This is a genomic window from Bacillus sp. ES1-5, from assembly GCF_022487605.1.
GTDB classification, from domain to species: Bacteria; Bacillota; Bacilli; order Bacillales; family Bacillaceae_G; genus Bacillus_A; species Bacillus_A wiedmannii.
Window position 1 is genome coordinate 57672 of sequence record NZ_JAKVPU010000008.1, and the last position, 115343, is coordinate 173014.

General features: G+C 35.8%; 107 protein-coding genes and 1 riboswitch (2 of these 108 cut by a window edge). Of the genes, 35 read left to right on the plus strand and 72 right to left on the minus strand.

Translation table 11 applies throughout. From position 1 onward, the window contains the following. Window positions 1–865 carry the 3' portion of a secondary cell wall polysaccharide O-acetyltransferase PatB1 gene (gene patB1, locus MKO96_RS22275; RefSeq protein ID WP_240588715.1) on the plus strand. Its footprint begins 326 nt before the window's first position, so the window shows 865 of its 1191 coding nt (coding positions 327–1191); the start codon falls outside the window, past its left edge; it ends in the stop codon at window positions 863–865. Between the two features lie 104 nt (window positions 866–969). Here patB1 and MKO96_RS22280 read toward each other — a convergent pair whose 3' ends face one another. The 4 genes from MKO96_RS22280 to MKO96_RS22295 form a co-directional block, all read right to left on the minus strand. Next, window positions 970–3558, minus strand: a complete 2589-nt coding sequence (locus tag MKO96_RS22280; protein WP_240588716.1) for an S-layer homology domain-containing protein — start codon at window positions 3556–3558, stop codon at window positions 970–972. Between the two features lie 725 nt (window positions 3559–4283). Beyond that, window positions 4284–6728 carry an S-layer homology domain-containing protein gene (locus MKO96_RS22285; protein WP_240588717.1) on the minus strand — a complete coding sequence of 815 codons (2445 nt, stop codon included), beginning with the start codon at window positions 6726–6728 and terminating at the stop codon, window positions 4284–4286. A 684-nt stretch (window positions 6729–7412) separates the two neighbouring features. Then, window positions 7413–8510 carry a polysaccharide pyruvyl transferase CsaB gene (csaB, locus tag MKO96_RS22290; protein ID WP_087979595.1) on the minus strand — a complete coding sequence of 366 codons (1098 nt, stop codon included), beginning with the start codon at window positions 8508–8510 and terminating at the stop codon, window positions 7413–7415. Between the two features lie 141 nt (window positions 8511–8651). Next, complete coding sequence (locus tag MKO96_RS22295; RefSeq protein ID WP_240588718.1) at window positions 8652–10172, minus strand: putative polysaccharide biosynthesis protein; 1521 nt, start codon at window positions 10170–10172, stop codon at window positions 8652–8654. A gap of 282 nt (window positions 10173–10454) precedes the next feature. Here MKO96_RS22295 and secA2 point away from each other — a divergent pair, with 282 nt between their 5' ends. Next, window positions 10455–12821, plus strand: a complete 2367-nt coding sequence (gene secA2, locus MKO96_RS22300; RefSeq protein WP_240588719.1) for an accessory Sec system translocase SecA2 — start codon at window positions 10455–10457, stop codon at window positions 12819–12821. A 14-nt stretch (window positions 12822–12835) separates the two neighbouring features. Beyond that, entirely contained in the window at window positions 12836–13717 is an 882-nt protein-coding gene (locus MKO96_RS22305; RefSeq protein WP_240588720.1) for an accessory Sec system S-layer assembly protein, read from the plus strand. Window positions 13718–13827: 110 nt separating this feature from the next. Here MKO96_RS22305 and MKO96_RS22310 read toward each other — a convergent pair whose 3' ends face one another. Together MKO96_RS22310 and MKO96_RS22315 are read right to left on the minus strand one after the other, a co-directional pair. Continuing rightward, window positions 13828–14199, minus strand: a complete 372-nt coding sequence (locus tag MKO96_RS22310; RefSeq protein ID WP_064473720.1) for a hypothetical protein — start codon at window positions 14197–14199, stop codon at window positions 13828–13830. A 199-nt stretch (window positions 14200–14398) separates the two neighbouring features. Then, complete coding sequence (locus MKO96_RS22315) at window positions 14399–15919, minus strand: SulP family inorganic anion transporter (protein ID WP_140386682.1); 1521 nt, start codon at window positions 15917–15919, stop codon at window positions 14399–14401. Window positions 15920–16064: 145 nt separating this feature from the next. Between MKO96_RS22315 and MKO96_RS22320 the strand changes: the two genes are divergently transcribed. After that, a complete protein-coding gene (locus MKO96_RS22320; protein ID WP_000955002.1) occupies window positions 16065–16535 on the plus strand; it encodes a hypothetical protein in 471 nt (156 codons plus the stop codon). Window positions 16536–16632: 97 nt separating this feature from the next. On the opposite strand, the gene MKO96_RS22325 is transcribed toward MKO96_RS22320, so the two are convergent. Beyond that, entirely contained in the window at window positions 16633–17481 is an 849-nt protein-coding gene (locus tag MKO96_RS22325) for a MerR family transcriptional regulator (RefSeq protein WP_240588721.1), read from the minus strand. A gap of 79 nt (window positions 17482–17560) precedes the next feature. On the opposite strand from MKO96_RS22325, the gene MKO96_RS22330 reads away from it, so the two are divergent. Both MKO96_RS22330 and MKO96_RS22335 read left to right on the plus strand, forming a co-directional pair. Continuing rightward, entirely contained in the window at window positions 17561–18196 is a 636-nt protein-coding gene (locus MKO96_RS22330; protein ID WP_087979588.1) for a GNAT family N-acetyltransferase, read from the plus strand. 118 nt (window positions 18197–18314) lie between these two features. Next, window positions 18315–18920 carry a DedA family protein gene (locus MKO96_RS22335; RefSeq protein WP_240588722.1) on the plus strand — a complete coding sequence of 202 codons (606 nt, stop codon included), beginning with the start codon at window positions 18315–18317 and terminating at the stop codon, window positions 18918–18920. Window positions 18921–19024: 104 nt separating this feature from the next. Here MKO96_RS22335 and MKO96_RS22340 read toward each other — a convergent pair whose 3' ends face one another. The 3 genes from MKO96_RS22340 to MKO96_RS22350 form a co-directional block, all read right to left on the minus strand. Continuing rightward, window positions 19025–21364: a Cna B-type domain-containing protein gene (locus MKO96_RS22340; RefSeq protein ID WP_483298333.1), complete on the minus strand. Its 2340-nt coding sequence runs from the start codon at window positions 21362–21364 to the stop codon at window positions 19025–19027. A gap of 612 nt (window positions 21365–21976) precedes the next feature. After that, window positions 21977–23533 carry a fatty acid--CoA ligase gene (locus MKO96_RS22345; protein WP_240588724.1) on the minus strand — a complete coding sequence of 519 codons (1557 nt, stop codon included), beginning with the start codon at window positions 23531–23533 and terminating at the stop codon, window positions 21977–21979. Window positions 23534–23745: 212 nt separating this feature from the next. After that, window positions 23746–25236: a coproporphyrinogen III oxidase gene (locus MKO96_RS22350; protein ID WP_002007015.1), complete on the minus strand. Its 1491-nt coding sequence runs from the start codon at window positions 25234–25236 to the stop codon at window positions 23746–23748. A 260-nt stretch (window positions 25237–25496) separates the two neighbouring features. On the opposite strand from MKO96_RS22350, the gene MKO96_RS22355 reads away from it, so the two are divergent. Next, window positions 25497–27236 carry an S-layer homology domain-containing protein gene (locus MKO96_RS22355; protein ID WP_240588725.1) on the plus strand — a complete coding sequence of 580 codons (1740 nt, stop codon included), beginning with the start codon at window positions 25497–25499 and terminating at the stop codon, window positions 27234–27236. A 56-nt stretch (window positions 27237–27292) separates the two neighbouring features. Here MKO96_RS22355 and MKO96_RS22360 read toward each other — a convergent pair whose 3' ends face one another. Together MKO96_RS22360 and MKO96_RS22365 are read right to left on the minus strand one after the other, a co-directional pair. Then, window positions 27293–31621 carry a SpaA isopeptide-forming pilin-related protein gene (locus MKO96_RS22360; RefSeq protein WP_240588726.1) on the minus strand — a complete coding sequence of 1443 codons (4329 nt, stop codon included), beginning with the start codon at window positions 31619–31621 and terminating at the stop codon, window positions 27293–27295. Window positions 31622–32013: 392 nt separating this feature from the next. Continuing rightward, on the minus strand, window positions 32014–32886 hold the full coding sequence (locus MKO96_RS22365; RefSeq protein ID WP_240588727.1) for a Cof-type HAD-IIB family hydrolase: 873 nt from the start codon (window positions 32884–32886) through the stop codon (window positions 32014–32016). A gap of 134 nt (window positions 32887–33020) precedes the next feature. Here MKO96_RS22365 and MKO96_RS22370 point away from each other — a divergent pair, with 134 nt between their 5' ends. After that, a complete protein-coding gene (locus MKO96_RS22370) occupies window positions 33021–33638 on the plus strand; it encodes a DNA-3-methyladenine glycosylase (protein ID WP_240588728.1) in 618 nt (205 codons plus the stop codon). A 62-nt stretch (window positions 33639–33700) separates the two neighbouring features. On the opposite strand, the gene alsD is transcribed toward MKO96_RS22370, so the two are convergent. Further along, complete coding sequence (alsD, locus tag MKO96_RS22375; protein ID WP_048562437.1) at window positions 33701–34459, minus strand: alpha-acetolactate decarboxylase; 759 nt, start codon at window positions 34457–34459, stop codon at window positions 33701–33703. A 16-nt stretch (window positions 34460–34475) separates the two neighbouring features. Further along, window positions 34476–36164 carry an acetolactate synthase AlsS gene (gene alsS / locus MKO96_RS22380; RefSeq protein ID WP_240588729.1) on the minus strand — a complete coding sequence of 563 codons (1689 nt, stop codon included), beginning with the start codon at window positions 36162–36164 and terminating at the stop codon, window positions 34476–34478. Window positions 36165–36564: 400 nt separating this feature from the next. Between alsS and MKO96_RS22385 the strand changes: the two genes are divergently transcribed. Further along, window positions 36565–37122: an HAAS signaling domain-containing protein gene (locus MKO96_RS22385; protein WP_240588730.1), complete on the plus strand. Its 558-nt coding sequence runs from the start codon at window positions 36565–36567 to the stop codon at window positions 37120–37122. Between the two features lie 24 nt (window positions 37123–37146). Then, window positions 37147–37743, plus strand: a complete 597-nt coding sequence (locus MKO96_RS22390; RefSeq protein ID WP_240588731.1) for an NDxxF motif lipoprotein — start codon at window positions 37147–37149, stop codon at window positions 37741–37743. Between the two features lie 41 nt (window positions 37744–37784). Here the strand turns inward: MKO96_RS22390 and MKO96_RS22395 are convergent, their stop codons facing one another. Together MKO96_RS22395 and MKO96_RS22400 are read right to left on the minus strand one after the other, a co-directional pair. Next, the gene (locus MKO96_RS22395) at window positions 37785–38141 is read right to left on the minus strand and encodes a YlbF/YmcA family competence regulator (RefSeq protein WP_048545636.1); all 357 of its coding nucleotides are present in this window, start codon (window positions 38139–38141) and stop codon (window positions 37785–37787) included. A 143-nt stretch (window positions 38142–38284) separates the two neighbouring features. Next, window positions 38285–39421: a DUF445 domain-containing protein gene (locus tag MKO96_RS22400; RefSeq protein WP_240588732.1), complete on the minus strand. Its 1137-nt coding sequence runs from the start codon at window positions 39419–39421 to the stop codon at window positions 38285–38287. A 134-nt stretch (window positions 39422–39555) separates the two neighbouring features. On the opposite strand from MKO96_RS22400, the gene MKO96_RS22405 reads away from it, so the two are divergent. Both MKO96_RS22405 and MKO96_RS22410 read left to right on the plus strand, forming a co-directional pair. Beyond that, entirely contained in the window at window positions 39556–40608 is a 1053-nt protein-coding gene (locus MKO96_RS22405) for a YheC/YheD family protein (protein WP_240588733.1), read from the plus strand. Between the two features lie 20 nt (window positions 40609–40628). Continuing rightward, entirely contained in the window at window positions 40629–42089 is a 1461-nt protein-coding gene (locus tag MKO96_RS22410; protein ID WP_240588734.1) for a YheC/YheD family endospore coat-associated protein, read from the plus strand. 16 nt (window positions 42090–42105) lie between these two features. Here the strand turns inward: MKO96_RS22410 and MKO96_RS22415 are convergent, their stop codons facing one another. Next, a complete protein-coding gene (locus MKO96_RS22415) occupies window positions 42106–42351 on the minus strand; it encodes a hypothetical protein (RefSeq protein WP_000510463.1) in 246 nt (81 codons plus the stop codon). A gap of 440 nt (window positions 42352–42791) precedes the next feature. On the opposite strand from MKO96_RS22415, the gene sasP reads away from it, so the two are divergent. After that, window positions 42792–42995: a small acid-soluble spore protein, SasP family gene (sasP, locus tag MKO96_RS22420; protein WP_000013339.1), complete on the plus strand. Its 204-nt coding sequence runs from the start codon at window positions 42792–42794 to the stop codon at window positions 42993–42995. 51 nt (window positions 42996–43046) lie between these two features. On the opposite strand, the gene MKO96_RS22425 is transcribed toward sasP, so the two are convergent. The 5 genes from MKO96_RS22425 to MKO96_RS22445 all read right to left on the minus strand — a co-directional run bounded on the left by MKO96_RS22425 (window position 43047) and on the right by MKO96_RS22445 (window position 49321). Then, the gene (locus MKO96_RS22425) at window positions 43047–43781 is read right to left on the minus strand and encodes an amino acid ABC transporter ATP-binding protein (protein ID WP_098275605.1); all 735 of its coding nucleotides are present in this window, start codon (window positions 43779–43781) and stop codon (window positions 43047–43049) included. Between the two features lie 28 nt (window positions 43782–43809). Then, window positions 43810–44508: an amino acid ABC transporter permease gene (locus MKO96_RS22430; RefSeq protein WP_097818428.1), complete on the minus strand. Its 699-nt coding sequence runs from the start codon at window positions 44506–44508 to the stop codon at window positions 43810–43812. Beyond that, window positions 44495–45292 (minus strand): amino acid ABC transporter substrate-binding protein, encoded by a 798-nt coding sequence (locus MKO96_RS22435; RefSeq protein WP_000732850.1) that lies wholly within the window; start codon window positions 45290–45292, stop codon window positions 44495–44497. The genes MKO96_RS22430 and MKO96_RS22435 overlap by 14 nt, the downstream gene beginning before the upstream one ends. 271 nt (window positions 45293–45563) lie before the next feature. Further along, window positions 45564–47564 (minus strand): ABC transporter ATP-binding protein, encoded by a 2001-nt coding sequence (locus MKO96_RS22440; protein WP_087979570.1) that lies wholly within the window; start codon window positions 47562–47564, stop codon window positions 45564–45566. Then, window positions 47561–49321 (minus strand): ABC transporter ATP-binding protein, encoded by a 1761-nt coding sequence (locus MKO96_RS22445; protein ID WP_240588735.1) that lies wholly within the window; start codon window positions 49319–49321, stop codon window positions 47561–47563. The genes MKO96_RS22440 and MKO96_RS22445 overlap by 4 nt, the downstream gene beginning before the upstream one ends. A 586-nt stretch (window positions 49322–49907) precedes the next feature. On the opposite strand from MKO96_RS22445, the gene gapN reads away from it, so the two are divergent. Then, window positions 49908–51347 (plus strand): NADP-dependent glyceraldehyde-3-phosphate dehydrogenase, encoded by a 1440-nt coding sequence (gene gapN / locus MKO96_RS22450; protein WP_240588736.1) that lies wholly within the window; start codon window positions 49908–49910, stop codon window positions 51345–51347. Window positions 51348–51398: 51 nt separating this feature from the next. Here gapN and racE read toward each other — a convergent pair whose 3' ends face one another. Beyond that, window positions 51399–52223 (minus strand): glutamate racemase, encoded by an 825-nt coding sequence (racE, locus tag MKO96_RS22455; RefSeq protein ID WP_240588737.1) that lies wholly within the window; start codon window positions 52221–52223, stop codon window positions 51399–51401. A gap of 200 nt (window positions 52224–52423) precedes the next feature. Then, a riboswitch (Lysine riboswitch) is annotated at window positions 52424–52605 on the plus strand. Between the two features lie 146 nt (window positions 52606–52751). Here racE and MKO96_RS22460 point away from each other — a divergent pair. From MKO96_RS22460 to MKO96_RS22475, 4 genes are all read left to right on the plus strand, one after another. Next, on the plus strand, window positions 52752–54176 hold the full coding sequence (locus tag MKO96_RS22460; RefSeq protein ID WP_016089172.1) for an amino acid permease: 1425 nt from the start codon (window positions 52752–52754) through the stop codon (window positions 54174–54176). 60 nt (window positions 54177–54236) lie between these two features. Next, a complete protein-coding gene (locus tag MKO96_RS22465; protein WP_240588738.1) occupies window positions 54237–55436 on the plus strand; it encodes an ABC transporter permease in 1200 nt (399 codons plus the stop codon). 281 nt (window positions 55437–55717) lie between these two features. Then, window positions 55718–56233, plus strand: coding sequence for a type 1 glutamine amidotransferase domain-containing protein (locus tag MKO96_RS22470; protein WP_240588739.1), 516 nt, complete (start codon window positions 55718–55720; stop codon window positions 56231–56233). Between the two features lie 321 nt (window positions 56234–56554). Beyond that, on the plus strand, window positions 56555–56758 hold the full coding sequence (locus MKO96_RS22475; RefSeq protein WP_240588740.1) for a hypothetical protein: 204 nt from the start codon (window positions 56555–56557) through the stop codon (window positions 56756–56758). Between the two features lie 117 nt (window positions 56759–56875). Here MKO96_RS22475 and MKO96_RS22480 read toward each other — a convergent pair whose 3' ends face one another. Then, window positions 56876–57424: an NAD(P)H-dependent oxidoreductase gene (locus tag MKO96_RS22480; protein ID WP_240588741.1), complete on the minus strand. Its 549-nt coding sequence runs from the start codon at window positions 57422–57424 to the stop codon at window positions 56876–56878. 23 nt (window positions 57425–57447) lie between these two features. Beyond that, a complete protein-coding gene (locus tag MKO96_RS22485; protein ID WP_240588742.1) occupies window positions 57448–57987 on the minus strand; it encodes an ester cyclase in 540 nt (179 codons plus the stop codon). 166 nt (window positions 57988–58153) lie between these two features. Here MKO96_RS22485 and MKO96_RS22490 point away from each other — a divergent pair, with 166 nt between their 5' ends. Continuing rightward, window positions 58154–58492: a winged helix-turn-helix transcriptional regulator gene (locus MKO96_RS22490; protein WP_001059468.1), complete on the plus strand. Its 339-nt coding sequence runs from the start codon at window positions 58154–58156 to the stop codon at window positions 58490–58492. 33 nt (window positions 58493–58525) lie between these two features. Here the strand turns inward: MKO96_RS22490 and MKO96_RS22495 are convergent, their stop codons facing one another. The 5 genes from MKO96_RS22495 to MKO96_RS22515 all read right to left on the minus strand — a co-directional run bounded on the left by MKO96_RS22495 (window position 58526) and on the right by MKO96_RS22515 (window position 62082). Continuing rightward, the gene (locus MKO96_RS22495; RefSeq protein ID WP_048545666.1) at window positions 58526–59728 is read right to left on the minus strand and encodes an MFS transporter; all 1203 of its coding nucleotides are present in this window, start codon (window positions 59726–59728) and stop codon (window positions 58526–58528) included. 211 nt (window positions 59729–59939) lie between these two features. Then, window positions 59940–60518 carry a TetR/AcrR family transcriptional regulator gene (locus MKO96_RS22500; RefSeq protein WP_240588743.1) on the minus strand — a complete coding sequence of 193 codons (579 nt, stop codon included), beginning with the start codon at window positions 60516–60518 and terminating at the stop codon, window positions 59940–59942. A gap of 129 nt (window positions 60519–60647) precedes the next feature. Further along, complete coding sequence (locus tag MKO96_RS22505) at window positions 60648–60962, minus strand: DMT family transporter (protein ID WP_000539670.1); 315 nt, start codon at window positions 60960–60962, stop codon at window positions 60648–60650. A gap of 2 nt (window positions 60963–60964) precedes the next feature. Further along, window positions 60965–61309: a DMT family transporter gene (locus MKO96_RS22510; RefSeq protein WP_064473857.1), complete on the minus strand. Its 345-nt coding sequence runs from the start codon at window positions 61307–61309 to the stop codon at window positions 60965–60967. A gap of 413 nt (window positions 61310–61722) precedes the next feature. Further along, complete coding sequence (locus MKO96_RS22515; protein WP_046957245.1) at window positions 61723–62082, minus strand: MerR family transcriptional regulator; 360 nt, start codon at window positions 62080–62082, stop codon at window positions 61723–61725. A 137-nt stretch (window positions 62083–62219) separates the two neighbouring features. Here MKO96_RS22515 and MKO96_RS22520 point away from each other — a divergent pair, with 137 nt between their 5' ends. Continuing rightward, window positions 62220–62990, plus strand: coding sequence for an SDR family NAD(P)-dependent oxidoreductase (locus MKO96_RS22520; protein ID WP_240588744.1), 771 nt, complete (start codon window positions 62220–62222; stop codon window positions 62988–62990). 67 nt (window positions 62991–63057) lie between these two features. On the opposite strand, the gene MKO96_RS22525 is transcribed toward MKO96_RS22520, so the two are convergent. After that, on the minus strand, window positions 63058–63513 hold the full coding sequence (locus tag MKO96_RS22525) for an N-acetyltransferase (protein ID WP_063263505.1): 456 nt from the start codon (window positions 63511–63513) through the stop codon (window positions 63058–63060). A gap of 128 nt (window positions 63514–63641) precedes the next feature. Continuing rightward, the gene (locus MKO96_RS22530) at window positions 63642–64136 is read right to left on the minus strand and encodes an Lrp/AsnC family transcriptional regulator (RefSeq protein WP_048545677.1); all 495 of its coding nucleotides are present in this window, start codon (window positions 64134–64136) and stop codon (window positions 63642–63644) included. A 205-nt stretch (window positions 64137–64341) separates the two neighbouring features. Between MKO96_RS22530 and MKO96_RS22535 the strand changes: the two genes are divergently transcribed. After that, a complete protein-coding gene (locus tag MKO96_RS22535) occupies window positions 64342–65253 on the plus strand; it encodes a DMT family transporter (RefSeq protein WP_240588745.1) in 912 nt (303 codons plus the stop codon). Between the two features lie 32 nt (window positions 65254–65285). Here the strand turns inward: MKO96_RS22535 and MKO96_RS22540 are convergent, their stop codons facing one another. The 9 genes from MKO96_RS22540 to MKO96_RS22580 form a co-directional block, all read right to left on the minus strand. Further along, entirely contained in the window at window positions 65286–65768 is a 483-nt protein-coding gene (locus tag MKO96_RS22540) for a PRK06770 family protein (RefSeq protein WP_240588746.1), read from the minus strand. Window positions 65769–65855: 87 nt separating this feature from the next. Continuing rightward, complete coding sequence (locus tag MKO96_RS22545; RefSeq protein WP_240588747.1) at window positions 65856–66257, minus strand: nuclear transport factor 2 family protein; 402 nt, start codon at window positions 66255–66257, stop codon at window positions 65856–65858. Window positions 66258–66412: 155 nt separating this feature from the next. Next, a complete protein-coding gene (locus tag MKO96_RS22550) occupies window positions 66413–66817 on the minus strand; it encodes a DoxX family protein (RefSeq protein ID WP_240588748.1) in 405 nt (134 codons plus the stop codon). A 152-nt stretch (window positions 66818–66969) separates the two neighbouring features. Further along, window positions 66970–68043, minus strand: a complete 1074-nt coding sequence (locus tag MKO96_RS22555; protein ID WP_087979553.1) for a DUF871 domain-containing protein — start codon at window positions 68041–68043, stop codon at window positions 66970–66972. A 48-nt stretch (window positions 68044–68091) separates the two neighbouring features. Next, window positions 68092–69456, minus strand: a complete 1365-nt coding sequence (locus tag MKO96_RS22560; RefSeq protein WP_240588749.1) for a PTS transporter subunit EIIC — start codon at window positions 69454–69456, stop codon at window positions 68092–68094. A 24-nt stretch (window positions 69457–69480) separates the two neighbouring features. Continuing rightward, window positions 69481–70365: an N-acetylmuramic acid 6-phosphate etherase gene (gene murQ, locus MKO96_RS22565; RefSeq protein WP_240588750.1), complete on the minus strand. Its 885-nt coding sequence runs from the start codon at window positions 70363–70365 to the stop codon at window positions 69481–69483. A gap of 149 nt (window positions 70366–70514) precedes the next feature. Next, window positions 70515–71378, minus strand: coding sequence for a MurR/RpiR family transcriptional regulator (locus MKO96_RS22570; protein ID WP_087979551.1), 864 nt, complete (start codon window positions 71376–71378; stop codon window positions 70515–70517). Between the two features lie 29 nt (window positions 71379–71407). Further along, window positions 71408–71722: an outer surface protein gene (locus MKO96_RS22575; RefSeq protein WP_240588751.1), complete on the minus strand. Its 315-nt coding sequence runs from the start codon at window positions 71720–71722 to the stop codon at window positions 71408–71410. 125 nt (window positions 71723–71847) lie between these two features. Further along, window positions 71848–73071, minus strand: a complete 1224-nt coding sequence (locus MKO96_RS22580) for a cation:proton antiporter (RefSeq protein WP_053215530.1) — start codon at window positions 73069–73071, stop codon at window positions 71848–71850. Between the two features lie 180 nt (window positions 73072–73251). Here MKO96_RS22580 and bcaP point away from each other — a divergent pair, with 180 nt between their 5' ends. Further along, entirely contained in the window at window positions 73252–74655 is a 1404-nt protein-coding gene (gene bcaP / locus MKO96_RS22585; RefSeq protein WP_240588752.1) for a branched-chain amino acid transporter BcaP, read from the plus strand. 28 nt (window positions 74656–74683) lie between these two features. Here the strand turns inward: bcaP and MKO96_RS22590 are convergent, their stop codons facing one another. The 3 genes from MKO96_RS22590 to MKO96_RS22600 form a co-directional block, all read right to left on the minus strand. Beyond that, window positions 74684–74854, minus strand: coding sequence for a hypothetical protein (locus MKO96_RS22590; RefSeq protein WP_240588753.1), 171 nt, complete (start codon window positions 74852–74854; stop codon window positions 74684–74686). 12 nt (window positions 74855–74866) lie between these two features. Beyond that, window positions 74867–75070 (minus strand): hypothetical protein, encoded by a 204-nt coding sequence (locus tag MKO96_RS22595; RefSeq protein ID WP_000391504.1) that lies wholly within the window; start codon window positions 75068–75070, stop codon window positions 74867–74869. Between the two features lie 79 nt (window positions 75071–75149). After that, a complete protein-coding gene (locus tag MKO96_RS22600; protein WP_240588754.1) occupies window positions 75150–77612 on the minus strand; it encodes a LamG-like jellyroll fold domain-containing protein in 2463 nt (820 codons plus the stop codon). A gap of 305 nt (window positions 77613–77917) precedes the next feature. On the opposite strand from MKO96_RS22600, the gene MKO96_RS22605 reads away from it, so the two are divergent. Continuing rightward, a complete protein-coding gene (locus MKO96_RS22605) occupies window positions 77918–78337 on the plus strand; it encodes an S-Ena type endospore appendage (RefSeq protein ID WP_240588755.1) in 420 nt (139 codons plus the stop codon). 63 nt (window positions 78338–78400) lie between these two features. On the opposite strand, the gene MKO96_RS22610 is transcribed toward MKO96_RS22605, so the two are convergent. From MKO96_RS22610 to MKO96_RS22630, 5 genes are all read right to left on the minus strand, one after another. Further along, complete coding sequence (locus MKO96_RS22610; RefSeq protein ID WP_240588756.1) at window positions 78401–78739, minus strand: DUF3992 domain-containing protein; 339 nt, start codon at window positions 78737–78739, stop codon at window positions 78401–78403. A 20-nt stretch (window positions 78740–78759) separates the two neighbouring features. Further along, on the minus strand, window positions 78760–79128 hold the full coding sequence (locus tag MKO96_RS22615; protein ID WP_014893284.1) for a DUF3992 domain-containing protein: 369 nt from the start codon (window positions 79126–79128) through the stop codon (window positions 78760–78762). Window positions 79129–79226: 98 nt separating this feature from the next. Next, a complete protein-coding gene (locus MKO96_RS22620) occupies window positions 79227–79832 on the minus strand; it encodes a DedA family protein (RefSeq protein WP_000435010.1) in 606 nt (201 codons plus the stop codon). A gap of 11 nt (window positions 79833–79843) precedes the next feature. Next, entirely contained in the window at window positions 79844–80125 is a 282-nt protein-coding gene (locus tag MKO96_RS22625) for a YkvA family protein (RefSeq protein ID WP_000733852.1), read from the minus strand. Between the two features lie 241 nt (window positions 80126–80366). Next, window positions 80367–80777 carry a VOC family protein gene (locus MKO96_RS22630; RefSeq protein WP_240588757.1) on the minus strand — a complete coding sequence of 137 codons (411 nt, stop codon included), beginning with the start codon at window positions 80775–80777 and terminating at the stop codon, window positions 80367–80369. Between the two features lie 108 nt (window positions 80778–80885). Between MKO96_RS22630 and MKO96_RS22635 the strand changes: the two genes are divergently transcribed. From MKO96_RS22635 to brnQ2, 4 genes are all read left to right on the plus strand, one after another. Continuing rightward, window positions 80886–81101 carry a spore coat associated protein CotJA gene (locus tag MKO96_RS22635; RefSeq protein WP_000343267.1) on the plus strand — a complete coding sequence of 72 codons (216 nt, stop codon included), beginning with the start codon at window positions 80886–80888 and terminating at the stop codon, window positions 81099–81101. 8 nt (window positions 81102–81109) lie between these two features. Continuing rightward, a complete protein-coding gene (locus MKO96_RS22640) occupies window positions 81110–81373 on the plus strand; it encodes a spore coat protein CotJB (RefSeq protein ID WP_048562473.1) in 264 nt (87 codons plus the stop codon). Between the two features lie 165 nt (window positions 81374–81538). Continuing rightward, on the plus strand, window positions 81539–82108 hold the full coding sequence (gene cotJC / locus MKO96_RS22645) for a spore coat protein CotJC (protein WP_000265281.1): 570 nt from the start codon (window positions 81539–81541) through the stop codon (window positions 82106–82108). Window positions 82109–82325: 217 nt separating this feature from the next. After that, window positions 82326–83642, plus strand: coding sequence for a branched-chain amino acid transport system II carrier protein BrnQ2 (gene brnQ2, locus MKO96_RS22650; protein ID WP_240588758.1), 1317 nt, complete (start codon window positions 82326–82328; stop codon window positions 83640–83642). A 35-nt stretch (window positions 83643–83677) separates the two neighbouring features. Here brnQ2 and MKO96_RS22655 read toward each other — a convergent pair whose 3' ends face one another. From MKO96_RS22655 to MKO96_RS22670, 4 genes are all read right to left on the minus strand, one after another. Continuing rightward, window positions 83678–85600 carry an FtsX-like permease family protein gene (locus tag MKO96_RS22655; RefSeq protein WP_240588759.1) on the minus strand — a complete coding sequence of 641 codons (1923 nt, stop codon included), beginning with the start codon at window positions 85598–85600 and terminating at the stop codon, window positions 83678–83680. Between the two features lie 139 nt (window positions 85601–85739). Further along, window positions 85740–86744, minus strand: coding sequence for an ABC transporter permease (locus MKO96_RS22660; protein ID WP_240588760.1), 1005 nt, complete (start codon window positions 86742–86744; stop codon window positions 85740–85742). Window position 86745: 1 nt separating this feature from the next. Further along, a complete protein-coding gene (locus tag MKO96_RS22665; RefSeq protein WP_240588761.1) occupies window positions 86746–87612 on the minus strand; it encodes an ABC transporter permease subunit in 867 nt (288 codons plus the stop codon). Window positions 87613–87700: 88 nt separating this feature from the next. Further along, a complete protein-coding gene (locus MKO96_RS22670) occupies window positions 87701–88435 on the minus strand; it encodes a YwaF family protein (RefSeq protein ID WP_240588762.1) in 735 nt (244 codons plus the stop codon). Between the two features lie 211 nt (window positions 88436–88646). On the opposite strand from MKO96_RS22670, the gene MKO96_RS22675 reads away from it, so the two are divergent. The 4 genes from MKO96_RS22675 (at window position 88647) to entC (ending at window position 93423) form a co-directional block, all read left to right on the plus strand. Next, window positions 88647–89753 carry an efflux RND transporter periplasmic adaptor subunit gene (locus MKO96_RS22675; RefSeq protein WP_240588763.1) on the plus strand — a complete coding sequence of 369 codons (1107 nt, stop codon included), beginning with the start codon at window positions 88647–88649 and terminating at the stop codon, window positions 89751–89753. Then, complete coding sequence (locus MKO96_RS22680; protein ID WP_000609098.1) at window positions 89750–90424, plus strand: ABC transporter ATP-binding protein; 675 nt, start codon at window positions 89750–89752, stop codon at window positions 90422–90424. The genes MKO96_RS22675 and MKO96_RS22680 overlap by 4 nt, the downstream gene beginning before the upstream one ends. A gap of 26 nt (window positions 90425–90450) precedes the next feature. Beyond that, entirely contained in the window at window positions 90451–91602 is a 1152-nt protein-coding gene (locus MKO96_RS22685) for an ABC transporter permease (protein WP_406655986.1), read from the plus strand. A 447-nt stretch (window positions 91603–92049) separates the two neighbouring features. Beyond that, window positions 92050–93423 carry a cell wall-binding protein EntC gene (gene entC, locus MKO96_RS22690; RefSeq protein ID WP_240588801.1) on the plus strand — a complete coding sequence of 458 codons (1374 nt, stop codon included), beginning with the start codon at window positions 92050–92052 and terminating at the stop codon, window positions 93421–93423. Window positions 93424–93593: 170 nt separating this feature from the next. Here the strand turns inward: entC and MKO96_RS22695 are convergent, their stop codons facing one another. The 7 genes from MKO96_RS22695 to MKO96_RS22725 form a co-directional block, all read right to left on the minus strand. Continuing rightward, window positions 93594–94679 (minus strand): DUF871 domain-containing protein, encoded by a 1086-nt coding sequence (locus MKO96_RS22695; protein ID WP_240588764.1) that lies wholly within the window; start codon window positions 94677–94679, stop codon window positions 93594–93596. Then, entirely contained in the window at window positions 94669–94947 is a 279-nt protein-coding gene (locus MKO96_RS22700) for a hypothetical protein (protein WP_000900037.1), read from the minus strand. The genes MKO96_RS22695 and MKO96_RS22700 overlap by 11 nt, the downstream gene beginning before the upstream one ends. Beyond that, window positions 94923–96233, minus strand: coding sequence for a PTS sugar transporter subunit IIC (locus MKO96_RS22705; RefSeq protein WP_001013047.1), 1311 nt, complete (start codon window positions 96231–96233; stop codon window positions 94923–94925). The genes MKO96_RS22700 and MKO96_RS22705 overlap by 25 nt, the downstream gene beginning before the upstream one ends. A 79-nt stretch (window positions 96234–96312) precedes the next feature. Continuing rightward, the gene (locus MKO96_RS22710; RefSeq protein WP_061680155.1) at window positions 96313–96618 is read right to left on the minus strand and encodes a PTS sugar transporter subunit IIB; all 306 of its coding nucleotides are present in this window, start codon (window positions 96616–96618) and stop codon (window positions 96313–96315) included. 1 nt (window position 96619) lies between these two features. Continuing rightward, window positions 96620–96940 carry a PTS lactose/cellobiose transporter subunit IIA gene (locus tag MKO96_RS22715; RefSeq protein WP_000131328.1) on the minus strand — a complete coding sequence of 107 codons (321 nt, stop codon included), beginning with the start codon at window positions 96938–96940 and terminating at the stop codon, window positions 96620–96622. A 110-nt stretch (window positions 96941–97050) separates the two neighbouring features. Continuing rightward, window positions 97051–98991, minus strand: coding sequence for a BglG family transcription antiterminator (locus MKO96_RS22720; protein ID WP_240588765.1), 1941 nt, complete (start codon window positions 98989–98991; stop codon window positions 97051–97053). Window positions 98992–99067: 76 nt separating this feature from the next. After that, complete coding sequence (locus tag MKO96_RS22725) at window positions 99068–100156, minus strand: DUF871 domain-containing protein (protein ID WP_240588766.1); 1089 nt, start codon at window positions 100154–100156, stop codon at window positions 99068–99070. 319 nt (window positions 100157–100475) lie between these two features. On the opposite strand from MKO96_RS22725, the gene MKO96_RS22730 reads away from it, so the two are divergent. Then, on the plus strand, window positions 100476–101678 hold the full coding sequence (locus MKO96_RS22730) for an MFS transporter (RefSeq protein WP_240588767.1): 1203 nt from the start codon (window positions 100476–100478) through the stop codon (window positions 101676–101678). 332 nt (window positions 101679–102010) lie between these two features. After that, window positions 102011–103666: a Na/Pi cotransporter family protein gene (locus MKO96_RS22735; RefSeq protein ID WP_000456277.1), complete on the plus strand. Its 1656-nt coding sequence runs from the start codon at window positions 102011–102013 to the stop codon at window positions 103664–103666. Window positions 103667–103700: 34 nt separating this feature from the next. On the opposite strand, the gene MKO96_RS22740 is transcribed toward MKO96_RS22735, so the two are convergent. Next, on the minus strand, window positions 103701–104699 hold the full coding sequence (locus tag MKO96_RS22740) for a YhdH/YhfP family quinone oxidoreductase (protein WP_240588768.1): 999 nt from the start codon (window positions 104697–104699) through the stop codon (window positions 103701–103703). Window positions 104700–105013: 314 nt separating this feature from the next. On the opposite strand from MKO96_RS22740, the gene MKO96_RS22745 reads away from it, so the two are divergent. Beyond that, window positions 105014–106222 carry an LCP family protein gene (locus MKO96_RS22745; RefSeq protein WP_087979527.1) on the plus strand — a complete coding sequence of 403 codons (1209 nt, stop codon included), beginning with the start codon at window positions 105014–105016 and terminating at the stop codon, window positions 106220–106222. A gap of 148 nt (window positions 106223–106370) precedes the next feature. Then, complete coding sequence (locus MKO96_RS22750; protein ID WP_000642356.1) at window positions 106371–106811, plus strand: hypothetical protein; 441 nt, start codon at window positions 106371–106373, stop codon at window positions 106809–106811. A gap of 81 nt (window positions 106812–106892) precedes the next feature. Here the strand turns inward: MKO96_RS22750 and MKO96_RS22755 are convergent, their stop codons facing one another. The 11 genes from MKO96_RS22755 to spoVR all read right to left on the minus strand — a co-directional run. Beyond that, entirely contained in the window at window positions 106893–107657 is a 765-nt protein-coding gene (locus tag MKO96_RS22755; RefSeq protein ID WP_240588769.1) for a sulfite exporter TauE/SafE family protein, read from the minus strand. A gap of 33 nt (window positions 107658–107690) precedes the next feature. After that, complete coding sequence (locus MKO96_RS22760; protein ID WP_000437734.1) at window positions 107691–108170, minus strand: DsrE/DsrF/DrsH-like family protein; 480 nt, start codon at window positions 108168–108170, stop codon at window positions 107691–107693. Between the two features lie 72 nt (window positions 108171–108242). Next, complete coding sequence (locus tag MKO96_RS22765) at window positions 108243–108539, minus strand: rhodanese-like domain-containing protein (protein ID WP_240588770.1); 297 nt, start codon at window positions 108537–108539, stop codon at window positions 108243–108245. 15 nt (window positions 108540–108554) lie between these two features. After that, complete coding sequence (locus MKO96_RS22770) at window positions 108555–108914, minus strand: rhodanese-like domain-containing protein (protein WP_098130999.1); 360 nt, start codon at window positions 108912–108914, stop codon at window positions 108555–108557. Between the two features lie 30 nt (window positions 108915–108944). Further along, window positions 108945–109175, minus strand: a complete 231-nt coding sequence (locus MKO96_RS22775) for a sulfurtransferase TusA family protein (RefSeq protein ID WP_048526303.1) — start codon at window positions 109173–109175, stop codon at window positions 108945–108947. A 26-nt stretch (window positions 109176–109201) separates the two neighbouring features. Further along, a complete protein-coding gene (locus MKO96_RS22780) occupies window positions 109202–110332 on the minus strand; it encodes an MBL fold metallo-hydrolase (RefSeq protein ID WP_240588771.1) in 1131 nt (376 codons plus the stop codon). 38 nt (window positions 110333–110370) lie between these two features. Then, entirely contained in the window at window positions 110371–110931 is a 561-nt protein-coding gene (locus tag MKO96_RS22785; RefSeq protein WP_240588772.1) for a sulfurtransferase TusA family protein, read from the minus strand. An 88-nt stretch (window positions 110932–111019) separates the two neighbouring features. Then, on the minus strand, window positions 111020–111283 hold the full coding sequence (locus tag MKO96_RS22790; RefSeq protein WP_000456206.1) for a metal-sensitive transcriptional regulator: 264 nt from the start codon (window positions 111281–111283) through the stop codon (window positions 111020–111022). Window positions 111284–111468: 185 nt separating this feature from the next. Further along, window positions 111469–113133 carry a CoA-disulfide reductase gene (cdr, locus tag MKO96_RS22795; protein WP_240588773.1) on the minus strand — a complete coding sequence of 555 codons (1665 nt, stop codon included), beginning with the start codon at window positions 113131–113133 and terminating at the stop codon, window positions 111469–111471. Window positions 113134–113283: 150 nt separating this feature from the next. Continuing rightward, entirely contained in the window at window positions 113284–114561 is a 1278-nt protein-coding gene (locus MKO96_RS22800; RefSeq protein WP_240588774.1) for a neutral/alkaline non-lysosomal ceramidase N-terminal domain-containing protein, read from the minus strand. 106 nt (window positions 114562–114667) lie between these two features. Next, window positions 114668–115343, minus strand: partial view of a stage V sporulation protein SpoVR gene (gene spoVR / locus MKO96_RS22805; RefSeq protein ID WP_087979515.1) — the final stretch only. The gene runs 740 nt beyond the window's last position; 676 of the gene's 1416 nt are visible here — the last part of the coding sequence; the start codon falls outside the window, past its right edge — the gene reads right to left on this strand; it ends in the stop codon at window positions 114668–114670.

Below are 115343 nucleotides of genomic sequence, written 5' to 3' on the forward strand. Positions count from 1 at the left end.
GAAATATAATGAAATTGATCAATCCATGCCTGCTATAAATGATTTATCTCAGTTTTTAAAAGAACAAAACGTTGAGTTTTATTTTGCTTTACCACCGTCAAAAACGAATGCATTATCATTTAAATTACCTTCTCATATTCACACATATGCACAGGAAAATTTAAATTACTTTCTAAAAAAACTTCCAGCTGACGTAAAGCCAATAAAACTGATGGAGCACTATAAACAGAACTATACGAACGAAGAAATACAGGACATGTATTTCAAAACAGATCATCATTGGAATATGGACGGTGCCTTCTTAGGCTACCAATATATAATGAACACAATCGGGCAACAATCTTCTATATATAAAGGAAAAGAAATAAAAAAAGAAGACTACACTCGTACATGTGCGCAAAATAAATATTTAGTCGGAAGCTTCAACAACCAACTATACCAACTCATCGATGCAACTGGTGAAAAATTGTGCTACTACACACCGAAAGGCGGTTTCAGCTTCACAAGCGTTACCGCAAAAGATGTGAAAGGTACTGTTCATCAAAACTTAGATGACATATACGGCGTAGAAAAACAAAAAGATACAACTTCCTACGCAGGTTATTACACGGACGACTATCCAGAAATCGTCATCGAAAATAACAATGCACCAAATGACGTACGCGCCTTAGTCCTAAAAGACTCATTCGCAAACGCAATCGTGCCACACTTAGCACAAAGCTTTAAACATACATCCATCCTCGACCTGCGTCACTATCACGAAAAAGATGTATATCAATACATTAAAGACAATAATATTAACATGGTATTGTTCGTGTATAGTGATTCGAATTTGAGTGGGGATATGTTTAAGTTTAAGAAATAAAAGAAGCCTCTTGTAAAAATTACAAGAGGCTTCTTTTCCATATTTACGAAAAAAAATCAGCGGGGATAAATCCCCACTGATTTTTCATTTTATCTATAATCAACTTATAGATTTGGGTTGTTAAGCACGTTCACGTGTACAGCTTGTGAACCGATTTCGCTTGTTAGAACATCTTTCTCACCTAATACTTTGAATACTAATGTACCTTTGTCAGTGTACTTAGTAGTTAAAGTATCGTAAATGTCTGACTTGAAGTTTGGAAGTACAGAATCACTTGTTTGAGATACCGTTACATGACCAAGCTCTTGATCGAAGATATCGAAGTGAGCATTGCCATTTGTATCAAGGTAAAGTTTACCTTGGTTGTCACCAGATTTTACAACACGTACTTTATGTTGTGTTTCTTTCGTTAAGTTAATACCTTTTACGATATCATCAAGATTACTTCCTTCAAGCTCTAATACAGTACCGATGTTAATTTTCTTCTCAACGAAGTTTTCTGTTTTAACTGGTTTGAAGTTTACAGATTTAATAGCGATTTTCTCTTGAACAATTTCAACTGTCGCTTTACCAGCAGTTGCACCATTTTTCGTTAAGTGGATATCCACTTTACCTGGAGTTTTACCTGTAACAACAACTTTATTTCCAACAATTTTAGCTTCAGCTACAGCTGGATTTTTAGATTCAACTACATAACCTTCTAAGTTTTCAGGATCAGAGTATACGCGATCTGAAGTGTACTTAGATAATTGATATGCAACTGTGTTAGAAACATTTAGGTCAAGTTTTGTATCAGGTGATTGGCCGTATTGACCTACTTTAGATACAAGTTCGAAGTTTTTGAATGCAACGTTACCTTCTGTTACGTTCACATATAATGAACCTAAAGTAGCGCCATTACTGTTTTGGAAGTGAACTGTACCTTCTCCAACTTCGTTACCTGTAACACCAATTGTTTTCGTACCAACTGAACCAGCTTCAGTTGTAGTTACTTCTAATCCACCTTCTGCAACTACACCAGTTTTCGGAAGAACTTCTTTAATTGCAGCTTCGTTAGCACCAAATGGATCGCCGTATTGGTCAGTTGTTACGAATGTAACCGGTAATGTTTTATTTTGAACAACTTGTAATTTGTCTGGGTTAGCTTTTACTGATTTTAAAGTACGAGAATCAGTCGTTACTTTAAATTTAACATCTTTCGTAACGTCGCCTACTTTAATAGTAAGTGTAGCTTCACCAGCAGCTTCAGCTGTAATATAGTTGTTTACTACAGAAATAATACCGTGGTTTGAAGATTTAATGCTGATTGAGTTTGGATCAACAACTTTATCTTCTCCAGCAATTGTAGCAACTACGTTATGAATTTGTGCTTTTTCACCAACAACTAAGTTTTGGCTGTTTAGCTTGAAGTCTTTTCCAGTAAGTTTATTACCGTATACTACACCGTTTTTATCTGCATCTACCGCAAATACAGTGTTTTTAATTGCAGAAGCTGGTGTATCAAGGTTTTTCACTGTAATAATACCAGTGTTAGAAACTGTTAAACCACCGCGTTTTGTAACTTGTACTTCTACTTTATAGTCACCGTGTGAAAGACCAACACCAAGTTTACCTGTAGAAGAAGTAGAGTTTCCACCCTCAAAAATGTTTGCTGGTGAACCGTCTAAGTTATTTGCTACAAATTTGACGTCATGGTTTGCTAAGTTTAAGTACTCAACATCAGCATTACCTTTTTCTTCGTTTAATTTGAAGACAACTGCTTGGCCAGCACGGTCATCATCAAATGTAAGTTTTTCTACTGCTAATTTTTTCACTTCGTATACGAATTTCGTTACGAATGATTGATTTTTCACTTTTACAGTAAGATCTTTATTTGGAGCTACTTTACCACCAAGTGTTACAACTGCAGAAGTACCGTCAGCACTTGCTTCGATCGCAACAGCTTTGTCTCCTTCAAGAGTTACATCATCAGCAGCAAGCTTATCTAAACCAGTACCTGTTAATGTTAATTTCGTTGGTTCAGAAATTTTCACATCAGTTACATATGCTTGCGCATTATCTTTTTTGCCATATTTTTTATCTGCTACTGCGATAAATTTAGCTGCTTCTGCACGAGATACAGATTTATTTGGCTCCCATTTGTTTCCGCCTGTTCCTTCAGAAAGTCCAAGATTGATTAGGATGTTTGCTTTTTCTTCACCCCAATGATCTAATAAATCTTCAAATTTTGTAACTAACTCGCCGTTAACTTTATCTTTTAAGTTATAAGCACCTACTATCATAGAAGCGAAAGAAGCACGGTCAATCTTTTTATCTGGAGAGAAGTTTTCTTTACCATCACCTCTAACAACACCCGCTTTTTCAACAGCTGCAATGTATTTAGAAGCCCAATGATTTTTAGCATCTTTGAAAGATGGTTGTGCACCCTCTTCAACTTTTAAATCTAATGTAATTGCCATAATTTTCGCAGCAGAAGCACGATCAATTTCTTCAGCTGGAGCGTATGTACCATCTGGCTTACCTTCGATTGCACCTTTATCTACTAAGTAATTGATAGAATCTAATCCCCAATGACCAGCTGGAACATCTGGGAACGATTTACCTGCTGCTGCTACTGGAGATACAACACCTGCTACCATTGCTGCTGTCATTGTACCTGCGATTACTTTTTTGTAAGAGTTAGTCTTTGCCATTTTATAAATTTCCTCCTTCAGGAATATGCTACTAGTTTCATATCATATTAAATTTGAAACTAGCTAGTTAGAAAAACCATAAAACAATAAAAACACAAACAAAAATACTATAATGAAAAGTAGTTCACATAATAAAATGATATAAACCGCTAGATGTAAATATAAGGTTTAAATACCATTTTTTGAAACAAGTTCATCATACTATACAAAACTATTCGTTATCAAGAACTTTCTCAAAAGAAGATTCGACACATTCTGATAATTCAGTCTTTTTATTGTATTATTAATATATTAATAATACTCAAATATAGAAATGAACAAACTATTTTCCGATAAACCACTCTCACTGCGCTTCGTATATTTTTCATATCGAATACACAATTGGAATTATAGCATATATTTCTACTTCATCACTTAAATATTTTTTACAATAAATACAATTTTCAGACTACATTCGACTAAAATTATTGTATTTCGACATTTTCTTCTCCTTTTCGAATGTTTTTTTAACAAAAAAAGGTGTTAATTTACAAATAATTTACATATTAATGAGGTTTCCTTCTATTTTTGAAAACGTTTTCTATTTGTTTCTCAATAAAACCATTCCCTTCAATCTCAAATGTACATGAAATAAGATTAAAATAAAAAGCCTATGATACTCATAGACTATTGTCTATTTTCTCATAGGCTTTTATTAATCATTTCATGTATCAAATGATTTTAAATTAGTTTTTTGCTGCTTCTTTAATAGAAACATCTACTCGTACTGGCTTATCAAGCTCAACTTTTTGTGTTTGCTCACCTTTTTTAACAGTAAGTTCTTTTACAAAGATTGAAGTAGAACCTTTTGTACCAAACTTAGCAGTTTCTTCATTTACAACATTTGTATCTGCAGAAACGAATTTCACCTCAGTTACAGTTGCACCCGCAGTTGTTGCTGGAACACCATCAACTGATAAGATATTTAAAAGTGCATCTTTTAATTCGCTACCTTGAACAACCTCGTTAAGAGATGTGCTTGTGAAATCTACTGCTAATTTTTTAGCTGCAGGTGCTGTGTCAACAACTTTAAATGAATGAGTTGTGATTAGCTTACCATCTGCTACTACAGTTGCTTTATATGTTTCACCAGCTTTTGCTTCATTTCCTACAGTAATCGTGCCAGTAGTATTATTTACAGCTACTTGACCTGGAGTTGCATCTACTACTTTACCATCTTTATCTGTAGTAGTAACTGTAATTGTAGCTGCTTCTTTCTCTTTTAAAACTAAACCATTAGCATCTACTGGAAGAACAGAAACTACCATTTCATTCTTTTTGTTTTCTTCAGTAACATATTTATCCAATTCAGTTTCTAAGCCACGAACCTCAAATTTAGAGAATACGCCTGGAGCTTTTAATTCTAAAGCTAATGTAGATTTTACTTCTGTTTTACCAGATTTAGCTGTTAATTCTACAGTATATTTACCAGCTGCTTGACCATTTGCATTTAAAACTAACTCTTTATTAGCATGAGTTGCTTTTAATTTTTGATCTTGAACTGCTTTACCATCTTTATCAAGTACTTTCACTTCTACAGGAGCTGTAAACTCTTTGCCATATTGATCTAATACTGGAGCTTTTACAGCTAAGTCAGTTACATCATTTGTAGAAAGCACTAAATTAGTTTTTTCTAACTTAATCTCTTTTAATGCTTTTTGAGCGAAAGCTTCGATTTCAACTGTTTTTGAAACAAGCTCTTTACCATTTGCATCTTTAACAGTTACTTTTACTGGCGCTTTTCCTGCAGCTAGTACAGTCACTTTGCCAGTAGCTTTATCTACTACAGCTACCTCTGTATTTAATGACTCATATTCAGCTTTAACGTTTTTCACCAAGTTATTGAATTGGTCTTTTAATTCTACTTGAACAGAAACGTTGTCACCTTCATAAGCTTTATTGTTTTGTTTGAAGTCTTTAGAAGTGAAATCAGCTTTATCTGCTGCTACTGTCCAGTTAGAAATTGAAGCTACTGCAGTACCTTCAGCAGAAACTTTTACTTCTTTACTTTCAGCTACTACTTTACCGTCTTTTTTATATACAGCTTTTACAGTAGTTGAAGTACCTTTTGCTAAAGTGATTTCACCTTTTGCATTAATTTTTTCAGCAGCTGGAGTTACGAATTCAATACCTGTTGGTGAAACAACTTCAGTACCGTTTTCATCTGTAACTTTGTATTGTAATTTAGTTGCCACATCAGCTACAACTGTTTGATCAGCCATTTCGATTGTTTTTGCTTCTAAAGAACCTACAGTTACTTCTGCTTTACCAACTTTGTTTACATCTACAGTGTAAGTTTGTTTAGCTGCTAAGTTGCTATATAATTCAACTGTAGCAGATTTTTTATCATCTGATAATTTTACATCTTTAACTAATACTTTATCGTTGTTAGCTTTGTTAGCTACTTTAACGTCTTCTTTAGTTAATTTTTCAACAGCTTTGCTGAATTTAACTTCCACTTTTTGAGTTGTAACTGCTTTAGCAGATTCAACTGTTACTGCTTCTGTACCGAACTCTTTGTCAGTCTTAGCAATGAATTTAGCAGCTTCTGCACGAGTTACAGATTTATCTGGCTCCCAACCATTACCAGTACCATTAGTGATATCTAAAGCAACTAAGATGTTAGCAGCTTTTTCACCCCAGTGATCTTTTAAATCAGAGAATTTAGTTTCTAATTGTCCGCTTACTTTACCATCTAATTTGTATGCTTTTACGATCATTGTTGCCATAGAAGCACGATTAATTTGGTTGTTTGGATTAAACTTACCAGTTTCATCCCCTTGAATCACACCAGCTTTTTCAACAGCTGCGATATATTTAGCAGCCCATGAATCTTGAGCATCTTTGAAAGATGGTTTTGCACCCTCTTTAACGTCTAAACCTAATGTAATTGCCATAATTTTCGCTGCAGAAGCACGGTCAATTGCTTCAGTTGGAGCGAATGTTCCGTCTGGCTTACCTTCGATTGCTTTTTTTGCTACTAAATAATCAATGTACTCTGCACTCCAAGAACCAGGTTGAACGTCTGGGAATGATTTTCCTGCTGCTGCTACTGGAGAAACAACACCTGCTACCATTGCTGCTGTCATTGTACCAGCGATTACTTTTTTGTAAGAGTTAGTCTTTGCCATTTTATATATTTCCTCCTTAGGAATGTAATACTAGTTCCATAAGTTTTTAAATAGATATTCTATTTATTTTTGAAACTAGTAGATATAAATGTGGTTAACGTATTCTTTATACAGAATAATAGGATATCCTGTATTACGGAATCGTAAAGAAATCATACACCCTTTTCATCCAATTTAAAATCTCAAATTCGACAAAAAAGTGAATTTTCGAAATTCTGAACGATCATTTTTTCGACTTTTATTTTAAAACATTCAGATTATAAAATCAGAATATTTTAAACGAACAGAAAAACGCGTCAGAATTACATTTTTAACAATCTTCTTATAACCATTTACAACTATAACAGAAAAACGTTTCCAATTTCAATATTTAACTATGAAGATATTGCGACATTAATCGACAGCTTATTTTTATATAATTCGACACTTTTCTTACCTTCTCATTTTTCAAAATTACCAAACCTATTTTCTTATAATTTACCAAATAAAACACCAAATCCTAACATTCCCTATATGCGAATGTTAGGATTATTAAACATACATCTTATCTCTCAAACTTCTTTTTTTATGAGCATAAGTTTCAAATCACTCGTAAGATTCGACATTCTTCTACAAACGTTCCTTTTCTTTCGACATTTTCTTTTTTTCAAAAAATAAAAAAGAGGATGTCCTCTTAAATTAAGATTACATTCCTCTTTTTTCGAACTCTTTTGAATTCAAGTCACTTATGATGTAGCGAGACGCTGTTGAAATTTGTTCTCGCAATTCTTCTACTCTTTGTTCCAATGTTGCTTGTACATATTCTTTTTGTTCTAGTTGTTTCGTTGCCACGTTATACAAAGTTTCAGCCGTCCAGTCACCATCTACGTTTCCGATAATCGGCTGATTTACTTGTTGTAAAAATGAATCGATCTTTGGATCATATGAAATACCGACCATAGGAATATTAGCAACCGCTGATAATATAAGCGCATGAAGTCTCATACCTATTAGAAGCGAACATTCCGACAAAATTGAAATTTTCTCATGGATATCCAGCTTATACGGAAGCATATGAGCTTCTTCTCCCATTAAGTTAATAATATCGCGTGATGCATTTTGATCAAATGGTCCATGCATTGGTACGAATAAAATATGATATCCTTCACGCTTAAATTTTTTCAGCGTATCTGCTAGCTTCTTCATATAATCTTCTTTCGCGTCCCAATACCTCACACTAACTGCAATTACTTTCCCTTGAATCGAATGTTTTTGAAGCCACTCCGACTTCATTCCTTCTGGTTGACATGCCAATACTGGATCTGGAACTAGTTCGATCTCTTTCTTAATACCCATTTCTTTTAAATACAAAAATGAATCTTCATCACGAACTGATATATATGCCGCTTTTGATACTTGCCATTTCACTAATAAACGATTTTGTCTTTTCGTAATTGGACCAATTCCTTGCGCATAAATATAATACGGCTTCTTCAAAAAACGAGCAATCCGCATAATACCTGTATAGTACAAAATGCTTTTAATACTCGTTTTATCTTGAAGGAGACTTCCCCCTCCGCTAATTAAACCGTTACTTTTCTTTATTTCCTTATAAATTGCTCTTATATCCCAGCGATTTACTGCCTCTACACCGTACATTTTCCTTGTATAGTCGGGGTCATTCGAAAGTACAACAAGCTCAAGAGTAGGATCCTCTTCATGTAGCGCTTTAATAATTGATTGCAAAATTGCTTCGTCCCCAACATTATAAAAACCATAATATCCTGATAAAACTAACCGCACTCTTAATCTCCTCCAACATTTCGCAATCAACTTTTTGTCATTCAACAAATTGCTATCAACTCTTTAATAAGAAAAGTTGGATAACTTCAAATTGATTTCTTTCACAAACATATAAATAGCCCTACTCATTTATAGACAAATTTACTTACGTAAAAATGGAATTTGCTTTTTGGATATCCAGTTCAACTTTAATGCGCATATGCCATATATGAAAAAGGCCACACAAAATGCTAAACCACTATATATTACTGCAATAAGTCTAGAATCTGCCACATTTATTACAGTAGATGTGAAATATAATCCTATACCTACTATACTAGATACTCCAATTACAGCAAAAAATCTCCCCATGCGAATCGAATAAGCCAATTCTTTTCGAATGTATATATAATTTACGATACAAATCATGATATATATGATAAGTGTACTATAAGCCGCACCAGTTATGCCAAATTGACTTACGAGTACTATATTTAATATGACTTTTACAAAACTCGCTCCAACAACTATCCACGCCGCTTGCTTAGAACGGTTAATTCCTTGCAAAATTCCTATTGATAATACCATAATTGATGTGAAATACGAACTACCAATTAAAATAGCTAACATGCCGCTCCCTTTAGCATCTGTAAACAACCCAACATTTAACGGGACTGTAAGTGCCATGAGCCAGATTGTTATCGGCGTTGTTAAAACATGAGCAAGCTCATTTGTTCGTTCAATTGTGTGTTTTGCTAACGCTATATCTTTCTTTGTTAATGCAGCAGTTAACAACGGGATTAACGGAAATACCATCGCGCTTGCAAACACGACAATTAATTGTGTAAACGCAAAGCCACGACTATATATACCAAATTGTTCTTGAATCGTTGTAGTGGATTCATGCAACATATGTGGAATCGTTACAGAATCAACTAAATTTAACAACGGCATCGATAATGCTCCAATCGCAATTGGAATCGAGACCCGAAGTATTTTTTTTGCATTTTTTTTAAAGTCTTGCAGTGAGTATGTATTACTTTTATAACGATATATACTTTTTACATACTTCAATCTCAAATAAATAAGTGACATAATTACCCCAAGGCAAGAACCAATCATTGCACCGCCTGTTATAACATCACTATCTTTATTCCAAGATACGAATAAGAATGCAATTGCTAACATAAAGAAAACACGAATGAACTGCTCAATTACTTGTGACACCCCGGTAGGAATCATATCTCCAAAACCTTGGAAATACCCTCGATATACCGCCATATATGGTGCGATTAATAAAGCAAACGAAGTGACAATTAATGGGAGTCTCGTATCTTGTCCACCAAGCATATTCGCAAACATACTTGATCCAATCATAATAACCGAGAATCCAAGCACCCCAAATATTACTCCAATAATAGATGCTGACGTAAATAGTTTTGCAATCCCATCTTTATCATTCTTCTCATGAAGTTCAGCGATTAACTGTGATATAGCTAGCGGTACTCCCGCTACTGATAAAGTTAAAGCTATCATATATACAGGAAAAACAAGGCGGAAAATCCCAAGCACTTCATCTCCTGCTATATTTTGTAATGGGATTTGAAAAAAACTTCCCAACACTTTCGATAGAAACGTTGTAATCGTTAAAATCGCAGCGCCTTTCACAAACTTATTATTCATCTTCTAGCTCTTTTCTTTCAATATATAATTTCCATACATATTACATCATAAAACGAGATAACTATATTCTTCTCTTTTTTGAAAAATTTCACTTTATCTCATTTAGCTATCATACCAAATTTATTATACATTGAATACTCTCTTTCTTTACGGCTTTTAAATATATCATATGTAATAACACCTTATTTTTATCCAGTTTTTTCTTCAATTTACTACTTCTACTTATTCAGGATAGACATGTGCTATAATGTAGCTATTGTCAGTAAGAGGAGTGTTTACAACATGCTGAATTCGGTAAAAAAGCTGTTAGGAGATTCTCAAAAGAGAAAACTAAAAAAATATGAACAACTTGTTCAAGAAATTAATAATCTAGAAGAAAAACTATCTGATTTATCTGATGAAGATTTACGTCATAAAACTATCACATTTAAAAACATGCTACACGATGGAAAAACAGTGGATGATATAAAAGTAGAAGCGTTCGCTGTTGTACGTGAAGCAGCAAAGCGTGTACTTGGATTACGTCACTACGATGTGCAGTTAATTGGTGGCCTTGTACTATTAGAAGCTAATATTGCAGAGATGCCAACTGGCGAAGGAAAAACATTAGTTTCTTCTCTTCCAACATACGTACGTGCTCTTGAAGGAAAAGGCGTTCACGTTATTACTGTAAACGACTATTTAGCAAAACGAGATAAAGAATTAATTGGCCAAGTTCATGAATTTCTAGGCTTAAAGGTTGGATTGAATATTCCTCAAATCGATCCTGCCGAAAAGAAACTTGCTTACGAAGCTGATATTACATATGGTATTGGAACAGAATTTGGCTTTGACTATCTACGTGATAATATGGCCTCTTCAAAAAATGAGCAGGTACAACGTCCCTATCATTTTGCTATTATCGATGAGATTGATAGCGTTTTAATTGATGAAGCGAAGACGCCTCTTATTATCGCTGGTAAGAAATCAAGCAGCTCTGATTTACACTATTTATGTGCAAAAGTTATTAAGTCATTCCAGGATACTCTTCATTACACGTACGATGCAGAAACGAAATCTGCTAGTTTTACAGAAGACGGTATTACAAAAACAGAAGATTTATTTGATATCGATAACCTATATGATTTAGAACATCAAACTTTATATCATTATATGATTCAAGCATTACGAGCTCATGTCGCTTTCCAATGTGATGTTGACTATATTGTACATGATGAAAAAATTCTACTTGTAGATATTTTCACAGGACGCGTTATGGATGGGCGCTCTTTAAGTGATGGTTTACACCAAGCTCTTGAAGCGAAAGAAGGTTTAGAAATCACTGAAGAAAACCAAACACAAGCGTCCATTACAATTCAAAACTTCTTCCGTATGTATCCAGCATTATCTGGTATGACAGGTACAGCAAAAACAGAAGAAAAAGAATTTAACCGTGTATATAACATGGAAGTTATGCCGATTCCGACAAACCGTCCTATCATTCGTGAAGACAAAAATGACGTCGTGTACGTAACAGCCGATGCTAAATATAAAGCTGTACGTGAAGATGTTCTAAAACACAATAAACAAGGACGCCCGATTTTAATTGGGACAATGTCTATTTTACAATCAGAAACCGTTGCTCGTTACTTAGATGAAGCGCATATTACATATCAATTATTAAATGCAAAAAGCGCAGAACAAGAGGCGGATTTAATCGCAACAGCTGGACAAAAAGGACAAATTACAATTGCGACGAATATGGCCGGACGAGGTACTGATATTTTACTAGGTGAGGGTGTCCATGAGATTGGTGGATTACATGTGATCGGGACAGAACGCCATGAATCAAGACGCGTTGACAATCAATTAAAAGGTCGTGCTGGTCGTCAAGGAGATCCAGGTAGCTCTCAGTTCTTCCTTTCTTTAGAAGATGAAATGCTAAAACGTTTCGCACATGAAGAAATGGAGAAATTAAATAAATCACTGAAGTCAGATGAAACAGGACTTATTCTAACTTCTAAAGTTCATGACTTCGTGAACCGTACACAATTAATTTGTGAAGGTAGCCATTTCTCAATGCGCGAGTACAATTTAAAGTTAGATGATGTAATAAATGACCAACGTAACGTTATTTATAAATTACGTAATAACTTGTTACAAGAAGATATAAATATGATTGAAATCATTATTCCAATGATTGATCATGCTGTAGACGCCATTTCTAAGCAACATCTTTTAGAAGGTATGCTTCCGGAAGAATGGGATTTCGCTCGTTTAACAGAAAATATAAACGAAATTTTACCAGTAACAAATATGCCATCACTATCAGCGAATAATGTACATTCACCGGAAGATTTACAATCCGTTTTGAAAGAAACATTATCTCTTTATAAAGAGCGGGTAAATGAACTAAATAGCCATACTGATTTACAGCAGTCGCTACGATATGTTGCCCTTCATTTCCTAGATCAGAACTGGGTAAATCACTTAGATGCGATGACCCACTTAAAAGAAGGCATCGGGCTAAGACAATATCAACAAGAAGACCCTACTCGTCTGTATCAAAAAGAAGGTTTGGATATCTTTTTATACACATATGGTAATTTCGAAAAAGAAATGTGCCGCTATGTTGCTAGACATTTAGGTGTTCCTGAAAACGTACAATAACGAGGTGAAAGATTATGTTATCATTCCTAAAAAGAGCTAAGAAAAGCGGAAAAGATACGACTGTCTCTAGTAATCAATTATTCGGACAAGAAGAAACAAATACTGAAAATAAAACTGTAAAACCAACGCTTTACTTCCACCCTAGCTGGGGTGCAGTAGCACAAGAACAAAAATACATTTATCAATTTTTACATAAAGAACTAACACGTTTACAAGAATATCAAATTTCTTTATCTGGAATTGAGATTGAAAAACGTGATAATGGTTATGACGTAGCTGTATTTATTCGTAGCACTGTTCCGAAACCAATTTCTTTCGAAGAGGTTACATTAATCCTTCTAAATAAAGAGAAGAAACTATGTGCCCGCAAAACATTTAACCTTTCTGCATTAGGAGATATTCCTGCAAATGTAAATATGCCATTTATCTTTACATTTGGGCAAGAAACAATTACAGATGCCGAATTATCGCAAACAGATTGGGAATTAGCTTTTGAACTTGAAAGTAAGCATGCATTAGATTTAGACCCATCTTGGGAAGCTCAGTTACCTGAAGCAAGCAAAGAAGCTTTACGTAATTTTGTAGACAATTTAACACCTCCAAATGATGGTGAAATTAACTTCCTAGGTCTGCAAGCTGCAAGAAAAGAAAACGGTGATTTACATACAACGCTTCTTATTCGTAACGGTTGCAAAGACAACATTCAACTAGAGCAGCTTCCTCTTCATATTGAAGATGCTTCTGGTGCAGTTGTTGTGAAAGGTGCTTTCACATTACCGAATCTTGAAATTAAAGCGAACACTACAAAACCGTGGTCATTTGTCTTCCCTGCTTCATCTATATTAAAAGAAGATATGGATCTATCTTCTTGGAAAGCGTTTGTACCACAAGACTAATAAGAGAGGCTGCTTCCAAAGCAGCCTCTCTTATTCTTTTTCATACAAAAAGCCTGTTCAAAAAGATGGTCATCACACCTCCTTGGACAGGCTTATTCTTTATGTAAAATTTACTTCGTTACTAATAAACGTTCAATATGATATTCAGCTTCTAATTTGCACATTTCATCTGCGTGTTGCATTTCATGCCTCTTTAAATGCTCTACTTGCTCTTCGCTCGGTTTTTCATTAATAAACTCGTTAATTTTTTCATTCACTTTCATCGCTAATGCTTGATGGAAATCTGGATGTCCTTTCAACTCTTCGTCTACTTTATTAATCCAAGTTGATTTTGTGTATAAATATTGTTTCCACTGTTCAACAAATTGCTGCATATCAAATTTTTCTTCATTCCATTCAATTTCTTTCATATACTTCTCAAAAGAAACAACAATTGATCGTGTAATCCCGATCTTCACTCCATGTGGTAACTGTTTGTACATCAAATATTCCCTCCAGCTTAAAGCTCTTCCTTCTGAATATAAAGGAATCTCAAAATTCATATACCTTCTTATAATAGCATATTGCTAATCTAAGATGTTACTATACTGCTAAGATTAATAAATGTCAATAATCGTAAAATATCTCTATATAGTGATATTAAATACAATAAAAAAAACACCCTCATACGAGGGCATTTCCTTATATAGCCTCAGCTTTTACAAACTGTAATTTATCTTTTTGCTCATCATTCGCCAACGTCACTATCGTCTTTTCAACATGCGGGTGTACATGTTCCAGCGTCACACTCGCGCCCGCTTTATCCGATTGCTCAACAAAGTTTAACAATGCCATCGCTCCTGATACATCCATATAGCGCACATCTTTCATACGTAAAACAACCGGAGACTTTACGTCTTGTAAAGTCTGAAAAACACGATCCACTGTTAGGAAAGAAAGTGGACCTTTAATTTTATACGTCGCTTCCTTTTCTTTTACAATAGAAGCTTTACGTTCTTTACATTTCACCATGTATATAATGAACGAAAGAATAATACCGAATGCAACAGCGATCATTAAATCAAACTTCACTGTGACAATCATCGTTACAAGCATAACAATGACATCACCTTTTGGTGCTACATTCATTTTCTTCATGCTTTCCCAATCAAACATGCCAATACCAGTTAAAATTAAAATACCTGACAATACAGCAAGCGGAATGTATTGTACGACCGATCCAAGTCCCATAATGAAAATAAATAATATAACACTATGCATACATGCCGAAAGCGCCGTTTTACCACCGCTTCTTATATTAACGATAGATCGTACAGTCGCACCTGCCCCTGCTAATCCGCCAAACAACCCGCTTACCATATTACCGATACCTTGTCCGACCAGTTCTTTATTACTTTTATGACGTGTACCCGTCACATTATCCATTACGACCGATGTTAATAACGAGTCAATCGATCCTAATAAAGCAATACTAAGCGCTGGTAAAATAAGTTCTGCGATGCCTGTTCCACTTAAAGATGGAATATGAAGCGTCGGCATCGCTTCTGGAATCGTCCCAATCTTTTCAATCACCTTATTTAATGACAAGTTTCCGATAATCGGCAACTTCACTGTAAGCCCTTCTAACGCAGAAGAAAATAAAGGAAGCAAAGCCGTCACACCAACTAATGCAACTAAACTAGATGGAATAGCCTTAATCCATTTTCCAGAAACAATCATTACAATAATCGTTAATACTACGAGTAGAAAACTATTTTGCACATGCTTTATTTCACCTAAAATAATAATTAATGCGATACCATTCATAAATCCTGAAACGACAGGATACGGAATATATCGCACGTAAGAGCCAAGCTTACATACACCGAATAAAATTTGAAACAGTCCCGCCATCATAAAGGCTATAAAACTCGCCTCTAACCCGTGCGTCGCAATAACACCTGTCGCAATAACCGTAATCGGCCCAGTTGGCCCCGTAACCTGCCCCGGCGTCCCACCAAATAAAGCCGCAAATAAACCTGCAAAAATCGCACCATACAATCCGACTAGTGCTCCCTCAGACGTTCCCGTTGCAGCAATACCAAATGCAATGGCAAGTGGCAACGCAACAATCGCAACAGTAAAACCTGCTAAACATTCCTTTGCTATTTTTTGAAACATATAATAACCACCTTCATATAAAGTCCATTTTCCATTGTACACCTAAAAGAATACATTCGTTAGCCCACATTTTACAGTATCGTGACGTAAACGCATTCAATTGTAAGCTCACGCCGCATCTTTGGAAACTATTATAACTATGCTATAATAGATAAATTAAATCTTTTATTATATATTTGGAGGCACTATGCTAACTTTTGAAGAAAAATTATCGATTATTGAATCTTTCCCAGAATTAGAAAGAAAGAACGTATCATTAAAACGTGTGAACTTTCACTTTGAAGAAAGTCGTTTAGATAAAAAGAACGTTGTATATCATTTACATCCAAATGGAAACGGCTTTGTATATGCAAACTTCATTAAAGGTTATAAAACAGATGATAAAGGCATGATTAACATCCGTGAGTTTTCAGAAGAAGAACTGCGTTCATTAATTGAAAAAGTAATTGAACGTCTATCACAGGAGCCAGAAGAAATTGTTACACCAATGGAACCTGCTGCAGAAGAAGAATGGAAGAACGAAGACGGCCACATCCTAACTCTTATTCAAGAGGATGATATGTGGAACGTGTACGCTGGTGTAAACTTAGACGGTACATTCAACTCTTATCCAGAAGCTGCTGAATACCTTGATGAAGAAGGGTTTTCACGTAAATAATACGATCTAAGGAGGCCGTCCCATTTTTTGGGATGGTCTCTCTTATTAATAAGTAGGCGATCCAGTTAAGTCGATGTATTTAAATTTATTTATAGCATCAAAACTTCTTATTCTTACTATCCCCTATCAAAATTTGAATTTGACAACTATACGTCTCCGTATTGAAAACATCACTAACTAACTCCACTTCAATAAAACTCTCTACTTCTATATTATTTTCTTTTATGTATTTAATTATGGTATTTCGACGTTCTTCCTCATTTTCTTTACTATACGCTAACGTTATATATTTCCCGCCCGGTAATACTTTTATATTTTGCATCTCTTCCATATGTACATCATCTCGTACTTTATTAAAAACATACTTCGGTTCTACATCCCAATTTGCATTTACGTTGTAAAGAATCCCCATCTCCATTTCCATTTTCGCTTCATAATCTTGCACGATTTTCTCTAAATCGGAATAATACAGTAACTCCTGTAAACTCCCTACTTCTTTACAAGGCGCAACAACGACAGAACGCTGTTCAAAAAATTCAATAGAGATTTCATCATTCTTTAATATTTCCTGTGAACTCACTACTTTCGCATGTAAGTCATCAATCGTTTCCATTACCTCTTTCATTTTCTTTATATGCTCTTCCGCTTCTTCTCTCTTCACTTGTAAAAATCGTAGCAATTTATCCGTATTACGTTCCTTAAAAATCTCTTGCAGCTCTACTATGCTCGTGTTCAACTCTCGACAGCTTTTTATAATATCAATGTGAATAAATTGATCTATAGAATAATATCTATACCCCGTTGATTCATCAACATGTTTTGGAATAAGAATCCCCATCTTATGATAGTATCTTAGCGCTTTTATCGTAATATCCTTTATTTTTGCAACTTCTCCAATAGAAAACATTTTTTTCATTTGCATCTCTTCCCTTATATTTTTTCGCATATAACCATTGACTCTCCCCTTAGAGGAGCCCTTACTATTTATAATAAGTCATTTACATTAATAAAGGGAGTATAAAATTATGAACACAGTACAATATAGAAGTCTTGTTAAAGAAGACTATGAGCCTATAAAACATTTAATTGGTGAAGCATTTGGATTTAATGAATTCATTACAGATAAAAATTTCTTAAACTCAGTATTAAACTTTTATCTACACAGTTGTATTTTAGGAAGTTCCTTCAGTAAAGTAGCTGAAAAAGATAATAAAGTGATCGGCGTTATTTTAGGCGATTCTGAGAAAGATAAAAACCGTTTAAAGAGATTTCATAACACCGTTAGCTTTTCCTATAACACACTGAAACTATTCCTAACGAATAAAGAGAATAAGGAATTCTTAAAAGCATTTATACAAGTAAAAAAAACATATAAAGAACTCATACAAGGAAAAGAAGATCAATTTCAAGGCTGTATACAATTATTTATCGTTTCTGAAGAATCGAGAGGTCTTGGTGTTGGAAAATATTTATTAAACGATTTGTTCCAATACATGAAAAAAGAAGAGGTAACATCTTTATATTTATATACAGATAACGCATGCAACTATGCATTTTATGACAGACAAAACTTCCAGCGTATACAAGAAAAAGCAGTTGATTTTGGACCAAAAGAAGAAGATTTCAATGTGTTTTTGTACCGCTATAACTTTAACTCATAGTAATATGTACACTCCCATGCTCTTTGCTACTTAGCAAAGAGCTATATTAAGTATGAACGCTATTATTGGTTCAAGTCGATTTAAATAGAGAAAACTCACTTAAAAAGGAGCGCACAACATGGAATGGATTCATGAATTATTTCAGCAATATGGGTATTATGTAGTACTTGTCGGTTTACTTTTAGAATATATTGCGCTTCCGTTTCCAGGGGAGCCTACATTAGCCTATGCAGGATTTTTATCACACCAAGGAGATTTAAGTCTACCAATTTTAATTATGTTATCTTTTATTGGGACAAGTGTAGGTATGACATTCCAATACTTTTTAGGAAATAAACTAGGTATGCCCTTCATTCAAAAGTACGGGAAATATGTATTTTTAACTCAAAAGAAAATTAATTTAACAAAAATGTGGTTCGATAAATACGGCTACTTTCTAATCTTTATCGCCTTTTTCATCCCAGGTGTCCGTCATTTCACAGGGTACTTTGCAGGAATTATCAACTTACCATTTCGCCGCTTTGCGATGACAATTTATTCAGGTGCTCTATTTTGGGTATCTTTCTTCTTGATCGGTGGTTATTGGTTAGGTGAAAATTTAGAAGAGATCTTCCAAATACTTGGGCAACACATATGGAAAATTCTCTTCGGTATGATTATCATTACGCTAATCGCCCGATTTCGTAAAAACATAAAGCATATGATTTTAAAGCGTATCAATTAAAATAATAAAATTCAGCTTAACTAAGTACGAAAATAAAAAAGCGGAGACCTATAGTCTCCGCTTTTTTCACATGCATTTTGTTTCCAAACAAACTCTCATGTTCATTAGTTTTTCTGACGTCTAAACAACATCGCTCCGAAAAGTAATAAGAACATACCTGCCATAACAGAAGTAGCTTCTGTTGATGCTCCACCTGTTTGAGGAAGAAGTTTTGATTTCTTATTATTTTCTTCACTCGGTGATACCTCAGATTTTTTTTGCACTTCTGCTTTACTGTGTACCTCTTGCTTGTTTTGTACCTCTACTTTTTCTTGTACACTTTGTTTGTTTAACACTTCTGTTGTTTCTTCTTTAGTTTGCTCTTCTTTTGGTGTTACTAGAATTTCCGGCTTCTCCGTAACTTCTGGCTTCTCTAGCTCTTTCGGCTCTTCTGTTACTTTCGGTTCTTCCGGTTTTTCTTCTTTTATTTCTTCTGTCGTTTCTTCTTGAGTTGATTCTTCTTCTGGTGTTACATGAATTTCCGGTTTCTCCGTAACTTCTGGCTTCTCTAGCTCTTTCAGCTCTTCTGTTACCTTTGGTGTTTCCGGTTTTTCTTCTTTTATTTCTTCTGTTGTTTCTTCTTTATTTTGTTCTTCTTCTGGTGTTACATGAATTTCCGGCTTCTCCGTAACTTCTGGCTTCTCTAGCTCTTTCGGCTCTTCTGTTACCTTTGGTGTTTCCGGTTTTTCTTCTTTTATTTCTTCTATTGTTTCTTCTTCGGCTTTTTCTTCTTCTGGTGTTACATGAATTTCCGGCTTCTCCGTAACTTCTGGCTTCTCTAGCTCTTTCGGCTCTTCTGTCACCTTTGGCGCTTGCGGTTTAACTGGATCTTCCAATCCTTCTATTGTTTCTTCTTTGCCTTGCTCTTCTACTTCTGTTACTTTGTGGATTTTTATATTTGTAATATCATATCCATTAACTTTCGATTGATATCCTGATACTGGCTGTTCTTTCACTTCATACGTATGAGCTTTTCCTTCGTTATCAACTGCCGGTAACTTTCCAAACTCATATTTCCAACCATTTGCTGCCATAACTTCTTTCGTTGCGATGACTTTGCCATTTTGCAGTAAATCTACTTTAATCGTTTTCGGGCGATCGTTTACTTTATCGCCTTCCCACGTTTTCGTTCCTGCAATAGATGTAGTTTTTAACTTGTTTGGAATCATAAGTTTAATTCCATTTACAGCATCCTGCTTAATTGTAAAAGAAATTTTTGCTTTCGGATCAAATTCTACGTAGTTCGGAGCAGCAATTTCTTGCACATAGTAATTACCTGGAGCAAGGTTTGGCGCTTCAACTATTCCGTCTTGATTTGTTGTATAGGAATCACCAATTTGCTGACCTGACTCTGTAAACAATTTAAAAGAAACACCTGGAATAAACTTATTCTCGTCTCCTTCAATATGTTTAACAATCTGCAACGTTCCTTTCGCAGGTAAAACCCCTTCAGCCCCGCCGCCAAACGATATATTTTCAACCTTTACACTATTAGATTCAGAAATAGGTTTCTCATATAAAATTTGATAATCAAGCTTGTAGTCATTCTGTAGATATTTCAACTTTTTCCCGCTATCAGTAATCGTTGATGTATAAAAAATAGTAAACGACGTAGCGTTCGCCATATGTCTATAAATTACAACTTCAAATGAGTTATCACTTGTAAGCTTAATGTATCCATAACCTCGGTCTTGAAATTGTTTAAGAGACAAATACTCTTTATTATTGATAGTAATAGTAAAACTATCTTTATTTAGCGTTTGTCCTTCTTGTAACGTATCTTTTAAAACGATATTGTCATGTAAATATTGTTTCTTTAAATTTATATTTAAAAACCAACGCACTTCATTACTTTTGTCTGGCTGAATATCACCAGACTTATAGAAAAAGATCCCCGGTTCTGTACCCTCTCCTTTTGGATGCGTAATACTTACCATTTGTTTTTCTAAATCTGTCCCTAAATTCGTTTGTACATCTTTCGTCTTTCCTGCTTCAACATTCGTACCTTGAACAGTGAAATTAAAGTTCCCTCTAATATTCTCAAGCTTCTCTACCGTATAATTAAATGTACAAACTACATTATTTGTATTAATTTGGCACGTGCCAAAAACACGCCCTGCCTCATCCTTTAACGCAATTGTGCCACTATAACCTTTTAATTCTGGAGGAAGTGCTAACGTTAATGTATCCCCAGACTTCATCTTCTTTCCGGGTTTTTCACTAAAGTTTACATGTATCGTAGTCTTTTCTCCATAACTTAATTTCGTCTTTTCAAATGCAAAACTATCAACAAATCCTGTTGCGTTTAATTCTTGAGCATGCCCTACGATAGGCGTAAAAACTTGTCCAATAAAAACAGTAAAAATAAAACAAATTACAGATATTCTTTTTAAATATGTACTCATAAAGCCTCCAATATTCATTGTTAAACTTGTAATCGTGAGATCCATTCCACCCAAAATACCCCTTAAACTAAGGGGGTACAGACTAAAGATTATTTGCAGCATCAAACCATCGTTAGTTCTACAACATAAAGTAATAAACAATACAATCCATTCACTATATTATGTTCATTCCTACTTTTTTCGGGCAGCCAACAATAAATACTATTCCTAATAAAAACACATTACAAGACTGTTCATTTACATATTAATTTGTTACTATATTCATGCTACCAAAATATACTAAATGACCACTTTATTCATACGGTCATCTGACGACTGACTTTCTTTATCTTCCAGCAATAATTCTCCTCTAATCACTTTATTCTACTCTTACTACATTTATTATTTCAACATCTATACAATCCACCTGAAAAGTTCACAAAACCCCTATTTAAAGCGGATTACATACATTTATAAGCAAAATGTAATCCATTAAAAAGTATTTTTACATAATAATAAAAGAGAGTGTAAATAGAAAATACACACCATTTTTTCAATCGTTTTCAAAAAAATAAAGCTATCTTTTCTTATTAAAAAAGATAGCTTTATTTGTATAGACGACTGTTCTACTCCCTATTGTTTTGCGCCTTTCAACGACTCTCTCAGGACAAATTTTTGTAATTTTCCACTCGCATTACGAGGCAGTTCATCCACAAATAAGTAATGACGTGGACGTTTATAATCTGCTAATTCATCACTTTCTTTACAATATATTTCTAAATCCTCTTCTGTAATCGCTTCATCTTTCTTTACAACAACAGCCACAACACGTTCTCCCCATAATTCATCTGGCTCACCAAGCACCGCAACATCTAATACACCAGGATGACTATGAAGGAAATCTTCAATTTCACGTGGATAAATATTAACGCCTCCGCTAATTACCATATCATCCACACGATCTGCGACGAATAAATAACCGTCTTTATCGAAGTAGCCTAAATCACCAGAATGATACCATCCCTTATACATCGATTTTGCATTTGCTTCTTCTCGGTTATGATAACCGGCCATCATAGTTGGGCCACGCAAAATAATCTCTCCTACTTCATACGGAGGCAATACATCATCTGGCTCTGCCGGTGCATCATCGTTTGGTTTTACGATGCGAATTTCATGACTAAAGCACGGTGTTCCCGCTGAACCTGCTTTCGTAATTTGATCTTCTTCTACGAGAAACGCCACAACTGGTCCCATTTCTGTCATTCCATAAATTTGGACAAGATCAATATAAAGACGTTCTTTACATTCCTTTACTAATGCTGGGGCCATCGCTGCTCCGCCATATATACCAATTCTCATCGAAGTTAAATCATACTGTGCTAAATCTTTTTGCAGTAACATATTCCACATCGTCGGTGCTGCAAAAAACGTCGTAATCTTCTCTTCTTGAATCGTATGTAATACTCTATCCGTATCAAAGTGATGTAAAATAACATTCTTTCCGCCAACTTGAATGCGCGGTATAATTCCGGCATTTAACTCACCGCAATGATATAAAGGTGCAACAACAAGCCCCGCACTATCTCTATTATATTTAAGGAAATACGTACAAATCATACTATGCTCAGTCATTTCACGATGACGATGTAACACGCCTTTCGGATGACCAGTCGTACCGCTCGTATATAACATAGAACAATAATCCATTTCATCGACTTCAATATCTACTTTTTCAGCTGATGCTGTATTCACTTTTTCATGGTAAGAACTAGCATAGGAAGGTGTATCGTCTTCTACATACCAAAAAGACGAATTTGGAAAATCTCGTTCAATGATAGCAACAGTTGATTCAACTGCTTTTTCAAAAACCACTACTTTCGAGGCTGCATCTTGAAGGATATACGATAATTCTTTTGCTTTTAAACGGAAGTTAATCGGGTTAAAGATTGCCCCAATTTTCGCACAAGCTAAGTAAACGTTTACAAATTCACGGCAATTATATAAGTAAACAGATACAGTATCTCCCTTTCTTACCCCTTCTTCTAATAGAGCGTTCGCCGTTTTATTTATTTGCTCATCCCATTGTTTATACGTCCAGCGAATATTTTTTTCTGGCTCTACTAACGCCTCTTTATTCGGATACTTACCCACTGATAAATCGAAAATTCTCCCTATCGTCATGTACATGCCAACAATTTCCCCCTTTTCTCTTTCATAAATCTATCATTTCGTCCATAAGTAGACATTGTCCTCTAACGATTTGACTAATTTTTCTAATTATTATCGACATAGTTTTACAAACAGCGCCGTTAGATGGTAAATGAAATTATATCGACTTACCCACCAAAACTGGCAATATAAAGAAGAGGCTGTTCCAAATCGGAACAACCTCTTTCTTCTTATACAAATAGCTCTTCTAAAATTTTCAGTTTATCTTCTGTATATTTTACGAAGCCATCGTTATATGATTTTGGATCTTTCGGATTTGCGAAGTGCGTAATTGCACCTGTCTTCGGATGAACAAATTTACTTGATGCACCACAGCCAAGTCCGATAATCGATTGAACTTCTTCCATAATAACAATGTTGTAAATACTTTCTTGCGTCGGCATTGCATAACCAACGTTCTCTAAGTTACCTAAAATATTCTTTTGACGATATAGGTAATATGGTACGTAATTATGCTTTTGCGTCCACTCTTCTGCTTCGTGCATCATCGCTGTAATTTCTTCGCGACCAGCTACTTTATATTTACGTTTGTTTTGCGTCATTTCAGAAGCACGTTTAAATGATAACGTATGAACTGTTAACGATTCTGGCATTAACTTTTCTGTTTCATCTAACGTATGCTTGAAAATATCTAGCCCTTCACCAGGAAGACCAATAATTAAGTCCATATTAATATTGTTCATTCCCATTTCACGAGCTAAGTGATACTTCTCAATTGTTTCTTCTACAGTATGATGACGTCCAATTGCTTTTAGTGTCTCTTGATGGTATGACTGCGGATTAATACTAATGCGGTCAATATTCCATTTATTTAACACTTCTAGCTTAGCTGGCGTAATTGTATCTGGGCGACCTGCCTCAACTGTTACTTCACGCACATTTTTCACATCTGGGAACGCTTCATACATTTCTTCATACAGCATATCCATCTCTTCTGCTGTAATACTTGTCGGTGTACCGCCGCCGTAATAAATCGTCGTAACTGTTACACCTTTTTCTTTTAAAAACTTACCAATTTCACGAACTTCATAATGTAAACCACCTAAGAATGAATCAACAGAGCCTTGGCGTCCGTTAATTGCATACGCCGGGAATGTACAATATGCACATTTTGTTGGGCAGAATGGAATACCGATATAAATACTTACTTCCTCTTTCAAACGGTATAAATCCGGAACTACCGCTAATTGGCAATCCACAATACGCTGAAGAAGTTCAATTTTCTCTTCATGAATTAAATAGCTTTCACGAAGTTCTTGGTGTGCTTCTTCTTTTGACATACCACTTTGAAGCATTTTATGAAGAAGTTTCGTCGGACGAACTCCTGTTAAAATGCCCCAGCTTTGTTCAAGACCAGTTAACTGCTGAAGAACAGAAAGATATACATAAGAAACAACGTGCTTCACTTGCTTCATACGCTCTTTTTCATCTGTGAAAGCAGATAAATCTTTTGCGAATGTTTCTTCATACACATTTCCAGTAGCAACATCTGTTAAACGAGCAGATGCTTTCACATTCTCTTCAATGTGTATATCAACGATAAGATTTGCTTCCTCTTGTTCAAATCCAATCGTACTATCTTCAAAAAATAAGCCGCCAATATTTTGCAGCGGACGTAAAAAACGATCATCTTGTAACGTTTTAATTGAAATTAACAACATTATCACCTTTTCATTTGCAAACTCTCTTTAGTTTACTTGAAGGGCGTTTGTAGGTCAATACAGAAGGTTTTACCTTATTTCTATATCCTATTTAAAACAAACTGAATATTGGTTTTTCACGAACTTTTCTTAGTTGTATAGACATTGTAATATACTCTTGTTACAATCTAGAACGTATTAGTACTTGCTACTAATTTAAAATACATCTAAAGGAGGACTGTTAACACGACATAGATACTATAACGTGTTAAAAAACAACTATGAAAAAAAGGTTTTACAACATTTGGGCACTAACTTTGGCATTACAAACATTTGTAGCACCTACCCTTTCATTCGCAGAAAATATAGAGAAAACTGCGGAATTGTCTATTGATGAACAAGCTTTAAAAAGCATTGAAGAACATGCAAAGCAGCATAGACATGACGAGGAAAACGACCTTGAAATCTCAGGTGAATATCTTCTCCACTTATCAACAAAACTTCCACTATACGATGCAAACGACTTAAAAACTAAAACAAATATTGAAATTACTGAACCAGTAGTAAAGGCAACGAAGAAAAAAGGGAATACATATTACGTACAAACTACATCCGGTTCTGGTTGGGTTAATAAAGAAAATAATAGTTTAGAAATACAAGAGATTCATAAACTTTCAAATCAAAAACTAATTGTGAAAGATGAAACATCAATATATTCATTCCCTTTCCAATCGTTTAAAGAAGAAACGAAATTACAGCCACAAACAGTAGCTCCTACTGAACAAGCTGGAAATTGGTTTAAAATTCAACTGAACGGAACTGAGAAATGGATTTATGCTCCTTCAGCTACATTCGAAGGTACGAAAGCATCATTATTTGAAAAAACAGGTTCTATCGAAAAAAGAAGCGCAACTTTCTTCAAAACACCATCTAATTTGCCTACAAATAACGTTTATGGTGTTACATTTAAAGAAATGATCGTTCCAAAAGGGAATGAAAACATTCGTCCTGGCTACGCAATGGAACCGAAATACATTACAATTCATGAAACTGCTAATACGAGTAAAGGTGCTAACGCGTTAAATCATGCGAAGTACCTAGATAGTCAAGCCCGCGGAAATACTGATCGTTCAGCATCTTGGCATTTTACAGTAGATGATAAAGAAATTTATCAACACCTTCCATTAAATGAAGTTGGATGGCATGCTGGCAATAAGACTGGAAACTATGAATCTATCGGAATTGAAATTGCTGTAAACAGTGATGGAAATTATACGAAAGCGGTAGAAAACGCACGAAAATTAGCGGCTTTTTTAATGAACGAATTAAATATCTCCCTCGATCACGTTCAAAAGCATCAATTTTGGAGCGGAAAAAACTGTCCTGCATTTATGATTCAACGTGGACAATGGGATGCTTTTTTAAAGGGCACGAACGCTTACTATAATGAACATCGTAAAGATGTTATTCCGCCGCCAGAAGTCCCTCATGAAAAAGACGACATTACAGGTGGATGGTATGAGCAAGACATTCGCCAGTTAGCAGCTAGGAAAATCATGTTCGGTGACGGCAATGGTTCTTACTGGCCAAACCGCCTCGTAACACGAGCTGAGTTTGCAAATTTAATGTCAAGAGCTTTAAATTTACCTGCTGGAAACGCTAAATTTACAGACTTAAACGAAGCACATCCATCTTTAGTGGATGGCATTAAACGTGCTGCTAGCGCAGGTATCATTAGTGGTCGTGGGAATAATAAATTTGATCCCAATGCTACAATAACACGTGATGAAGCTGTTATTATGATTGACCGTGCATTAGAATATAACTGGATTTATAGAAAAGAAGTGAAATTACCATTCACTGACCAAAACTTAGCATACGATAAAAAAGCATTACAAAACGTTTATGCATATGGAATTGTAAAAGGTAACGAACGGAATGAATTCGTACCAAAAGGCACAGCAACACGTGCTGAATCAGCCGCTTTTTTAAATCGAATGCTTAAAGTTATTGAAGCTTAAACAAAAAACTAAAAGGCATAAGAGATAACATTTCTCTTATGCCTTTTATACATCTATTAACCATTTTTAGTCATAAATCTTAAACGTATTCCTAATAACACAAGAACAAAACCAACGAATGGAAGATAGTTCATATCATGTCCTGTGGCTGGAAGTTGTTGATTATTAGAAGAACCTTGCCCTTTTTCGGGTAAGTTTGGCTTCTCTGTTCCTCCACCTGGTGTTTCCGTTCCTTCACCTGGTGTTTCTGTTCCTCCACCTGGTGTTTCTGTTCCTTCACCTGGTGTTTCTGTTCCTCCACCTGGTGTTTCTGTTCCTCCACCTGGTGTTTCTGTTCCTCCACCTGGCTCTTTTTGATTTGTAATTTGAAGTTTTATAACTTCAATTTTTTGATTAGAAATCGTAAACTTGATTTCCTTATTAGATAAAGTGTATCCTTCTGGAGCCTGTACTTCTTTTAAAATGTAATCTCCTGGTTCCAGTTTCTTCGAAGTTGCTTTACCATTTTTATCTGTTGTTAATGTGTCTATTTTCGTTCCGTCTTTCAAAATTTCAAAAACTGCGCCTGCTAATGTTTTATTTGTATCATTCGCATCTACCTTTGTAATTTCTACTTGACCTGTTACTTTTTCATTCAATACTTCTTGTTTTACTACTTCATTTGCTACGATGTTTACTTCTACTGTCACTTCTAGCGCTTTATAACCTTCTGGCGCTTTCGTTTCCTCTAACGTGTATTTTCCTGGCACTACGTTTTCGAATTTCACAACACCATCTTTATCTGTTGTTTTCGTTTCTCCAACTACTTGACCAGCTTCGTTCTTTAACTTAAATTCTGCACCCGCTAGAACTTTTCCACTCTCTGCATCCTTTTTGATTACTTGTAAGCTTCCTAGTTCTTTCGCATTTTCTACTTGTACTTGTACTACTTTGTTTGCTTCTACAACGACTTCGATTTCTTCTTTTAGCAATTTATATCCTTGTGGTGCTTTCGTTTCTTTCAATGTGTATTTTCCTGGTTCTAATTTTTGAGAGATTACTTTACCTGTTTTATCTGTTCGTAATGTCTCTACTTTTTTACCGTCTTTATACACTTCGAATTCTGCGTCTGATAATACTTTCGCCTTATCATTCGCATCTACTTTTACGATTTCGAATTGACCTGTTACTTTTTCGTTCGTCACTTCTTGTTTTACTACTTCATTCGCTACGATGTTTACTTTTACTGTCACTTCTAGCGCTTTATAACCTTCTGGCGCTTTCGTTTCTTCTAACGTGTATTTTCCTGGCACTACGTTTTCGAATTTCACAACACCATCTTTATCTGTTGTTTTCGCTTCTCCAACTACTTGACCAGATTCATTCTTTAATTTAAATTCTGCGCCTGCTAGAACTTTTCCACTTTCTGCATCCTTTTTGATTACTTGTAAGCTTCCTAGTTCTTTCGCATTTTCTATTTTTACTTGTACTACTTTATTTGCTTCCACAACGACTTCAATTTCTTCTTTTAACAACTTATATCCTTGTGGTGCTTTCGTTTCTTTTAATGTGTATGTTCCTGGCTCTAATTTCTTAGAGGTTACTTTACCTGTTTTATCTGTTCGTAACGTCTCTACTTTTTTACCGTCTTTATACACTTCGAATTCTGCATCTGATAATACTTTCGCTTTATTTTTTGCATCCACTTTTACGATTTCAAATTGACCAAGGCTCTTACTGTTCGTTACTTTTACATCAATAACTTTTTCACCGTCAACTGTTACACGAATTACTTGTTTTGTTAACTCATAACCTTCTGGTGCTTTTGTTTCTTCTAACGTATATTCCCCCGGCACTAGTCCGTCTACTTTTACAGTTCCAGACTCATTTGTTGTAATTCCTTCTTTTACAACATTTCCTTTCACATCTTTCAATGTAAATTCTGCGCCTGCTAAACGTTTTGCTTGATCTTTATCATCCGTCTTAATAATTTGTAGAGAACCTAAGACTTTTTCGTTTTCTGCCTCTACTTTTACTATTTCTTTCTCATTTTGAATTATTACTTTCCATTCTTTATTTGAAAGCTTGTAGCCCGTTGGTGCTTTCGTCTCTTTCACTGTGTATTCACCTAATGGTAATTTCGGTGACATCACTTTTCCACTCTCATCTGTTTTCAGTTCCGCTACCTTTTTACCATCTTTATACACTTCGAATTCTGCACCTGATAATACTTTCGTTTTATCATTCGCATCTACTTTCACAATTTCGAATTGACCTGTTACTTTTTCATTCGTAACTTCTTGTTTTACTACTTCATTCGCTACAACATTTACTTCTACTGTCACTTCTAGCGCTTTGTAGCCTTCCGGTGCTTTCGTTTCTTCTAACGTGTATTTTCCTGGCACTACGTTTTCGAACTTCACAATACCATCTTTATTCGTTGTTTTCGCTTCTCCAACTACTTGACCAGCTTCGTTCTTTAATTTAAATTCTGCACCTTCTAGAACCTTTCCACTCTCTGCATCCTTTTTGATTACTTGTAAGCTTCCTAGTTCTTTTGCGTTTTCTACTTGTACTTGTACTACTTTGTTTGCTTCCACAACGACTTCAATTTCTTCTTTTAACAATTTATATCCTTGTGGTGCTTTCGTTTCTTTTAATGTGTACTTTCCTGGCTCTAATTTTTGAGAAATTACTTTACCTGTTTTATCTGTTCGTAACGTATCTACTTTCTTACCGTCTTTATACACTTCAAATTCTGCATCTGATAATACTTTCGTTTTATCATTCGCATCTACTTTCACGATTTCAAATTGACCTGTTACTTTTTCGGGGATCTTTTTATTCACCACATCTACAGTCACTACTTTATTAGTCTCTACATCAACAGAAACTGAACTAGATGATAATTCATATCCTTTCGGTGCTTCTACTTCTTTTAATGTATAGCTTCCAACTGGAAGTTGTTTCGATAAAGCTTCACCTTTATCATCTGTAATAATTGTTTCCACAACTTTCCCATCTTTATCTACAACATCAAATTTTGCACCTGGTAGAAGTTGACCAGATTCACTATCTTTTTTCAATAATTTAAATTGGCCATTCTCTACTTTTTTCGTATTCTTCATAACAAGTTCAATTACGTTTGTATTATCAATTGTTACTTTGACTGGTGTATCAACTTTTATATATCCTTCTGGTGCACTAATTTCTTTTACAAAATAATCACCAAGTGGTAAATCTTTAACTTCCGCAATACCCTTTTCGTTTGTTGTAACAGTAGCTACAACATTATTATCTTTGTCTATAACATCAAATTTTGCGTCTTTTAAAACAATGCTTTCATCGTTTTCATCAACTTTTTTAATTTGTAAATTTCCTTTTTCAGCTGCTGGCTTATTCCATTTCGGCCAGTTAAATTTAAAGTTATGAACCTCAAATCCATCTCTTTGATGTAATCCTCCAACATAGGCTTGTCCATTAATAGAACCACCTTTTGTCTCTACAACTGCATTAGGTGCAAACACACTACCTACTACACCATAACCTTTAGTTGTTATCTTTGTAGCATTAGGAAACACCCAAATTACCTTACTAGCTAACTCAGTAAAAGATGAATTAGGGTCGTATGCTTGAGATGTATTAATTAAGTCTGTTGCTGTCCCAGTATTTCTTGTATCATACAAAATTGCACCGCCACCAAAACTCACTTCTTCTGCATCTGAATAAATAACAATAAAGTCTTTATTCTCTACATTTGGAAGATAAACGTCTTTTACATCAAATGTTTTCTTTCCAGTTTGGCCTGAAGAGACATAAATATTAGGGTTATTTACATCTTCACCGATTCCAAAGCTCATATTAAGTATTGGCTTATCAGTGTGTAATTGGCCCGCATCCCCAATTACACCATCAACGTCTTTTCTAAACTCTTTAAATTTAGCATCAATCTCTGCTTGTTCTTTATAAGAGATACGGTCATATGACGATTTCATTACACCTTCTGGATCACCATCTTTTGTCATTGCCACTGTTCCATCTTGGATAATTACTTGTCCTGCTCCCGCTTTCGTAAATTGACCACCTAGTAATAATGATGGATATCCTTCATCTACCCATGTCGCTCCAGCTAAATTATTCGCTCCAGTTGCAGCTGCTAAGACTGTATAACTTGATGCATTCATATTTTTTTGAATGGCCATCGCACCTTCAATATCCGCACTCGTTGCACTATGATCTCCAAAAATGACTGCGTTGTAATAAGATACATCACCTAAACCTTTTAATTCTGTTGTAGCTGCCTCTGCTTTATTTGGTAAATGGATTAAAAAATTCATACATATTAGTAACACGACTATAAAACTACTACTTAATTTTTTTATTTTTTGATTAAATGATTTCCTCAAAAAATTTATTCCCCCTTTTATGATTCCTAAATTTATGAAAAGAAGCTCATTTCATATGTACCAAGCCTTACTCACAATAACTTAAAATAATCCATTTAAATAAAAACAAGAAACTCTACAACTGCTTAATAACATTACTACAATTCATTTTTGAAATAATACGTGAACTAAACTATCATGCGGAAGTATTTTTTGCATATGGAGCTCAACAAAATTAACCTGAAGAATATTTCATGTGGTGTAACTATTTTGGCAACATCACCCACTTTACAACAGTTTTCTAAAGGATTCAAGTAAATTGTATAGATTTCAGACACAATTCACCTTCATGAAACGCTTTCATTCCTAAAATAAAATGAATAAAAAACGTAGCCAAAAGCTACGTTTTTCTTTCATCGTTTCGGTGTATTTTTATGATTTTTCAAAAACGGAAGCGGGAATTGCTTACGGAAATGTTCTTTAATCATATACTCCACACCGTTCTCACTATTTGAACGTGTAATCCAGTCGGCTGCTTGCTTTAACTCTACAGGTGCATTCCCCATCGCTACCCCGAGTCCTACATTTTCAATTACTTCTAGATCTTCTAAACTATCTCCAATCGCAACCATTTCGTTTAGCGAAATATTCAAATGCTCTCCAAGCAATTGTAATCCACGTAATTTTGATACGTTTTGCGGCAAAATTTCTATTCGTTTTGAATCACACTCAACATACTCTATATCTTGGAATGCTTTTCTTAATGTATTTAGCCCTCGTTCTTTTTCACCTTTACTTTGGAAAATAACATCAATTTTTGGTGCCGCTACTGGATGATCACGAAGCGCATCACCTAACGAGTCTACAAACTGAACCGGGTAAAATAACGGATCTGCACTTGATAATACAGTACGCGCAATTAAGTTTGGTGTATTTCTCTCCCGATTTCCGATTGAAAACCGTTCGTGAGAAATGCGGACGTTACAATCGAAGTGCTCTAACACTTGCACAATGTTAAACGTCTTCTCTTCCGATAATCTTCTTTGAACGTACGGCTTATCTAACGTCGCTGAAACGAACGCACCGCTATGTGTCACTAATATAGAATCTAATTTTAACGCCTTTGCAACTTTATGAGCGGACTGAAAATTACGACTCGTAAATAATGTAACGTATACATCTTTTCTTTTCACAAATTCAATTGTTTCTCTTAATCCTTTTGCAATTTTTCCATTGTTGTATAGTAGTGTCCCATCTATATTAAGAGCTAGTAAGCGATAAATCATGTCGCACTCCCCCTCTTCGCTGTTGTACTCTATCCATAATTTATGAAATAAATGTAGTAAATAGAACGAGTTAGAATTACTACTGAAAATTTGGTTTACTATATACATATACACTCAGCAAAGGAGATAGTACAATGCACGCACCCCCTTCCTTTTATGAAGGCGATACGTTAGAAGTCGCAAAGAAATTACTCGGACAAAAACTTGTACATATTGTAGATGGAATAAAACGAAGCGGAATGATTGTAGAAGTAGAAGCATATAAGGGTCCCGATGATAAAGCCGCGCATAGTTACGGCGGGAGACGAACAGACCGTACAGAAGTCATGTTTGGCGCACCAGGACATGCTTACGTATATTTAATTTACGGTATGTATCATTGCTTCAACGTCATTACAGCACCAGTTGGCACCCCGCAAGGCGTTCTCATTCGAGCCCTTGAGCCAGTAGATGGAATAGAAGAAATAAAATTAGCGCGCTACAACAAAACAGACGTTACAAAAGCGCAGTATAAAAATTTAACGAATGGCCCTGGCAAACTATGCCGTGCCCTCGGAATTACGTTAGAAGAACGAGGCATATCATTACAAAGCGACACATTGCATATTGAACTCGTCCCAGAAGAAGAACACATATCATCACAATATAAAATAACAGCAGGACCTCGTATTAACATCGACTATGCAGAAGAAGCTGTACATTATCCGTGGCGTTTTTATTATGAGGGGCATCCGTTTGTTTCAAAAAAATAAACGATATCGACTTATCGACAAATAAAAGAAGACTGTTCCACAACGGAACAGTCTCTCCCTTTTTACTCCGCGCCTTCCGCAGTCGCAATATTATCCTCTAAGTTTTCTCTAGATAATTCAGCCGTCATAAAGTCAGCTGTTTCTGGAAGTGCTAAATGCATATGAGCTTTTTGACAAATTTGGATTGTACAGTTTTCAACAACATAATCGAAAACATGTCCGCCTCCGCTTCTTTCATCATCAATGTAATGTAAGTGGAAACCAGCTACACCAATACCTTGCGCGTAATCTGGTGTCCAAAATCCAGCAAGCGTACCTTCTGTATGTTTAAATGAAAAGATTGGTTGTGATTTCGTCACTTCAACGAGCGGTGTATACGGTTTTTCTTGTCTTGGAACAGTTCTCGTTCTTACTTCACGGAACGTACCGTCCATTCGAATAGCGTAAAATAAGTTTTTACTTGGCATTAATTCATGTAATAATGCCTCAACTTCTTCACGATTCATCGGACGTTCTACCGTATAACTCATTTCTTTTTCAAAAAATGTTACAGTCGCAAACGGTGTTGTTTCTTCCGGTTCTACTTTTTCTGCTGAACCGTCTGAACGTAAATGATAAAATTCGTTATCAAACGCGATCATTTCACCATCTAATTGATCAAATGTGCCGATGCCGAAATCACCACGTTCTTTCAATTCCTCAAAGCTAATTACACCATCATATATACCATCTAATAGCGCAAGCATTGTAGATGTTTGATATACTTCATTACTCGTTTTCGTTCTTTTTGCATCAATATCAATGAATTGTGCAACAGTCATCTCAATCATGCCTCCATTAGTTTAATTGGTTTGGTAATAATTTTTCGCTTAATTTAATGTTGTCACGGTAGTCAATTGGAACATCAATAATGACAGGTCCGTCTGCTGCTAATGCTTCTTTTAATACACCTTCTAATTCATCAGGCGTGTTAACGCGAAGACCTTTTGCACCGAAGCTTTCTGCATATTTCACAAGATCGACATCGCCAAACTCTGTAGCGGATGTTCTACCATATTTCATCATTTGTTGGAACGCAACCATATCATACGTACCGTCTCTCCATACAAGATGTACGATCGGTGCGTTTAAACGTACCGCTGTTTCTAATTCCATCGAAGAGAATAAGAAACCACCATCACCTGACACGGAAACAACTTTCTTGCCCGGTTCAACTAAAGTAGCGGCAATTGCCCAAGGAAGTGCAACACCTAACGTTTGCATACCGTTACTAAATAATAATCTACGTGGTTCATAAGAACGGAAACATCTTGCCATCCAAATAGAATGTGAACCGATGTCACATGTCACAGTTGTATCGTCACTAATTAAAGAACGAAGTGTACGAATCACTTGAAGCGGATGCGTAACACCTTCTGAAGCACGGTTTGGAACTTCTGCTTGTTCTGATAATTTCGCGCGTAATCGTTCTAACACTGCTTCTGATTTCGTACTTAATACAAGTTTCGGTAATTTCTCCGCGATGCTATTTACAGTTAAAGCAATATCCCCAATTAATTCGCGCTCTGGTTGGTAATCATGGTCGATATCTGCTTGATGGTCATCAAGATGGATAATCGTTCTGTCTCCAAGTTTATTCCAGAATTTCGGATCATACTCAATTGGGTCATAACCGATAGAAATAACAAGGTCTGCTTCTTCTAGTAAAATATCACCTGGTTGGTTACGGAATAATCCAACACGGCCGAAGAAATGATCTTCTAACTCACGCGAAATTGCACCAGCTGCTTGATATGTTTCAACGACAGGAAGTTCTGTATCCGCAATTAATTCACGAACGGCTTTCGTCACTTCATTTGTGCTCGCTCTCATACCGAGTAAAATAACTGGTAATTTCGCCGATTTTATTTTTTCTACTACATATGTAATTTCATGTGTGGGAGCGATTCCAAGTTGTGGCTTAGAAAGCGCACCGATAGACTCTACAGTCGTTTCCGCTGTCATAACGTCTTGCGGAAGACTTACTAAAGTAGCTCCTGGATTTGTGGAAGTCGCACTTCGGAATGCATTACTTAATGCTTCTGGCACATTATCAGGATGCTCTACTTCTACGCTATATTTTGTGATTGGTTCGAATAGTGCAGCATTATCCATAGATTGATGCGTACGTTTTAATCGATCCGTGCGTGGAACTGCACCAGCTAAAGCAACAACGGGATCACTCTCCGCATTCGCAGTAACAAGACCTGTCGCTAAATTCGATGTCCCTGGTCCTGAAGTTACAAGACATACGCCCGGTTTCCCTGTTAATCTACCAATAGCAGCTGCCATAAATGCTGCGTTTTGTTCATGACGACAAACAATTAACTCTGGTCCTCTTTCTTGCAGTACATCAAATACAGAGTCAATCTTCGCTCCTGGAATACCGAAAACATGTGTAACACCTTGTTTAATTAAACAATCAACAACAAGATCTGCTCCTTTTGTTTTTGTTTTCACGTCGTTTGCTTTTACACCTGTACTCAAACTAATCATCCCTTTATTTCATAATGTGTGTAATAAAGATTTTTAATTTCACCTAGTTAATTAATGTGGTGAAGTATTATTTATCATTATATTACAAATGCATTATTTTTCCAACAATATGAATTTGGCAGTTTTTTGACAACCATTAAGGAATACGCTTACAACCCTTTGTTTATCCTAGAATAATAATTTTATATCTCATCTAAAAATGCACGAAAAACTTTCATCTAGTCACAGTATTAAAAACATTACAGTACCTTGCAAAGAACACTACTAAATGATATATTTGTAAATATTGGAATACCCAATAATTGGAATGAACTTTATAATTCGTATTCCCCTTTTCAAAAAATAGGATTCTCAGCTGTAATTCATCATTTTATAAAGGAAAGTGATTGTTATGAACAAAAGTGAATTTTTGGAACAACTTAGTTCCTCCCTACGGAATATGCCTAATTCAGAAAAAGAGGATATTATCTCAGAGTATGAAACTCATTTTATTAGCGGTAAACAAGATGGGAAATCTGAAGAGGAAATTTCTAAAAAACTAGGAAACCCTAAAACTATTGCTAAAGAACTTACTGTTTCATATGCAATAAGCAATGCTGACAGTAAACGAAGCTTCAAAAATATAATAACCGCACTATTTTCTGTTATGAGTTTAAGTGTTTTAAACTTTACCTTTATCATTATCGCCTTTTTCGTACTACTCTTTTTATTACCGGTTCTTCTAGCACTGATCATTGCCACTCCATTATTAATTATTTCACCTATTTTATTAATAGGATTAGGATTTTTTAAAGGGTTTCATCAAATCAGTTATTCCGATGTTTATAATGTGTTCATCGCTTTTTGCGTCGGTTTACTCATATCCGTCATATGTTACCAAATGGTAAAACATCTATACGGAGCTTTAGTAAAGTATTTGAAATGGAATATAGCTATTTTACAAAGATAATAATGAATATGAAAGGAGATTCAAATGAAGAAGTATACTTTATATCTACTCATGTTACTTACAATTTTATTTCTATCAGCTTGTTCAAATAGTGCACAACATGAGGAAGAAAACGATGTGCAATCTATTAAAGATGTAACGATTAAAATTCCAGAAACTATATTCACTTCCTCAAAAAAGAATGAAACGATTAACGAAGACGAAATGAAACAAAATATAAAAACGTATTTAAATTATAGCGGAGAGTTATACGAAAACATCGTTCCACTTTCGTCAGCCATGTCTGACGAGAATGCCACGGAATCCGATCGGGAGAAATTAAAAAAACTAGTAGATTTAGCAAAACAAAATGATGCGAATTTCCATGATTTTATTAGTAACAATACGATCCCCGATGATTACAAACAGCCTTCGAAGGAAATTCATGATTACATTTCAGCGTCTACGGCACTTTCAGTAGAACTAGAGCAAGAATTAGACAAAATCGCGCAAGATGGTAACTTATTCAAAACTGATTTTTCTTTTACAAAACGCTTTGAGAAAGTTAATGGTAGGAAGCAAAAAGAAATTGAAACATTTTTGAAGGAAAAGAATATTAAGACGGAGTATTTCCACAAATAACAAACAAAAAAGACGCCCCTATACAGGGGCGTCTTCCACTATTACGCTTGTTGTTGCGCGTTATATAATTCTTCAAGTGGCTGCATGATAATTTTGTTAACATCAGTGATAACGATGTTTAAACGTTGTTCAGTTTCCATTAACTTTGTGATTTTAGCATCTTGTTGAATGCGAGCTACAACTTCTTGTGCTTTTTGGTTATCTTCTTCAGTGATTTCTTGACCTTGCATCATTTTTTGTTGTAGGCCAAGTTGCATTGTACGGAACTCATCGAATAAGTTCTTTGAATTTGCATCACCTTGTACTGCTGCGTAGCTTGCTTTTAATGTTTGGAAATCTTCGTTTTCAGCGATTGCTTTTTGTAATTCATATGCAACATCATGAATGTTTTTTGTCATTTTATTTTTCCTCCTTTAGAAGGCTAGCGCTTTTCGCTCACACTGCCTTTTAAGTGCATTTACATACGCACCTCTTCTTACCATATCAAACTATGCAAGAGATGTGAAGAAATTTCACTTTTATTTCTATGTACTTATCTCTACTACCTAAGGAACAACAGTAATAGCCCTTGCACGAGTCCAATCATTCCGCCTAATAAGGCACCTAAATACGTAATCATTTTCAGCTCATTTTTTGTAATGGACAGCACTAAATCTTCTAGTCGCTCTGTTGAAAATGTAGACACTTCTTGCTGCACAATTTCCGCAAGATGTAGATTTTTTAATATACTTTCTACGTTTTCTGTCCCCCACTTCAAGCCTTTTGTTACTACGCTTGGAAGCACTTTTTCAATAATTGTTTCTCGAACTGGCTCACATACTTGCTGCACAGATTGATTTAAAAACTTACTCACTGTTTCTTCAACTTTAACTGCTGACAATATGGAGCTTACAATCATTTCTTTTTCTACAAACGTTTCTACTTCTTTTACATCTCTTCCTTTTAACTTTTCCCACTCTTTTTGCAGTACATCAGTTAAAAGCTGCTTTGTGCCATCTTGCCCTAAAAACTTAATAACTTCTGGCTGTACACGATCCACTACACTTACATTCCCTAAAAACATTCCGACTAAGTTAAGCAGCGTTCCCCTAGAAGCAAAGAAATCATCAATCATTTTTGAAAGACGTGCTTTCCCTTCTTCACTTTCAAAAAAATGAATTCCTCGATTTAAAATAAACGCCGAGACATTTGGGATTGTATTCTCTATTTTTTCATGAACAGAATGAGGTAAAGCCTGTTCCCATGTATATGTATAATACTCTGCTAAAAATGCCTCTATTTTTTCTGTAATTACATGCTCGATTTTCTCGGTCGCCTCTTTTTCTACATGTACTAAATTCCATGTTTCTAATATTTGTCGTAACGACTGTTCATTCGTAATTACTTTATCCACTTCTACTTGTGTCCATTGAATTAAACTTTTTTGAAACTCTTCATTTGTTAATTTTTTTCCGATTCCTTCTGGCGTTAACAAATGTTCGACAACCATTTTTCCTAATTGAACAGCAAGCTCATCGCGGCGTTTCGGAATTAACCCTGGTGTAAATGGAACTTGAAACTTTCCAATATAAATAGGGCGATGAGGACGAAATAACATTTTTATCGCTAAATGATTTGTGAATCCTCCAATAATCGCTCCGAGCCCTGTCGTCGTTAACATACTTAACCATATATTCATTACAATCAACCTTTCGCTTCTTCAAAACTATAGCATATCATCATACGGACAAAAGTATAATGGTATAAAAACGTATTTGCAATATATAGCTATGCCTATTATGCCAACATTTTGTTAGTAAAGGAGTGATTTCGTTGGTTCTCGGTATTTTAACTTCTCACCCTCATTATGAGCAAATGTATCACACCGAAATCGCTAAACGCGCTCGGTTTTATCATAATGTCGTTGCCCAGTTTACGCCATTTGGTATTGATCCTAAAACAGATCTTGTCTCTGGTCTGATTTATGATACAGATACAGGAAAATGGAAAGAGCAAATATTCCCTATTCCTTCTTATATTTACGATCGTTCTTCTTTTAACGAGGAAACAGACTTCGACAAAGCAAAATCAATTATTCACTCATTACACAACCGTGCTTCCACTACCTTTTTAAATAACACACTCATTGACTTGAGCGAACTACATGATTTATTTCTCACGAATAAAAAATTATCTCCTTATATACCAAAATTCGAAATAGCAACGATACAGAACATTTTCAAACTGTTATTAAAAACAAAAGATATTATTATACGTCCTACCCATACACATTCCAATGAAAGTCTGTACCGGATTGCTTATAAAAATAAAACGTTTCATATCGATACGATAAATGATGACTATCATACTTCTACTCCAATCAAACGGACAGATGAATTTATATCTTGGTACAAATCTAACATACGATCAGCACGTTACATCACCCATACAATGCTGCAACCACCAAATCAATTAACATACCCGCTCCATATTCGAACCATTTTGCAAAAAAATAAAGAACAGAAGTGGACTGCTATCGGCCAATTTATACAAAAAAGCTCATTTCCGAATCAACTTTTACTTTCGGCAACGGATGATTCCTCGCTGCATTCATTTTCGAAAATTAAATACGTACTATCTAGTACCGGTGTACAATTATTACAAGACGCTTTACATGACATTATAAATGAAGTGTTTCAAACATTAGATGAATCTTATTCTTCGTTATTCGAGCTAGAGCTTTCCACCATTATGGATCAAAAAGGGGCAATTTGGCTTATGTATGTCAACACGATTCCCCCGTACGAACATTACATTCGTCATAGTGATGCACTAGCCGAAAAAATATATCATGGACCACTAAAGTTTAGTCGCTTCACACCATAATGAAAGGAGGTAACACCATTTTGAAAGAGCACATATATACATTAAACATTTCAGATGAGCATCCAAATAGCATTACTTTACCTTACATTTTTTCCATTACACCACCAATTGCATCTCTTTCCTTCGGCGTACGCCATGTTGCAAGTGAAGAGGTGAAAATTCATTATTCCTTTACTCGCGAAATCATTATCGGAAAACAAATTGCAGAGAAGCTCTTACTTCCTCATTCCACTACTATCCATGCATTCACGCAAAATGAAACCATTATTTTCGGACCATTAATCGGGATTTTCACAACTGGTTTTAACGATGACTCTTCTAACCCTTTAGGAAACCGATCAACTTCTCTTGGCGAGTTACTAACGCCGCCATTCACCTTACGACCATTTGTATTCGTTTTTGGTGTGCAACATATAGACTGGGAAGATGAAACAATTGAAGGGTATTTCTTTCAAGAAGGGCAATGGATTAAGAAAAAAGTCCCGTTACCGAATGTCATTTACGATCGATTACCAAATCGTAAAGCCGAAAATTATAAACCGATCGTAAGAGCAAAAAGAAAATTAGAGCATGACTATTCCATTCCGTGGTTTAACCCAGGGTTTTTCAATAAATGGGAAGTGCATCAACTTCTTATGAAAGATGAATCCATTATTCCCTTATTACCAAACACGGAAGCTTTTCAACATTTCGAACAAGTAGAACGCTTTCTTGGCACGTATAAATCTGTTTACATGAAACCGATACACGGTAGCTTCGGAAGAAACATTCATCAAATATTTTACTCTCAAACAGAGAATTGCTACTACTGTCGTTATCGCGAAAATGAAGAAAATAAACTAAGAAAGTACCAATCATTAGAAACGCTTCTGAACCATGTGTTAAAAGGACATGATTTAAAAAAGTTTATCGTACAACAAGGTATTTCCTTACTTCGCTTCGATGGGCAACCTGTTGATTTTCGCATTCATACAAATAAAAATCATTTCGGCCAGTGGATAGTCAGTGCAATCGTTGCAAAAATTGCTGGCAAAGGTAGCTTAACAACGCATGTAAATAGTGGTGGCGATACAAAATTACTGCAAGAACTTTTTCCAGATCCAACGAAACAAGTTCAAATTGAAAATAAATTAAAACATACAGCCTTACAAATCAGTTACGCGCTCGATGAACAAGTAACCGGAAATATTGGAGAAATTGGTTTTGATATCGGTTTAGACACGCAGGAAAACCCGTGGCTCTTTGAAGCAAACTCTAAACCTGGGCGAACTGTATTCCAAGATGAAAAGTTAAAAGAACAAAGTGAACTGACGCGCCAATTATTTTACGAATATGCCATCTACTTAACTGAACATTCTTTGCGCGATGCAAAAGAAAAAATGGCTCAAATAAAATCCGGAACTCCATCAAACACCGAACATATCCCGTCTCCTATGATTCACTCACAAATACGAAAACAAAAACTTCCACCTCATTCATAAGGTGGAAGTTTTCTATTTACACAAGTTTCACTACAACCTCTGTTTCCACATTACACATCCCGCAATAAAAAACATGATTGCAGTACTCTTGTGAATTACTATGTGTTAAACCATCTACTGCACTTAATAATTCTTGATCCATATACGCACTATAATCGTCTATGTAATCTACAGTTTTCCCATAATCTTGGAGTATACCTTGGCAATTTTGACAAGAATATGTTTGTGATTCTAATGCGTTGCAAAGCGGGCAAATTCCCATCACGATTCCTCCATACGTTATCATTTACAAGCAGATTGAAGAGAGCATCTAGCCGTGCATAGGAGCGTCCTGTCCCCCCCCTATTTAAAATAGAACTATAAAGTTGCTACCGATGTAATTTTAGTAAGTCATAAATAAGAAGTTAATGATTTGCCCCACAATAGCGGGATACAAAAAGAAAAACATATTTCATATCGCTCTTAGTTTAGCCTTCTTTCTAAAAAATACAACGATTACTCTTATTTCATAATTTACGAAATCACTAAGATTTTTTTACAAAATTTACAAATTAATATTTCGTATATCTTTCTAGGTAACATCCATACTATGAGTACAAACTTAATTACGATGGATTAGCGCCAAACGGGGCGATAATCTGGTTCAAATCCAGCTAGTCCAACCAAAAAAAATTTTTATAACTCTAAGGAGGATATATTCCTATGGCAAACCAAAATTCTTCAAATCAATTAGTAGTACCAGGAGCAACAGCTGCAATCGACCAAATGAAGTACGAAATCGCTCAAGAATTTGGTGTACAATTAGGAGCAGATTCTACGGCTCGTGCTAACGGTTCTGTTGGTGGAGAAATTACAAAACGTCTAGTTGCAATGGCTGAGCAAAGCCTTGGCGGATTCCAAAAATAAATATATATGGCAAAAAGGTCTCAAGGCATATGCCTTGAGACCTTCCTTCATTTACTGCAACATTTGTAAAAACTTCTTCGTGCGTTCTTCTTTTGGATTTGTAAATACATCTTCTGGTGTACCTTGTTCGACAACGACACCGCCATCCATGAAAATAACGCGGTTCGCAATTTGATGCGCAAAACGCATTTCGTGCGTTACAATAACCATCGTCATGCCTTCTTTAGCAAGTTCTTTCATGACTTTCAGAACTTCTTGAACGAGTTCAGGATCAAGTGCCGACGTCGGCTCATCAAATAGTAATACTTCCGGCTCCATCGCAAGCGCGCGAGCAATTCCAACGCGCTGTTGTTGTCCGCCTGATAATTGGAACGGGTATAAGTCTACTTTATCCGCAAGACCAACTTTTTCAAGGAAATAGTTTGCTTTTTTCTTCGCTTCTTCTTTCCCCATCTTTTTCACTGTAACGAGCCCTTCCATTACATTTTGAAGTGCTGTTAAATGCGGAAATAGATTATGGTGCTGGAATACCATACCTGTTTGCGTACGAAGATTGACAATATCTTTCTTCGATACTTTTTGAGAGAAGTCGAGCTCTTTATTACCGATGCGAATATTACCAGCGTTCGGCGTTTCTAGCACGTTGAGACAACGCAGGAATGTCGTTTTACCAGATCCAGATGGACCGATAATAACAACAACTTCCCCCTTCTCAACTGATAAATCTATATGTTTTAGTACGGTATTATCTCCGAAACTTTTTTGTAAATTTTGAATTGAAATCATAAAAACAAAAACTCCTTTTATGAAAGGGTTATTTTAGAGTGTAACGTTCTGAACGTTTTTCTAATATTTGTTGCACGATAGATAATAAGAAGCAAATTGCCCAATAAATTAGACCTGCTTCGAAATAAACAATTAAAAACTCATAGTTCATTGCCGCAATTTCCTGCGCTTTTCGGAACATTTCTGTTACTAAAATTAACGATGCTAATGAAGTATCCTTCACTAAACTAATAAATGTATTCGAAAGCGGCGGAATAGATACGCGCGTTGCTTGTGGTAAAATAACACGTTTTAATGCTTGCGGGTATGTCATCCCAATTGTGTAAGCTGCTTCCCACTGTCCTTTCGGAATTGAAAGGATAGAAGCACGAATAATTTCAGATGCATACGCACCAACATTTAACGAAAATCCAATAATTGCCGCTGTATATGGCTCAACTTCAATATTAAGAGTTGGAAGACCATAGAAAATAATAAATAACTGTACAAGAAGTGGCGTTCCGCGAATGATAGATACATAGATACGAGCAATCCATTGTAAAATACGACTACCTGAAATACGTGCAAGCGCAGTTAACGTCGCAAGTATAATCCCGATAATGAATGTAATAAGCGTTAATGGAATTGTCGTAAACACAGCTTCCTTCAGCATAGGCATGAAGGAAGACTGCATAATATCTATCCAAGTAGACAATCGATCTGAAACCAACGCACTACTTAGATACATTTTCACCGAACCATTTTTTCGCTATTTTATCGTACGTACCATCTTTTTTCATATCTTCTAACGCTTTATTTACTTCTTGTACTAGCTTGTCGCTACCTTTACGGAATAAGAACCCACTTTGTGACGCTTCTTTTTCTGTATCTACAATTTTAATTTTCGCATCTTTTTTCGTTTCTAAATAGTTTAACACTGATAATTTATCATTAATTGTGAAATCAACACGGCCAGTATTTAATAATTCCGCCGCTTGGCTAAAGCCTTCTACATTCGTGATTTCTGCACCATTTTTCTTAGCAATATCTGCATAGTTACTCGTTAAAGATTGTGCTGCTTTTAATCCTTTCACATCAGCAAATGTAGCAGGTTTATCTTTATCCTTCGCAATAACTAATACCGCTGAAGATGAAACATATGGGCTAGAGAAATCATATTTCTTTTGACGATCTTCACGAATACCAACTTCGTTTGCAACCATGTCGAAACGTTTTGCATCTAAACCAGCAAGTAAGCTATCCCATTGTGTTTCTTTAAATACAGGTTTTACTCCTAAACGTTTTGCAACTTCTTCTGCTAATTCAACGTCAAATCCAGTTAATTTATTGCTTGAATCGTGGAATGTGAACGGTGGATATGTACCTTCTGTTCCAATTACAAGTTCACCACTTTGTTTTATCTTTTGTAACGCGTCTTGACTAGCTGTATCTTTTTTCTCTTCTTTACCACAGCCCGCTACAATCCCGATCGCTAATGTAGTTACTGCAAGTACTGAAAATAATTTTTTCATGATGGTAATCCTCCAAGTATTCTGATAGGAATTTAAAAACTATATTGATTGTATGCAATCTTGAACAATTTTTCAATGAAAATGTTCTTATTTAGTTTATCCTTTTTCTTCATAATCAAACAAAAGGGGAAAATAATGCTACATACAAAAAATAAGTAACATTTTTTAATATAGCATTTATAAAGAAAAAGGTAAAACAATACTTCTTATTTAACTGTCGTGATTCACTAAAAAAGAACTTGTGAAAATCACAAGTTCTCCTCCATACATATTAAGCACTCTGGTTTCCTTCCATTTGCGTTTTGTACATATCGTAATAACGCCCGCGCTTTTTCATTAGCTCATCATGAGAGCCTTTTTCTAAAATTGTTCCTCTATCAAGTACAATAATTTGATCGGCGCTTTTAATTGTTGAAAGGCGGTGAGCGATAATAAATGTCGTTCTTCCTTTTTTCACAACTTCTAGCGCTTGTTGAATCATCGCTTCCGTCTCTGTATCGATACTAGATGTCGCTTCATCTAAAATTAAAATAGCTGGATCAAAAGCGAGTGCTCTAGCAAACGATATAAGCTGACGTTCTCCAGTGGAAAGCGTGCTTCCCTTTTCTGTAATCTCTTCATTTATATTGTTCGCAAACCGTTCCGCACCAACATCACGCAATGCTTTTACGATGCGCTCTTTTGAAATTTTTTCGTTCTCTAAGCTTACATTAGAAGCAACCGTTCCGCTAAATAAAAACGGATCTTGCAGTACGATTCCCATATGTTCACGCGTTGCTTGTTTCGGCATCTCTTTTACATCGTGACCATCAATCGTGAGCTTCCCTTTTTCAAACTCATAAAACTGGAAGAGTACATTCATAATGGAACTTTTTCCTGATCCAGTATGACCGACAAGTGCCACTGTCTCTCCTTGTTTCGCTTCAAAAGAAATATTTTTTAGTACTTCATCTTTTCCATTATAAGAAAATGATACATTATCAAACTTCACATTTCCTTGTAAGCGAGGCATACGTTCTTCTTCTACCGCTTCCCCTTTTTCCTCTAGCAATTCAAAAACACGCTCTGATGCAACACGCGATTGTTCTAAATTAGCAAGCTGATTTACCATATTTGTAATTGGTGAGAACAATCGTGTTAAATAATCAACGAACGCATACAGTATCCCTAAAGAAATAACGCCTGAAGCACTTAATGAAGCGCCACCGAAGTACCAAATCACACCTGTAAAAGCGATATTTCTTAATACAGACACTAAATTATGCGAAGTTGCTGCATTTAAATTCAAAATTTTATTTTGATATTTAAAATAATCGCCATTTAATTCTTCAAACTCTTTTTTCGTTTCACGCTCTTGACGAAACGCTTGAATAATCGGCATACCTTGAATGGATTCATTCACTGTTCCATTAATATCAGATAAACGTGAACGCATTTTATGATTGTATACAGACGCATACTTTCTATAAAGAATCGCCCAAACAATTAAAATCGGGATGATAAGTAAACATAACGTCGCCAATTTTACATCGAGTAAAAATAGCGCAGCGAATATCCCAATAATATAAATGATACTAGAAACGAATGTCGCCAGTACCGTTACGTATAAATCACGAATGGCTTCCGTATCATTCGTTACACGCGATACAATTTTCCCTGCTGGTAAATGATCAAAATAACGAATTGGCAATGTTTGAATATGAGAAAAGACATCTTCCCTCATAATTTGAATAATTTTGTTCGCTGCTTTCTGTAAGAAAAATTGCTTTCCGTATGCAAATAATGAAACAACTACTAATAAAGCGAAATAACCACCACCAAGTAATAATAGGGGGTTTATTTCTGGTTTATAAAACGCAAACACTTCTTCTTTCGTTAATGCTTTCGCTTTATACACTTGCACTGCCTTACCATTTTGGACGGTAATCATATCATCTTTTACAGTACGTGACCCTTCAGCATTCACTTTATTTGGTACAAAATAATATTGAAAGCCGACTTGCATCACGCGTACTTCTTTTCCTTTTTTCTCACCTTCCTGGAAGCGATCACTTCGCTTATAAAAGGTGCCATTATACGAAACAGCCTCTTCACTCTTTTCTGTTTCATACCAAGGTTTCTCTATCCCGACGATATGATCGTCAATCATCGTTTTCGCGACGAAAGGACCAGCAAGCTCTGCGATGACGAAAATAAATAACATTAGCATCGCTGCAAAAATTGTCCCTTTTACTTTCATCGCATATTGAAACAATCGTTTTGAAACGCTCATATTTTCACCCCACTATCCGCACTTTCACTTTCACCTTGTTGTCTTTCAAACTGCTCCGCATACCAGCCTCCGCTTTGAATAAGCTGTTCATGCGTACCTTCTTCCATTACTTCACCTTCATCCATAACGAGAATCCAATCCGCATGTTGTACGGCAGATAAACGGTGCGTCGTAATAATCGTCGTCTTTCCGCTTCTTTCTGTTCTTATATTTTCAATGATCGCTGCTTCCGTACGAGCATCAACAGCTGATAAAGAATCGTCCAAAATTAAAATTTCTGGATTTTGAATAACAGCTCGCGCAATCGAAATCCTTTGTTTTTGCCCTCCTGATAAAGAAACACCTTTCTCTCCAACGAGCGTTTCTAACCCTTCTGGTAAAAACTCTAAATCCTTTGTAAACGCCGCAATTTCAATTGCTTTCTCGAGTTCTTCTTCCGTCGCTTCTCTATTTCCAAATAAAATATTTTCCCTCGCTGTTTTTGAGAACAAAATATGTTCCTGAGGTACATACCCAATCCATCCGAGTACATTTTCATTCGTTATTTTATCTAACGTCACATCAGAGACTGCAATATCCCCATCTCCAAGCGGATATTGACGAAGAAGCTGACGTACGAGCGTCGTTTTTCCGCTTCCTGTTTTTCCAACAACCCCAAGCGTTTCCCCTTGTTTTAATGTAAATGAAACCTTTTTTAAATTTGTTTCAGTTGATGAAGGATATGAAAAGGTAACGTCATCAAACTGAATATAATCCGGCTCTTGTACAAGCTTTGGATTTTTCGGATCCTTTACATCCGGTTCATACGCTAACGTTTCATTCACACGGTCTAATGATGCATTTCCTCTTTGCATAACATTAATTAATTCGCCAATTGCAAACATCGGCCAAATCATCATCCCTAAATACACGTTAAATGAAACAAGTTCACCAAGTGTCACCTTTGATTGAAATACAAGATATGCGCCGTACACTAAACCAATTAAATAACTAAGACCGACAAGCATTTTCACAGTCGGCTGGAATAATGCATCGATTCTTGCTACTTTCATATTTTTTTCGTATACGTCATCTCCTAAATGATGAAACCTTCCCTCATCTGCATTCTCCTGTACGTATGCACGAATAACGCGCACGCCAGCAATCGATTCAAGTACTTTATCATTCATATCTCCGAACGCATCTTGCGCAACTGTAAATCTTTCATGCAATTTCTTTCCATATATGTTCATCGCATACGCCATAATCGGAAGCGGTATAAGCGCCGCAAGTGTAAGCTCCCAACTGATTGTAAATCCCATCATAAAGACAATCGTAAGCATATATAAACTCGAATCCACGAGCGTTAATATACCGAAACCAGCTGTCATAGCAATTGCTTTTAAATCATTTGTCGCTCTCGCCATTAAATCACCAGTACGATTTTTATGATAAAACGTCGGTGTCATTTTAAGTAAATGCCCCATAAATTTAGAGCGCATCGTCTTCTCAAGTACGAATGCACCACCAAACAATTGATGTTGCCAAACGAAAGTAAGACCATATCCAATTACCGTAACCCCTATTAAAATAAGAATAAATTGCATAATCGCCGCATTCGTTAACGTTCCTGTTTTTATATTATCAATCGTAACCCCTAACACTTTCGGGGGAATGACTTCAACTATATTTACAATTAAAAGAGCTCCAATGGCGATACTATATCTCTTCCAATGCTCTTTAAAAAACCATTTTAGCTTTAGTAATACTGATAACAATGTAACCGCTCCCTTCTCGTTCTCGTTTCACTCCCATTTCTTTACCCACTATCCAGACCCATCACATTTACATTTCGTAATCCATACAATCTCATCACATTTTTCCACCTTCCAAAGTTTTATATAGTAACGTGGAAAACAAAAAAAAGCATACCGCCGCTTGACGATATGCACAAAAATGCATAAAAGCGTACGTTACGATATACGCAACGTACGCTTTTTATAAGACAAAGATGCCTTATATATCCGCACGGGTTGCGTAATGATATGAATGTTTTCTGCCATTTAACAGAGCTAAGCCCATTACATTTACGATTACAATCATTACGCACACCCCCTTCATTTATTTTCCATTTATAATCTTACAACTTTATTGAGTATTCTGTCAATTGTTTTTTTTACAAACTGAATAAAAATATACGCTACATCATTTTGAAATAAGGGAATCTTCTGCAAGAAAGGGCATACAAAATAAAAAAAGAATAAGAAATCGTTTTCACAAACATTTCATTTGAAAAATGTTATCAAACCCCCTACAATCACCTTATACTCACTCTTACAAGTTGCTATTTTAGGAGGACTAATCATGACAACTAGCAATACGTACAAATTTTATTTAGACGGAGAATGGAGAGAAAGCTCTTCAGGAGCAACAATCGAAATTCCATCTCCATACTTACACGAAGTAATTGGACAAGTACAAGCAATTACTCGCGGAGAAGTAGATGAAGCAATTGCATCTGCAAAAGAAGCTCAAAAATCATGGGCGGAAGCTTCTCTACAAGATCGCGCAAAATATTTATATAAATGGGCTGATGAGCTCGTAAATATGCAAGATGAAATTGCCGATATCATTATGAAAGAAGTCGGTAAAGGATATAAAGATGCGAAGAAAGAAGTTGTTCGTACAGCTGATTTCATTCGTTACACAATTGAAGAAGCTTTACATATGCACGGAGAAAGCATGATGGGCGATAGTTTCCCTGGCGGAACGAAGTCTAAACTTGCGATCGTCCAACGCGCACCACTTGGTGTTGTATTAGCAATCGCACCATTTAACTACCCAGTAAACTTATCTGCTGCAAAACTTGCACCAGCATTAATTATGGGTAACGCTGTTATTTTCAAACCAGCAACTCAAGGTGCAATTAGTGGTATTAAAATGGTTGAAGCACTTCATAAAGCTGGCCTTCCAAAAGGTCTTGTAAACGTAGCTACAGGACGCGGTTCTGTAATTGGTGACTACTTAGTAGAACACGAAGGCATCAATATGGTATCGTTCACAGGTGGTACAAACACAGGTAAACATTTAGCGAAAAAAGCTGCAATGATTCCACTTGTATTAGAACTTGGTGGTAAAGACCCTGGTATCGTTCGTGAAGATGCTGACTTACAAGATGCTGCAAACCATATCGTAAGCGGTGCATTCTCTTACTCTGGTCAACGTTGTACAGCTATTAAACGTGTACTTGTACACGAAAACGTAGCAGACGAGCTTGTTAGCTTATTAAAAGCGCAAGTAGCTGAACTATCAGTTGGATCTCCAGAACAAGACAGCACAATCGTTCCGTTAATCGACGACAAGTCTGCTGACTTCGTTCAAGGCTTAGTTGACGACGCTGTTGAAAAAGGTGCAACAATCGTTATCGGTAACAAACGTGAGCGTAACTTAATTTACCCAACATTAATCGACCACGTAACAGAAGAAATGAAAGTTGCTTGGGAAGAGCCATTCGGCCCAATCCTTCCAATCATCCGTGTTTCTTCAGATGAGCAAGCAATTGAGATTGCTAACAAATCAGAGTTCGGTCTACAAGCAAGTGTCTTCACAAAAGACATTAACAAAGCATTTGCAATTGCTAACAAAATCGAAACTGGTTCTGTTCAAATTAACGGACGCACAGAGCGCGGCCCTGACCACTTCCCATTCATCGGTGTAAAAGGTTCAGGTATGGGCGCACAAGGTATTCGTAAGAGCCTTGAGTCTATGACACGTGAAAAAGTAACTGTATTAAATTTCGTTTAATCTTATATGTAGAAGCTGATCTAGTTTTAGATCAGCTTCTTTTTATACAATTTAGTTCGCGAGTTGTTTTTCCATAGTTAAATTCATACATTCTACAGAAATTCGATACCCTAGCCATCGCTCAGCAATATGTTCAAATGATGAAACAGAGCCTGTTGTAAAAAATCGATGCTTCGGATTAAGATTGTCAGACAAAATTCCTTTGTGCTGTAAAATTGTGCTTAACTCTATCGCTGTTTCTTCTGCCGAACTAATAATCGTCACAGCCTCTAACTCCTCTTTTATATAGGACTCTAACAGTGGATAATGCGTACACCCAAGAATTAATGTATCTATATCTTCTTTCGTTAATGGTAGTAAAGCTTGTTTTACTTGCTGCGTTACATATGGTTCATCTTCTAATTGATTTTCTACAACTGTGGCTAAAGTCGGGCAAGCATGGCTATGCACTTCCAAATATGTATCAAGCCCGTGTAATGCTTTTTCGTACATATTAGACTGTATCGTACCTACAGTTCCAATTACCCCGATTTCCCCTTTCTTTGTCACTTTAATTGCAGCCCTTGCTCCCGGATGTATTACGCCAATAACCGGAATGGAAAGTGCTTCTTGCAAATCATTCAATGCAGCAGCTGCACCAGTATTACATGCTACCACTAGGGCTTTTAATGGAAACTGTTTGAGGAACTCAACCATTTCAAATATGAAAGCTTGTACCTCCTCTACACTTCTTGGCCCATACGGACAACGCTCATTATCACCAATATAGTAAATACTCTCTTTAGGCAATTGACGCATAATCTCACTCGCGACTGTTAATCCCCCAACCCCTGAATCTAGTACACCTATTACGGAATTTTTATTACATGCAGACATATACTTCATCCCTTTCTCAATCTTCTAGCGTTAATAACATTTATTATATTACGAAAATTCAATATTAGATAACAATCCCTCTCCTTTTTAATAACAAACTCTTCTCTATAATCTGATTATTACTATATCCATTGACGTATAAAAATACATTTGTTACTCTTAACTACGTTAATTTAATATTTAAATCCTCATTCGTATCTCGGTGAGGTAGAGGTTGCAATCATTAAGAGTATCGTTTCAGGAGATGTAGTGGCATTGATGAAGGAATGAGAAAGGAATGATTGCCGAAGTAAGTTGTGTCCACCATGCACGCTTGCTGGGTCTGCATTTAATAAGTGCAGAACTGTCACAAACGTTTCGTTTGTGGAGAGCTATCGAGAGGTATGTCGTGGGTTTCTTATAAGATAGAAAGCATGTAGCGGCAAATTACGTGCTTTTTTTGTTTTGTTTGGGACTTTTCTTCTCTACTAAGAAGACATACATATCTCCTCGCTTGACTTGGTTATACTAACTTTGGAGGTATTTTCTATGCAACAAAAAAAATGGGGCTTTTGGGTACTAACAGCTTTCGTTGTCGGTAACATGGTTGGCGCTGGTATTTTCATGGTGCCAAGTACGTTAGCACAAACAGCAAGCCCTCTCGGTGTCACTTTAGCTTGGTTAACAACAGGGTTTGGTGTTTTAATGCTAGCTCTTGTTTTCGGTAATTTAGCAATTCGTCGTCCTGATTTAACGACAGGACCACAAAGTCATGCATATGCTTTATTCTCATCACCAAAAAAGAAAAAAATGGCTGGTTTCAGTATGGTATGGGGATATTGGGTTGCAAACTGGGCAAGTAACGTTGCCATCATTACATCTTTCGCGGGATATTTATCACTCTTCTTCCCAATTATGAAAGATACACGACTACTATTTTCAATCGGTTCTTTTAACATAGAAGTCGGAAAACTAATTACATTTACGATTTGTTCCATCTTACTTTGGGGAACTCATATTATATTAACAAACGGTGTAAGCGGAGCTGGAAAGCTAAATTTCTTAGCAACAACAACGAAAGTAACTGGATTCCTTTTATTCATCGTCGTTACGTTATTTGCATTCGAAGCTTCTAAGTTTGGACAATGGTACACACCGATGATCGATAAATCAGGTGTATCACACGGCCTTCTTTCACAAGTAAACTTAGCTGCTCTTACAACGCTTTGGGCATTTATCGGAATTGAATCAGCAGTACTTTTATCAAACCGTGCTACCTCTCCTAAAACAGTAAAACGCGCAACGGTGGCTGGATTACTTATTACAGTTGCGATTTACTTAGGAATTACAATTTTAACAATGGGTGTTCTTCACGTTGATAAATTACAAGCTTCGGAACGTCCATTAGCAGATGCGCTAAATGCTGCAATGGGTCATGGTGGCGGGAAACTGATGGCATTACTTGCTCTTACTTCCCTATTCGGTTCCATCTTAGGCTGGATTTTATTAAGCTCAGAAGTACCGTATCAAGCAGCAAAAGAAGGTTTCTTCCCTTCCTTCTTTACGAAAACAAATAAAAAAGGAAGTCCAATTTACTCATTACGATTAACAAACATTATGTCGCAAGTGTTCTTATTCTCAACACTATCCGGAACAATTGCGGAGGCTTATACATTCGTTATTACCGTATCAACACTAGCCTACCTCATTCCATATCTCGTTTCACCAATCTTCCAGTTAAAACTAGTCGCAACTGGTGAAACATATAAAAATGAAATGCGGGCAAGAATTACAGATGGTATAGTCGCAGTGATCGCACTTTGCTACGCACTATGGGTTATTAAAACCGGCGCATCCGATATAAAAACGTTCCTTCTCGGAATTGGTTTATTCGTAATCGGCTTTGCCTTCTATCCATTAATGAATCGTGATCAGAAAAAAAATAACGAAAAGAAAAACGAGCAAGTTGCATAACGCAATTTGCTCGTTTTTTCTTTTATAAAACATATATAATAGAACAAAGAGGTGAAAAACATGTCAATTGAATCACTATGGAGCAGCCGCTTCCAACAACATATTCAAAATATCATTACATACTTTGCACGTATGATTAACGGTTTACTATATAGCTTTATCTTCGTTGCCTGTATAGGTGCTTACTATTACGCAAAGTTTCTTAAGACATCTCCTTCTAAAGGACTATCTTTATTACTTATTACAATCGTCCTAACAGCGATTATAACGAGATGCCCGATCCGTACATTTATTCAAAAACCTGATGCTGTCTATTTACTTGCATTAGAGGAGAAACTAACATCTTATTTTAAAAAATCTCTTCTATATAATTACATCATTCAGCTTTTCCCATTATTATTTACGTTCCTTATTCTCGTTCCACTTGCCCTGCAATCATTACAAGTAACGGTACCTTTCTTATGTACAATCTTTATCGTTTTAATGATTACGAAAGCTTGGAACATATATATACATTGGATGTGGCGTGATAGTCATGAAAAAAATATATGGTTCATTATTCGTATTACTTGTAACGCCCTAATCATTTACATGCTGTTTTACTCGGCACATGTTCTCATATTAGGCGGATTGCTCTTACTACTTGCTTTCCTACTTCTATATACGAAAAAACAGCCTACAAAACGAATACCGTGGGATTACATAATCGAACAAGAAGAAAAAATGGACGTTCGTTTTTATCAATTTGCTAGCATTTTCACCGATGTTCCGCAACTGAATAAGCAAGTAAATAAAAGAAAATGGCTTACAAATTGGATTGAACCTTTATTACGTAAAAAACGAGCAACTTTCTTCTATTTACATACACTAGCATTTTTACGTGGGAATGATTATTTCGGTATATATATTCGCTTAGGGTTGATCGGTGCCTTCGCCTTATATTTTATACCAAACATATACGTAAAAGGCGCTATCGCTTACATCGTCCTATATATGATCTCTATGCAGCTCCGTTCCCTGTGGAAATATTTTTCGGGAAATATTATCGTAGCATTATATCCCATTGATACTGAGAAACGAATGAATCAATTTCTTCGCTTAATCTTTATATTACTAAGCATTCAACTCATTGTATTTTCAATTGTTATACTCATTGCTACAGGACAATTTTTACATAGCCTTATCATTATGATTATCGGGTTACTCTGGATCAAATTTATTATTGTACCAAAAACGAAGCAACGAATTTCCGCATTTTAACGAAAAAAATTATCTTAAAAGCCAAGGGAAAAATAAATTATCTCCTTGGCTTTTTTATTTTTCTTCCTCAAACAAGAATCACCGGCACAACCGATATTTTATGATTTTACATACAAAAACGATAATACATGTTTACGTCCTAATAAAAAGGGTATGTATTAAATTAACAGGGCAAAGAAACTGGAGGGAATGAAAAAATATGAATTAAAGTTCCGCTTTATAAAAGACATTGCTCAAGGATGATTCTGAAACCAATAATATAATGTAAGGAGCGGATTAGAATGAGTAAAAAAATTGCTATTTTAATAACGGATTATTTCGAGGACACAGAATACACAGAGCCAGTAAAAGCTTTTAATCAAAAGGGATATGAATTAACAACTATTGAAATGGAAAAAGGGAAAACGGTACACGGTAAACAAGGAAAAAGTGAAGTCGTAATTGATAAAAGTATTGATGATGTTTCTCCAGAAAACTTTGATGCCCTCTTCATACCAGGCGGATTTTCCCCAGATATACTTCGTGCAGATGAGCGTTTTGTTCGCTTTAGCAAAACATTTATGGATGCGGAAAAACCCGTTTTCGCTATTTGTCACGGACCTCAGCTACTTATCACTGCACAAACACTTGAAGGACGCGATGTGACTGGATATAAATCTATTGAGGTCGATTTAAAAAATGCCGGTGGAAATTTTCATAACAAAGAAGTGATCGTATGCCAAAATCAACTAGTGACAAGTAGACAACCGGAGGACATCCCAGCGTTTATTGAAGAATCATTGCGTATATTAGGGTAGCTACTTTGGTTAACCTCCTTTTATTTGTATGAAAAAAATTTAACCAGTGGGGGTTTGTTCATCCCCCACTGGTTATTCCCCCCTCACCAACCAGGTGTTTACAGGAAATCCGCTTCCACAAATAGCGCGAGATAAATAAAAAGGGTGGAATCCAAAAGTTCAGTTTTAATGACCTTTGGATTCCCCTCTTTTTTCGTCCCAAAATTTCTAATCACTTTTCATAGGCAGTTCTCATATAGTGAAAATGACTATACAATTCCTATCCATAAGTTAAATAATGATTTTACACATATATAAATACAAAAGATGGGAGCCTTATTTATGAATAACAATCCACCTTCAACGTCTCCTAATCCTACAGAAACAAATAAGCGTGAAGTAACCTTACAAACGTTACGCGTCATTGGGCTTATTGTACTGATTAGTGGCTACATATTAGTAGCTCTTTCTGAAGTAGGAACGTTAAAAAATCTTTTGCTACAGCCTAGTACCACTCCAGACTTAGCTGAAGTGGATCCGTTTTAAAAAGAAAAAACATACCCTTCTTCTTTAAAAAATGTAACAATTGATTCATTCGGCTCGACAAATTTTGCGAAGTTATGGATACAGCCATCCCCGCATTAAATACGGGAATGGCTATAATTATTGAATGAATTCTTCTAAATGGTTCTTCAAGTTCTCTAAATACTTCTCAACAGTAGGATGCTTCACCACATCATAACAAGCAAAACTCTTTAACGGACTCATACCGAGAAACTTTTGCACGCGATGTAAATGGCTAAGCGCTGACTCTAAACTTTCTCCCTCAAAGAACTTCGTCTTATCTCCAAATGCTTTCTCAGGCGCATTCCAAGTTGTAGAAAACATATACGCTTTCTCTTTTAATAAACCACCTGTCCCATATTCATCAGCACCTTTAAAGAACAAACCGTATTCATATACTTCATCCATATACGTTTTAAATAAGCCCGGTACACTAAACCAATAAATCGGTGTTTGATAAATCACAACATCGGCCCATAAAAAATTCTCTTGTTCTTCCTTAATACTATAGCCATCTTGAACCGTCGTTGTTTTCACATGATGATTCTCGCTTAATACCGTTACCATATAATCAACTAACGTTCTATTTAAACGTCCTTCTTTCGTACCGTATTTTTCATGTCCATTTATAATGAATATATTTTTCATCGCTTTTCTCTCCCTTATATAATTTACTCTTCAGCTATTAACCCAAGTTGCTGTTTCAGCATAAGATTATCTTCTAAATGCCAGTCTTCCGTGACCTTTCCGTCTTTCACATGTAACATATCAATGGCGAAAAAATTGATTTTCTTATCATTATGCGTTCCTGTAAAAGAAAGACGAGCTGTTACTTTATCACCGACGACTAATAAATCTTCAATCTCGCAATGTATATTAGGAATGACTTTACGAAAATTTTGTGCCGCAAATTTTAATCCTTCCGTGCCTTGTGGTCGCCCTTTCGGCAATGTATTATCGAAAAAATCTTTAGTAACAGTCTGCGGAATAAGTTCCTCCTTACCTGTATCCCAAAATGCATAAAAACGCTGCGCTGCATGAACCATTTCTGTCGCTTCTTTTTTACTTAGTGAGGGATCAATTGTCATTGCTTTTGGCTTTGGCATTTCTTTTAATAACTGAATTTCAGTTTTTTGTTCCACACCGCATGCTACAAGCACAATACAAACAACAATCAAACTAAGAAATCCAAACAACTTTTTTATCCCCATGAAAATCACCTCCTCATCTAAACCCTTTTTATTTCGTATTGCTATTGTATATGCACTAACTTCCTTTATGGAAGTAGTGATATTTTTTTCATATAGTTACCAAAAATATAGTTTTGTGATACTATAAAGCAAATTCATTCAAAAAAATTTTATGGAGGCTAGTTCCATGAACAATATAGATCCAGTTGAATTAACGAAAGGTTTACCTGGCATACCTTGTCCTATCGCTAAAACCCTTGATGTAATTCGTACAAAATGGACGTTTTTAATCATTCGTGACCTTCTTATCGAAGGAACATTACGCTTTAGTGATTTACAAAAATCAATGGACGGGATTAGTCCGAAAACATTATCGCTTCGACTAAAAGAATTAGAATCTCAAGGCATTATAACGAGAAAAGTATATCCAGAAGTTCCGCCTCGTGTAGAGTACACATTAACGGATAAAGGAAAGCAATTAGAGGGGATTTTCATTGAATTAAAACGGTTTGGATTAAGCTTATAAAACAAAAAACCCTTACCGTCGTAAGGGGTTTTATTACTTCGCAAAACTTTCAGCTAGCTGTTTCTCTCTCCACATAAATGTAATGCCGAGACCAACTATTAAAACAACTCCTGAAAATGCATATGGATAATGAATATTCATATCAAATAATATTCCGCCCATCGCTGGTCCTGCGATATTTCCTAAACTCGTATAAGTCGAGTTCATACCAGCAACGAATCCTTGCTCTTTTCCAGCTGCTTTTGATAAAAACGTCGTTAAAGCTGGACGAAGTAAATCAAATGCTAAGAAAATGAAACAAGTAACGAGAAGTACAATCCAATAATTAAAGACTACAGTTGAAACGAAGGCTAATACTGCACCTACAATTAAACATATTTGAATCAACACTTTTTCACCGAACATGTCGACCAATTTGCCAAACATAAAGACTTGCACAACTACCCCAAAGATTGAACTAATTGTAATAATTGCTGCGATATCTTTCGGTGTGAATCCAAACTTATGATCAGAAAACAGACTAAACACAGTTTCATACGCCGATAATCCGAATGCGAGTACAAATACGATAATAAATGCAATTGCATACATTGGATGTAATGATTTCTTTAAATCACCAATAAAACTTGATTCTTTCGTATTAGCAGAAATCTCTGCAAGCTCTTCCTTCGTTAACGGCTCTTTTAAAATAAAGATTGAAATTACACATGCTATAAAAGCAATTGCTGCTGCTACGAAAAACGGTACACGTATACCATACTCTGCAATAAATCCGCCAATTCCAGGCCCTATAATAAAACCAGTACTAATTGCCGCTGATAAATATCCCATCGCCTTTGGACGTTCCTGCATAGATGTAATATCCGCAACATATGCCGTAACACCAGGCATAATAAACGCAGCACTAATTCCGCCTAACACCCGTGCTGCATAAAGCATCCACACATCTTTTCCTAATCCAAAAAGAAGTTCTGAAACACCAAAAATAAATAATCCAATGATGATCATTTTCTTCCTACCGTAAAGATCGACCCACCGGCCTGTAATAGGTGACGTAATGAGCTGAGCCATTGCAAACACTGCAACGAGATAACCCATCGTCTTCCCTGTTAAACTCATGTCATTCATAAAGGACGGCATAACCGGAATGATTAATCCAATCCCTAAAAAAGCGATAAATATATTACTCAAAAGAATGACTAATACCATCTTTTGTTCTTTTATCGGTTTCTTCACTTTTTAACACCTCTTCCCGTAAGTTCCTCAAAAAAATAATGCCTAAGAAGCTTTTTCTTTATCCTGCTATTTGTGAGCTAATCATGAGTAGAGATGCCTCCACTCATTAGAATTTCACACTATCCTTCCACACATACATAAGCATTAGGTGAATGACTATCATTCAGTTCCCCTCAAAAATGAACCTACCTTTTCAGACAGGTTCACCTCACTATTTCTTTATATGTAGTGCATGTGTTAAAAAATCTAGTACTTCTGCCTTTTGTAGCTCGACTTGCTCCTCATCTTTATGATCATATAAATAAACTTGTTCCGCCGCTGATTCAACAAGAGCAATAAATAACTTCGCTGTTCGCTCCGCATGAACGGAATCACGAATTTCACCAGCTTCTTTCGCCTCATTTAAAAATTCACTTAGCCACATATAAAGAGGCTCATACACAGCTTCCCATTCTTTTATATGTTCTGTAGATGCAAGACCCGCATACATTAAAGCTTGTATTTCACGATATTCCTCTATAAAGTGAAACACCGCATCTATTACTTGCGTCACTTTACTTAAGAAAGGCGCATCGTTTTGCACTTTTTCTTTCACTGCAAGTATCATCTTTTCAACCATCACTTCTGCTATTGCAGGCATAACAGATAACTTAGAAGGAAAATATAAATAGAAAGTTCCTTGTGCAATGCCAGCCAATTTCACGATATCAGAAATCTTCGTTTTTTCAACGCCCTTTTCCTGAAACACTTCAATAGCTGCATAGACAATTTTCTCTTTTTTATTCATCATCTAAACCCTTTCAAACGCGTATTGAATGACTGTCACTCATTTTATAAAATAACTAGCTGTACTGTCAATTATCGTGCACTTTTTATCATAAAAATCTCCTAACGACTTGTTAGGAGATACAGTATATTTTTACGAAAGAGCCTTTAATCCTGTCACTCCGCATACAATAAGAGCCACACTAATGATACGTGCTTTACTTTTCGACTCACCAAATAGGAACATGTTTAATAAAACGGCACCTGCTGTTCCAATACCAATCCAAACCGCATACGCAACACTGACTTGTAAAAATAAGAAAGATGTATACAAGAATGCGAAGGATGTAGCAAATCCACCTATATAAATCGCACCATTTGCTAACGTCTTATCTTTACTATACATTTTAAGACCGATCACACCGACTATTTCACTAATTGCAGCACAAAATACGAAAAACCAACCCATCTTTAAGCAGCTCCTTCCACAGTTTCTTCTTTATTATCAGCTAACTTTAAACCGATAACGCCGGCTACAACCATCACGATAAAGAATAACTTTCCTACACTGAAACTTCCGCCGAAAAGGAATACATCCATTAAGAAAGTTCCTACCGTACCAGCTCCGGCAAAAATGGCATATACCGTTCCTGTCGCAAGATGTTCACACGCTTTAGAAAGGAAGTAAAAATCAACAGCGATAACGCCTAAAATAATAATCCAATGCCACCAAGTATCGGCGGTATTAAAACCAAACACCCAAAAAATTTCGAAGATACATGTTAATATGACATATAACCAAGCTCTATTTTTCATACCTCTCACCTCTTATGACTGACTATCAGTCATTTTTGTTTTAAAAAAATATTCCCTTACATCACTACTATATATAACAACTATCATCCTCATTTACCATTATATTTGTTCCATTTCCAAGCAAACTAGATCCTGCTCCATAAAAATGACTGAATGTCATTCATAAATATTGTACATGAATATTTTAAGAACTGTCAATGCCGAAAGATTATTTGAAATTTCTTTCATCCGATTTGTATATTTCCTAATAACCTGTCAATACTGCTAGTAACATAATATTTTCTCCACTCCCCCTTGGAGAGATCCCTTTAATAGAGCAGTTAGCTTTTGCTAGCTGCTCTTTTTTATTTACCGGCACACTATGAGATCAAATCCATTTTTATCATAAATAATTAAGGGTCGGATTATGTTTTCTATTTACTTTCCAAAGAGGCCTTATATGCAATAATTTTATTCTCCAGCATCTTTTCTGTAATGACTAAGTTTTCTCTTTGAATCTGAATAGATTTCCTATGATCTTCTAGGAGCTGCAAACGAGCTTCGGTTGTATGCTCCCCTTCTAAATATAACCTAGCGTATTCTCTTATTTTCGCTATTGGCATTTGCGTTTGTTTTAATTTCATTACAAACTGCAGCCACTTTATATGCGACTCTTCATAAAGTCGATTCCCATTTGTATCGCGATTTGCAATTAATATATTTTCCTTTTCATAATAACGTAGTGTATGTGTACTCACTCCTATTAATTTAGCCACCTCGCTAATTGTGTACATACTTTAACTCCCTCCACGTGCTTACCCTCATATATTTTATAGCTTTATCAAATTTATCAAAAACATTTGACTTAGAGTATACTCTAACAAATAAAATCTAACCATAATACATTTATTTGAACTTAGGGGGATTTTATATGAAATACACTGTTATTACTGGTGCTAGTTCAGGGATCGGCTATGAATCAGCTTTAGCCTTTGCATCTCGCGGAAAGAACTTAATACTTGTAGCTCGAAGACAAGAAGAATTAGACGGATTAAAATTAAAAATTAACGAAATGAATCCAGAATTGGATGTTGTTATTCGAAGAACGGATTTATCTATCACGGAAAATGTTTATAAGCTGTATGAAAGTCTACAAGCCTTTCAAATTGAAACATGGATTAACAACGCAGGGTTTGGTAATTTCGCCTCAATTGCTGAACAAAATTTAAATAAAATAGAGACGATGTTGCATGTAAATATAGAAGCACTAACAATACTCTCTTCTCTTTTCGTTCGAGATTATTCCATGGTTGATGGCACACAACTTATTAACGTTTCATCAGGCGGTGGATACACAATTGTTGCTGATGCGGTTACGTATTGCGCTACGAAATTCTATGTAAGTGCATTTACAGAAGGTTTATCTCACGAATTGAAACAACAAGGTGCAAAACTGCAAGCAAAAGTTTTAGCACCTGGCGCAACTGAAACAGAATTTGCAAAACGTTCATTTGATATTGATGAATTCCAATACAATAATGTTGTACCGAAATTCCACACTGCAGAACAAATGGCACAATTTATGCTTGATCTTTACGATAGCGATAAAGTTGTAGGGCTTGTCGATGGTTCTACTTATAACTATGAGCTTAAAAATCCCATTTTTAATTTTGCTGTAAGAAAAACGAATTCAAGTTCTTAATTTCCCCTAAAATATAGATACCCACTATTAATTAAATAATAGTGGGACTTTTTTCTCTCTGAAAATTTCAACCAACATACCGAATCATCGCCACCTCATCACAATAATCAACCTTTGGACAATGTCTACAATCAATCCATACTTTCTCTGGTAACGCCTCTCTATTCACAAAATCAAACCCGCACTTTTGAAAAAATTCCGTTTCATATGTTAAAGAAATGACTCTACTCACTTTAATTTTTGCTGCCTCATTTATTACATGATTCACCAACATACGTCCGATTCCTTTCCCTGCATATGTATGCGAAACGACTAATGATCGGACTTCTGCAAGGTCCTCCCCTAACACATGTAAACCAGCAACTCCAACGATTTCTTCCCCTTCTTTCATAACATATAAACATTGTAAATATTGATAGAGAGACAAAAGCGAACGTGGTAAAACTACTCCCTCTTTTGCATAAGCTTCAATGAGACTATAAATTTCTTTCACATCACTCGTAACCGCATTAAAGATTTTCATATTCTATCCCCTTGCCCCCGATATTAATATTTATAACTTAGAATGCATTTTAATACATAATTTTATATAATAATACATCTCTCTTTTCTCTTCGTCAATCACTTTATACAAACAAAAAACCGAGCAATCTAATCGATGCTCGGTTCCTCATTTCGGATCGGTAATACCGTCGAATATTTAATTTCACGAAGTGCTAAACTCGTCTGTATACGTGTAATACCAAGCTTGTTCAGCTTTCTAATAAACTGCTCCAGCTCTTTACGATCACGATTTGCAACCTTTAATAAATAATCATACTCTCCTGTTAAACAGTGACACTCTAACACTTCAGGCATCGATTCTAATTCTTTTTCCAACACGTCAAGTTTATCCGATTGATGAATATTCGTACTCATAAAAATGAAGCATAACAAATCAAAACCAAGCTTTTCTTGATTTAAAATGGCTACTTGCTTATCAATGAACCCTTCTCCATCTAATCTTTTTATTCTCGCATGCATCGCAGCTGGTGATAAATTAACGCGTCGCGCAAGCTCTGCATTACTTACTTGAGACTCCTTCTGCAATATATCTAAAATTTGTACGTCTAAATCATCTAACACTTTAATAACTGACGACTCCATTACAATTCCCCCTTTTTTCTTACCGATGATTATTCGAAAAAACACACCTTAACTTATTCAATACTGAATCATGTATTGTGAAGTGCATCTAAAACGAAATATTTTATTGACTTTTAACCATTATACAAAAGAATATATTACATAATAAAGAAAAATGCTAAAATTATTTACAATTCATATTAATTACAACAAAGGGGATTTTAATATGCCTTATTTTTATGTCTTTTTACTACTACTAACGAGCTTATTATGGGGAGGAAATTTCGTCGTTGGAAAATCGCTCGTTAATCACGCGTCTCCGATGACACTTACAAATTTAAGATGGATGATTGCGATCGTTTGTTTATTACCGATGGTTTGGTTTAAAGAAAAGAAAATCATTCCACCTCGTGCTGCAATACTTCCGTTACTACTAATGGGGATTTCAGGGGTCGCTCTTTTTAACATTTTTCAATTTCTAGCACTAGAAAAAACATCCGCAACAAATGTAGGGCTTATTTCTACATTAAATGCGATTTCAATTGCACTATTTTCAGTATTATTTCTAAAAGAGAAAGTAAATACACTTCAAATTCTATCCATGATTCTTTCATTCTTTGGGGTTATTCTTGTCCTATTAAAAGGTAACTTTGCACTTTTATTTTCACTACATTTTAATAGCGGCGATTTATGGATGATTGCGGCTGTTTGTATTTGGGGAATGTATTCTGTTTGTAGTAAATGGGCAACAAAAACAACTACGCCACTTATGGCAACATTATACTCTGGTATTTTCGGCGTTATTCTATTACTGCCATTTAACATAGGGAGCTTCACTGTTACAAACATAAATACTTCTTTCCTAACATCACTTTTATATACTGGGCTTATTTCCACAGTTCTTTGTATGGTGTTTTGGAATATTGGCGTGCAAAAATTAGGAGCGACTACATCCGGTATTTTTCTAAACTTCAATCCGATTTTTACAGCTATTTTAGCATTCCTTTTCCTCGGAGAAGAACTAACGTGGATACAAATTTTCGGGACAATGATCGTTGTGACGGGATGTTATTTATTTTCTCATTTCAAAACGGTTACTGTTCAGCCAACTAGAGCTTTAATGCGAAAACATTCTTAATCAAAAACATCGCCATCAAAGTGGCGATGTTTTTATTTACCTTTCATTTCTTTCACATACTGCTTTTCTTCTTCTGGCGATAAACGTTCTGTTGCCTTTCCAGTATCACCACCTTGAATTTCCCACAAAAAGTTATGCTCATCAACCGTTTGTGAAAAATCCCCTTTCTCCCAGCGCTCTAAAGTGGCAAGTAACTTTGATTTATATTTAAAATTTGTACTACTTTCTACTGCCTTCTTGGCACTAACAATTTCCCTATTTGTCATTTCAATAAATCCCCATTTTTCAGAGGATTTCACTTTTTGATGTACCATCCTATGCATGGTAGAAATAATTTCATCCTCACTAAATTGTGGCTTCTCTTCCGTAACTTTCTTGTCCTTTTGGCTCATCACTTTTTGTGTTTTAAGACTCTTCTCCTCTTCCTCTATATAATTAAGAAGTTTAGTAACACCGAATACAGCTCCTATCGCAATTACAATCATTGTAATTGCCCCTATTATCCATTTCTTCATATTATGTACTCCCCATTCCCCTAATAATCACATAAACAAATGGAATCGCCTGCGCACAGTCGATTCCATTTGTTTCCTTATTTCATTTTAAACCTTCAGCGCTTCTCGTACAATATAACTATCCACATATTGCTTAAATTTTACGATTTTTCCATTTTTAAGCTGCCATACATGAACAAACTCTGCTTCAAATGATTTTCCCGTCTCTTTATAAACTCCTGAATAAACACCTTCAGCAATAATTACATCTTTTCCGTTTACTTCATGGTACATATTTACACTCGCCTTATAATCATCCCATTCTGATCCTAATCGGCTAAATACATTTTCCATTATTGCTTCTACACCTATATAAGTTCCCCCGTACGGGAATCCTTCTGCCTCTTTCCATTCTACTTTTTCAGCGAGGGCTTCTACTAAATGTTTTGCATTCGAAGAAGCTGATCCTTCATAGGTACTTCGAATAATTTCTAAATTTGATTTAGACATATTAATTCCTCCCGTTTTATTTATTTTTTACACAAGTTGTAACCAATATAGTTACAACTTGTGTAAAAAAATATTTAAATTGTTTTATTCTTAATCCATCAGTTGTAATCATTATAGTTACAATTATGATTCAAGTCAACAATTTATACATAAGTTTACTTCGCTTTCATTACTTTCTCTTTTACGAAACGATCTACATATCCTTCTGCTTTTACAACAAATAAATACGCACCCATTGCTAATAATGCAAGATCTAATTCATACCCTGGATTCTTTCCATCCCCTAATAAACCTGCTGCTCCATTTACCTTTACGATAGCTCCAGCTAAAATAAGAGCAAATAACAATCCTACATATCTTACGCCTAAACCGATAATTAATAATATACCACCAACTAATTCAACTGTTGCTACGCCGTATGCAAGACCACCTGGTAAGCCGATGCTTGTAAACCATCCTGCTACGTTATCGATACCTGATTGAAACTTCGCTAAACCGTGTGCAAAGAACGTTACTCCTAACACGACACGAATAATTAAATTCCCAATATGTTGATTCATTTTGAACTCTCCTTTTTGTTTTGTTATGGTGAACTTTTATTTACAAGTCAAAACAATACGGTATTTCATTTCATTCGTCAAATACTTTTTTTAAGGAAACAAAAAACATTATCCCTTTTACGGATAATGTTTTCCTACAAAATAGCGCTAATTCAAGCTTTTACTCTATCGCACAAAAAAAGTTGAAACATTTTTCCAGCACCAACATACGGCAATAAAGACAAGTCCTCTTCTACAACCATTCCAACAACATTCACTTTCTCATCCTTAGGCAACTCATGTACAACAACTTGCATCTCTCCTGCATATCTACCGTACAATTCATTATCAATTGTAATGCTGCCTTTCTTTCTTGCAATGGCATCCATCGGCTGTAAAATCACTTTATGCTCCTCTCGCGATTCTACAGAACGAATGACATCACGAGCTGGATCTAGTCTATTTGTATGCACTTGTTCTACCATTTTTAATACTTCACTTTTCTTTATCAATGGCTCATACTGCAGCGGAATAATTCCTCTGCTCGCACTCGCTATCTCTTGTACACTCTCTACACTTCCGCTTATATCCCCGATTAGCACCTTATCGACACCACAATCTTGTACAAGTTCTAAGTACGCTTCAAGTGGGCGCATATTGCGGTGCTTTTCTAACGTTGGTAAGCCTTCATATAGCGGACCACGTTTTTCACCATCTCCCGGAATAAATGCCATCGTTTTTATGCCGCACTCATGTAAGTATTCATTTTGTTTTTGTAAGAATGATTTTGCTAATCCTGTTTCTGGACGCGGATAAAAATTATGCCACGCTTCTACATTCTCTACCTTTATATTTTCTATGATTAACTCTGTCCAAAATGAATCTGTAATCGTACTCGCATTTAAAGCTACTTTCATTTTATGAGATACGCGTGCGATTTCTTTCGGTGTGATGCCGTAGTCCATTCGTAAACCAGTAATGCCCCAGTCTACTAACTCTTCGACATTTTCGTACGTCATTCCTAAATGGTGTAACGATTTTGGAGAAACATCGACCATTAATTCCATTTCATATTTGAGAGCTTGTTTCCCAAGTATTTCAATTAACTCTTTATACGTACCAGGATCATCCTCTGGTATATGAAGTGATGTAAAAATAGATGAAAACCCGTTTTCCTTCGCTACTTTTAGCCACTCTTCTTGCTTCTTTACTCGTTCTTTTGCAAGATAAATTGAAACTCCGATCATATGAATCTCCCTTTCTATGAATAGAAAAAGAGAAAGGAATCCCTTTCTCTATATGTTTTCTGCCATTTCTTCTTTGAATCCGAAGAAGTACGTAAAGATGAATCCGAACGTATATGCCACTACTAATCCAAGGAAATATAATAAATATTTATTATCAGCAATTAACGGAATTAATGATAATCCTGATACACCGATTCCGAGTGCGGCTGTTTTCATAACTGCTTGGAATGCACCGCCAACTGCTGCACCTAAACAAGCTGTAAGAAACGGTTTCCCAAGTGGTAATGTAACCCCGTATAATAACGGTTCGCCAATTCCTAAAAACCCAACTGGTAATGCACCTTTAATTACGTTACGAAGTCGTTTGTTTTTTGTTTTTACAAAAATCGCAATCGCTGCTCCTACTTGCCCAGCCCCAGCCATTGCTAGTACTGGTAATAAAGGCGTTACGTGCGTTTGATTAATAAACTCCATATGAATTGGTGTTAAACCGTGATGTAATCCGACCATAACGAGAGGTAAAAATGTTCCAGCAAGCACTGCTCCAGCAAATGCGCCGCCAATACTTAAAATACCATTAATTCCGCTTGTAATTCCTTCAGATAAGAAACCTGCTACCGGCTGAATGGCTAACATCGTTACGATACTTACTACTAACACGGTAATGAGCGGTGTCACGATAATATCAACTGCATTTGGCACTGCTTTTCGAACTTGTCTTTCTACTACAACCATAAGCCATGCTGCAAAAATAACTGCAAACAATCCGCCCCGTCCGGGTACGAGCGCTTCACCGAATAATTTTACATTCGCCATCGCCGGGTTAAAAATTAAAATACCAGCAATTGCCCCAAGAACTGGTGTCCCACCAAACTCTTTCGCTGTATTCCAGCCGACTAAAATCCCTAAGAATGTAAAGATACCACCGCCAATGAGTAGTAACATTTGCAGCCACGTTGCATTCGGATCAGCACCTGCGTTTTTCGCAAAGTTAGCGACCCCGTTTATAATCCCAGACGCAACAAGACCTGGAATTAACGGAATGAAAATACTTCCTATTTTTCTTAAAAAGTTTTTCACTGGTGTATTATTTTTCTTCTTAATCTCTGACTTTATCTCTTGCCCAAGATCTTCAAGGTGATGATCTGCCACCTCACCAATTCGCAGTCCTGTTAAACCTTCCATTGCAGCTGCTACTTTATTTACTGTCCCTGGGCCAACAACAACTTGAAGCGTCTCATCTTCAATAACACCCATAACCCCTTCAACCTTTTTCAAAAGATCCATATTCACTTTACTTTCATCATGAAGCGTTAATCGTAGTCTCGTCATACAATGAGCAATGCCACGAATATTTTTTACTCCCCCAAGTTGCTCTGAAATCTCTTTGGCCATTCTCTCTTCTTTCTTCATAATAGAATCCCCCTCCCTATTATTTTATAGTGCCTTCTTCACAAACCCTTTCGCTTTTTTTAATTTCTCCAGTGCTTCCCCATACTCACACTGCAATAACACCATAACAATTGCAGCTTTCACATTACGTTCTGCTTTTTCATAACACTCTGCTGCTACTTCATAACTAACGCCTGTTGCTTCCACAATAATTCGTTTTGATCGTTCTACTAACTTTTCATTTGTAGATTGAACATCTACCATTAAATTTTTATATACTTTCCCAACACCAATCATAGAAGCTGTTGAAATCATATTAAGCACTAATTTTTGCGCTGTACCAGCCTTCAAACGCGTTGATCCTGTTAAAATTTCTGCGCCTGTTTCTACTTCCACATTTAGTTTTGCATATTTACTTATTTCAGCATTTTTATTACAAGAAACACTCGCCGTGCTCGCTCCCACGCTAGCCGCGTACTTCAAACCGCCAATTACATAAGGAGTTCGACCACTTGCCGCAATTCCAATTACTGTATCTTTCTCGTTTAATCCAATACTCTTTAAATCTTCTTCTGCTAACTCTTCGCGGTCTTCGGCACCTTCCACCGCCTTAGTAAACGCTTTCAATCCACCTGCTATAAATCCTTGCACCATTTTATCATCTGTTCCAAATGTCGGCGGACATTCCACCGCATCCAAAATACCTAAACGGCCACTCGTACCAGCCCCAATGTAAATTAATCGGCCCTCATCTTCAAAGGATTTAATGACAATCTGTACAACCTTTTCAATTTCTTCTATTTCATTTTCAACTGCTAACGCAACAGTTCGATCTTCTTCATTCATACTTTTCAGAACTTCTTTTATGCTCATCTCATCTAAATTCATCGTCTTCTCATTACGATGTTCTGTCGATAAATTTTCTAACATATTACCACCCACTTTGAAATTTAATTTCATACTTTCATTATAACTTCAAGAAATTTAAAATCAATATTACTTTATTATTTTATGAAATTTTATTTCTTTTCATGACGAATTTATGTCTGTACGAAAAAAAAGATGGGTTCCCCATCTTTTCATTTTAACTTCCGTAATCGCAGAGCTTCTTCTCTTGTCTCCATAAATTGATCCAACACTTTATTACCAATACGATTAAAAGTAATCACATATAAAGCATCAATCATGTTCAGCTGTGTCATTCTCGAAGCAATACTCGCAATACGATGATCTTGCTCTACATCTGGCATACAAAGACGAATATCCGCCTCTTTATATAACGGTGATGATTGATCAAGCTTCGTAATTCCGATAACAGTTGCCCCCTGTCTCTTCGCATACTGCGCCATTTCAAGTACATCTTTCGTACGACCAGATGTTGAAATTGCAACAAATATATCGCCTTCTTTTAAATTCGTCACAAGCGGCAACATCATATGAAAATCAGATAGCATCATCGCTGTAAATCCGAGTCTTGTAAATTTATAAGCCCCGTCCATCGCCGGAGTAGCTGACCCGCCTACTCCGTAAAATATAATTTTATCTGCATTTACAATACGATCTGCAGCTTTCTCAAGTTCCTTTTTATCTATCGCAGTAACGCTCGCCTCAATTGCAGCTTTATTCACATACGTAACTTTATTAAACAAGTCATACGGTCCATCTTCCGTATTCATAACTGAAAAATCATTAATATTATAATCAGCAATCGTCAATTCACGAACGAGCGCGATTTTAAATGCTTTAAAGCTTCCAATCCCAATCGACTTACAAAAGCGAACAACACTCGCCTCACTTGCGCCTGCATTCGTTGACACTTCTTTCGTCGTTAAGTTCGGAACAATTTCTGCATTCCCCATTATGTACATGGCAACCTTCTTTTCAGCTGGTGAAAATTGATCCATATTACTTTCAATTTTAAATAGTAATGTTGAAGCTTTCACTATTTAACCTCCACTTCTTACGGTTGCTTTCACTTATTTTCTCTTGCTTCAAAAAGATAAAAACCATCATCGCCAGGAGGATGGTGAACAATTACAGTTCGATCCCCTTTTTTATATGACGTTATTTCACCTTCAGATTGCTGTTTTTCCCATCCATGTATCCAAATTGCAAAGTCAGGTACAAAAGCAGTGTACTTATAGTCTTTCGGATTTTCGTCTTCTACATAAGAAGAAAAAATAGAAACTGGAAAATCTTTCACTTTTGATTCTTTCCATGCAGTAAATGGTATACATAGTGCAATAAGTATGATTACACCGATAACCTTCCCCTTCGTAATCCTCACACATTTTCTCTCCTCGACTTATCATATACGTAGATTTTACCATAATTACAACCTATTCACGCTATATGATTATTGCTTTTTTCCAATAAAAAAGAGCTTACCTACATCAGATAAGCTCTTCCTCTCTATACAAAATATTTTTTCAAAAGCGGCGGCGTAATAATCGTCGTTAATATAACAACAATAACAATCGCTGTGAAATTTTCTTTCGCTAATAAATTCGCCGCAAGTCCATTCGCTGCGATGATAAGCGCCACTTCTCCGCGCGAAACCATCCCCGCACCAATACTAATAGAAGATTGAAGGTTGAACCCTGTCAGTCTTGCTCCTAAACCTGATCCGATTAACTTTGTAAAAATCGCAATAAGCGTCATGATGATAATGAACCAAAGCTGGCTTCCGATACCTTGAAATGTAATTTCCATTCCAATACTTACGAAGAACACTGGCACAAATATCGCATATGCAATCGGTTCAATTTTATGCTCTACTTCGTGCTTATACTCTGTTTGCGAAATGGCAATTCCGGCTGCAAATGCCCCAATAATACCTGCGATCCCCATCATTTCACTGTAATACGAAAATGAGAAACAAATAATAAGAGCTGCACTAATTAACGCTTCTGTTACGCGAAGTGGTACGAGCATTTTCATAATCCATGGAACAACTTTCCAAGAGATGAAAACGATACTGACAAAAAAGATAATTTTCTTTGCAATGACAAGCGTTACATTTACATCTTGTGTACCTAAAAAACTCATCACAAATGCTAATAAAATAACAACAATTACATCATCAAATACAGCTGCACCTAAAATCGTCGTACTTTCTCTCGTATTCATTTTCCCTAAATCCCTTAGTGTTTGAACAGAAATACTAACGGAAGTGGCACAAAGTAATAACCCTAAAAAGATCGCATGCGACTGTAACATTCCAAATGCAAGTCCTGCTAAATATCCACCAAGGAATGGGAAAATAATTCCTCCCATCGCTACTGCGAATGCAGATTTCAAATTTCGATTTAACTCTTCTAAATCTGTTTCAAGCCCTGCCATAAACATAAGTAGTAAAACACCAATTTCACTCAGTTCATCGATTAATTCAGAACTATTAATAATACCAAGCACAGCCGGACCGATAATAATACCAACGATTAATTTACCAAGTACAGAAGGCTGGCCAAGTCTCACGCTAATATCACCAGCTAATTTCGTACAAAGTAAAATGACGACAAGTTCAAAATAAAATAACATAACATCTTCTCCTACTTTATAAAGTGAAACTTTTATGAGTGGTTTTGTCACTCTGTTAATCCTCGTCCATTCCTGCCAGTAGTTTCCCCTATTCATTCGCATTTTATTTGTCACATTTTTATTTGACAAAATATTCTGAATTATAATAAGATTAATCCAGCAATTTTAAAAAACTACCTACCATAACTGTACCTCCATTTACTTACATACTCTTTTCTAGTGGGCTCATACTATATTCGCAGTTATGGAAATGAAAAAACGGGGGGAGAGTCCAAAGTGAAGTCATTATTACGAAAAAAACCGCTTAGTACTGAATCACCACGGCAGTTAGATAGAACATTAACTGCACTTGATTTAACATTTTTAGGAATTGGCGCCGTAATTGGGACAGGGATCTTTGTATTAACAGGTATTGTCGCAGCGAAACATTCTGGTCCTGGTATTATGCTATCATTCCTTATTGCTGCATTTACTTGTGCTTGTGTAGCCTTTTGTTATGCCGAATTTGCTTCTTCTATTCCTGTCTCAGGAAGTGTGTATACTTACGCATACATGACAGTCGGAGAAGTCGTCGCTTTTATCGTTGGCTGGTGTTTAATGCTCGAATATTTACTTGCAGTCGCAGCAGTAGCTGTCGGTTGGTCTGGTTATTTACAATCTTTACTACAAGGATTTAACATCCATCTGCCCGCCATAATCGCCTCGGCCCCTGGCGTAGGAAAAGGCGGCATTATTGATTTACCGGCTGTTTGTATTTTACTACTCATTACGGGACTTTTAAGTTTCGGTATACGCGAAAGCGCACGCATTAATAATATTATGGTTCTTATCAAGTTAGCTGTTATTATCGCCTTTATCGTAGCAGGCGCAAAATATGTAAAACCTGAAAATTGGACACCGTTCATTCCGTTCGGATACGACGGTATCATTACTGGAGCTGCCACTGTATTCTTCGCCTTCTTAGGCTTTGATGCAATCGCAACTGCTGCAGAAGAAACGAAAAAACCACAGCGCGATTTACCAATTGGCATTATTGGTTCTCTTCTTATTTGTACTGTTTTATACATGATCGTATCTTTCGTTTTAACAGGTATGGTTCCATATACACAATTAGATGTTTCTGATCCAGTTGCGTTTGCCTTACATTTCGTTGGCGAAGATACAATTGCAGGACTACTCGCTGTTGGAGCGATGACTGGAATGACAACCGTCCTCCTAGTCGTTATGTACGGACAAGTTCGCGTTTCTTATGCGATGAGCCGCGACGGACTACTTCCAAAAGCGCTAGCACGTGTAAATAAAAGAGTAAAAGTCCCTTTATTAAACACATGGATCACTGGTGTTGTTGCCGCTTTATTAGCAGGACTTTTAGACTTACATTTACTAGCTAATTTAGTGAACATCGGTACGTTAACAGCCTTTACATTCGTTTGCTGCGCGGTACTTATTTTACGAAAAACACACCCTGACTTAAAACGCGGATTCCGTGCACCTTTCGTACCTGTATTACCAGTTGTCGCGATTCTTTGCTGTTTATATTTAATGATTAATTTGTCTAAAACGACATGGATTAGCTTTATAGCTTGGCTTATAGTCGGTTTATGCTTCTATTTCTTCTACTCTAGAAAACATAGTCATTTAGCTACTGAAAAAGCAAACGATGAACAGAAAAAAGCATAACAAAATAGCTCGCCAATAAAACGGCGAGCTATCTTTCTGTACTATTATATTTTTTCGTTAACGATTGTAAAATGAAAAATATGCCGATGCAAGCTGTAAACGATGCCCAATTTCCTATTGGCGTTGAGTATTTAACAATTCCAATACCTACAAGCACTACGAAAATAATCACCTGATATATGAGCTTCCACTTTTGCATATGTTCCCTCCTTTACTTCGTTCCCTTCTTTTTCTTCTTCCATGCATTTAGACTATCAAAGAAGAAATTAATAAATAACGTGCCTAAACCCGCTAATAAAAACGTCATTAAAAATAAAACCCATATACTTTTCTCTTTTAAGAAATAATATCCTACAAGGAGCACAACCGCGATCCATACATATTCAAGAATTCTTTTTAGCTTTTTCTCTTCCAAATTATTCGCTCCCTCATTCTATACTATTTTTAGTATAACAAAAAAGAAGCCTATCATGATAAGCTTCTTTTCTTCTCTCTTATTTGTTTATACTTTTTTCAACGAGTGAAATCGCGTATTCCATCGTACGATTCATCGTTTCTACTTGTGCATCTTTTACTTTCGAATCTTTTAACACAGATTCTGCCACTGTAATTTTTTGACTCAATGATTTCACTGAACCGTCTGTTACATTTGCAGCTTGCGCTTTTTTCACTAACGCTTTTGCAGATTCAATATTGATTTGTAATTTTTCTTTCTGTGTTTTCGGTTGTTCTTCTGCCACTTTTGATTGTACAAATGTTACATTAGCTGTTTTTAATTCGTTATACGTTTGAACGATTTGCTCTCCAGTACTTCCTACATTTTCAAAAGCTTGCTTTGCAGCGTTATAGCTTTTCTCTAATTCTTGAAATGCTTCCTTTGAGTATTGACCTGGCTTATCACCAAACTCATACGTACCAGCTAATACTTCTTTTACTTTCCCAAGCTCTTCATATAAAGCGTTTACTTCTTCTAACTTTGTACGGTTAGAAAACTCATTATATGCTGCTAATACTTCTGAAGAACTTAACGCTTTACTATATAATTTCGCAAGCGCAATTTGTCCATTTAACGGAATACCACCATTCCCGTTGCTATCTGGATCTGCACCAAGTGCAAATGGTACGTTCGGGTGATATACTTTCCCTGTAGCTGGCTGGCTATTTACTTTTTTACCATCTACGTAAATAGCTACTTCACTTCCATTATACGTTCCAGTTAAATGGTACGTTTTGTTTGCCGCTAATTGAACCCCAACACGCTTATAGCTACCGCCAATATGAGCCCATAATTCAACATAGCCACTTCCTGTAGATTCAAAACCAATTCCGCCACTCTCTGTATTTTGTAAAATACCTTGTCCGCGGAGTTCATTCATTGAAAATACAGTTTCTAACGTAAACGTATTTGCTACTTTCTCTTTTTGTGCTGCTGAAAACGGAAGATATCCAAATGTATTTGCTTTTCCGTTTAGCTTCATAACATTCTTTTTCAATGCTTTATCATATTCAATAGTCACATTACCCTTAACATCACCTTTTGTACCAAATGATGAATTGTCTTTAAATGTACCATCTGCAAAGTTCACATCAAAAACATCCGCCTTTGGTACTTTCACATTCGGGTCAATATTATCTTTTTTCGTAGTAATTTCTGCCGTTAATGGTTGTACACTTTCATTTCCGAATGAATCAATCGCAACGACTTCCAGTGTATATGTTTTCCCGCCATCTAGTCCTGCAAGCGTAAATGTCAGTTCTTTCGGCACTGGATCACGATAAAACTCTGAGAATGCCAACAATTTATTCTTTATTTCTCCCGTTTGCTTATCTCTCGCTTGTACACGATAAGAATGAACAAGAAGATTGTCCAGCGCTTGTGGGAATGTTACTGTTGCTGCATTTTCTGTTACATTTGATACCGATAACTTCGCATCTTTTGCAAAGTAAGGCTTTTCTTTATCACGATCTTCTACATGTGTAAATGTCTCTTTCTTTGATGGCAACTGAATTTTCCACGGTTCGCCTGTCCAAGAATTTGTATGGAAATCACGGCGATTAATCGTTACTTCTTTATCATCTACTTCTACTAATAAACCTTGGCTTAATGTACTAGCTCCTGACGGGATATTTCCTTGTACTTTACCACCTTCAACCTCCATATAACTTACTGAAGATGTGCCAACTGATGTAAAGTCTTTTTGGTGAATCGATCTTGGATCATCTAGCGGATAGTGTGAATGGCCAGAAAACGTAATAACTTGTGGGTATTGTTTTAATACCTCATTAATTTTCGCACTATCTTTTGTTCCCCATTCTTGGCTACCGTATACTGTATCTTTAATATGCTGATGTAAAAATACGAAAATAGGTTTTTCCGGATCATCTTTTTGCGCCTTTGCCATCTCTTCTTTTAACCAATTAATTTGCTTGTCCGAATAATATCCATGAGTTGTTCCATCCTCTGGAGACATAACAAGGAAATGATAACCCTTTACCACATTATGATAATAAATTGATTTCATTCCTGTTTTTTCTAAGAAACGCTTCTGTGCTCCTTCTACAGATAAACCATTCCAATAATCATGATTACCAAGAGAGTTCATTCGTACCGCATCTTTATTTGCATTTTCATTATATACTTGCATAAAACGATCATATTGTTGTACCGATCCTGAATCAGTAAAATCTCCCACAATTACGAACGCATCTTGTTTAGGTGCAAGTGTATTAAGTTGCTCGATTGCTCGTTTCCAGCGAAACGTATCATCTGTTCCACTATTTTTAATATGTACATCACTTACAACTGGAAAAACTATCTTCTTCTCACTTGGTGCCTTTTCTTGCTTTTTCTCTTCCGCTTTGACTGACGTACTCCACGGAAATGATACGAATGCTAATACAAAAACCATTAATAATCCAATAAGACCTTTTACTTTTCGTAAAGCTGTTCTTTCCACGTAAATCCTCCTCATATAATAAATTAATTACAATGGTTATTGTATCGAACACATATTAACTTCGTTTAAAGTGAAAATAAAATTTATTTAATTTTTGTAAATATACAGTCAATTTTCCGTGACATCCAACATTACTTGTATTATCTTATACAACCACCTTTTGTCTAACAGACTCTTATTCATTATTATGAATTGGAAGCCTATTAAACAAACTTTCCTGAAATTTTCCGCCTCTTTATTAACACAACTATCGTTTTACAACATTTAATAGTAATAAAAAGAAACTATGAAGGGAGGAGCTATTAATGGCTTGTAAAAAAAGTATCGGCTGTTATGCCCCTTTATCTATCATTTGCCCTCCCTATGATCCACCTGATCCTCCAAATCCACCATCTTGTGAATTAGTCACCAATGAATTCGCTGGTAATTTTTTCATAACAAAAGAAATTCCACCGCCTTCTAAAAGTCCTACATTAACCTTATGGGAAGGAGATGGTATACTTAAAATATCGGGTACCGTTTCTGTGTATAATAGCACTAGTAGTACTGAAGCAGTTACGGTTCAAATTATTGGACAGGTGACAAATACTTTTACTGTCTATCCTGGCAACACAATGTCATATACAGGTCAATCATTACGATCTGTGACAATTATTAATATTCCAACTAACCCAACTCGATATATAGAAGGAAAATATTGTTGTCAATTCTCGTTTTGCTTATAAAATCATTTATGACCTCAACTTACAAACTATATAAAAAAGCATACCACTACGGTATGCTTTTTCTTATGAAATTGGATAACGTACTGTCAGACATAATTGTCCTTGGCTTACTCCCGTTCCTGTTATTACAATTTGAATTGTAGTAAAGTACCTTACTGTAAATGATCCACTGCTTTGTGGTTGTACAGTAATTGTATTCACCACTGTCGCTCCTACTAAAAAATTCACCGTAATTGGAGCTGTACCTACATCATATTTCACATAACCTGATGCATATAAATCTTGCGTAATATTATTCGTATACACTGTTTCAGTTACCGCACCAGTAGCAGCCCAATCTATACATACCTGATCTTGAACAAGTGTTTTACTGGAACAGCATGATAAGTTAGAATTGTACATCTTAGCCCTCTCCTTTTCTATTATGAAAGTGGATAACGTGTAGTTATACAAAACTCCCCTTGATATGTTCCAGCTGTTGCAGCAGGTAAAATGACTTCAATTGTCACAAAACGACGGTACGTAAAAGCTATACTTGTTCCTGGGTTTAATGTTTGTGTATCAATTGTAGCTCCTGCTGCATCTAAAACTGTCAGTGTGATCGGAGCAGGTCCGACGTCATATCGAACAAACCCTGTTCCAATCATATTTTGATTAATATTATTGTTGTACAGTACATTCGTAATAGCAGTCGCTACTACAGTTCCTGACCACGGACTACACACTTTATCTTGCACATAATTTTTATCTGGACAACAAGTTAAAGCTGACCCTGAGCACTCACAAGACATAGTTGTTTCCCCTCTCTCTTTTATATTCCCTATATGTGTATGTCCCTCAGAGTCTTTTGCCTGTACTATTCAATTATTTTCAAAAAATATTCAAATGACTAAATAGATTCCGTTCTGTTTCTTTTTTTCATAAATTTATAGATTAAAATACCACCTACAACAATAACCACGACTAGTAATATCGGTAGCATATATTGCCCAACAACATCCGCAGCCTTTGCCCAATGTGGACCTAATTTCATTCCAAAATAAATATACAAAGTCGTTAACGGGAACATTGCTACAAATGTATATATACTAAATTTCCATATGTTCATTTTCGCCATACCACAAGGAACGGAAATAAGAGTTCGAACTCCCGGCACAAAGCGTCCAACAAACGCTACAACTGGCCCATACTTCTCAAAGAAATCATCTGCTTTTTGAATTTGTTCTTCTTTAATAAAGAAGTATTTCCCGTATTTTATTAATAGAGGACGGCCACCGTAATAACCGAGTGCGTATAACGTTAACGGCCCTGTCGTTCCCCCCAGTGTCCCAGCTAATACAGCTAGCCAAAAATTCATATCTCCCTCGTATACCCAATATCCAACCATAGGCAAAACGACTTCTGCTGGAATAAATTCAAACGTTAATGCTAACACAACTCCAAAATAAGAAAACTGCTTTAAAAACTCGATTATATCTAAAATAATTTGCTCCATATTTTCAACTCCTATCCTACGTTTACGTTATGCTTTTCTTGCAATTGCACTGGCGCCATTTTTACAATTCTGTTCAAAATGAATAACACAATTCCAATATCATCTAAAATACCGATAAACGGCAGGAAGTCTGGAATTAAATCAAGCGGCATCGCAACATACCCAACTAAAAAAGCAACAGATAAAATTTTCTTCTTTATTGAAACCTCTTTTGAAGTAAAAAAGTCAAATAGGAATGGAACGAAACGACGAACATGAAATACAACTCTTAATCTACTAATAAGTTTTTTCATTTTTATTTCTCCTCTCTTTGTATACAAAAAGGACCCTACCAAATATGGTAAGGGTCCTAAAAAAGACAATAAGGGGCCTTTACCATTGCTGGTAAAGGTCTCACTAACAACGAAACGTTGCCAATAAAGCCGAGGGTTTCTCCCTGTAATGACGACTTTACTGTAATAAGTTACTCCCCTTTATATACACAGTTTTATACAATCACATTAAAATATTTGCCTAAGCTTGTCAATATTTTTTTCATTCGACATCCAGATTATTACATTGTAAAAGGCTCTCTTCCCTGTTCTCTATGAAAAGGAATTGGAGTGTATAACCATCTGGATCATGAAATATTATTCTAACTTCTTCACCATGGTGCTCTTCTACAAATGATATTTGATAAAATGCTAACTTTTTCTTTAACCGCTCGATATTTGTAGTTTTTAACAGTAGTTCTTTCACTGATGATATAACTGTCTCTCTATGTTCTCCCAGTCCCCTATTTACAACAAAACAAATTCTCGTTGAACCGATATCATACCACACACCTGTTACACGTATTTGCGGCCTCTCCTTGCTCGGTTGAAACCCTAGAATTCCTTCATAAAAATATAATGTTTCCTTTAAGTTTTTAGATTCTAAAACAATACATGTCGTAACACTTTCCATCCGCACTCCCCCTGCTCCTTTTAGTTTTCTATATGAGTCATAATTTGCAATTATGTACGAATACAATACATAGTGATGAATATTTCATTTATAAAGGAGGCGTGTAACATGGATGAATTTATGAAATCCTACATACCTTTCCATGGCCCAAACGACCCTTGCCCTCCAATTGGAAAAAAATATTACTCAACTCCCCCACACCTATTTATGGGCTTTCAACCACCTAACCTACCACAATTCCCACCAAAAGAAGCTTTACGAAAAGGAACTCTGTGGCCTGCTTTTTATGATTTTTATGAAAATCCTTACAAAAAAGGACGGTGAATAAAAACGTGACACAGACATTGCCTGATGAATATTACAAATGGATTGAAGAACTACAAGAACTAGACTTTGTATTAGTTGAACTTACCCTCTATTTAGATACGCACCCAAACGATACTGCAGCTATAAATCAATTCAACGATTTCTCCTATAAACGAAGAGTATTACAACAAAAAATCGAACAAAAATACGGGCCACTTCAGCAGTTTGGAAATAGTTATTCTAATGCTCCATGGGAATGGAGCAAAGGACCATGGCCATGGCAAATATAAAGTGAAACTTTAATCAATGGGGGTTTTGTTCATCTCCCACTGATTATCAGCCTTCACCAATCGGGCTTTTACGGGCAGTTGATTTCCCACCTAACTTCTTCGCTTTGGCTGACTTTTTGGCTGAGGGTCTTACTGCCCGTTAATGCGGGATAAAGGAGAGAGACTATGTGGATTTATGAAAAGAAATTACAATATCCAGTTAAAGTGAGTACTTGTAATCCAGCACTCGCCAAATTATTAGTTGAACAGTATGGCGGTGCGGACGGCGAACTGGCTGCTGCTCTTCGCTACTTAAATCAACGCTATACAATTCCTGACAAAGTCGTTGGCTTACTAACCGACATTGGTACAGAAGAATTCGCACATTTAGAGATGATTGCGACAATGATTTATAAATTAACAAAAGATGCAACACCAGAGCAAATGAAAGCTGCTGGATTAGACGCACATTACGCTAATCATGATAGTGCTTTGTTTTATCATAATGCTGGTGGTGTTCCTTTTACTGCTACTTATATTCAAGCAAAAGGAGACCCTATTGCAGATTTATATGAAGATATTGCTGCTGAAGAAAAGGCAAGAGCAACTTATCAATGGCTCATTGATTTATCTGACGATCCTGACATAAATGACAGCTTACGCTTCTTACGTGAACGAGAAATTGTCCATTCACAACGTTTCCGAGAAGCAGTTGAAATTTTAAAAGAAGAACGTGATAAAAAAATATTTTTTTAAAACACGTATCCTAGCGATATGTGTTTTTTTATGTTAAAAGTTAAATCCTTCCTATTAAAGATATAAATAGTATATTTATTCGATTTAATGCATTATTTTTTAATATTTTCAAAATTCCCTATTGCTTTCTAGTCATCAGACCTTTAAAATAGTAACAGTTACTCGACAAATTATTTGAATTTTCGACAAAAACACTCATTAGGAGGATTTTCTTTATATGCGTACAACTTTAAAACCAGCGCAAATACTTTCGATTAGTTTATTACTATTCGCAGTTTTCTTCGGTGCTGGTAATATGATTTTCCCGCCCCTTCTCGGTCTTTCTTCTGGAGAAAATATGTGGATTTCCATTACAGGATTTATTATTACAGACGTCGGTTTATCTTTACTAGCTATCGTCGCTGTTGCCCTTGCCGGTGGTAGTTTCAACACTTTAGCAAGCCGTGTTCATCCAAAATTCGCAGCACTATTCGCTATCATTATTTATCTTTCAATCGGCCCACTATTTGTTATTCCACGAACTGGATCTGTATCTTACGAAATTGGGATTGCACCACTTTTCCCGGACCAATGGTACTCTATGTTAATCTTTAGTGCGATTTTCTTTACAGTCGTTTACTTCTTATCATTAAATCCATCAAAATTAGTAGATCATATTGGAAAAATATTAACGCCAATTTTACTTGGAATTATTGCAATTATGGCAACAAAAGCGATTCTTTCACCAGGAACGTTTGCAGAACCTGTTGGTGACTATAAAGAAATTCCATTTTTCAAAGGATTTCTTGAAGGATTTTTAACGTTAGATGCAATTGGAGCACTTGTATTATCAACAATTGTTGTAAATGCAATTCGCCAAAACGGTATACAAGAGAAGAAATCAATTGCGAAATATACAATTATTTGCGGAAGCATTGCAGCTCTATTCTTAACAATTGTTTATTTCTTACTCGGTTATATCGGCGCTTCAAACGGCAACTTAGGACAATTCGAAAACGGTGGTCAACTATTAGCTACTGTTATGTATCAATTCTTTGGGACAAGCGGTAATGTTTTATTAAGTATCGCCATTATCTTCGCTTGTTTAACGACAGCAATTGGCGTTGTAAGTGCATTCGCCAACTATTTCGCAACAGTATTAACAAATGTTTCATATAAGAAACTCGTACTATACGTTTGTATTTTTAGCTTCGTGATTTCAAACTTAGGATTAAGCTTATTAATTAAAATTACATTACCTGTATTAATCATTTTGTATCCAATTACAATCATTTTAATTTTCGTATCATTTATTGATAAATATACGAAACGTAAACCTTCTGTCTACATTGGAGCAATGCTCGCAGCATTCATTATTAGCTGTATTCATGCACTTGATAATGTGGAATTGATACCAAGTTTTATCGCTAATATCGTACACACCATTCCTTTTTATAACTTAGGAATCGGCTGGATTATTCCAGCAATCATCGGTGGTATAATCGGATACTATATTCCTCAAACAGAAGCTGAAGGTGAAGTTTCTACAAAATAAAAAGAAGCAAGCATGGATTCATGCTTGCTTCTTTTTTATTTTCTATCGCTACATACTGTATTTGTGTACGAACGAACCGTTAACATATAGTAACCAAAGTAAATGATGATATACACCCCTATACTGCCTAATAAAGGAAGACTATATTCAAACATACCTGTAAAGCCCATCAAACTTAGAAATGCAAAGAATGTATGACAAATCGCAAGGAGTAATGGTATTAAAAATATTGCACCTACTTGCTTTCTTACAGACTCTGTTGCTTCCTTTTTCGTTAGTCCAATTTTCTTTAACATTGCGTACGCTGGTCGCTCTGCCATCGCTTCTGTTATTTGTTTAAAGTATAAAATACAACCTGTTGCAAGAATAAAGACAATCCCTAAAAATATACTAGCAAATAATAATACTGCACCATCTTGCAATTCAGATTGGCTCGCCTCTTCAAATGATTGGAATTTCACTTCTTTAGGAATGATTGTCCCTAGCTCTTTCGTTAGCTCTCTATTACCGTTTCCTTCTACAATAAATCCGCTAACTGTTGAAACATCCTTTCCTTGCTGCAACTTATTAAATAGCGAATCTCGAACAACAAGCCCCACTGGTGCAAGTTTCGCACTAACAACTGTTTCTTCGCGGTGATCAACGATTGTTAAACCACTCTTCATCCCTTCAAAGGACACGTTATTTCCTTCAAGCGAATTCTTTTCTATGTTATACGACTTATACGGATCTAATAAAACAACTTCCTTTTCAGAACCGAGAATAACTTGTTTATTACCTAACATAGAAGCCGATTTATTATAATCTGTCACTTTTATAATTTGTACATTGCCATTACCTATTAAGTACCCAGTTAATATTTGTTCTCCATCTATCTTCCCTTGCATAGAGAGCATCGCTATAGACATTTCATTTTTAATTCCTAACTCATGTTTTTGAATTTCTTCCCTAACCTTCTTATCTAATTCCTTTCCAGTTGTTACATACTCATAACTAACTGGATTCATTAATACCGCCGTTTTCTGCGCTCCATAATACATACTAGAACTTATACCAATTGTGCAAAGTGTTACCGCACTTAATAAAGATAATAGCGCAAGCATCTTTACGTTTCCTTTTATTCTGAAGAATAATGAAGAAATCGATAAAATGTTCGTTCCATTCCAATATTTCGTTTTATTTCCCTTTATTTTATGGAGTGATTTCACTGTATATTGCTCAAATAGTAAGAACGTACCTTTTACAATACAACCAAAAATAAGTAGACCTGTAATAAAAATGGCTCCAAACCCAAAGATTTGTGTAAGTAACGCAATGGTATAACCTGTAATTAATAAAACAATCGCTCGTTTTGCCTTCTTACTTGAATACGTAGGTGCCTCTTCTTTCTGATTTTCACCATATAGTAATTCAACTAAACGATGCTCATAAATTAACTTTTTACTTTTCCATGATGCAATAAAGAAAATTGCACCTATCGTTATAAGAACTTCTACTATAGATAAAAATGAAATCGTAAATGTAAAAGTAAACGCACTTCCCATTAACTTCACAAGAAGCCCCGCGCACATATTCGCTATAAATAAACCAGCAAGAATACCTAACACACTTGCCGCTGCACCAACTAATAAAGTTTCATAAAAAAGTAACTTCGCAATTTCTTCTTTACGGATACCTAATAAACTGTATAGCGCAATTTCTTTTTTCTTCTTTCGCAAAAAGAAGCTATTACAATAAAAAATAAATGTCGTTAAAAAGATAATCAATAATATTTGTGCAAAAGTAAATGTCGTTTCCACTTTATCCGACTCTTTTAAAAGAGCTACTACACTTTCATTTCGTTTAATCGATACGAATGTAAAATAAATAATAATGCTGCCTACTAATGAAATAAAGTATAGAAAATAATCTTTCATATTTCGTTTTATACTACGTTTTGATACTTCTAAAAAATCCATCGTACACCTTCACCCGCTCTCGCATTTCTCTATACATGAAGTGTATACGAAATTGTATTTCTCCCCTATCGATTTTCATTACATCTCTCTTACGATATTGTAATATAGCAAAATAAAAGAACCTAGTTTCCTAGGTTCTTCACATCGTATGCTTAAAAGTAAATAGCTCTTCTTTTGACTGCACAGCATATTGTTCCTCCTCTACATCCGTCTTCTTTATCTCTCCTCCTAACCTTACTTTCATCATCGCCTCTTCTATACTTTTTACAATCATATTTCCTGAAAAAATAGTAAGTCCAAAAAATGTAATGGGAACGAGCGGAATCCACGGATTCACTGTTAATGATCTAAAATAGACTCCAATTAAACCTGACCATTCATGCGTGTAAGATTCTATTTCTTCTATCGGTCCTAAAAACTGAACTGTTCCACCAAAGAATATTTCCAGTAATCCTAAGTGCAGTAAAATAGTAAGAGTTTGCGTAAACTGCTGAAAAAATACAAGTATAAACGTCATATAGAGATGCGGGAAAATATGCTTTATAACAATGTGCCTTCTCGATCCACCTAATATGCACGCAGCTTCAATAAATTCTTCGGTTCTCAACTTACGAACCTCCTTCGCAACATACAGTGCAATAACTGGCATCACAAGCATTACAAGTAATAAAACTTGAAACGAAGCCCTTTCAAAAAAGGTTGTTGTTTCCTCTCCACTCCCAAATGCATTTGCAAAGTGAAGAAAAAAATACGCAATCATAACTGTCGGAATAACTGTAAAACTATCAAAGAAAGCCTCGATTTTTGAAAATCCTCTTTTTATGTACGTTCCGAGGACGACACCGAAAAACACACCTATTACCATTCTAAGTGCCGCAATTAAAATAGATATACCAATCGTCCACTTTGCGCCTTCAATGACTAAATGTAACAAGTCGTATCCTTTCCGGTCTGTCCCGAGTAAAAATTGTAATGAAGGTGAAAACGGTGGCACTTCTGGATTTCCAGCCGCATCATATTGCAACGTAACTTTTTTAATCTGTCCATCATTCCATATCGTATTTCCAATGCTCAAAAGAACTAATATGAGAAGAAACCCAATGCTTATCCAAAATCTTTTATCGCGTTTTATATACGTCCACATATTATAGTCTCTCCTTCATCGCAGCTGGAATGAGATAATGAAACAATTTAAACAAAATAAAAATCGGAATATAAATAAGCAGCACACTAACGATGAAAACCTCAACCCTAATACTCTCATACGATTTCAAAAACATAAAAATACCACCCGTATTAAAAATCCATTCTATAATATATAAATTAGATAACATAAAAAAGATATTCGTTTTCGCAAAGAAAAGTGTACTAAGCAACACATTTCGTAAAACATGACGATTTAAAATATGAAAACGATTCAGCCCTTTCGCCTTAGCAAATAGTACATAATCTTTTTCTAGCTCATTTTCAAAACGAAGCACTAACATTTTTACAAACAAAATCGTTGTCGGGATACTCAAACAAAATATTGGTAATCCTCTAATCGATTCGCCTCCAATTGACGCAATTTGAAAAGGTAAAAAACCTGTTCTTTTAAAAAACCATACAACTAAAATTTGTGATACTAAAATAAGAAGAATGTCTGGAATAGATTCTAGGAAGATGAGAAATGATTTAATGCGATGTTGTATACGCGGTGAACTACTCATAATGACATAAACAATACAAAATGCTACAAATAATGAAATGAAAAAAGCCGCTAAAAAAATAACAATCGTTTCTTTATAATGGACGAACAACTGCGGAAATAAAAATTTACCTCTCACATATTGAAAATTGGAGATATCCATTAAGTTCACAAACACTTCTTTTAAACTCTGTATGTACCTTGATGCATGCAGCTCAAATCCGTAAAATAATTTCGGCAATGCCCCTAAACAAATAATACCCAAAATCGAAATAATAAATTGAACCGTCACTTCCATCCCATTCAGAAAAACTTTTTTGACCACGTTTTCCCTTCTCTCTTTATATAATTTACCCCTTAATTTTATTCTTAATTTTCTGAATTGTAAATATTCAAATAAAAAAATCACTAGGTTATGATCCTAGTGATTCTTTATGCGCATGCCCTTCTCTTTTCGCAAACGGCATATACAAAATAAAACATCCAATAAGCGCAGCTATTTCTAATGAAATAATATAGTAAGGGTGCGGCCCTAACATATCAAGTAATGAAGCAGTTTCTGGCTTACGAGCTAAAAACATATAATTGCCACCTGTTTTGTAGTTCACAAAAGAAACGATTGGAATTACTATGTTTAAAAATAGCATCGTACGCTTAATTGATTGCAAGGTCGGTCTATATCCTTCTACCCACGTCATAAAGAGTGGCGCCCAAATGAGCAATACATGTGCAACGAAGAATTCTATAAAGCGAAAATGCGGAAAAGCATATTGCACGTTCGGCGTTAACATAGCTTGTGATGCACCGATAATTCCTGTAAAAAATACAATCTCATATATGCGGTAACTTTTCGTTACAATCATAATCGACGCTAACAATAAACTAATCGTACATAGCTCAAATGGTAATGAAGTGCCTAGTTCAAAAATCCCCGCTTTCCATTCCCACATATGGAGCCCAATTTCACTCCCAATAAATAAAAATGCAATCGCATATCGAACCGTTATATTCCACTCACTTTGCCGTAATACATCTTGGTATTGATACAGAAAAAATATCCCCACCAACATAATAAATAATATAAGGACGTGTTGCCTTGAGTATGGAATAAATGGTTTTAATGGATGCGCACTAAAATAAGCTTCCATCTTGCCTCCTCCTCTCTTTCATACAATATTATTGTTAGAAAGAAACGACGAGTCAATTCATTTGCTTACACTAGGACAAGCTCTACCTTACATTTACATATTCATACCTTACAAAACTGTAAGGTTATTGTAAGCTAAAACGATTTGTAAGATTCTTCACCTCTTTTATACTTAATGTAGATACTAAAACGAACGAAAAGGTGATAAATAGATGAAGAAGAAAAATAAAGTGTTAATTACTAGTGTAGTAGCAATCGGAATTGCAGCTGGATCATATTTTGCATTTGCTGGTGGCGGTGGTTCAGAAGTAGCAATGGCATATAGCGGATATAAAGTAACAGAAAAACAAATTGAAAACGCGCAAAAATTTGGCGGTGAAGTCATTCCAAACGGCATCGAAACAATTTCATTTGATCCAACAAAGGGTACGTATGAATTAGCTGTAAAAAAAGGTGATGAAGTAAAAAAGGGTCAACTCCTTTTTAAATATAATGACCCTACTGCGAAACAAGGTGTAACAGAAGCAGAAATGCAAAAGAAAATCGCACAAAAAGAAGTAACATTGTTCCAAAAACAAATTGATGCAGCGAAACAAAAATTACAAAAAGATAAAAATGCAGGCCTTCCTGCTGAAGCATTAAAAGCATCAGAAATCGAAGTACAACAATTAGAATCACAAATTGAAATGAAAAAGTTTGAAGTTGAAAAATCTGATGAAATGATTAAAGCAGCAAAAGAAAAAGTAAACACACTTTCTGTAACGAGCCCTACTGATGGCGTAATTGATGACATCGTAAAAATTGCTGATGAAAAAACAGGTATGAGCGGCATTACACTTCGTCACGCTGGTCCATTTAAAGTAAAAGGTCAACTTTCTGAATATGAGCTTGCTAGTATGAAAGTTGGGCAAGAAGTAACTGTTTCATCAAAAACGGTTGCTGGTAAGACTTGGACAGGAAAAGTAACAGAAATCGGTTCTACACCATTAAAGAGCATGGATGAAAACAAAACAGTTTCTAACTATCAATTCACTGTCACATTAGATAATAGTGAAGAATTACAAAACGGCTTCCACGTTTACGTAACAAGTAAATCTGGCGAAGCAACTGGTACGATTGTTCCGAAAAGCAGCATCGTGAAAAAAGGTGACAAAAATGTTGTCTTCGTTGTAAAAGACGGTAAAGCGAAAGAACAAGCAGTTACTGTTGAATTCGAGACTGATAACGAAGCAAAAGTTTCTGGAGTGAAAAAAGGAGAACAAATTATCTCTAAACCTGAAAAAGACTTAAAAGATGGTATGGAGGTTGTCGTTGAATGATTAACTTAAAAGGCATCACAAAATCATTCCAAAATGGTGCAGAATCCGTTCAAATATTACACGGCATTGACGTAACATTGAACCAGGGAGAATTCACTTCTATTATGGGACCATCTGGTTCTGGTAAATCAACATTAATGAACATTATCGGTTGCTTAGATAAACCAACGACAGGTGCGTATGAACTAGCTGGTCAAAATATTTCAAACATGTCCGAAACAGAACTTGCACGCGTTCGTAATAAAGAGATCGGATTCGTATTCCAAAACTTCATGTTATTACCGAGACTTACAGCACTTCAAAATGTAGAGCTACCTCTTATTTACGCTGGAGTTGATAAAAAAGAAAGACGTGAGCGCTCATTAGCCGCTTTAACAAAAGTAGGTTTAGCTGATCGTGCTACTCACTTACCGAATGAATTATCAGGTGGACAAAAACAGCGTGTCGCAGTCGCACGTGCAATCGTAAATAATCCAAAGTTCATTTTAGCCGATGAACCGACGGGTGCACTTGATACGAAAACGAGTACACAAATTATGGACCTCTTTTACGAATTAAACAAACAAGGCTCAACAATCATTATGATTACCCATGATCGTGAAATCGGGGAAGCTGCAGCACGTCAAATTGTAATTCGTGACGGAAATATCGTCCAAGATTGGAGAGGTTAATTTTGAACACGAGTGAAAATATACGCATGGCCCTTTCCTCTATCTTTGCCCATAAAATGCGTTCTATATTAACGATGTTAGGTATTATTATCGGTATTAGTGCCATTATTACTATCATCTCAATGGGTGATGGCACAAACGCAAAGTTTAAAAAAGAGTTAGGCCAAGGAAAAGATACTGAAGTAACGATTTACTACAACAACCCTGATTACGGAACGGATAGTGCCAAAATTACAGCTGATATGTTAAAACGTCTTCAAACTGTTCCTGGTGTTAAAGATGTGTATCCAGATGTAAGTATGAAAGTAAAAGCATCTTCTGGTTCAAAAGATGTCTCTCTTGATTTAAAAGGTGGAACAGGCGCCTTCATGACAGATGCGAAAATAAAATTAGTTCACGGTCGTGAATTAAATGATAGTGAATTAAAGCAAGCAATTCCTGCTGTTATTTTAAATGAAGAAGCTTTCAACAAATTGTTTAATGGTTGGGAATCAAATTTATATACTGATATAAAAGGAAAGCCATATAAAGTAGTCGGTGTGTATGAAGCAAAAAATGATTTCGGAATGGCTATGTCAGAAGGTTATACATCACTTGAAAACGCTCCTGTAATCTCAGGAGTAACTGAGTATGACTCTGTAAGATTAATATTAACTTCGCCAGCAGAACGTAAAAGTGTAGAAAAACAAGCTGCTTCTGTTTTAAACGAAATGAAAGCTCCTAAATTTGAGCATAAATTCGAAGCACAAGATTTAGGTGAATTTACGAAGCAATTAGACGAGTCCATCGGTATGATGAAAATGGTATTCGGTGGCATCGCTGCTATTTCATTACTTGTTGGTGGTATCGGTGTAATGAACATCATGCTTGTATCTGTAACAGAACGTACACGTGAGATTGGTATTCGTAAAGCACTTGGTGCAACACGCGGTAAAGTATTAACGCAATTCTTAATCGAATCTTGTATTTTGACAGGGCTCGGTGGTTTTATCGGATTCATGCTCGGTATCTTCTTCGCTTGGATCGTCTCAATCTTTGCTGGATGGCCACTTGTTATCTCAAAAGAACTTGGACTTCTTTCAGTAGGTATTTCAATGCTAATCGGTATTGCATTCGGACTACTACCAGCTAACAAAGCTGCAAAACTTGATCCAATTGAATGTTTACGATATGAATAAACAAAAGCGTAGGAGCTTACACTTCTACGCTTTTTATTTATCTATTAAATCGTGTTTCTTCTATTATATATGTTTCACGTTATCAACATCTTTAATTATTTTAACCTACTAAAGCTATTATAGAATCCTATTATTGCAAAAATAATATGTGATGACCTAAAATCAAGACGTAATTTTTTCCATACCTCGACTTATTTTGTAACAATTATTGCGATATTTCATTGATTTTCACCTCATATATATATTTACACAACCAAAATATTTATTATTACATAACTATCTCTACGTTACAATAGTGAAATACCCCACTTTTGTAACACATACGAAAAACTTATGTAACACTACAGAAACATTATTAACCTATTAGAAATTGAAATACTCTCATTTTTATGTATTACATGCTCTAACCTCCCCTAACAACTATAAGAAAGCGCTTTTAGGATATTACTGGAATTATTACAGAATATTAATGACCCGTTACGAATGCTTTGTAGTTTTGTGTTTTCCGCAAATAAGAAAATAATGGTTGCTATAATGAGGTCAACGAAAACAAATGCAATGGAGGCTATTATGAAAAAATTTATGGGTATAGCAACAGCAGCGGTTTTTGGTCTTGGGATTTTCACAACATCTGCTAAAGCAGAAACGATTGTAACAACTGACGTACTAAACGTACGAGAAAACCCAACTACTGAATCACAAGTTGTCGGAAAGTTATTAGATGGATATAAAGTTAACGTTTTACATACAGAAAACGGATGGTCAAAAGTGAAATTGAATAGCGGTAAAGAAGCTTTCATCAGCGCTGACTACACAAAAGACACTTACTACGTAACAGCAAACGTATTAAACGTACGTGCTGGTGCAAATACAGACTCAGAAATTCTTGGTAAGTTGAAAAAAGATGATGTAATCGAAACAACACACCAAGTACAAAATGACTGGATTCAATTTGAATATAACGGCAAAACAGCTTATGTTCATGTTCCTTACTTAACAGGTAAAGCTCCAGTTAAAGTTCAACCAGCAGTTAAAGTTGAAAAAACAATTAAGGTTCAAGATACAGCTAAAGTTCGTGAAGCAGTTAAAGCTCAAGAGGCAGCTGAAGCTCAAGCAAAAACTAAAGCTCAAGAAGCGGCTAAAGCTCGTGAAGCAGTTAAAGCTCAAGAGGCAGCTGAAGCTCAAGCAAAAACTAAAGCTCAAGAAGTAGCTAAAGCTCAAGAGGCAGCTAAAGCTCAAGAAGCGGCTGAAGCTCAAGCAGCAGCTAAAGCTCAAGAAGTGGCTAAAGCCCGTGAAGCAGCTAAAGCCCAAGAAGCGGCTGAAGCTCAAGCAGCAGCTAAAGCTCAAGAGGCAGCTAAAGCTCGTGAAGCAGCTGAAGCTCAGGCAGCGGCTGAAGCTCGTGAAGCAGCTAAAGCTCAAGAGGCAGCTAAAGCTCGTGAAGCGGCTAAAGCTCAAAAACCAGCTACACAACAACCTGTTGCAAAAGAAACTGAAACAAGTGCACCATCATCTTCTCGTGAGTTACGCGTTGTAGCAACAGCTTACACAGCAGATCCACTTGAAAATGGTTATAAAGCAGGCGACCAAGTAAAATCAGCTATGGGTCATAACTTAACAGCTAATCCAAACATGAAACTAATTGCAGTTGATCCAAGTGTCATTCCATTAGGTTCAAAAGTATGGGTTGAAGGTTACGGAGTAGCAATCGCTGGTGATACTGGTGGAGCTATTAAAGGAAATAAAATTGACGTTTTAATGCCAGATAAAGGCACATCAAGTAACTGGGGACGTAAAACAGTTACAGTAAAAGTTTTAAACTAATTACTATATAAAAAAGAGTCAGTCTCATTGTTGAGACTGACTCTTTTTTATGATTCTTGTATTCTTTCTCCTTCTCTCCCGTCCAAATTAAATCTATCTCTTTGCATTCTATATATGATAGATTACTATTTCAACAGAAAAAAGAGGATGCCATAGCATCCTCTCCTTCCCTATTCCACACAAGTAAACTGCGTCCACGCTCCTACATAATCTAGTAAGAACAACTCCTCTTCTGCAATTGTACCGACAATATTTTTCCGTTCATCTATCGGCATTTCTTTTAGAATGATTTGCAGTTCACCTTTATACTTTCCGAATGAGTTGTTACCAATTACAACTTGCCCTCTTTCCTGTAATACACTTTCGCGTACTGGGAAGTCATAGTCTTTATACTTTTTACGCACTTCTGTAGAACGTACCATATATTCTGTTATATCGCCGCGTCTTACGTGTAATTCTTGCAGCGTCGCTTTCTTCTCTACTTCAGTCGCTTCGTCTACAAAGCGTACCTTTAGCTGTAACATGTAACGATTTAAGTTTCCTAGTTTCTCTAACTCTTCTTCACTCGCATAAGCATTTCCGATAATCACATCATCAATAAGCCCTGTCGCCCATAAATGTTTCGCTTGTACTTCAATCGGTAAGTTACGGTGTTGTTCTAATGTACATAATCCGTCGTTAATATCCCATGGGCCAATGTCAGCTGCATGTGACGTAATAAATGCTGCCGTACGAATACCGTGTTTTTTAAAGCGTTCACTACAGCGAATGAAATAATCATACGGAAGACCAGTGAACTTTTGCGGATAGAAATTATGACAACCAATTAAAGCTGGCTTATTCGCCTGGTGCGAAAGAATATTTTCTAAGTATGCAATATCGTTACTTACGTTTAGCTCAATTTTTAAGCCGTACGGATTATTCGTCATTTTCGCTTCTGTTAATCCATCAAATCCTAGATCTAAACGAATACCGTCTGCACCTAACTCTGCAAAGAATGACAGATCGCTATAGCTAATACCAAGTTGATCAAATACTGCCGGAGCTACATCTAAAATAACTTCCATATTATTATCTTTTGCATGATTAATAATTTCTTTAAATTCAGCTACAATTTCTTCTTTCGGACGATTCACAGATAATAGACATGTGAATATTCTTGAAAAACCGTGGCGTGCTGCTGCCGAAATGTATGCCATATCTTTTTCTTTCGTTGAATGCTCTGGATAAAGTGAAATTCCTAATTTACGCTCCATGCTTTTGCATCTCCTTCACACGTTGTATTAATGCCATGCTCGTAAATCTATATTTTGCAGATAAACATGTTGCACATAAAATCGTTGGTACAATAATTACGTACGGTGATTGTAAGCTTAGCATTACATAGGCACCCATTGAACTACCGATAAATACAATTGATACGAGTAGTAAAACTAATAACGATTTACTTTGTACCCATTTTGAATAATGAGCAATACACTGCCCCGCTACGAATGTAATTAAGATGATAATTGCTCCGAGCATTCTGTTTTCTCCTCTCCTGCTACTTGTTGTTTCTCATACATTTTGAAGAATGGATAGTAAATAACGAATGAGATAACAAAGTTAATAAGTACAAGTACACCAGCCATAATTGTCCAGTCCGTACTAATAATCGCTGCAATTGGTGCTAACATCGTAAATGGCAGTTTCGCCATCATGAGCGGAATCATGCCTGAAACAACTGCGAAATATGATACTGTCGTTGTCACTAACGGTGTTATAACGAATGGAATAATTAAAATTGGATTCATTACAATTGGTGCCCCGAAAATAATCGGTTCGTTAATATTGAATAAACCTGGCACGAATGATAATCTACCTAACTCTTTTAGGAACTTAGATTTAGAGAACATAAACATAATAACTAAAGCTAATGTTGAACCTGAGCCACCGATCCATACGAACCATTGAATAAATTGTTCTGTAAATAAGTTTGGCAATTGATGTGCATTTCCTGTAGCTGTGAATACTTCCATATTTTCAAGAATTGCTGAATCCCACATTGGACGAATGATTGGTCCTAAAATCGCTGGACCATGTATACCGAATGACCAGAAGAACACGATTAAGAATACTGTTAATAAACCACCGAATAAATTATTTCCTACTAATACTGATTTTAGTGGTGCGATTAAATATGTGATTGTTGTATTCACATCAAATTTTAAACCGTAACGAATACCCCAGAATAAAAGAATAACAACTAAAGTTGGAATTAATGCTGCAAACGAGTTTGCAACTGCTGGTGGTACACTGTCTGGTAATTTAATCGAGATATTATGCTTAATCATAAAGTGATAAATTTCTACTGCAATTAATGCTGTCACAATAGCTCCGAATAAAGACGTTGCACTTAATGTTCCTACTGAAATATATCTTCCCGCATCAATAACACCTGGTACAGCTTTCGTAATTTGAATTGGTTCAACTGATGCTAGTAAAAAGGCGAGTACAGATAACAACCCTGCACTTAACTGATTGAGCTGATAAAAGTTTGCGAGTGAAGCTCCTACCCCAAATGCTGCGTATAACGCCATTAAACCTACTGTAAACCGGAATGGAATATCTAAAATATGGCGAAATGGTGCAATCCATTCCATATATGCATCAATTGGTAAATTTAAAAAGATAACGAAAAATGATCCGACAATCGTTAACGGCAATGTAGAAATAACTCCGTTTCGAATTGCTAATAAATGTCGTTGTCCTGCAATCTTTTGCGTTGTTGGCATAATCTTTTGTTCCATAAAACTCATAAAACCATTCATCAATACCCCTCCTCTTTCTCTTTATTACGTAAGGACAAAAAGTTATAACATTATAATGTTTATATTTAAAAAAATATAATTATGCTAAAACTAATTGTTCTGCTTGTTTCAATACTTTTAAACCGTCACACATGCCATAATCTCGTTGTTCTATTATTGCAACCGGTATATCATATGAATTCGCAAGAAACTGTACAGCTGGAAACAAATACTTCACTTGTGGTCCAATTAAAACTACATCAGCATTTTTTATCTCCAGTTTCACAAGTTCTGAATCAACTGCTTTAATTTTATAATCCTTTCCTTGTTTCTTTGCCTCTTCTTGCATTTTTCTTACAACCATACTCGTTGACATGCCCGCTGCACAACATAATAAAATGTACATCTTATACTGTCACTTTCTCTTCTACTCGTTTATGAAGAGTGATAAATTCTTCAGCAAGTTCTTTCACTGTAATTGCATTCATTAAATGATCTTGTGCATGCACTAACAGTAAACTGATTTCTGCATGATTTCCTCTTGCTTCTTCTTGAATTAAGTCTGTTTGAATGCGATGAGCTGCTGAAATCTCTTCACTAGCAAGTGTCATCTTTTCACTCGCATTCTCAAAATCTCCTTGTCTTGCAAAAGCAATTGCTTCAAGCGCCGCGCTTCTCGCATTGCCACCATGTAAAATTAACGCAAATGGAGTTTGCATATCAGTCATTTGAAATTCCCCCAAGCTATCTTTTTTCTATATTGTTATCTTATTATGAAAACGCATACAATTAAACATAAAAAACTTCCGTTGTGTAACGGAAGTTTTTATATACTTTTTCAAAACGATAGTAAAATCTCTTGAAATTCTTCAATCATTCCAGCCTGAGTTAATTTCTCTATCGTATGCTGACTAGACATAATATCATATAAAAAATCATAAAGCCGCTGTAAATCTTCATTATTATTACGTTTTACACTAAATAAAATAATAACTTGTACTTTTTTATCTCCCCAGTCAACGGACTTATCAAGTGTACAAAACATCAAAAATGTTTTCTCACTTAATAACTGCATCGGATGAGGAATCGCAACTAAATTCCCAACCGCTGTCGGAGATGTATTTTCTCTTTCCATAACAGAATCATAAAAGTTTTCTGGTACATAGTTTTTCTCAGCTGCTTTCTCACATAAAAACTGGATAACCTCTTCCTTCGTAGAAGCACTATGATTTAAAAAGATTAAATCTTCCTTTATATACTGCTGCACACTAGTATTCACATGCGTAAACAACTGCTGACCGATCGACTTAATCTCTTTATCATCAAATATTGAGTTCACTTTTATAACAGGCACAGGCAAACCACTCGGTATATGAATCGTACTAATAATACAATCTATTTTATCTTTATAAAGGTCTTCCACTTTCAATTGATAATAACCTGTAATCCCTACAATCTCTAATTTATCTCGGAACTGTGATAGAATTTTATATTTCAATAGCTGGGCGCTTCCTTGACCAGTCGCACAAACTAGTAAACATCTTTTCTTTTGATTCTGTTCCTGTAAACGACTCATCGCTCCCCCGAAGTGAATCGCAATATAACCAATTTCACTTTCCGGAATCGATTCTCCCGTATAATCGCCAATTATATCTCCAACGAGAACCGCAATTTCAAAAGCATACGGATAATTCTTTTTCACTTCTGCCAAAAGAGGATTTCTCGTATTTAACTTATACTTCAAACGGTTTAATAACGTTTTTAAATGAACACCAAATCCAAATAATAATTCTTCATCATAATAAAAAATAAGATTCCGTTCTTCCGCTACTTTAAAAAGAATATGTTGCATGAATGCATATAGATCTTTCCCTAATAGCTCTTCCACATTTTCATAACGATCTTTCGCTGTAACAGCAGTACTTAATAAATGCATCGTCACATATAAAACTTCTTCTTCTGGAAATGAAAGATGCAACTCTTTCTCTAAATCCCCTACAATCTGTTTCGCAATTGTATATTCTTTCTTTATGATAAGTTCTGATTGCTCCGCATTTAGTCCTTTCATATAATGTTGATCTTCACAACGCCTTAATGCAATTGCAATATGAATGACTAAATTATCAATTTCAATATCTGATAAATATATCGTTCCTCCCTCGATATACTTTAATATAACCGAACGGATAAGCGGTATATGAGGTAACGATAAATATGTATCCCTCTGTTCAAATTGCTCATGAAACGGAGTATGGTCATAACGCGGTAAACCATATTGTGATAAACAAGAACGAATATGAAACTCCTCTCCCACAATACGTATACCATAATACGGTCTCTTTTCGATTTGTAATTGATAGCGACCACATATATCTGTAACATCTTTCATAATTAAATTCACAGTCGATTTACTCACATAAATCTCCTCTGCTAACTGTGAAAGCTTCACATATCCCTCTGTCGTTACAATACGTTGCAGGATGTACGCTATCCTTTCTTCATAAGAAGTCGGGATCTTTTCCGTCTGTTTTTGAAATAGACCCACGCAAAACTCTTCAAACTTCTTCGTTTGTATAATTTCTAGTTCGTATCCAGTCCCTCTTTGCGATTCAATTTTCGCTCCGTTTTCTTCCAATATATCATTTAATAATTTTATATCTTTTTGAATCGTCTTCGTTGATACATGTAAACGGCTCGCTAAAAAAGCTCGATTTAACATCGATTTCTCTTCTAAAAACTCCTCTAAAATAGAAATTAATCGCTGATGCACTTTTGTCATAGCTCTTCCTCTCACAATTTATATATAAAAAGGAAAAAGCTGCTGAGGTCAGTAGTTTTTTCCTTTTTCATTTTATCTATTTCTTTAATGTAAATCCAAATTTATCCCATGCTTGTAAATAATCTAATAAGAAAATTTCTTCTTCCACAATTCGGCCAACTACATTTGTTTTTCCTGTATTCACCATATCTTTTAAAGCAATTTGTAATTCACCTTTATATTGACCATACTGTTCATTATCAATTAAAAGATCACCGCGTTTAATTTCGCGTGTATTATGCGGTTTGAACTCTTCTTTCTTATATTTCACACGACTTTGTGTCGAACGAATCATATATTCAGATACATCTCCGCGGTAAAAATGAGGCTCGTCTAATACGATAATTTTTTCTAGTTCTGTTGTTGTATCATATAATCCTATATCAAATGTTTGTTTCTCTTTATTTAATGCACCTAGTGCTTGTAATTCTCCTTCTGATGCATACGCGTTCGCAATAATAACATCATCAATTAATTCTGTCGCAAATAAATGCTTCGCTTGTGTTGTCATCGGTAATTCACGATGCTGCTCTAACGTACATAAGCCTTCTGTTACTGGCCAAGGTCCGTACGTTGCATCAAAGGATGAAATAAACGCAGCCGTTCTCATACCGTAATCTTTAAATTGTTTCGAGCATTTAATGAAATGATCGTATGATAATCCTGAATAACGATGCGGATAAAAATTATGGCAACCAATTAAATTTTCACGGTTTGGTCTATGGCTCATAATGTTATCTACATATTTCGTACCGTTACTCATATTAATTTCAATTTTTAAGCCGTATGGATTGTAAGTCATAATCGATTCTTCTAAACCAGAGAAACCGACATCTAAACGAATGCCGTACGCTCCTAACTCATGGAAGAACGATAAATCATTATATGAAATACCTAATTGTGTAAAGACAGACGGACTAATATCAACTAATACTTGGAACCCTAATGCATTTGCATGAGAGACTGTCTCTTTAAACTCTTCTATAATTTTCTCTTTTTCTCCATCTACAGACAATAAGCATGTGAATACACGAGTAAATCCGTATTTACTTGCTAATGTTAAATATTCCTTATCTTTCTCTACCGTTGAATGTTCTGGATAAATAGAAATACCTAATCGTCTCATATGTACACGCCTCTTTCTTCATTGTTTTGTAAACCTTTTCAAATATATGTAGTGAAAAAGTATATATCCCCTTCTCATTCACTACTTTTTGAATCCGCTTTCTTTAAAGAAAAAACAATTTCTATCATTCATAACAACTACAAGTCTATACATCTATACTTTACAACTTTTTTTCATAGTTGTGTAGCTTTTACACAAATTTGTCAGTTTTTCCACCTCGAAAATTGTTATACGTTTTCAAGGCACCTTCCTTGACTGTTACATTGACCAATACATATACTCGAAAGAAAAGAGAAAATTTTATATAGGGGATGAATATATGGGAGAAGCAATACTCGTAAAACGAGAATCGTTATGGACGAAAGAGTTTGTCGCTTTAATTTTTGCAAACTTATGTATGTTTTTAGGGTTTCAAATGTTAATTCCTACTTTACCTGTTTATGTGAAAGAAATCGGCGGCACAAGTTCCAATATCGGATTTGTTGTAGGTATGTTTACCGTGGCGGCACTTTTTGTTAGACCGCTAACTGGAAATGCCTTGCAAAAATTTAATAAAAAAATCATTTTAATGATTGGTACTGCTATTTGTTTACTCGCTATGGGTAGTTATCTTTTCGCTTCAACCATCTTCCTATTGCTTGCCGTGCGAATTTTACACGGAGCTGGCTTTGGTATTACAACGACTACATATGGAACTGTCGTTTCAGATTTAATTCCGCAAGCTCGCCGTGGTGAAGGCATGGGATATTTCGGCCTTTCCGGAACGATTGCAATGGCACTCGGTCCACTTATCGGACTTTGGCTTATGCAAACATATAACTTCACGATTCTTTTTTTATGTGCACTTTCATGTACAATTGTTTCATTAATATTAACGAAACTACTTCAAATCAAAAAATCGCCGCAACCACCACAGCAAACATCTGGTACTTTTCTCGATGGATTTATTGAGCGCAAAGCTTTACTTCCTTCATTATTAATATTATGTATTACATTAATGTACGGCGGAATCGGGAGCTTTATTACATTATTTGCTACGGAAGTCGGAATTACTGATATAAGCCTTTTCTTCTTATTTAATGCACTTGCAATCGCTGTCACTCGTCCGTTTTCTGGAAAGTTATACGATGCGAAAGGTCATGCATTCGTTATTATTCCAGGGGTTATCATTACGTTTACAGGTATTATTTTATTGTCGTATACAACTACCATTCCGAGTTTAATTATTGCAGCAGCATGCTACGGAAGTGGTTTTGGAGCGATTCAACCTGCACTACAAGCATGGATGATCGACCGAGTAGCACCGCACCGACGAGGAGTCGCAACAGCTACATTCTTCTCAGCATTTGACCTCGGCATTGGCGCTGGCGCAATTATATTTGGATTCATTGCACATTTTACAAACTACGCAACTGTATATCGTTATTCCTCTCTATTACTTATTGCTTTCCTATTCATTTACATTACAAGTATAAGAAAGCAAAAGCATGGAGATAAAAACAGAGAAAAAGCTGCTGGATAATTTCAGTGGCTTTTTTTATCGTATTTTTGCTGTTATAAAACTACATGCATTTTCCTACATATTTTTTTAACTTTCATCAAAAAATATACGATGAACTCGCAGACGCTCTCCTTCATATCCACCTGAACAATACTATTCTAAAAAGTGTGATTTATTTACAAAATTAAGATTTATACAAGATGAAAACTAATAAAATACAGCTGTTTCTTTAAAGAATTGTAAACTTTTTGTCCCTTTGTAAAGTTAGTGTAAATTTTACTAGCAAACCGTTTACAGTGCCTCAAGGTTTAGTTAATAATTACAGCGTACATGAAATTTAAGGAGTGGAATGCGTGGAATATAATGTTCAAGATATGATCTTCCAGTTCATTGGTGGATTAGGTATTTTCTTATTCGGGATTAAATACATGGGCGATGGACTGCAACAAGCAGCTGGTGATCGTCTTCGCGATATTTTAGATCGCTTTACAACAAACCCACTTATGGGTGTACTAGCAGGTATGTTAGTTACTGTATTAATCCAATCAAGTTCAGGAACAACCGCTTTAACAGTCGGACTTGTAAGTGCCGGATTTATGACATTAAGACAAGCAATCGGTGTTATTATGGGTGCGAACATCGGAACGACAGTTACTGCATTTATTATCGGAATTAAAATCGGAGAATATGCGCTCCCAGTTATGGCAGTTGGAGCGATTTTACTATTCTTCTTTAAAAATAAAAAAGTACATTCTGTAGGTCAAGTTGTATTCGGTTTTGGTATGTTATTCTTCGGTTTAGAATTAATGAGCGCAGGTATGAAACCTCTTCGCTCTTTAGAGTCATTCCAAGAGTTAATGGTTAGCATGAGTGACAATCCAATTTTAGGAATTATTGTCGGTACAGTGTTCACTTTAATTGTACAAAGCTCAAGCGCAACAATCGGTATTTTACAAGAACTATTCGGTCAAGGTGCTATTGATTTACAAGCTTCTCTTCCTGTATTGTTCGGTGATAACATCGGTACAACAATTACAGCAGTATTAGCAGCAATCGGTACTTCAATTGCCGCAAGACGTGCAGCATTAGTTCACGTTATCTTTAATATTATCGGTACCATTATCTTTACAATTTTATTAGTACCATTTACAAGTTTAATCCAATATTTCCAAACGTCATTAAACTTAAATCCAGAAATGACAATTGCATTTGCACATGGAACATTTAACGTAACGAATACAATCATTCAGTTCCCATTTATTGCAGTATTAGCATGGATCGTAACAAAAATCATTCGTGGTGAAGATTCATCTATTAACTTCAAACCGCAACATTTAAATCCAATCTTTATTGAGCAATCTCCAGCTATTGCTTTAACTGAAGCTCAAAAAGAGGTTGTGCGTATGGCTGAATTTTCATTACACGGCTTAAAAGAAGCCAATCAATATTTAAATACACAAGACAAAAAGCATGAAAACATGGCTACTCAATTAGAAGGAGCTATTAACAATTTAGATAAAAAAATTACCGAGTATTTAGTTTTACTATCGGAAAAGCCGCTTTCACCTTCAGACTCTGAAAAACATTCCGTTTTAGCAGGTGTTGTTGGAGATATTGAACGTGTTGGTGATCATGTAGAAAACCTTGTAGAACTTGTAGATTTCCAAATTTCAAACCGTGTTTCCCTATCAGACGAAGCACTAGCTGAACTAAATGAAATGCTTGAATTAACAATTTCAACATTACAAGACGCAGTTGAAGCTTTAACAAACTTCGATACTGAACTAGCACAAACGGTTATTGCAAAAGAACGTAAAATCGACCAAATGGAACGTGTTCTTCGTAAACGTCACGTATTACGTCTAAACGAACGTAGCTGTTCAGGTGATGCAAGTATCATCTTCGTTGATATGGTAAGTAACTTAGAGCGTATCGGTGATCACGCTGTAAATATTGCTGATGGTGTTTTAGGTGAACAAGGTAAAATCAATTTAAAACAATCATTATAATAGGAAAGAGACGCTAACTTGAGCGTCTCTTTTTTTATTTCATATTTATAACTGTTCTTCCTTTTAACTTTCCTTGCAATATAAGTGTAAACTTTTCATCTAACTCTTCTAATGTACATTCTTCTGTATAAGATAGTAGCTCTTTATTTTCCCATTCACTTGCTAAAAGCGTCCACACATCTCTTCTCACATCCACTGGGCATTGCACAGAATCGATTCCTAAAAGGCTTATGCCTCGCAAAATAAACGGATATACCGTTGTTTGCAATTCTTGTCCTGCCACATTACCGCACGTCGTTACACAACCACCATACTTTACCGTTTTTAAAGCGGTTTCTAGCATATGTCCACCTACAGTATCGATAACCCCGGCGTATATCCCTTTTAACATTGGTCTTCCTGATTCATCATTCAACTCCGTACGATGAATCACTTGTTTCGCTCCTAGACGTAGTAGCATCTCTTCTTCTTCCATTTTCCCTGTCGCTCCTACTACGTTAAATCCTAGCTTACTTAAAATACTAACAGCTACACTCCCTACGCCGCCTGTTGCACCCGTTACTAAAACATCTCCCATACTAGGCGTTATACCTGCTCCAATAAGCTTATATACTGATAAAGCAGCTGTAAAACCTGCTGTCCCGTACATCATACTTTCCTTTAATGACATTCCCTCTGGTAAAGGGATGATCCAAGATGCTGGCACGCGAATATACTCTCCGAAACCACCAGAAGTATTCATACCTAAATCATATCCCGTTACAATAACTTGGTCTCCTACCTTAATGGTTTCATCTGCACTACTCACAACCACTCCTGCTGCATCAATCCCTGGCGTATGAGGATATGTTCTCGTAACACCTTTATTACCCGTGGCTGAAAGAGCATCTTTATAATTTAATGAAGAATAATGAACCTGTATTAATACGTCTCCCTCAGGTAAACTACTTACTTCTCTCTCTACAACGTTTCTTACAAACTGCTTACTTTCTGTTTCGTTCACAACGATTGCTCGGAATGATGTATGATTCATTATGCTCTCTCCTTTATCCGTAAATTTCTTCTTTATTATATAGAAGAAAGAAGTAAACCTACTCATTTCTTCTTGGCTATATTTCAACAAATCTTACTTCTCTATTACTTTCTCACAATACATATTTTCATTTCTACTAAAACAACTTATACTTATTCTACATCTCAAAAATAAAATATAAAAAATCTGACTTTTTATAAATTTATTGAATTTTTACGAAATGTAAATGATTTGTAATGTCTTTTTTCGCTAAATTTCATTATAATAAGTGGATATGAGTGTCGTATTTCAATCCAAATGAAGGAGTACAGGAAATGGAGCAAAACCCATCTTTGCAAGAAAATACACGTAGTAAACCGAAAAAAAGTAAGAAAAAAACAAAAATTATTATAAGCGTTATTCTATTCTTTTTAATAATAGGTGGCGGTTATACTTGGTTTTTAGTAAATAAAGCATCTTCTGCTGTTCGAAATGCCGCACACGATTTAGCGCGCGGTGATAAATCTGATTTACGTGATAAAGCTGTAAAACCTATCACAAATAACGTCTCTGTCTTAATCATGGGTGTTGATGAAAGCGATGTCCGTGGGAAAGAATATGGTGAAGCTATAAGAACGGATGCACTATTACTTGCAACGTTTAATAAGGATAGCAAAACTGTAAAACTATTAAGTATTCCACGAGATACATATACTTATATTCCAGTGGAAAAGAAAAAAGATAAAATTACACACGCTCATGCATACGGTTCTACTAAAAACGGAAAAGATGGTGGACCACAAGCAAGTATTGATGCAGTTGAAAAATTGATGAATGTTCCTGTCGATTACTTTGTAAAGTTTAACTTCAAATCATTTATGAAAATTGTCGATGATTTAGGCGGTATTGAAGTCGATGTACCAGTTGAATTTACTGAACAAGATAGTAATGATACTGCTGATGCGATTCACCTGAAGAAAGGTGTTCAAAAGCTAAATAGTGAAGAAGCTCTTGCTCTTGCTAGAACGCGACACATTGATAGTGATGCAATGCGTGGACAACGTCAACAGCTCGTTATTGAAGCAATTTTAAAGAAACTAACAAGCGTTGGATCTGTAACAAAAGTTGGTAACATCATTGATGATATTAACGGACAATTCGTTACTAACTTAACATTCGATGATATGCTTTCATTCTATAAGTACGGATCGGACTCAGAAATTGAGAAATTACAAATTCAAGGTGAAGACTGCTATATGGAAAAAGGTGACGATACATGTAGCAAATCTGCTGGTGGCGGCCGAACATATTACTACAATCCAGATAAAAAAGAATTAGCAAATGTAACAAACCAACTTCGTGCTCACCTTGGATTACCTGCATATACAAAAACAGACTCTGATTCAAAGAAAACAAGCACAGAGAAAACAAAAGAATCTAAGTCGGAAAATTCAAGTGAACGCGAATCAAGTAACAACGAATCTAAAAATAAGAATAAAAATAGCAGTGAAGACACAGAAACATCGTCTAACGACAATGAATAAAAAAGAAGCAGTTCTCTATGGAGGTAGAGTACTGCTTCTTTTTATTTCTCCGAAACCAAAAATCAGAACTTTCTAACTATCTTTTTTAATATTTTTAAATTATAATAAATAGTAGCAATCTATTCCAATTATCAGGGGGCTCATACATATGAAAGCTGCAGTAAAACACAACATCTCAGATTTTAAAGACTACTTAAAATCAAACGATATATTCATGGAAGAAAATATAGATGAAAATGATGGTTCTGTTCATTTTTCAGTAGGATTAGAGACAGAAGCTGGCGCAAAAATTCAACTTATCGCTGCTTTCCAAAACGAACATCCTACTGTAGATATATACTGCTTCAATGTTGCTCACGTACCTGATGCAACATCAACAAATGATATTTTGCACGTTATCAATGAATTAAACACATCTTATCGATTTGCAAAATTCACATTAAACAAGCAAAATGCAATTGATATTTCAGCATCGCTTGCATTCTCAGAACCAAACTTTAATCCAGCACTTGTCTTTGAACATACGAGAATGCTATATAAATTAGCAAATGACGAATATAAAAATTTAATGAAAGTTATTTGGGCATAAATCAGCCTGCACCAATCGGGCATTTACTACCTTCAAATAGCGGGATAAATAAAAGGATGGGCTGCAAGCAGCACCATCCTTTTATTTCGATATCATATCAATCCACATCTTAACAGCAGTGCCTACAATCAAAATCGATAACATATATTGCAATGCTTTTTGATTGATCCTCTTCCCAACTCGCGCTCCAAGCGGCGCAGCAAAGATACTTGCAACCGCAATAATAAGAGCTGGAATTACAACTACTTGACCAGTTATCACTTTTCCAGTCGTAATCCCTACTGAGGAAATGAATGTAATAGCGATAGATGTTGCTATTGTTGTACGTATCGGCAATTTTAAAATAACTAGCATAATCGGAACTAATAAGAAAGAACCTCCAGCACCTATAATGCCTGATGCTCCTCCTACAATAAACGCTAACAAGCTTGCTAACCATTTATTATATGTCACTTCACCACTATTATTTCGCTTCGGTACGAACATCATAATAGCAGCAATTGTTGCTAACGCTGCATAAACAACATTGACCGTATGTTCCTCTAATACGTTAGCACCAAAACTCCCTATGAAACTTCCTATTAAAATACTAGCTCCCATATACACAACTAGCGTTTTATCCATATCATTACTTTTCCGATAAGCCCATGCACCTGCAAAAGTTGCAAAGAATACTTGCACCGCTGTAATACCACTCACTTCATGTGACGTATAACTAGTAAATCCTAGCAATACCGGAATGTATAGGATCATTGGATAATTAATAATCGCACCGCCAATTCCAACCATTCCTGATATAAACGATCCTATAAACCCAATTATAAAAAGTAATACGACTAAACTCACCTTATATCCCCCGCCTTCTAAAAAGAAGGTGATTTAAATGAATAAGTTCACATTCCCATCCGAAGCATCTGCTAAATAAGCTCCTACTCCTGCAAACTCTACCCCTTCCATAATCTCTTCCTCTTTTAACCCTAATAAATCTACCGTCATTTGACAAGCTACAAGTTTAATCCCCTGTTCTTTCGCTAAATCCATTAAATCTGGTAAAGGCATCGCATTATGTTTTTTCATAATACCTTTAATCATCTTTTGTCCCATACCGGCAAAATTCATTTTTGATAAGCCCATCTTATCTGCACCACGTGGCATCATTTTTCCAAATACTTTTTCTATGAAAGTTTTCTTTACTTTCACATGTTCATCTTTCCTTAAAGCATTTAATCCCCAAAAAGTATGAAAAATAGTCACCTCTTGATCATACGCCGCTGCACCATTTGCAATAATATAAGCAGCCATCGCTTTATCATAATCTCCGCTAAATAAAACAATTGTTGTTTTCTTCTGTTGCTCCATGTTGTGCTCCCTCCAATTACCTATAGGGGTATTTTATTATTTATAAAAAGGCTCAAATCATTTATCTCTGTACTATACGACTTTCCCTTCCCACGCTAACATGCCACCTACCATATTGATCACTTGAAAACCATAACTTTCTAAAAACTGAACGGCTCTTGCACTTCTTCCGCCTGAACGACAAACGATAATATATTCCTGCTTTTTATTTAGCTCATGCATACGAAATTCCAATAGTCCTAGTGGGATATTACATGCTTCTGGAATTTTCCCTTCAGCTACTTCTTCTAATTCACGTACATCCACAATATTTACTGCTTCTTTACGTAATAATTTTTCTTCTAATTCTTTTGCTGTCATTTCTTTCATTTTAAAGTCCACTCCTCACAAACCATTCATACCACTCGAAACATTGATAACATGCTGAAATCCTAATTTTTTTAATACTTTTGCTGCTTGCTTACTTCTCATCCCGCTCTGACAAATAACGATTACTTCCTTATTTTTATCTAACTGATTTGCCTTACTCGCTAGCTCATTTAGCGGGATATTTTGAAATCCTTTCATATGATTTCCTCTATATTCACCTACTGTGCGAACATCGATAAATTGTTTTCCCTTTTTTCCTGCTATACTCTTTAATTCTTTCCCACTTATATTTTGAACACCTTTTACCGGTAAAAAACGTGAAATAACAAACACTGCAGCAAGTACAATGAAAAGCGTACTTAATATTGTATTCATATAATCAACCTCTCTACATTTATAAACATGCTACGCCTTCTTAATCCAAAACTTTAGCACATCCGCTTCTTCTTCATGCTTTACGATGTCATGACCACCTTTATTTGCCCACGCCGGAATATCCTTAACTGACCCTTTATCCGTTACATGTACTTCTAACACTTCTCCAGTTTGTAAAGTATCCATCGCTTTCTTCGTTCTTACAATCGGCATCGGACATGCTAAACCTTTCGCATCTAATACTTGTTTTACATTCATCATCTATTCCTCCATTTTTTATTTATTTCTTATTCGTGAACTGCACAACGATTTGGACCAATCTCCATTTCACGCTCTTCATCTACACTCGGATGAATCTTCCCCATATTCGTTTGACGAATTTCTTCGTAAGCATTCGGCTGAGGTGGTAAGTTCTCCGTTACAACTTTACGAAACTCTCCCTCACTCTCAATATTTAGTCCTGCATTATACGTAAATAAATCTTTTAACTTTGCGCTCACAACACCATTCTCATCCATTTCACTTATTTTTGAATAATGAGCTGGTAACACAATCAATTGTTGAGATAGTACTTTATATCGGTTATATAGAGTTTCTCGTAAATCACTCACCCAATCTTCAGCTTTTCCAGCAAGATCTGGACGCCCGATTGAATCTACAAATAAAATATCGCCTGATAATAAATAGGAATCATCTACAATAAATGATGTACTCCCAATCGTATGCCCCGGTGAGTATAATGCGTCAATTTCAATTTTAGTACCCCCCACCGTAATAATTGATCCTTCAACGAGCGGTTTATATGAGAAAACAACTTCCTCCGCATCTTTTGGCGGTAACCAATACGTACCACCTACTCTTTCAGCTAACTTACGTCCGCCAGAAATATGGTCTGCATGTAAATGTGTATCCATTACATTCGTAATCGTAACGCCATGCTCTTTCGCAAACTCTTCGTATGCTTCAACAGTTCTTACCGCATCAATAACTGCTGCCTCACCGTTTGAAACGACCATATAAGATAAACAGCCTTTTCCAAGACGGTTAAATTGATATATACTTCCTCCGCCCTGTATATCTCCTACTTTTAACGGCTTTACATATTCACTCCAAGCCTTCATACCACCAGCTAAATAATAAATGTTTTCTAATCCAGCCTCTGTTAATTGCTCTGCCACAAATATAGAAGACCCTTCTTTTGCACATACTACTAAAACATCTTTATCTTTAGGTAATTCACTTACAATATGATCTACACCATCTAACAAATCAAAATACGGTTTATTTATAGAAGAAATTTGTTTCCCTTCAATTTTCCATTCTTCATAATCCATCTCATTACGAACATCTAAAATAAACAACTCCCCGAATAAAACTTTCTCTGCGACATCTTTTGCTTGTAATGATTTAACGCTCATCTTCTTACCCCCTGAGGTATATTTTCATTTAAAAAAATTTAATTCTCTATATTCCCTTGCCACTCTACCATACCTGGAATGACATTTTTCACATTTGCATAACCTTGCTCTTTCAACATTTGGCAAGCTACATCACTGCGATTACCAGTTCGGCAAACAACATAAATTTGTTTCATCTTATCTAATCCTGCGCTTTCTAGTTCACCTAATGGCACCGAAATGGCAGTTGGAATATGACCAAAGGCGAATTCCGCCGCTTCACGAACATCTACTACAGTACACTCTTCACCACTTAATAATATATTTTGCAATTCCGCATTCGTAATTGTATGAGGATACTTCACTACTTCATTCACTTCATGCTCATGTGCTTTTCTAACGTAATGCATCAAAATATCGCCCTCTTGTTTCGTCCCGATATATTGATGTCCTATTTTGTTCGCCCAACTTTGTATATCTACAGTAGACCCTTTATCTGTTGCCTTAACTTCAATCACTTGCCCTGATGCCAATCCTTCCATCGCCTTCTTCGTTTTCACAATCGGCATCGGACAAGCCAAACCTTTACAATCTAAACTAATATCCACTTTTATACTCATAGTCGATTCCTCCACAATTTATATACATATACCTGTAGGGGTATATTAAAATGTTTTTGAAAATCTGTCAACACTTATGTTTGACAGATTATCGGCTTTTTACAAGTAATTGAACAGCTTCTTTAATTAACTCTTCATTTGAACCATTACCACTTTCAAACTGTTCACGTAAACATTGCTCTAAATTTGTTCCAACAACAAGTCCAATTGTACGATCAAGTGCGGAACGAGATGCCGTTAACTGTGTAATAACCTCTCGGCAATCTTTTCCTTCTTCCATCATACGAAGCACACCACGAACTTGGCCTTCAATACGTTTTAATCTATTTTTCATATCTTGATTATATTCCATTGTATAATCACCTCATTACCATTATGTCACCATTTATAACCTATGACAACATATTATACCCCTACAGGTATTTTGTAAACCCTTATTTTAAATTTCCACCTTATATATTCGCAAAACATAAAGTGAAACCTTAATCTATAGGCTTTCATCTTCCACCAAATTTTGAAGTGGAAGATGAAAAAACATCAATATATAATACGGTCTGGTAAGACTGTACCGTACAATTTAAAGCCACCATCTACATTCTTTACCTTATATCCTTTTTCCATTAACATGCGCGCTGCAACATACCCTCTCATGCCAAGTTGACAAGTGATATATATTTCTTTATCCACTGGCACTTCATTCAAACGATCACGTAATTCATCTAACGGAATATTAATAGAACCTTTAATCATTCCTTGTTTTAGTTCATTAGGCTCTCGAACATCAATAAGATATCCACCGTTTTCAACAATACGATCTATTTCATGCCATTGTACTGTGGCCACAAAACCATCTACTATATTACTTGCTGCATACCCCACCATGTTTACCGGGTCTTTTGCAGAAGAATAAGGCGGGGCATATGATAATTCTAAATCTGGCAAATCAATTACAGTTAAATTTGCTTTTATTGCCGTTGCGATAACATCGATACGCTTATCTACACCGTCACGCCCTAACGCCTGCGCTCCGTAAATTTTTCCGCTATCTTTATTAAATATTAATTTTATTAGCAATGGCGTAGCATTCGGGTAATAACCAGCATGAGAATTTGCCTGCACATGCACTACCTCATAGGGTATATTTAATCGTTTTAATATTTTCTCATTTACTCCAGTCGAAGCAACTGTTAAATCAAAAACTTTAGCTACAGAAGTTCCTAGCGTACCTTTATATAAAGAATCCGTATGACCATGAATAATATCTGCTAACATACGACCTTGACGATTAGCCGGCCATGCTAAAGGAATCATCGTTTCTGTTTCAGTAACAAAATCTTTCACTTCAATCGCATCACCAATTGCATATATATGTGGATCCGATGTTTGAAATCTCTCATTTACTTTTATCGTTCCTCTAACTCCTAGCGCTAATCCTGCATCTTTCGCTAAACTACTCTCTGGTTGTACACCAATTGCTAAAATAATCATATTTGTCTCTATGATTGAACCGCTTTTTAAACGTACAACAGTCCCGCCTTCTTCCAATGCATCTACACCATCTTCAAAAACAAGCTCAACATTGTGATTTTTCATATGCTCATGCACATATGCTGCCATTTCATAATCGATTGGTGGCATTACTTGATTCGCCATCTCTACAAGAGTAACATCCATTCCTCGTTCTCTTAAGTTTTCAACCATTTCCACTCCAATAAATCCGCCACCAATAACCGTCGCATGACGTGGTTTCTTCTCATCAATATACGCTTTAATACGATCTGTATCAGGGACATTTCGTAACGTAAACAACGCCTTCACTTCTTCAATACCTGGAATAGATGGAACAATTGGTTTTGCCCCTGGTGAAAGAATTAACACATCATATTCTTCGTTATATGTTTCATTTGTCATTACATTCTTTATAGTAATTTTTTTCTCTTCTTTATTAATTTGTATTACTTCGCTCAATACACGTATATCTAAATTAAAACGCTTAGACATCTTTTCAACAGTTTGTACTAATAATTTTTGTCTTTCTGTAATGACACCGCCAATATAGTATGGTAACCCACAATTTGCAAATGAAATATACTCACCGCGCTCCACCATAATAATTTCATCATCTTCACTTAAACGACGAAGCCTTGCAGCTACTGATGCTCCGCCAGCAACTCCACCTACTACAACTATTTTTCTAGACATATGTCAAACCTCCATACTATTTATTATTTAATTCCCTCATATATCATACATGTAAAACCTATACCTGTATGGGTATATAATAAATTATAAAAAATTGAATTTCAATCAATATGTCTTTCTTTCACAAATTCGAAACAAATAAAAAAGAACTTAGATTTCTCCAAGTTCTTTTGCGTATAGTTCTATAACTTTCTGTACGATTACATCTGCTGTATTTATCTCCGGTGGCATCAATAAATTCGTAACCGGCCCATACACAACAGGGCTTAATTCCACTTCATACCCACCATATGAGAATTCTTCCTTCGTTGGTAAATAACCAATATATCCATTCATATACCCACCAAAGAAAGTTAATTCATTTTGAAGATTCTCTTTCACTTCTAATGCCGTTTCCGAAAAAGGTTCCATCGGTACACCTGAAAACATACCATCATTAACTTGAAACAGTTGCACTTCTAAATTGATACTTAACTGCCGAATACCTTGCTTATATTTCTCTAAAATGATAGTAAGCCATTCATCCGTATTCACACCCCACTGCTTCTCAGTTAGCTGGGCCATACTTCGTATTTCATTAACTTCAGGAATATCTTTCAACTTCATTTGCATCGTGCTTGAAACTGTCCTTAAATTTACAATTGGGCTATATGCAACTGTTGGCAACATCGTTAATACATGTCCACTAAGCATGTAAGCCATTTGTGTTAATGCTTCCCTTGAACCGCGATACTTCGCATTTACATTACCAGCAGCACCTTGCATAATAATAACAGGACAGTTTACGATTTTCTCAAGAATCTCCCTCGTCATTCCAGGATAATCCGCTGATAATACATCGCTATCACCTTTTAAAACATTCGGATGCGCCGTACAAAATACTACAATCCCAGATAGCTCCTTCGTTTCAGCATTTCTTATTGCCAACATGCCAATTCGTTTATCTACAACACCCTCTATATTTGTTCCCATCTTTGCTCTTCCATCAGATGTTCTCTCTCTTCGGTTGACACCAATATCACCTGTCGTAACACCCCATCCAACTTCGCACAACTTCAAATTGTTATTCGCAGTAACAGCACCTTGCACTACATTATTTACTAAAATCGGTTTATACGACTTTACTAAAGGTTGCTCACCAACAGTTTCCGGACCAGAGTGTGTATGTGTATAAACAACTGTTATTCGCTCAAATGGTACATGAAGCCTACTCGCTACTCGCTCACGAATCATGTTCGTATCTTCTACTAACATCCCAATATTATCAATACTTATAAACACCGTTTTCATTTCATCTTTTTCAAATACAAAAATCGTCCCATAAATATGCTCTTCAATATTATTTATTCCTGTCTCTCTATGGTATCCGACAAAATCAATACCTACAGGCGGTGTAATATCAACCTTACAAACCCCTATTTTGCTCATTTGAACCGCTCCATTTCTCTATGTAACTCCCTTGTTTCAAGAATAGCATATTTACCTTGTTTCAAATAAAAAGAACGGACATAGCATTCTATGTCCGTTCTTTTCATCACACATACTTCCGATGCACCATCTTCCCATCATAAGAAAACACAACGCCCTTACTCTCCACAATCGACTCCATATGCACCGTTCTTCCCCATAATTGATGAAGGTATGGCAATACTTTTTCTAAGTATTTTAAATCGAGCTCAATTCCTTCGTAACTATGTTTAATGTACAATTCTCCGTTCTTTAAGTAGTCTCCGTCTTCTACTACTAAGTACGGGAAGCCACCATTTGTACGCATATTTACGAGCTGATCACGTACCTGTTCCCACTCTTTATCTATTACTTTATACTCTTTTCCTTGGCGCTGGAATAAGTACATATCTTCTCTCATTACGAGATCTTTGTTTAAGTAGTTTCTTAAGAACGATACATCCCATTCAATTTCGCGTACTTCAAATATTTTGTCACGACCAGAGCCTGGTTTTACACCGCGTCGTTTCATTTCTTCTGTCGGGTTGTTGTAGCGTTCTTCAATATCTTCAAACATTTTAATACCGAGGTAGTATGGGTTAATGCTTGTTTTTGATGGTTGAACTACACCTGCATTAAGCTTTGCGAATTCAATCGCTTCAGAAGATGTTAAGTCCATTTCACGGAGTATGCGTTGATGCCAGTACGAAGCCCAACCTTCGTTCATGATCTTCGTTTCAAGCTGCGGCCAGAAATATAACATT

What these genes read in the sequence shown, in the direction of transcription:
- MKO96_RS22280 (WP_240588716.1), bottom strand. Translation starts at nt 3,558, where the DNA reads ATGGCAAAGACTAACTCTTACAAAAAAGTAATCGCAGGTACAATGACA.
- MKO96_RS22285 (WP_240588717.1), bottom strand. Translation starts at nt 6,728, where the DNA reads ATGGCAAAGACTAACTCTTACAAAAAAGTAATCGCTGGTACAATGACA.
- MKO96_RS22295 (WP_240588718.1), bottom strand. Translation starts at nt 10,172, where the DNA reads ATGAATAATAAGTTTGTGAAAGGCGCTGCGATTTTAACGATTACAACG.
- secA2 (WP_240588719.1), top strand. Translation starts at nt 10,455, where the DNA reads ATGCTGAATTCGGTAAAAAAGCTGTTAGGAGATTCTCAAAAGAGAAAA.
- MKO96_RS22305 (WP_240588720.1), top strand. Translation starts at nt 12,836, where the DNA reads ATGTTATCATTCCTAAAAAGAGCTAAGAAAAGCGGAAAAGATACGACT.
- MKO96_RS22310 (WP_064473720.1), bottom strand. Translation starts at nt 14,199, where the DNA reads ATGTACAAACAGTTACCACATGGAGTGAAGATCGGGATTACACGATCA.
- MKO96_RS22320 (WP_000955002.1), top strand. Translation starts at nt 16,065, where the DNA reads ATGCTAACTTTTGAAGAAAAATTATCGATTATTGAATCTTTCCCAGAA.
- MKO96_RS22325 (WP_240588721.1), bottom strand. Translation starts at nt 17,481, where the DNA reads ATGCGAAAAAATATAAGGGAAGAGATGCAAATGAAAAAAATGTTTTCT.
- MKO96_RS22330 (WP_087979588.1), top strand. Translation starts at nt 17,561, where the DNA reads ATGAACACAGTACAATATAGAAGTCTTGTTAAAGAAGACTATGAGCCT.
- MKO96_RS22335 (WP_240588722.1), top strand. Translation starts at nt 18,315, where the DNA reads ATGGAATGGATTCATGAATTATTTCAGCAATATGGGTATTATGTAGTA.
- MKO96_RS22340 (WP_483298333.1), bottom strand. Translation starts at nt 21,364, where the DNA reads ATGAGTACATATTTAAAAAGAATATCTGTAATTTGTTTTATTTTTACT.
- MKO96_RS22345 (WP_240588724.1), bottom strand. Translation starts at nt 23,533, where the DNA reads ATGTACATGACGATAGGGAGAATTTTCGATTTATCAGTGGGTAAGTAT.
- MKO96_RS22350 (WP_002007015.1), bottom strand. Translation starts at nt 25,236, where the DNA reads ATGTTGTTAATTTCAATTAAAACGTTACAAGATGATCGTTTTTTACGT.
- MKO96_RS22355 (WP_240588725.1), top strand. Translation starts at nt 25,497, where the DNA reads ATGAAAAAAAGGTTTTACAACATTTGGGCACTAACTTTGGCATTACAA.
- MKO96_RS22365 (WP_240588727.1), bottom strand. Translation starts at nt 32,886, where the DNA reads ATGATTTATCGCTTACTAGCTCTTAATATAGATGGGACACTACTATAC.
- MKO96_RS22370 (WP_240588728.1), top strand. Translation starts at nt 33,021, where the DNA reads ATGCACGCACCCCCTTCCTTTTATGAAGGCGATACGTTAGAAGTCGCA.
- alsD (WP_048562437.1), bottom strand. Translation starts at nt 34,459, where the DNA reads ATGACTGTTGCACAATTCATTGATATTGATGCAAAAAGAACGAAAACG.
- MKO96_RS22385 (WP_240588730.1), top strand. Translation starts at nt 36,565, where the DNA reads ATGAACAAAAGTGAATTTTTGGAACAACTTAGTTCCTCCCTACGGAAT.
- MKO96_RS22390 (WP_240588731.1), top strand. Translation starts at nt 37,147, where the DNA reads ATGAAGAAGTATACTTTATATCTACTCATGTTACTTACAATTTTATTT.
- MKO96_RS22395 (WP_048545636.1), bottom strand. Translation starts at nt 38,141, where the DNA reads ATGACAAAAAACATTCATGATGTTGCATATGAATTACAAAAAGCAATC.
- MKO96_RS22400 (WP_240588732.1), bottom strand. Translation starts at nt 39,421, where the DNA reads ATGAATATATGGTTAAGTATGTTAACGACGACAGGGCTCGGAGCGATT.
- MKO96_RS22415 (WP_000510463.1), bottom strand. Translation starts at nt 42,351, where the DNA reads ATGGGAATTTGCCCGCTTTGCAACGCATTAGAATCACAAACATATTCT.
- sasP (WP_000013339.1), top strand. Translation starts at nt 42,792, where the DNA reads ATGGCAAACCAAAATTCTTCAAATCAATTAGTAGTACCAGGAGCAACA.
- MKO96_RS22425 (WP_098275605.1), bottom strand. Translation starts at nt 43,781, where the DNA reads ATGATTTCAATTCAAAATTTACAAAAAAGTTTCGGAGATAATACCGTA.
- MKO96_RS22430 (WP_097818428.1), bottom strand. Translation starts at nt 44,508, where the DNA reads ATGTATCTAAGTAGTGCGTTGGTTTCAGATCGATTGTCTACTTGGATA.
- MKO96_RS22435 (WP_000732850.1), bottom strand. Translation starts at nt 45,292, where the DNA reads ATGAAAAAATTATTTTCAGTACTTGCAGTAACTACATTAGCGATCGGG.
- MKO96_RS22440 (WP_087979570.1), bottom strand. Translation starts at nt 47,564, where the DNA reads ATGAGCGTTTCAAAACGATTGTTTCAATATGCGATGAAAGTAAAAGGG.
- gapN (WP_240588736.1), top strand. Translation starts at nt 49,908, where the DNA reads ATGACAACTAGCAATACGTACAAATTTTATTTAGACGGAGAATGGAGA.
- racE (WP_240588737.1), bottom strand. Translation starts at nt 52,223, where the DNA reads ATGTCTGCATGTAATAAAAATTCCGTAATAGGTGTACTAGATTCAGGG.
- MKO96_RS22460 (WP_016089172.1), top strand. Translation starts at nt 52,752, where the DNA reads ATGCAACAAAAAAAATGGGGCTTTTGGGTACTAACAGCTTTCGTTGTC.
- MKO96_RS22465 (WP_240588738.1), top strand. Translation starts at nt 54,237, where the DNA reads ATGTCAATTGAATCACTATGGAGCAGCCGCTTCCAACAACATATTCAA.
- MKO96_RS22470 (WP_240588739.1), top strand. Translation starts at nt 55,718, where the DNA reads ATGAGTAAAAAAATTGCTATTTTAATAACGGATTATTTCGAGGACACA.
- MKO96_RS22475 (WP_240588740.1), top strand. Translation starts at nt 56,555, where the DNA reads ATGAATAACAATCCACCTTCAACGTCTCCTAATCCTACAGAAACAAAT.
- MKO96_RS22480 (WP_240588741.1), bottom strand. Translation starts at nt 57,424, where the DNA reads ATGAAAAATATATTCATTATAAATGGACATGAAAAATACGGTACGAAA.
- MKO96_RS22485 (WP_240588742.1), bottom strand. Translation starts at nt 57,987, where the DNA reads ATGGGGATAAAAAAGTTGTTTGGATTTCTTAGTTTGATTGTTGTTTGT.
- MKO96_RS22490 (WP_001059468.1), top strand. Translation starts at nt 58,154, where the DNA reads ATGAACAATATAGATCCAGTTGAATTAACGAAAGGTTTACCTGGCATA.
- MKO96_RS22500 (WP_240588743.1), bottom strand. Translation starts at nt 60,518, where the DNA reads ATGATGAATAAAAAAGAGAAAATTGTCTATGCAGCTATTGAAGTGTTT.
- MKO96_RS22505 (WP_000539670.1), bottom strand. Translation starts at nt 60,962, where the DNA reads ATGGGTTGGTTTTTCGTATTTTGTGCTGCAATTAGTGAAATAGTCGGT.
- MKO96_RS22510 (WP_064473857.1), bottom strand. Translation starts at nt 61,309, where the DNA reads ATGAAAAATAGAGCTTGGTTATATGTCATATTAACATGTATCTTCGAA.
- MKO96_RS22515 (WP_046957245.1), bottom strand. Translation starts at nt 62,082, where the DNA reads ATGTACACAATTAGCGAGGTGGCTAAATTAATAGGAGTGAGTACACAT.
- MKO96_RS22520 (WP_240588744.1), top strand. Translation starts at nt 62,220, where the DNA reads ATGAAATACACTGTTATTACTGGTGCTAGTTCAGGGATCGGCTATGAA.
- MKO96_RS22525 (WP_063263505.1), bottom strand. Translation starts at nt 63,513, where the DNA reads ATGAAAATCTTTAATGCGGTTACGAGTGATGTGAAAGAAATTTATAGT.
- MKO96_RS22530 (WP_048545677.1), bottom strand. Translation starts at nt 64,136, where the DNA reads ATGGAGTCGTCAGTTATTAAAGTGTTAGATGATTTAGACGTACAAATT.
- MKO96_RS22535 (WP_240588745.1), top strand. Translation starts at nt 64,342, where the DNA reads ATGCCTTATTTTTATGTCTTTTTACTACTACTAACGAGCTTATTATGG.
- MKO96_RS22540 (WP_240588746.1), bottom strand. Translation starts at nt 65,768, where the DNA reads ATGAAGAAATGGATAATAGGGGCAATTACAATGATTGTAATTGCGATA.
- MKO96_RS22545 (WP_240588747.1), bottom strand. Translation starts at nt 66,257, where the DNA reads ATGTCTAAATCAAATTTAGAAATTATTCGAAGTACCTATGAAGGATCA.
- MKO96_RS22550 (WP_240588748.1), bottom strand. Translation starts at nt 66,817, where the DNA reads ATGAATCAACATATTGGGAATTTAATTATTCGTGTCGTGTTAGGAGTA.
- MKO96_RS22555 (WP_087979553.1), bottom strand. Translation starts at nt 68,043, where the DNA reads ATGATCGGAGTTTCAATTTATCTTGCAAAAGAACGAGTAAAGAAGCAA.
- MKO96_RS22560 (WP_240588749.1), bottom strand. Translation starts at nt 69,456, where the DNA reads ATGAAGAAAGAAGAGAGAATGGCCAAAGAGATTTCAGAGCAACTTGGG.
- murQ (WP_240588750.1), bottom strand. Translation starts at nt 70,365, where the DNA reads ATGTTAGAAAATTTATCGACAGAACATCGTAATGAGAAGACGATGAAT.
- MKO96_RS22580 (WP_053215530.1), bottom strand. Translation starts at nt 73,071, where the DNA reads ATGAATAGGGGAAACTACTGGCAGGAATGGACGAGGATTAACAGAGTG.
- MKO96_RS22590 (WP_240588753.1), bottom strand. Translation starts at nt 74,854, where the DNA reads ATGCAAAAGTGGAAGCTCATATATCAGGTGATTATTTTCGTAGTGCTT.
- MKO96_RS22605 (WP_240588755.1), top strand. Translation starts at nt 77,918, where the DNA reads ATGGCTTGTAAAAAAAGTATCGGCTGTTATGCCCCTTTATCTATCATT.
- MKO96_RS22610 (WP_240588756.1), bottom strand. Translation starts at nt 78,739, where the DNA reads ATGTACAATTCTAACTTATCATGCTGTTCCAGTAAAACACTTGTTCAA.
- MKO96_RS22615 (WP_014893284.1), bottom strand. Translation starts at nt 79,128, where the DNA reads ATGTCTTGTGAGTGCTCAGGGTCAGCTTTAACTTGTTGTCCAGATAAA.
- MKO96_RS22620 (WP_000435010.1), bottom strand. Translation starts at nt 79,832, where the DNA reads ATGGAGCAAATTATTTTAGATATAATCGAGTTTTTAAAGCAGTTTTCT.
- MKO96_RS22625 (WP_000733852.1), bottom strand. Translation starts at nt 80,125, where the DNA reads ATGAAAAAACTTATTAGTAGATTAAGAGTTGTATTTCATGTTCGTCGT.
- MKO96_RS22630 (WP_240588757.1), bottom strand. Translation starts at nt 80,777, where the DNA reads ATGGAAAGTGTTACGACATGTATTGTTTTAGAATCTAAAAACTTAAAG.
- MKO96_RS22635 (WP_000343267.1), top strand. Translation starts at nt 80,886, where the DNA reads ATGGATGAATTTATGAAATCCTACATACCTTTCCATGGCCCAAACGAC.
- cotJC (WP_000265281.1), top strand. Translation starts at nt 81,539, where the DNA reads ATGTGGATTTATGAAAAGAAATTACAATATCCAGTTAAAGTGAGTACT.
- brnQ2 (WP_240588758.1), top strand. Translation starts at nt 82,326, where the DNA reads ATGCGTACAACTTTAAAACCAGCGCAAATACTTTCGATTAGTTTATTA.
- MKO96_RS22655 (WP_240588759.1), bottom strand. Translation starts at nt 85,600, where the DNA reads ATGGATTTTTTAGAAGTATCAAAACGTAGTATAAAACGAAATATGAAA.
- MKO96_RS22660 (WP_240588760.1), bottom strand. Translation starts at nt 86,744, where the DNA reads ATGTGGACGTATATAAAACGCGATAAAAGATTTTGGATAAGCATTGGG.
- MKO96_RS22670 (WP_240588762.1), bottom strand. Translation starts at nt 88,435, where the DNA reads ATGGAAGCTTATTTTAGTGCGCATCCATTAAAACCATTTATTCCATAC.
- MKO96_RS22675 (WP_240588763.1), top strand. Translation starts at nt 88,647, where the DNA reads ATGAAGAAGAAAAATAAAGTGTTAATTACTAGTGTAGTAGCAATCGGA.
- MKO96_RS22680 (WP_000609098.1), top strand. Translation starts at nt 89,750, where the DNA reads ATGATTAACTTAAAAGGCATCACAAAATCATTCCAAAATGGTGCAGAA.
- MKO96_RS22685 (WP_406655986.1), top strand. Translation starts at nt 90,451, where the DNA reads ATGGCCCTTTCCTCTATCTTTGCCCATAAAATGCGTTCTATATTAACG.
- MKO96_RS22695 (WP_240588764.1), bottom strand. Translation starts at nt 94,679, where the DNA reads ATGGAGCGTAAATTAGGAATTTCACTTTATCCAGAGCATTCAACGAAA.
- MKO96_RS22700 (WP_000900037.1), bottom strand. Translation starts at nt 94,947, where the DNA reads ATGCTCGGAGCAATTATCATCTTAATTACATTCGTAGCGGGGCAGTGT.
- MKO96_RS22705 (WP_001013047.1), bottom strand. Translation starts at nt 96,233, where the DNA reads ATGAATGGTTTTATGAGTTTTATGGAACAAAAGATTATGCCAACAACG.
- MKO96_RS22710 (WP_061680155.1), bottom strand. Translation starts at nt 96,618, where the DNA reads ATGTACATTTTATTATGTTGTGCAGCGGGCATGTCAACGAGTATGGTT.
- MKO96_RS22715 (WP_000131328.1), bottom strand. Translation starts at nt 96,940, where the DNA reads ATGACTGATATGCAAACTCCATTTGCGTTAATTTTACATGGTGGCAAT.
- MKO96_RS22720 (WP_240588765.1), bottom strand. Translation starts at nt 98,991, where the DNA reads ATGACAAAAGTGCATCAGCGATTAATTTCTATTTTAGAGGAGTTTTTA.
- MKO96_RS22725 (WP_240588766.1), bottom strand. Translation starts at nt 100,156, where the DNA reads ATGAGACGATTAGGTATTTCTATTTATCCAGAACATTCAACGGTAGAG.
- MKO96_RS22730 (WP_240588767.1), top strand. Translation starts at nt 100,476, where the DNA reads ATGGGAGAAGCAATACTCGTAAAACGAGAATCGTTATGGACGAAAGAG.
- MKO96_RS22740 (WP_240588768.1), bottom strand. Translation starts at nt 104,699, where the DNA reads ATGAATCATACATCATTCCGAGCAATCGTTGTGAACGAAACAGAAAGT.
- MKO96_RS22745 (WP_087979527.1), top strand. Translation starts at nt 105,014, where the DNA reads ATGGAGCAAAACCCATCTTTGCAAGAAAATACACGTAGTAAACCGAAA.
- MKO96_RS22750 (WP_000642356.1), top strand. Translation starts at nt 106,371, where the DNA reads ATGAAAGCTGCAGTAAAACACAACATCTCAGATTTTAAAGACTACTTA.
- MKO96_RS22760 (WP_000437734.1), bottom strand. Translation starts at nt 108,170, where the DNA reads ATGGAGCAACAGAAGAAAACAACAATTGTTTTATTTAGCGGAGATTAT.
- MKO96_RS22765 (WP_240588770.1), bottom strand. Translation starts at nt 108,539, where the DNA reads ATGAAAGAAATGACAGCAAAAGAATTAGAAGAAAAATTATTACGTAAA.
- MKO96_RS22770 (WP_098130999.1), bottom strand. Translation starts at nt 108,914, where the DNA reads ATGAATACAATATTAAGTACGCTTTTCATTGTACTTGCTGCAGTGTTT.
- MKO96_RS22775 (WP_048526303.1), bottom strand. Translation starts at nt 109,175, where the DNA reads ATGATGAATGTAAAACAAGTATTAGATGCGAAAGGTTTAGCATGTCCG.
- MKO96_RS22780 (WP_240588771.1), bottom strand. Translation starts at nt 110,332, where the DNA reads ATGAGCGTTAAATCATTACAAGCAAAAGATGTCGCAGAGAAAGTTTTA.
- MKO96_RS22785 (WP_240588772.1), bottom strand. Translation starts at nt 110,931, where the DNA reads ATGAGTATAAAAGTGGATATTAGTTTAGATTGTAAAGGTTTGGCTTGT.
- MKO96_RS22790 (WP_000456206.1), bottom strand. Translation starts at nt 111,283, where the DNA reads ATGGAATATAATCAAGATATGAAAAATAGATTAAAACGTATTGAAGGC.
- cdr (WP_240588773.1), bottom strand. Translation starts at nt 113,133, where the DNA reads ATGTCTAGAAAAATAGTTGTAGTAGGTGGAGTTGCTGGCGGAGCATCA.
- MKO96_RS22800 (WP_240588774.1), bottom strand. Translation starts at nt 114,561, where the DNA reads ATGAGCAAAATAGGGGTTTGTAAGGTTGATATTACACCGCCTGTAGGT.